The organism is Streptomyces sp. NA02950, from assembly GCF_013364155.1.
GTDB lineage: Bacteria > Actinomycetota > Actinomycetes > Streptomycetales > Streptomycetaceae > Streptomyces.
This window is the reverse complement of the sequence record NZ_CP054916.1, coordinates 4275001-4390343: the sequence shown is the minus strand read 5'-3', so window position 1 is coordinate 4390343 and position 115343 is coordinate 4275001. Positions and strand designations below refer to the sequence as shown.

Sequence of the window (115343 nt, the reverse complement as noted above, 5' to 3'; positions counted from 1 at the left end):
ACAACCCGGTGCTGATCGGTGAGCCGGGCGTCGGCAAGACGGCCGTCGTCGAAGGGCTCGCCCAGCGGATCGTCAAGGGCGATGTGCCCGAGAGCCTGCGGAACAAGCGCCTGGTCGCGCTGGACCTCGGGGCGATGGTCGCGGGCGCCAAGTACCGGGGTGAGTTCGAGGAGCGGCTGAAGACCGTCCTCGCCGAGATCAAGTCCAGCGACGGCCAGATCATCACCTTCATCGACGAGCTGCACACCGTCGTCGGCGCGGGCGCCGGCGGCGACTCCTCGATGGACGCGGGCAATATGCTCAAGCCCATGCTCGCCCGTGGTGAGCTGCGCATGGTCGGCGCCACCACGCTCGACGAGTACCGCGAGCGGATCGAGAAGGACGCCGCCCTGGAGCGCCGCTTCCAGCAGGTCCTGGTCTCCGAGCCGACCGTCGAGGACACCGTCGCCATCCTGCGCGGGCTCAAGGGCCGCTACGAGGCCCACCACAAGGTGCAGATCGCGGACGGCGCGCTGGTGGCCGCCGCCGCCCTCTCCGACCGGTACATCACCTCCCGCTTCCTGCCCGACAAGGCCATCGACCTGGTCGACGAGGCCGCCTCCCGGCTCCGGATGGAGATCGACTCCTCACCCGTGGAGATCGACGAACTCCAGCGCTCGGTGGACCGGATGAAGATGGAGGAGATGGCGCTCGCCCGGGAGACCGACGAGGCCAGCAAGCAGCGCCTGGACAAGCTCCGCCGCCACCTCGCCGACAGGGAGGAGGAGCTGCGCGGGCTGACCGCCCGCTGGGAGAAGGAGAAGCAGGGCCTCAACCGCGTCGGTGAGCTGAAGGAGAAGATCGACGAGCTGCACGGCCAGGCCGAGCGCGCCCAGCGGGACGGCGACTTCGACACCGCGTCCAAGCTGCTCTACGGCGAGATCCCGGCCGTCGAGCGCGAGCTCGCCGAGGCGTCCGCGGCCGAGGAGGAGGTGCAGCGGGAGGACCGCGGCACCATGGTCAAGGAGGAGGTCGGCCCGGACGACGTGGCCGATGTGGTCGCCTCCTGGACCGGTATCCCGGCCGGCCGCCTGCTGGAGGGCGAGACCCAGAAGCTGCTGCGCATGGAGGACGAGCTCGGCAAGCGGCTGATCGGCCAGACCGAGGCCGTCCGCGCCGTCTCGGACGCGGTGCGCAGGACCCGCGCCGGAATCGCCGACCCCGACCGCCCCACCGGCTCGTTCCTCTTCCTCGGCCCCACCGGCGTCGGCAAGACCGAGCTGGCCAAGGCGCTCGCCGACTTCCTCTTCGACGACGAGCGGGCCATGGTCCGCATCGACATGAGCGAGTACGGCGAGAAGCACAGCGTCGCCCGGCTGGTCGGCGCTCCGCCCGGTTACGTCGGCTACGAGGAGGGCGGCCAGCTCACCGAGGCCGTGCGCCGCCGCCCGTACAGCGTGGTGCTGCTGGACGAGGTGGAGAAGGCCCACCCCGAGGTCTTCGACGTCCTGCTCCAGGTCCTCGACGACGGACGGCTCACCGACGGCCAGGGCCGCACGGTGGACTTCCGCAACACCATTCTTGTCCTCACCTCCAACCTCGGCAGCCAGTACCTGGTGGATCCGCTGCTGGGCGAGGAGGAGAAGAAGCAGAGCGTGCTGGAGACCGTGCGCACCTCCTTCAAGCCCGAGTTCCTCAACCGCCTGGACGACGTGGTGGTCTTCTCCGCGCTCAGCCAGGACCAGCTGGCCCGGATCGCCGAGCTCCAGGTCGGCGCGCTGGCCCGGCGGCTCGCCGAGCGGCGGCTCACCCTGGATGTCACCCCGGCCGCCCTGGCGTGGCTCGCCGAGGAGGGCAACGACCCGGCGTACGGGGCCCGCCCGCTGCGCCGTCTGGTGCAGACCGCGATCGGCGACCGGCTGGCCAAGGAGATCCTGTCCGGCGAGGTCAGGGACGGCGACACGGTCCGGGTGGACCGGGTCGGCGACGATCTCCTGGTCGGCCCGGCCCAGTAGCGCACCCGTCCCGGACCCGGCCGGGGTTGCACGGCAGGGGCGGGTGTGAGGGAGGATGGCGGTATCCATACGAAGGGAAATCCACGGTGAGCATCGACCCGTCCTCGATTCCGAATTTCGGGGGCCAGCCCGAGCCCGAACCGGCGGGTCCGAGTGGCCCCGTGCTGCCCGACCAGGACCTGGTCAAGCAGCTGCTGGAGCAGATGGAGCTGAAGTACGTCGTCGACGAGGAGGGGGACCTCGCCGCGCCGTGGGAGCAGTTCCGCACGTACTTCATGTTCCGCGGTGAGGAGGAGCAGCAGGTCTTCTCCGTCCGGACGTTCTACGACCGGCCGCACGGCATCGACGAGAAGCCGCGGCTGCTCGAGGCGATCGACGACTGGAACCGTCGTACGTTGTGGCCGAAGGTCTACACCCACACCAACGACGACGGCACGGTCCGGCTGATCGGTGAGGCGCAGATGCTGACGGGCACCGGCGTCAGCCTGGAGCACTTCGTGTCCAGCACGGTCAGCTGGGTGCGGGCTTCCATCGAGTTCGACAAGTGGCTGGTCGAGCAGCTCGGCCTGGAGGCCGACATCGAGTCCGACGGCGACGAGAAGCCGGGCGACGACGAGAGCTGAGCCTCCACCGGGCCCACGGGACACAGCGGAGCCCGGCCGCCGCACCGCCCGCCGAGGCGACGGTGCGCGACCGGGCTCACGCCTTTTCACGGGCCGCCCGAGGCCGCCCGGGTCAGCCCGCCAGGCCCTTGAGCCGTCCGACCGCCTCGGTCAGCACACTGGTGCGCTTGCAGAAGGCGAAGCGTACGAAGGGCGCGCCCTGGTCCTGGTGGTCGTAGAAGACCGCGTTCGGCACGGCCACCACCCCGCAGCGGTCGGGCAGCGAGCGGCAGAACGCGAAGCCGTCGCTCTCGCCGAGCGGACGGATGTCGGTGGTGATGAAGTACGTGCCCGACGGGCGGAAGACCGTGAAGCCCGCGTCGGTCAGACCGCCGGCCAGCAGATCGCGCTTGATCCGCAGATCCTCGCGGATGCCGTGGAAGTAGTCGTCCGGGAGCCGGAGCGCCTCGGCGACCGCGTACTGGAAGGGTCCGGCGGAGACGAAGGTCAGATACTGCTTGGCCGAGCGGACCGCCGTGACCAGCTCCGGGGAGCCGGTTACCCAGCCGACCTTCCAGCCGGTGAAGGAGAAGGTCTTGCCCGCGCTGCCGATGGTCACCGTGCGCTCGCGCATCCCGGGGAAGGAGACCAGCGGGGTGTGGCCGGTGTCGAAGGCGAGGTGCTCGTAGACCTCGTCCGTCACCACCAGCAGATCGCGCTCCACGGCCAGCTCGGCGACGGCGGCCAGCTCATCGGGGGTGAGCACGGTGCCGGTGGGGTTGTGCGGGGTGTTGAGCAGGATGAGGCGGGTGCGGTCGGTGACGGCGGCCCGCAGTTCGTCGAGGTCCAGGCCGAAGCCGTTGCCCTGCGGTCGGAGGGTGACCGGGACCCGGGTGCCGCCCGCCATCGCGATGGAGGCGGCGTAGGAGTCGTAGTACGGCTCCAGCGCGATCACCTCGTCGCCCGGCTCCACCAGTGCCAGCAGCGAGGCGGCGATCGCCTCGGTGGCACCCGCGGTGACCAGCACCTCACGGTCCGGGTCGAAGGTGAGCCCGTACCAGCGCAGCTGGTGCTCGGCGACCGCGCTGCGCAGTTCGGGCACTCCGGGGCCGGGCGGGTACTGATTGCCGCGGCCGTCGCGCAGCGCGCGCACCGCGGCCTCCCGCACCTCCTCCGGGCCGTCGGTGTCGGGAAATCCCTGGCCCAGATTGATCGCGCCGGTGCGCACGGCGAGGGCGGACATCTCGGCGAAGATCGTGGTGCCGAATGCGGCCAGTCGGCGATTGAGCAGCGGTCGTCCCATGGCGCCATCCTCCTTCGAACCTCTGGACTTCCTCAACTTCGCTTTCGGTCGTGGCGGCGGCGGGCAGGAGCGGATCAGGTACGACGCGGTACCTCGCTGTACGGGGGCTTGGAAGGAGAGTGAGGACGCATGGTTTCTGTCGTTGTCTTCGTGGTGGTGGCCTTCACGGTCGCGGCGCTGGCCGCGGTGGGGGCGAGCCGGTCCAAGGGGCATCCCGCGCGGTCCCGGCGGGGCTATGGGGGAGGCTCCTCGGGGAGCTGGTGGGCCGGTGGCGGCAGCGCCGGGGGTTCGTCGTGCGGAGGGGGCTCGTCCTGCGGAGGCGGTTCCTCCTGCGGCGGTGGCTCGTCGTGTGGCGGTGGGGGCGGCGGGGGTGGCTGCGGCGGTGGTGGTGGTGGCGGCTGCTGACGGCCACGCCGACGCATCCGCGCAGCTCCGCATCACCCGGCGATTGCACCGGATATGCGCCGATTCACCTGCGCCTACAGTGAACTGACGGACCATAGAATCCACATCCCACGCCCGGCGCGCCATCGTGCGCCGGGCGCACGGTTGTTGAACACTTGATCGGGTGGGCGCCCTAGGGGGTGGAAACCCGGTGAAGGTGGGTAAAAACGATGTGGCGCCGAGCATTTCATGATTCCGTATACCACCACCGACCCAACGGACCCCACGTGGGCACGAGCCGGCGTATGCGTATACCCCTGGTCCACCGCGGGGCGAGCCGGCCCATCTTTTTCCACTGCGTGCTTGCGGAGCCGACCCATGCTCACGACCCTCAAGACTGCTTACACCGATACCCGCGCCGCTGATCTCGCCTGGTGCCTGGGGCGGGAACCGCTTCCCGCCCTGGCCGAACTCGATCTCCAACTCCATGGCCACGTCATGCGGTTGAGGCTTCTCGGCGCCTCTCACCAGGTCCTTCTCGACGGGGAGGACGGCCACTGCTCGGAGACCGTGGCCTGTATATCCGGCAGCAGCACCCCGCTTCCGCTGGGGGTCTCCACCCTTGTCGACGGCCGCGAGTATGAATTCGCGGCGCGCGTCGAGGAGTTGTCGGAAGGGTCGTTCGCCGGACGCGCCCAGGAGCTGCTGGCCCTGGTCGCCGATCATCCGCACGGTCTCGCGGGCACGTTTCCTGGCAGTCCGCACGCGTTCACCGCGCTGCTCGCGCAGTGGCACGAGGGCACGGTGGGCTGGCGGACCTGGCACGCCTATCCCCAGGAGGGGCGGTTGGTGACCACCCGCACCTGTGTGGGGGCCCGGCGCCCGGCCGGGCTGCGGCCGCCGGGTGCGGGCGGGATACCGGAGGGCGGCGTTCCGGCCCAAGTGGCCTGTGGCTAGCGGAGGGTGAGCCACTGGGCGGACCGGGTCGGCATACGGATGAGCGGCCGTCAATGCACCCGTGTGGGTGACGAACGGTAGGCATTATGTGACGTAACGTTCCCTTTGTGATCGATGCGCCGACGTCCGCCGTCTCGGATGCGCCGTCGCCGGAGCCCGAGCCTCCGGTACGGCTGCCCGTCCGGGCCGGGATCGGCCGCTTCCTCGTCCTCCTCACCGTCTTCGTCTGCGCCGCCTGCGGCTTGGTCTACGAGCTCGAACTCGTCGCCCTCGCCTCCTATTTGGCCGGTGACTCGGTCACCCAGGCATCGGTGGTGCTGTCGGTCATGGTCTTCGCCATGGGCATCGGCTCACTGCTGGCCAAGCGGCTGCGCTGCCGGGCCGCCGTCGGCTTCGGCGCGGTCGAGGTGGTGCTCGCGCTGGTCGGCGGCTGCTCGGCGATGGCGCTGTACGCGAGTTTCGCGTGGTGCGGCCACTCCCGCTCCGCGCTCGTCGGCTTCTCACTGGCCATCGGCGTCCTCATCGGTGCCGAGGTGCCGCTGCTGATGACCCTCATCCAGCGGGTGCGGCGGCAGGACGCGGGCGGCGCGGTCGCCGATCTGTTCGCGGCGGACTACGTGGGCGCGCTGGTCGGCGGGCTCGCCTTCCCCTTTCTGCTGCTGCCCGCCTTCGGACAGCTCACCGGCGCGCTGGTCACCGGCGCGGTCAACGCGGTGGCGGGCGCGGTGCTGGTGCTGTGGCTGTTCCGCCGCGATCTGAGCGGCCGGGCACGCTGGACGCTGATCGTCGCCAATGTGACGGTGCTGGCCCTGCTGGCCGCGGGCGCCGCGCTCACCCCCTCCTTCGAGCGGGCCGCCCGGCAGGCGGTCTACGGCCCGGGGGTCCGCGTCGCGCTGCGCACCGGCGTCCAGGAGGTGGTGCTCGCGGGCGGCCGGGCCAGCGGGCGGCCCCTGTCGCTCTTCCTCGACGGGCGGCTGCGGGTCTCCGGGCGCGATGAGGTCCGCTACCACGAGGCACTGATCCACCCGGCCATGGCCGCCGGGCCGCACGGCCGCGTCCTGGTGCTGGGCGGCGGCGACGGGCTCGCGGCCCGCGAGGTGCTGCGGTACACCGGGGTCCGGTCGGTCACCGTCGTCGAGCGCGATCCGGCGGTGGTGCGGCTGGCCCGCCGCGACCCCGATCTCTCCGCGCTCAACGCCCGCGCCTACCGCGACCCCCGGGTGCGGGTGGTCACCGCCGACGCCTTCGACTGGCTGCGTCGGTGCACCGCGTACGACGTGGTGGTGAGCGATCTGCCGGACCCGCGGCTCACCGCGGGCACCAAGTTCTACTCGCAGGAGTTCTACGGGCTGGCCGAGCGGGTGCTCGCGCCCGGCGGACGGCTGGTCGTCCACGCGGGCGCGCTGCACCCCCGGTCGCATACGTACTGGACGGTGGACGCCACGATGCGGTCCGCCGGGCTGCGGACCGTGCCGTATGTGATCGGCGCCCGGCGTCCGGTGTTCTCCGTCCCGGGAACCGACGGGGCGCCGCGCGACTGGGGCTTTCTGCTCGCGGCCCGCTCCCCGGTCCCGCTGGGGCTGTCCCCCCGCGGCCCGCGTCCGCACTCCCTGACCCCCGGTGGCCTCCGGGCCGCCGCCCGCGCGGCCGGGCGCCACCGCGAGCCCGGACTGCCCGCCTCCACCCTGATGCATCCGCGCTACGGCTACGGGGACTAGTTGTGCTGTCCGGGGAGGTTGGTTACGCGGCCGGGTCGCGCACGGGTCACGCACGGGTCGCGCACGGGTCGCCAATTCGCGGGAGCGGGCGGCGAAAGTTGCGCGGGAACGGGTCTCATGGGACGCACGATGGGTAGTGTCTTGAGTCATGGAGCATGAGGTATTCGTTCCGTTTCCCGTCGGCACCGTCCGGTCGGCACTGGCGGAGCCCGACCGCATCGCCCGCTGCGTCCCCGGGCTCCAGCAGGACGCCGACGAGGCGGCGGGGCCGCTCGCGGGTCGGCTGCGGCTGCGTATCGGCGGATCCACCATCACCTACCGCGGGGCCCTGCGCGTCGGCGAGCGCGACGGCGCCTTCGAGGTCGAGGGCGAGGGCACCGAGGCGCGCGGCAGCGGCTCGGTCAAGCTCACGCTGACGATCACGCCGAAGACCGCCGAGGGCGGCACCACGCTGGTCTGCTCCGGAACGGTCCACCGCGAGGGCCGGCTCGCGGAGTTCGACGACGAGGCCACGGACACGGCCGCTCACCGGCTGCTGGACCGCTTCGCCTCGGCGCTGGCGTCCGGGCTGGAGGCGTCCCCGATCACCCCGCCCGCCCCGGCCGTGCCCGATGCGCGGGACGAAGGCGATGCGCGGGATGAACAGGACGAACGGGGCGAGCGGGACGGGCAGGACGAGGCGGGCGGCGAACCGCGGTCGGTCTTCGACACCGACATCCCGCCGTCGTCCCTGGACCCGCGGGCTGACCTCGATGACGACGAGGCCGCGGCCGCCGCTGACGCCGGGGGCGGCGACATCGGCGAGCTGGACGACGTCGGTGATCTCGACGATGTCGACGGTGCCGAGGATGTCGACAGTATGGACGCGGTGAACGGTGTCGGATCCATGGACGAGGCCAGCGGCCTGGGCGAGGCCGAGGACGAGCCCCCGGCCGAGGCCGCCCACGCCCGCCGGACCATGATCGGCCGCTCCACCGAGGAGGTCGACCATGCCCCGCCCCGCGGCCGCTACGCCCCCGTTCCCGCCCCGGAGGCCGTGTCCACCAGCGCCGCGCTGCGCTGGGCCGCGCCCGCCGCGGCCGTGGTGCTCGCCTCCGCCGTCGTGGTCGGCCGCCGGGTGCTCCGCCGCCGCCGATAGCCACCGCTCGTAGCCGCCGCCGGTGGGCCGCCCCGGGAGCCGCCGCCGGTGAGCCGCTGCACATAGGCTCGTGGACGTGACCACCGAAGAGACAACGGAGACCAAGGGCGTACGGCTGACCGCCGGTGACGCCGAGCTGACCGTTTCGCCCGACAACGGCTGCCGTATCGGCTCGCTGCGCATCGGCGGTACGGAGGTGCTGCGCCAGGGCCCGCGGTACGGGTCCTTCCCGATGGTGCCGTGGTGCGGCCGGGTCGAGCTCGGACGGTTCCGCAACGGCGGCCGGACCCATCAACTGCCCGTGAACGCGGCGCCGCACGCGATCCACGGCACCGGCCGGGACGTCGCCTGGCGCCCGGTCGCCACCGGTCCGTCCTCCGCCGCCTTCACCTACGACCTCGCGGACCCGTGGCCGTACGAGGGCCGGGTCACCCAGACCTTCGAGCTGACCCCGGACAGCCTGACCGCGACCATGAGCGTGGAGACCGAGGGCGACTCCTTCCCGGCCCAGGCGGGCTGGCACCCGTGGTTCCTGCGCACCCTGGACGGCGGCGGTGAGGAGGTCCGGCTCGCCTTCGACGCCGAGTGGCAGGAGGAGCGCGGCGAGGACCATCTCCCCACCGGCCGGCGGATCCCGCCGGGCCCCGGCCCCTGGGACGACTGCTTCGGCATGCCCGCCGGGGTGGACGTCACGCTCACCTGGCCGCGCCGGCTGGAGCTGAAGGTCACCAGCCGCAGTGAGTGGGTGGTGATCTACGACGAGCAGGCGGAGGCGGTGTGCGTCGAGCCGCAGTCCGGTCCGCCCAACGGTCTCAACACCGTGCCGCGCCTGGTCACCCCCATCGACCCGCTGGAGATGGCCACGACCTGGAGCTGGCGGAGCCTGGCGTAGCGGCCGTCCGGAGGGTGTCGCGGGGCGTCCCGGCACACCGCATAAGCTCATCGGCATGAGCGATGCGCGTGACGCCCTGCTGCGGCAGATCAAGGACAAGGCCGTGGTCCACGGCAAGGTGACCCTCTCCTCCGGGCGGGAGGCCGACTACTACATCGACCTGCGCCGGATCACCCTGGACGCCGAGGCCGCGCCGCTGGTCGGACAGGTCATGCTCGACGCCACGGCCGACCTGGAGTACGACGCGGTGGGCGGGCTCACCCTCGGCGCCGACCCGGTGGCCACGTCGATGCTGCACGCGGCCGCCGCGCGGGGCCGCCGCCTCGACGCGTTCGTCGTCCGCAAGGCGCAGAAGACCCACGGTCTCCAGCGGCGGATCGAGGGCCCGGACATCGCGGGCCGCCGGGTGCTGGTGGTCGAGGACACCTCCACCACCGGCGGCTCCCCGCTGACCGCGGTCGAGGCGGCGCGCGAGGCGGGCGCCGAGGTCGTCGCCGTCGCCACGATCGTCGAGCGCGGCGCCGCACCGGCCATCGCGGACGCCGGGCTGCGCTATCTCCCGGCGTACTCCCTCGCCGACCTCGGCCTGAGCTGAGGGCGCCCACCGGGAGTGACGTCCGCCGGGAGTGGTGCACACTCCGCTGACATGGGTGGTTTCACGTGAAACCACCCGCCCCCTTCCGTGTCATCCCCGGGTGCGCCGGGTGGAGCAATCGGGGGAGTCTGGAAAGATGGCCACGACGATGACGTCGCCCCTCTAGGTCAGGGCCCAGAACCTCACCCGCACATCACAAGGAGCGGACAGATGCCCATCGCATCCCCCGAGATCTACAACGAGATGCTCGACCGGGCGAAGGCAGGCAAGTTCGCCTACCCGGCGATCAACGTGACCTCGACCCAGACCCTGCACGCCGCGCTGCGTGGCTTCGCCGAGGCGGAAAGCGACGGCATCGTCCAGATCTCCACCGGCGGTGCCGAGTTCCTGGGCGGTCAGTACAGCAAGGACATGGTGACGGGCGCGGTCGCGCTCGCCGAGTTCGCGCACGTCGTCGCCAAGAAGTACCCGGTCAACATCGCGCTGCACACCGACCACTGCCCCAAGGACAAGCTGGACGGCTATGTCCGTCCGCTGCTCAAGATCTCCCAGGAGCGGGTGGCCAGCGGACAGAACCCGCTGTTCCAGTCCCACATGTGGGACGGCTCCGCGGAGAAGCTGGACGACAACCTCGCCATCGCGCAGGAGCTGCTCGCCGAGGCCGTCAAGGCCAAGATCATCCTCGAGGTCGAGATCACCCCGACCGGCGGTGAGGAGGACGGCGTCTCGCACGAGATCAACGACGAGCTGTACACCACCGTCGCCGATGTCGAGCGCACCGCCGAGGCCCTGGGCCTGGGCGAGAAGGGCCGCTACCTGCTGGCCGCGTCCTTCGGCAACGTCCACGGCGTCTACAAGCCGGGCAATGTGGTGCTCCGCCCGGAGCTGCTGCGTCAGCTCCAGGACGGCATCGCCGCGAAGTCCGGCCAGCAGGAGCCGTTCGACTTCGTCTTCCACGGCGGCTCCGGCTCGACCGAGCAGGAGATCCTCACCGCGCTGGAGAACGGCGTCGTGAAGATGAACCTCGACACCGACACCCAGTACGCCTTCACCCGCCCGGTCGCGGACCACATGTTCCGCAACTACGACGGTGTGCTCAAGGTCGACGGCGAGGTCGGCAACAAGAAGACCTACGACCCGCGCAGCTGGGGCAAGCTGGCCGAGAAGGGCATGGCCGAGCGCGTCACGCAGGCGTGCGCCAACCTGCGCTCCACGGGTACCACGCTGAGCAAGTAACGCGGTCGCGCCTCGGCGCGCGTCCCTCCGGGCCCGGGGCCCCGCCATCGCTGCGGGGCCCCGGGCCCGGCCCGTCGCACCGCAGTGGCTCGGCACTGGCGGCACCCGCTCGAGAAACGACGGCCCGTGGTTCCGCCGGAGCGGCTGTGGGCTGGCCCCCGGCGCGTCACACGAGGATGATCCGGGTATGAGCGAATCCTCGCCCCGGCCCGCGGCGGCGCGCGGGGACGCGGCGGGCGGACCGCCCGGCGCGGGGGAGCCGACGGTGGTGCGGCTCTCCGAGCCCGCCGGGCGCTGGGTGGTGCTCACCACCGTGCTGGGGTCGGCGATGGCGCTGCTCGACAGCACCGTGGTCAATGTGGCGCTGCCCCGTATCGGGCTCGACCTCCACGCCGGCCTGGCCGTTCTCCAGTGGACCGTCAACGCCTACATGCTCACCCTGGCCGGGCTGATCCTGCTCGGCGGGGCGCTCGGGGACCGCTTCGGACGGCGGCGGATCTTTGTACTCGGGGTGGTGTGGTTCGCCCTCGCCTCACTGCTGTGCGGGCTGGCGCCGAACGCCGCGGTGCTGATCGCCGCCCGCGCCCTCCAGGGCATCGGCGGCGCGCTGCTCACCCCCGGTTCGCTCGCCCTGATCCAGTCCGTGATCCACCCCGACGACCGGCCGCGGGCGGTCGGCCTGTGGTCCGGCTTCGGCGGTGTCGGTGCGGCGATCGGGCCGTTCCTCGGCGGCTGGCTGGTGGACGGGCCCGGCTGGCGCTGGGTGTTCTTCCTCAACGTGCCGCTGGCGGCGGTGTGCGTGCCGGTCGCGCTGCGCCACGTCCCCGAGGTCCGCGACCCGGCGGCGCACGGTCGCTTCGACGTCCTGGGCGCCGCGCTGGGCGCGCTCTCGCTGGCCCTGGTGACCTATGCGCTGATCGCCGCGCCGGGTGGGGGCGTATCGCCCGCCGTGGTGGTTCCGGCGGTCCTCGGGGTGCTGCTGGGCGTGGCCTTCGTCGCCGTGGAGAGGAGGCGGGCCGAGCCGATGCTGCCGCTGTCGCTCTTCGCCTCCCGCCAGTTCACCGCCGTGAACGGGGTGACGCTGTGCGTGTACGCGGCCTTCGGCGGCTTCTTCTTCCTGACCGTGCTGAACCTCCAGGTGGTCGTGGGCTACTCGGCCCTGGGGGCGGGCACCGCGCTGCTGCCGACCACCGTGCTGATGCTGCTGCTGTCCGCCCGCTCGGGCGAGCTCGGCAAGCGGATCGGCCCGCGGATCCCGCTGACCGTCGGCCCGCTGCTGTGCGCGGCCGGGATGCTGCTGATGACGCGGGCGGGGGTGGGCGCCGTCTACTGGCGGGACATCCTGCCCGCGCTGCTGGTGATGGGGCTGGGCATGGTGGTGCTGGTCGCCCCGCTCACCGCGACCGTACTGGCCTCGGTGGACGTCGCACGGGCGGGCCTGGCCAGCGGTATCAACAACGCGGCGGCGCGGGCGGCGGGCCTGGTCGCGGTGGCGGCGCTGCCGCTGCTGGCGGGGATGGGGGAGGACGCGTACCGGTCCGCGGACCTCTTCTCGGGGTCCTTCCGGCGGGCGATGCCGATCTGCGCGGTGGTGCTGGCGGTGGGCGCGATCCTCGCCTGGACCACGGTGCGGTCGGATGTCCTGGCCGTCCCGGAGACGCCGCCTCCGGCCCCCGCGGAGGCGGCGGGCGCCGCACGGCCGGAGGAGCACCCGTGCGGCCCCTGCCGCCCCCAGTGCACCTACCACTGCGGTGTCACCGCCCCGCCCCTGGACCCCGGCGAACCCCCCGCCACGGGCTGACGCCCCCGCGCGCGGGCGCGCTCCGCGGGCGGGCCGGGGGCGCCGGGGCGGAGCGGGAGCCGGGACGAGCCAGTGCCTCGTATCGGGCGCGGGGGCGGACCAGGCAGACTGGAACCCATGGCCATTCACGAGAACCTGCTCGGGGGACCGCCCCCGACCCATCTGCCCGACGACCCGGAGCCCCGGGAGCTGCTCGCGTCCGGCGCGGCCCCCTCCGAGGTCGCCGCGAAGTACCCGGCCTCCTCCCTCGCCTGGGCGCAGCTCGCCGACGAGGCGTTCGAGGCCGGCCGGGTGGTCGAGTCCTACGCGTACGCCCGCACCGGCTACCACCGCGGGCTCGACGCCCTGCGCCGCAGCGGCTGGAAGGGCCACGGCCCGGTGCCGTTCGAGCACGAGCCCAACCGCGGCTTCCTGCGGGCCCTGCACGCGCTCGCCCGCGCCGCCCAGTCCATCGGTGAGCAGGAGGAATACGAGCGCTGCTCGACGTTCCTCCGGGAGAGCTCCCCGACCGCGGCGGACACGCTCTCCTGAGCGGACTCCCCTGAGTCGCCTCCGAAAGGACCGGGGCCCGGCGGCGGTCTACCGCCGGCGGGCCCCGATCCGTTGAAGATCCGTACTTGCCGAACACCCGCATGACACGGATGATGCGGACAGGGCCTGCTGATGCGGGCCCTGAGGGGACCGGGGCTCCGAGACCGAGAGGAAGGGGCGGACCGCTACCCGGTAGCGAGCAGTACTCAGGAGACGCGATGTCGCAGCAGCCTGCCCCGAACGCAACCGCCCCCCAGGACGCCCCACCGCCGGGGTCCGCCACGCCGGACGCCGAGCCCGAGGCTCCTCACCTCGACTTCCAGGGCACGACCCCGTACGAGGACTACGTCCAGGCCTCGGTCCTCACGCACCTCCAGCACCCCCTCTCCGACGACCCCGGCGAGATGGTCTTCCTGGTCACCACCCAGGTCATGGAGCTGTGGTTCACCGTCATCGTCCACGAGTGGCACACCGCCGCCCAGGCGCTGCGCGAGGACGACCTGCCCACCGCGATGGCCGCGCTGAAGCGCTCCACCTACGAGCTGGAGTCGCTGAACAGCTCCTGGAGGCCACTCGCGCATCTCACCCCGGGCCAGTTCAACGCCTACCGCTCCGCGCTCGGCGACGGCTCCGGCTTCCAGTCCGCGATGTACCGCCGGATGGAGTTCCTGCTCGGCGAGAAGTCCGCGTCCATGCTCGTCCCGCACCGGGGCGCGCCACGCGTGCACGCCGAGCTGGAGAAGGCGCTGACCGAGCCCAGCCTCTACGACGAGGTGCTGCGCTTCCTCGCCCGCCGCGGCTTCGCCGTCCCCGCCGCCGTACTGGACCGCGACCCCGCCCAGCGGTACGTACCGGACCCGGGCGTGGAGCGGGTGTGGCAGGAGATCTACTCCGGCCCCGGCCCCGGCCCGTGGGAGGACGAGCTGACCCGTCTCGGCGAGGCGCTCACCGAGGTCGCCGAGCTGGTGTGGCGCTGGCGCAACGACCATCTGGTGGCCACCCGGCGGGCGATGGGCGCCAAGACCGGCACCGGCGGCTCCGCGGGGGTCGCCTGGCTGGAGAAGCGCGCCGCGAAGAACGTCTTCCCCGAGCTGTGGACGGCGCGCAGCCATGTCTGACACCACGATCTCCGGGACGCACGCACTGACCGACGAGGCCGCGCGGCTGGACGCGGCCGACGCACTGCGCGCCAAGCGCGACGCCTTCGCGCTCGACGACGCCGTCTACCTGGACGGCAATTCGCTCGGCGCGCTCCCGCACACCGTCCCCGCCCGGCTGGCCGATGTCATCACCCGGGAATGGGGCGCGCTGCGCATCCGCTCCTGGGAGGAGAGCGGCTGGTGGACCGCGCCGGAGCGGATCGGCGACCGGGTCGGACGGCTGGTCGGGGCCGCCCCCGGCCGGCTGGTCGTGGGCGACTCGACGAGCGTGAACGTCTTCAAGGCGATGGTCGGCGCGGTACGGATCGCCCAGGCGCGCGGTGCCCACCGCGACCAGATCCTCGTCGACGAGTCCACGTTCCCGACCGACGGCTACATCGCCGAGTCCGCAGCCCGCATGACCGGCTGCACCCTGCGGCCGGTGGCGGCGGCCGACGTGTCCACCGCGGTCGGGCCGCGCACCGCGGTCGCGCTGGTCAACCATGTCGACTACCGGACCGGCCGGCTCCATGACCTGCCCGGGACGACGGCCGCCGTGCACGCCGCGGGCGCGCTCGTCGTCTGGGACCTGTGCCACAGCGCGGGCGCGCTGCCGGTCGGGCTGGACGCGCACGGGGTCGATCTCGCCGTGGGCTGTACGTACAAGTACCTCAACGGCGGGCCCGGTTCGCCGGCGTACCTGTATGTCGCCCAGGAGCACCAGCCCCGTTTCGACTCACCGCTCCCCGGCTGGAACTCGCACGCCGACCCGTTCGGCATGGACCCCGCCTACACCCCCGCCGACGGCGCGGCCCGCGGCCGCGTCGGCACCCCGGACATCCTCTCCATGCTGGCGCTGGAGGCCGCGCTGGAGGTGTGGGACGACGTCGCGATCGAGGACGTACGGGCGAAGAGCCTGGCCCTGACCGACTTCTTCCTGCGCTGTGTCGAGGCGTACGTCCCGGCGGGGCGGGTCGAGTCGATCACCCCCGCCGCGCACGCCGAGCGCGGCAGCCAGGTCGCGCTGCGATGCCCGGACGCGGGCGCGGTGATGGCGGAACTGGTACGGCGCGGTGTGGTCGGCGACTTCCGCCGCCCCGATGTGCTGCGGTTCGGCTTCACCCCGCTGTACACGGGGTTCGCGGACGGGGAGCGGGCGGCGCGGGTGCTGGCCGATGTCCTGGCGGAGAGCCGGGCGGCGGAGGACGGATGATGGACCCGCGGGACCCCGCCGGGGTCGCGGCGGCCGAGGAGGCGTCCCTCTTCGGCCTCGCCGCGGTGGCGCCGGACGCGACCGCCGCGTACGGCGAACACCCGGACCAGGTGGTGGACTTCCACCTGCCGCCCGAGGGGGCGGCGGGTGGCCCCGCCCCGCTGGTCCTGCTGTTCCACGGCGGCGCCTGGCGCGCCGCCTGTGACCGCCGCCATCTGTCCCCCTTCGCCGCCCACCTGGCGATACACGGCCTGGCGGTCGCCCTCCCCGAATACCGCCGCGGGGGCGTGGCACCCGGCCGTCGTGGCGGGCCGGGGGCTTCCGGCAGCTGCGATGGCGGGACGCCGGGCGCCGCGCGGCGGGCGGGCCGTGGGGTTGAGCCCGGCGGTGAGGCTCATCCGGAACACCCGGCAGGGGCGCAGCACCTGGCGGGACGGTGGCCGGAGACGTTCGACGACATCGCCGCCGTCGTGGACGCCGTGCCGCGCCTGGTGCGGGAGAACGCACTGCCCGGTGTCGACGCCGAACGGCCCGTGCTCGCCGGGCACTCCGCGGGCGGACACGCCGCGCTGTGGGCGGCGGCGCGGCACCGGCTGCCGCCGGGGGCGCCCTGGCGGCTGTCCGCGCCGCCGCGCGTCCGCGGGGTGGTGGCCCTCGCCCCCATCGCGGACCTCACCACCGCCCGTGCGCTGCACGTCTGTTCCGACGCGGTGGACCAGCTCCTCGGCACCGGCGACGAAGGGGCGGCCCGGCTGCCGTTCGCCGATCCCGCCGCGCTGCTGCCCACCGGCGTCCGCACCACACTGGTGCGGGGCGGCACCGACGTCGACGTTCCGCCGCAGGTCGTCGACTCCTTCGTGGCGGCCGCGACCGCCGCGCGGCAGCCGCCGCGGGTCGTCCGCATCGCCGGGGCCGGGCACTTCCCGCTGATCGACCCGACGGCCCCCGCCGCACGCACGGCCGTCGACGAGATCGCCCGGCTCGCCGCCGACGGCCCCGACGCGTGACCGCACGAGTCGTGACCGCACGAGTGGTGACCGTATGAGCCCGTCCCGTAGTACTTGAGGAGGACGCCCGGGAATCCGCGCCGGTGGGGACGACGCCGCCCCGCCCGCTCCCTACCGTGTGATGCGTGACTGAGACGATTCCGCGGACCGAACTCCGCCTGGTCCGCAGCGCGCTGTCCGGACTGCGGCAGGACTTGATCACCGGCGCCTTCGCGTTCCGCCCGCTGCCGCCGCTCGGCGACGCGCACCCGCTGAAGCGGTGGGTGCCCCGGCGGGCGCGGCCGTATGTGGGTTGGCTGCCGCACGCGGCGATCACGGGGTTCGCGTTCTTCCTGATCGCGCTCGCCTACAGCCAGGGCTCCGGCGGCAATCTGCCGCTCGCCGTCTTCTGCGGCGTACCGCTGATGATCTCGCTGTTCCGGCCGGTCGGCGCCTGGTGGCTGTCGTTCGCGGCGGGGATCGCGGCGGGTTCGGACGCCGCCGGGCACAACATCTACGACACCTGGCCGTGGCCATGGACCCTGATCGCCGCGCACATCGCGGTGATGGCCGTCGTCGCCTCGCAGACCCGTCCGCGCACCGCGGTCCAGATGCTGGTGCTCACGGCCGGGCTCGGGGTGTTCTTCGACGCCGTCAGCCTGCGCAGCGCGGACATCTTCCCGATGGTGATGATCTCCTGTCTGGTCGTGGGTGCGGTCGTCGCCACCCGCAGTCTGCGCGAGACCAAACAGCAGGTCGCCGTGGAGAAGTCGGCCACCGTCGAGGAGCGGTCCCGCCGTACGCTCCTGGAGGAGCGCGCGACCATCGCCCGCGAACTGCACGACGTCGTCGCCCACCACATGTCCGTCATCGCCATCCAGGCGGAGGCCGCCCCGTACCGGGTGCGGAACCCGCCCGAGGAGCTGGCCAGGAGCTTCGCGACCATCCGGGAGAACGCCGTGGCCGCCCTCACCGAACTGCGCCGGGTCCTCGGGGTCGTACGGGCCGACGACCCCGACGCGTACGCCGACGCCGGCCCGGAGGCGCCGCAGCCCACCCTCGCCACCCTGGACACGCTCTTCGCGGGGGCCCGGGCCGCGGGTCTGACGGTCGAGCACGTCACCACCGGCGCGGTGCGCCCGCTGCCGCCGGGCGTCGAGCTGTCCGCGTACCGGATCGTGCAGGAGGCGCTCAGCAACGCGCTGCGCCACGCCCCCGGCTCCACCGCCCGCGTCGAACTCTCCTACGTCCTCGGCGGTATCGGGCTGCGGATCGTCAACGGTCCGCCCACCCGGGCCGTCCGCCCCTCGCCGGGGATGGGCCACGGGCTGCTGGGTATGCGGGAGCGGGTGACGATGCTGAACGGGGAGATGACGGCGGGGACCGTGGCGGAGGACGGCGGATACGAGGTCGCCGTCTACATCCCGGTCGACGCCGGAGCCGCGGAGGCGGCGGTATGACCGAGAGCGGTGGGGCGGCCGCCATCCGGGTGCTGATCGCCGACGACCAGGTCATGGTCCGGGAGGGCTTCTCCGTTCTGCTGGGCGCCCAGCCCGATATCGAGGTCATCGGCGAGGCGGTCGACGGACGCCAGGCCATCGCGCAGGTCGCCGCGCTGCGCCCCGACGTGGTGCTGATGGACATCCGGATGCCCGAGGTCAACGGGCTGGAGGCGACCCGCGAGATCATCGCGGCGGACGCGGACGCCAAGGTGCTGGTGCTGACCACCTTCGACCTCGACGAGTACGTCTACCAGGCGCTGCGCGCGGGGGCGAGCGGCTTTCTGCTCAAGGACGCCTCCGCCCGTCAGCTCGGGGACGCGGTGCGGGTGGTCGCCGCGGGCGAGGCGCTGCTGGCGCCCACCGTCACCAAGCGGCTCATCTCGACGTTCTCGCGGATCGGTGAGGCCGCCCGGTTCGGCGGGCCGCTGCCGCCCGCCGCGGAGCGGCTGGCCGAGCTGACCGAGCGGGAGAACGAGGTGCTGGTGCAGGTCGCCCAGGGCCGGTCCAACGCGGAGATCGCCGAACATCTGGTGGTCGCCGAGTCGACGGTGAAGACCCATGTGAGCCGGATCCTGGTGAAGCTGGGGCTGCGGGACCGCACCCAGGCGGCGGTCTTCGCGTACGAGGTGCGGCTGGTGACCCCTGGAGGCTGAGCCCGCCGGGCGGTACCGTCCCGGCATGACCAGCGCAGCCCCGCTCCCCGCCTTCGACCCGTGGCGGCCGTCGTTCGTCGCCGACCCGTACCCGGTCTATGCCGAGCTGCGCGAGCGCGGGCGGGCGCACTGGTTCGAGCCGTCCCGGCAGTGGCTGATCCCGCACTACGACGACGCCCGCGCCCTGTTGGCCGACCGCCGGCTCGGCCGCACCTATCTGCACCGGTTCAGCCACGAGGAGTTCGGCCGTACCGCGCCGCCGCCCGAACACGAGCCGTTCCACACCCTCAACGACTACGGGATGCTCGACCTGGAGGCGCCGGACCACACCCGGATCCGGCGGCTGGTCTCCAAGGCGTTCACCCCGCGGACCGTCGAGGCGCTGGTCCCGACGATCGAGCGGCTGGCCAACGAACTGGTCGACTCCTTCATCGCCTCCGGCGGCGGCGATCTCATCGCCTCGGTGGCCGAGCCGCTGCCGGTGGCCGTCATCGCCGAGATGCTCGGCATCCCGCCCGCCGACCGGTCCTCACTGCGCCCGTGGTCGGCGGACATCTGCGGGATGTACGAGCTGAACCCGGGCGAGGAGACCGCGCGCCGGGCGGTGCGCGCCTCGCTGGAGTTCTCCGGCTATCTGCGGGAGCTGATCGCCGCCCGCCGCAAGGACCCGGGCGAGGACCTGATCAGCGCGCTGATCGCGGCGTACGACGAGGGCGACCGGCTCTCCGAGCAGGAGATGATCTCCACCTGTGTGCTGCTGCTCAACGCGGGCCACGAGGCGACGGTCAACTCCACCGGCAACGGTTGGTGGACCCTCTTCCGCCACCCCGGGCAGCTGGCCCGGCTCCGCGCCGAACCGGAGGCGCTGCTGCCCACCGCCGTGGACGAACTGCTGCGGTACGACACCCCGTTGCAGCTCTTCGAGCGCTGGGTGCTGGACGATATCGAGGTGGGCGGCACGGTCATCCCGCGCGGCAGCGAGGTGGCCGTCCTCTTCGGCTCGGCCAACCGCGACCCCGCCCGCTTCGACCGCCCCGACACCCTGGACCTCTCCCGCGCGGACAACCCCCATCTCAGCTTCGGCGCGGGCATCCACTACTGCCTGGGCGCCCCGCTGGCCCGCCTCGAACTCAAGGCGTCGTTCGGCGCGCTGCTCCGCAAGGCACCGCGGCTGCGGCTGGTGAGGGAGCCGGAGTGGCGGCCGGGCTTTGTGATCCGGGGGCTGACGGAGCTGTTGGCCGAGATCTGAGCGGCCGGCTGTTTCCGTCAGTTCTCGTCAGCTTCCGTCAGCTTCCGTCAGTTTTCGTCCACACCCTGTGGACGAAAGCGGAACGACCCCGGACACCACTCGGCGCCGGCCGCCACAGGGAGTGCGGGGCCGGCGCCGAGGGGCCGGGGTGGTGGACTGACGGGGGTCAACCGCCGATGTCGCGACGGCGCAGTCCCACCAGACCTCCGGCGGTCAGAACGATCGAGATCAGCAGCGACCACAGGAAGGGCGCGGCTGTGACATCGTCGCCGGGCAGCTTCGGCAGATGGCTGAACGGCGAGGTGTTCATCACGGACTGGGACACCTTCAGCGCCGGGCCCATCCAGCTCAGGGCCACCACCCAGCCGACCACGGCCCAGGCCGCGGCCGTGTACTTCGGCACCACACCGACCAGGAAGACGGCGGCGCTGGTGACCACCCAGAGCGCGGGGGCCTGGGCGAGGGTGGCGCCCACGGCGCGCGGGACCCCGCCCATGTCGTCGGCGGCCACGCCGTAGCCCACCCCCAGCGCGAGACCGCCGACGGCCAGCACAACGACCGGGCCCAGATAGGCGATGACCAGATGGCTGCCGGCCCAGCGCAGCCGGCTGACCGCGTTGGACAGCAGAGGCTCGGCCCGCTGGTCGGTCTCCTCACCGCGCAGCCGCAGCACGGCAGTTGCGGTGTAGACGGTGAGGATGGTGCCGAGGATGCCGACCATGGAGGCGAGGAACGCGTCGTTCAGCCCCTGGGCCCCGCCCATCCGCTGGATGATCTCGCGGGACTGGTCGCTGTCGCCGAGGAAGTCGTCGGCACCGTCGGAGATGGCGCCGAAGATGACACCGGCGAAGACGAAGCCCGCGCTCCAGCCGAGCAGCGCACCGCGGTGGAGCCGCCAGCCCAGTCCGTAGACCCCGTTGAGGAACGGACCGGCGGCCGGGGGGCCGGGCCGGGTCGCGTAGAAGCTGGCGCCGACATCGCGGCGGCCCGCGAGGGAGTACGCCAGCGCGATGGACGCGGCGGCGAGCACGGCGATCAGCAGCAGCGGCCACCAGCGCTCGTCCGCGAACGGCCGCGCGTACTCCGCCCAGCCCAACGGCGAGAGCCAGACCAGCACATGGCCGGAGCCCCTGGAACCATCCTCGGCGGCGTCGCCCGCCATCCGCAGCACAAAGGCGACACCGACGGCAGCGGAGGTCAGCCCCCGGGCCAGTCGCGCGTTCTCGGTGAGCTGGGCGGCGACGGCGGCCAGACCGCCGAAGGCCATCCCGGACAGACCGACGGCCAGGCCCAGCGCGAGCGCGCCGGTGCCGCCCTGGCCCGCGAGGCTGCCCGCGATCAGGACGGTGACCGCGGCGTTGGCGATGCCCACGGCGAGCAGGGCCGAGGTCAGACCCGCGCGGCGGCCGACCATACAGGCGGACAGCGCCTCCTGACGGCCGGTCTCCTCCTCCTCGCGGGTGTGCCGGATCACGATGAGCAGGCTCATGACCGCGGCGAACACGGAAAGGAACGCGCCGACCCGCCAGACGGTGAGCGCGCCGAGCGAATCGTCGAAGGCGGCACCGAACAGGGCTCTCGTCGAGCCGTTCCCGTTCATGTCCACGACGAGGTCGGCGCGGGCCTCGGGGGTGTCGTACGCGCTCTTGAGGCGGCCGACGGTGCTGCTCGCGGTCAGCCCGAGGCAGAGCACCCAGACCGGCATCATGATCCGGTCGCGGCGCAGCGCGAGCCGCAGCAGGGCGCCGGTGCCTGCCAGGTCCTTGGTCGATCCGCGCGTACGGGGGGAGACCCGGGCGTCGGCTACGGCGGTCATCGGGCGACCGTCCCTTCTCCGGCCGGGGTGACGTCGTCCTGGTAGTGCCGGAGGAAGAGCTCCTCCAGCGTCGGCGGGGTGGAGATGAGGCTGCGCACCCCGGACTGGGTGAGCTGGCGCAGCACGGCGTCCAGCTTGTCGCTGTCGACCTGGAGCTTGACGCGCCGGTCCTGGACGTCGACGTTGTGCACACCGGGGAGCCCGGTCAGCCCGTTGACCGGCTCGGCCAGCTCGGCGGTGACGGACGTACGGGTCAGATGGCGGAGCTGGGCGAGCGAACCCGACTCCACCCGCTTGCCCTTGCGGATGATGCTGACGCGGTCGCACAGCGCCTCGACCTCGCTGAGGATGTGGCTGGAGAGCAGCACCGTGCGGCCGCGGTCGCGCTCCTCGGCCACGCACTCCCGGAAGACCTCCTCCATCAGCGGGTCGAGCCCCGAGGTGGGCTCGTCCAGGATCAGCAGCTCGACCTCGGAGGAGAACGCGGCGACCAGGGCGACCTTCTGGCGGTTGCCCTTGGAGTAGGTGCGCCCCTTCTTGGTGGGGTCGAGCTCGAAGCGGTCCAGGAGCTCGGCGCGCCGGGCCGTGTCCAGCCCCCCGCGCAGCCGCCCGTAGAGGTCGATGACCTCGCCACCGCTGAGGTTGCGCCACAGGGTGACGTCTCCGGGGACGTACGCGATGTGCTGATGGAGGTCGACCGCATCGTGCCAGGGGTCCTTGCCGAGGAGCTGGACCGCACCGGCGTCGGCTCGCAGCAGCCCCAGCAGGACCCGGATGGTGGTGGACTTCCCGGCGCCGTTGGGGCCGAGGAAGCCATGGACCTCACCTGCCTCGACTTCGAGGTCGAGGCCGTCCAACGCGTGGGTCCGGCCGAACGACTTGTGCAGGCCGGACGCGGAGATTGCCGTCTTCATGTTTCCGAAGCTACGCTAGTTTCACAAATTTGCGAAGTTAAGGAACCGTATAAACTTATGATGACGTGACGGAGAGAGGAGATGAGGAGCTGGTGAGGGAGAGCACGACGCAACCGGAGGGCGCGCCGAGCGAAGAGAGGGACCCCGAGGCGGTGTCCCGCTTCGTCGAGCGGTTCGCGGCGGACCTGGCCGAGGCCGGGATGCAGCGGATGGGCGCCCGGGTCTTCGCGGCACTGCTCGTCTCCGACTCCGGGGAGCTGACCTCGGCCGAGCTGGCCGAGCGTCTCCGGATCAGCCCGGCCGCGGTGTCGGGGGCGGTCCGCTACCTCACCCAGGTGGACATGGTCGCGCGGGAGCGCGAGCCCGGCTCGCGGCGCGATCGCTACCGGCTCTACAACGAGGTCTGGTACGAGGCCCTCACCCGCCGCGACCAGATGCTCGCGCGCTGGGAGAACACCATGCGCGACGGCGCCAAGGTGCTCGGGCCCGACACCCCGGCGGGGCTGCGGGTGTCCGAGACCGCCGAGTTCTTCGACTTCATGCAGCAGGAACTCCCCAAGCTGCTGGACCGCTGGCGCGCCCACCAGACCGCCCGCCGCGAAGCCGCCGGCCACTAGGCGCCACCCGCCCCGACCCGAGCCCCCACCGCGCCAGGCCCGCCCCGGGGCGGCGGCCCCGCGGCGCGGCGGAGCCCGCCACCGTGGATGCGGCGCCCGGTGGGGTCGAGTGGGGCTCAGGTGGGGGTCAGGTGGGGTGGGGGACGATCAGGGTCCACGCCTCCGTCAGCACGGTCCAGGTGCGGCTGCGGACCGGGCCGCGGACCAGGGCGTCCGCGCGGTAGCGGAAGTCCTGGCCGGAGACGGTGACCGCCCGCGCCAGCGCGCGCACCGGGCCTCCGGCCGCGTGCGGATGGACCACGATCTCGGCCAGGCCGCCGTCGCCCGGTCCGGCCGTGGACACCGAGACACGGGTCACCGGCCGGTCCAGATCGCTCAGCAGCACCCCGTCCGCCTCGATCCGCAGCCGGTGCGGGGGCGGCGGGTGGACGCGGCGGCGGGAGCCGCCGGTCAGGCCGATGACCGGCAGGGACAGCAGCGTCAGGGCCGTGCGCGCGGTGCGCGCCGCCGGGGTCCACCACGCCGGGGAGCCACCGCCCGGCCGGCTGCCGCCGGAGGCCGGTCCGGGCTCGGCGGCCCGGCCGTCGCGGTGGCCGTTGGCCCCGCCGGACGCGGTGCCGGACCCGTTGGGCGGGCCGGTTTCGGGAGGCGGTGCCGCCCCGGCGGCGTACGGGTCGTACGCGTCGGGGCCGCCCGGCCGCACCGCCGGGTCCGTCCGCGGGCCGGACGGGATCCGCAGGCCCCCGAGGACCACCCCGCCGCTGTCGTCCACCAGCAGGTCACGCGGGTGCGCGGCCCCGTCGAGGACCGTGCGCGCCGCCGTGACCGGATCGGTCGGCACACCGAGGGACCGGGCCAGGGCGACCGTGGCCGGTCCACCGACCGGGACCACGGACAGGGTGGCGTCCGCCAGCTCCCGCCGGCGGTGGAGCAGCTCCACCACCCGCAGCAGCGCCCGGTCGTCGCCGACCACCACCGGGCGGCGGGCGCCGCGGCGGGCGAGAGCCCGCTCGACTTCGTCCGGACCGTCCGGCAGGCAGATTTTTGTTTGTGCGCCCGCACACAGCACATCCTTCGCGATGCGCACCGACTCCCCGTCCGTTCGCCGGGCAGCGGGGTCGATGACCACAAGCAGGGGACGCTCCCGGACGGTGTCCGGAGGAGAGTGCCAGGGATCTGGAGCCGACACCTCGGTCCTTCCTCAGGTAATCTCTCGGTGCAAGAGCCCCTGTCGCTGTTGCGCCAGGGGCTTCGTCTATCCGGGGCACCGGTTCGACGGCTCTGGTGGTGGCGCTCGCCACCCACGCACGTTGGACATGCCCCGCCCGGAAGGGGTGTACGCCTGTGCCCGCACTTGTGCTGCTCGGTGCTCAGTGGGGTGACGAGGGCAAGGGAAAGGCCACCGACCTGCTCGGCGGCTCGGTTGACTATGTGGTGCGCTACCAGGGCGGCAACAACGCAGGCCACACGGTCGTCGTTGGCGACCAGAAGTACGCGCTGCACCTCCTCCCGTCCGGAATCCTCTCGCCCGGATGCACCCCGGTCATCGGTAATGGCGTTGTCGTCGACCCCGCGGTCCTGCTCTCCGAGCTGAGCGGGCTGAACGAGCGTGGCGTCGACACGTCCAAGCTGATGATCAGCGGTAACGCGCATCTGATCACGCCGTATCACACCACCCTCGACAAGGTGACGGAACGCTTCCTGGGGAAGCGCAAGATCGGCACCACCGGCCGGGGCATCGGACCGTCCTACGCGGACAAGATCAACCGCGTGGGCATCCGGGTGCAGGACATCTTCGACGAGTCCATCCTGCGGCAGAAGGTCGAGGCCGCCCTGGACATGAAGAACCAGGTGCTCGCCAAGCTCTACAACCGGCGCGCCATCGCCGTCGACCAGGTCGTCGAGGAGCTGCTCGGCTACGCGGACGAGCTCAGGGGCTTCGTCGCGGACACCACCCTGGTGCTGAACAACGCCATCGACGAGGGCAAGGTCGTGCTCTTCGAGGGCGGCCAGGGCACCCTGCTCGATGTCGACCACGGCACGTACCCCTTCGTCACCTCCTCCAACCCGACCGCGGGCGGCGCCTGCACCGGCGCGGGAGTCGGTCCGACGAAGATCAGCCGTGTGATCGGCATCCTGAAGGCGTACACCACGCGTGTCGGCGCGGGTCCGTTCCCGACGGAGCTGCACGACGAGGACGGCGACAAGCTGCGCACCATCGGCGGTGAGCGCGGTGTGACCACCGGCCGCGACCGCCGCTGCGGCTGGTTCGACGCGGTGATCGCGCGCTATGCGACCCGGGTGAACGGTCTCACCGACTTCTTCCTGACCAAGCTGGACGTGCTCACCGGCTGGGAGCGGATCCCGGTCTGCGTGGCGTACGAGATCGACGGCAAGCGGGTCGAGGAGCTGCCGTACAGCCAGACCGACTTCCACCACGCCAAGCCGGTCTACGAGATGCTGCCGGGCTGGACGGAGGACATCTCCAAGGCGAAGACCTTCGACGACCTGCCGAAGAACGCGCAGCGGTACGTCCAGGCGCTGGAGGAGATGTCGGGCGCGCCGATCTCGGCGATCGGTGTCGGCCCGGGCCGGGACGAGACGATCCAGATCAACTCGTTCCTCTGAGCCGAGGCGTCCGGCGAGCCAGGGCCCCGGACGAGGAAGTCCCCGGCCGTTCCCACAACGGCCGGGGACTTCCTCGCGTCCGGGGACGTCACCACCGGACCCGCCGGGGTCAGTGCCCGACGGGCGGGCCGAACATCCCCGCGGGCGGCCCGGGCTGCTGTACGGCGGGCCGCGCCATCCGCTGCTCCTGCATCCTGGTGAGCCGCACCACCACCGCGATGGCCAGCACCGCGCACACCAGCGAGACGATGTCGTCCACGATGAGGAAGCCGGTGGCGACCCGCCGTTCCTTGGGGGTCTCGCAGCCGAGGTCGACGAGCCCGGCGATCGGCTCGACCCAGAACATCACCACGAACAGCGTCCACCACCAGTGCAGCACCGCGCGGGAGACCCGTCCGGGGCCCGGGGACACGCTGGAGTTCCAGATGTCGTTGGCGATCTGCTTGGGCTGCCACAGCTGGGCGACCGGGATGAACCAGGCGCCGACGGCATAGCCGCTGCCGAAGCGCTGCCGTCCCGGTGTCAGCACCGTGGCGTTGAGGTAGGCGCGCCGGAACCAGACCAGCCACACCACCATCACCGCCACCGCGCTGAAGAAGATGAAGATGTCCATCGGATCCACCGCGTCCTTGCGGTGGCTGACCGCCTCCTGGGTGCCGGTGCCGTCGATGAGATCGCGGTAGGCGCCGAACAGCGACAGGTTCAGATACAGATGGACCACGGTCAGCACCATCCAGATGCCGAACGCCGTCAGCAGCCCGGTGCACAGCCCCCGCGCCGACCGCAGTACGGCGGCCGTCCGGCCCTGGTACGGGAACGGGGCCTGATAGCCGCCCTGCCAGGGCTGACCGTGCTGGGGCGCGGGCCCGCCCACCCCGGTCACCGGATAGCCGGGCGACCCGGCGTGCGCGGGTGAGGCGTACGCGGAGGGCGTGGCGTACCCCGAGTGGGGTGCGTGCGCCGTGGGCGGGGTGGGTGTCGACGGGGCGGCGTAGGCGGTGGACGGCTGCGGCCCCGCCGGGCCCTGCTGGGCGTTCTCCGCCTCCACCTCCAGCAGTTGGAGCGCGTCGCGCCCCAGCCGGGCGAGCAGTCCGCCGGGCAGCCAGGTCTCGGCGTCCGGACCGGTCCGCTCGGTGTACGCGACCAGGTCGGCGACCGAGGGCCGCAGCGCCGGGTCCTTGTTGAGACAGGCGGAGACGATGCCGTGCAGCCCTTCGGGCAGCCCGGACAGATCGGGCTCCTCCTGGGCTATTCGGTACATCAGAGCGTGGATACCGCTGGCCACGCTGCCGAACGGCTGCCGCCCGGTGGCCGCGAAGGCCAGCACCGAGCCGAGGCAGAACACATCGCTGGCCGCGGTGACCGACTCGCCGCGCACCTGCTCGGGCGACATGAAGCCGGGGGAGCCGACGACCGCGCCGGTCATCGTCAGATTGCCGCCCGTCGTGCTGTCGACCGCGTCCAGGGCGCGGGCGATCCCGAAGTCGATGACCCGCGGGCCGTCGATGGTGATGAGGATGTTGGACGGTTTGAGGTCGCGGTGGACCAGCCCGGCGCCGTGGATGTCGCGCAGCGCCAGGGACAGTCCGTGGGCCAGGACCCGCACCGAATGCTCGGGCAGCGCCCCGAAGTCATCGGCCACCACATCGTGCAGCGACGGCCCGCCGATGTAGCCGGTGGCCACCCATGGCACCTGGGCGTCGGTGTCCGCGTCCAGCACGGGCGCGGTCCACTTCCCGCCGACCCGTCTGGCCGCCTCCACCTCGCGCTTGAACCGGCCGCGGAAGTCGGCCTGGCGGGCGAGTTCGGCCTGTACGAGCTTGACGGCGACGGTACGGCCGCGGGCGGACCGGGCGAGGAAGACCTTGCCCATGCCGCCCTCGCCCAACTTGCCGAGCAGCCGGTACTCGCCTATCCACCGCGGGTCCTGGGCCCCGAGGTTCTCCATCGCGGTGTGGCTCCTGTCCGTGTGCCGATGGTCCGTCTGCCGATCGGCCGATCAGTCGAGTCGGGTGAACGTCTGTGTCATCGTCTCATCGCCGTAGTCGTCCGGGTCGTCATACTCGACCCGGAGTTTGTCACTGCCGGAGGCGGTGAACGTCAGCGAATCGCCCGGTGTGCACAGATCCTTGGGATTGCCGTCGGTGACCTTGGTCGGGCTGAGGACCAGCCCCTTGGAGACCGAGGCGAGCATCCGCTTGCCCTCGCAGTGGTACTTCTTGCTGTCCCCGACCTCCTCGGCCACCGCGATGCCGATCGCGCCCTGCTTGATGGTGATCTTGAGAGTCGCGTCGTCCTGCCCGAACGCGTTCTTGGCCAGCCAGGTGCCCTGGTAGAGAGGCCGGGACCGGCTTGCCGCCGGACTTCGCGGGGCGCAGCGTGGCCTCGGAGGAGCCGTCGGTGGTGCTCCAGGCGATCGAGCCGTCGTCGCCCAGCCGCAGGGTCTGCTGGCCGACCGCGCTGCACGAGTCCTCGGGGACGCTGGTGGTGACGTCCTCGTCCTCGATCAGCAGCAGGCTGTCGGCCGACTTCAGGGTGGCCGAGTCCTGGCAGAACATGTCCTCGGTCGAGGTGAGGGTGCCGGCGACGGGCGCGCCGATCTGGCCCTGGGTGAGCACGCAACCGGTGGCGACCCACGGAGTGGCGGCCTCGGCGTCGGCGTCGAGCACCGGTGCGGTCCACTCCCCGCCGACCCGCTGGGCGGCCCGTACCTCCTGGGTGAACCGCCGTCTGAATGCGGCCTGCTGAGCGAGCCCCGCCTGGACCAGCTTCACCGCCACCGTGCGGCCGCGCGACGAATAGGCCAGGAACACCCGGCCCATGCCGCCCGCGCCCAGCCGCCGCAGCAGCCGGTACTCGCCGATCCAACGAGGGTCCTCGGCCCCCAGGTCCTCCATGCGTCGTCGTCCCTTCCCCTGATCCCCTGATCAGCCCCCCCGAGAGAATAGAGGTGGCTGGGAGCGAAGTGGACGACGCACGGGATCCGTTATCGGTTCCGTATCTGCGCGGGACGGTGGCACAACCGTGGCGGGTCAGCTCCCGGAGGTGTCCCGGGGGCCGGGCTCCAGGGCGTCGAGGGCCGCCACCAGACGGCTCAGGGCCTGTCTCACCTCGTTCAATTCGGCCGCCCCGCCCAGCTGTTCGGCCAGTTGCCCGGCGAACTCCCGGTGGCCGGGAATGATCGCCCGCACCGCGGTGCGGCCCGCCTCGGTGGGGGCGAGGAGTTTGGCCCGGCGATGCGCGGGGTTGGGGAGATATTCCGCGAGCCCCGCCTCGACGAGCAGATCCGCGACCCGCTGCACGCTCTGCCGGGTGATGCCCATGACGCGGGCGATCCCGGCGACCGGCAGCGGCTCATCGAGGACCGCGCCGAGCACCTGCCAGCGGGCGGCGGTCAGTCCGGCGGGACGGGACAGCCGCTCGGAGACGGCGAGGAACTGCCCGTTCAGCCGGAAGACCGACAGCGCCGTCCCGCTGAGCAGCGCGGGTACCTCCCCGGCCGCCTCGGTGCCCTCCGTCATCGTGCGGCCGCCGCCTCGAGCACGCCGTACGCGGACGCGTCGGACGCCGAGAACAGCCGGAACCAGGCGTGGAGTACCTCGGGTTCGCACACCTCGAGCCGGGCCAGGATCTCCCGGGCGAACGCGACGGGCTCGGTCGGACCGGCCGTGATCAGACCGCTCTCCGGGTCGGTGACCGCGTCCGCCTCGCGGTAGTGGGCGCCGCCCTTGTAGCCGGTGGCGGCCAGGAACCCGGCCGCGGCACTGGTGTGTTCGCGCTCGTCCAGCAGTCCTTCCAGCGCCAGTCCCGCCGTGGCGCCGCAGATCGCCGCGACCGGTACCCCCGCATCCAGGAACTCCCGCGCGGCGCGGGCGAAGCGCAGGGTCTCCGGGTCCCCCTCCCAGGCGGTGGCGCCCGGCAGGATCAGCATCGCGCTGTCCCGCGGCCGCACCTCCGCCAGCGTCAGATCGGGCACGATCCGCATCCCGCCCATGGTGGTCACGGTTCCCGGCCGGGCAGCGACATAGGCGACGGTGATGCCCTCGCGGGGCGGGCGGTGGAAGGCGGTCTCCCGGAGGTGGGCGGTGATGTGCCCGATCTCCCAGTCGGCGAGCGTGTCGTAGACGGCCACATGCACGGTCCGGCGTCCCATGGCTGCTCCTCGGTCGCGATCCGCGAGGCGCCCTTCGCGACCCCTCATCAGATGACAGAAGACTGTCGTATCGACAGTATGCTGTCAATGTGATTCCGGCGAGGGAAACAGGTCGCCCGGCAGTGTGTCGGGAGCCACGGGGAATGCCGGACAGCATGTCGGTGACGGGGCTGGAAAGCGGTCCGTACGCTGGTCGCACCCCCGCCCCGTGAGCGATCAGAGGTACCGAACGTGTCCGTGCAGCCCACTCCCGACCCCGTCGCCGGTGCCGCCGTCAAGGCCGCGGACCGTGCGCATGTCTTCCACTCGTGGTCCGCGCAGGGCCTGATCGACCCGCTCGCGGTCGCGGGCGCCGACGGCGCGTACTTCTGGGACTACGACGGCAACCGCTACCTCGACTTCTCCTGTCAGCTGGTGAACACCAACATCGGCCACCAGCACCCCAAGGTCGTGGCCGCGATCCAGGAGCAGGCCGCCACGCTGTGCACCATCGCCCCGGGCTTCGCCGTGGACGTACGTTCCGAGGCGGCCCGGCTGATCGCCGAGCGCACCCCCGGCGACCTCGACAAGATCTTCTTCACCAACGGCGGCGCCGAGGCCGTGGAGAACGCGGTCCGGATGGCCCGGCTGCACACCGGCCGCCCCAAGGTGCTCTCCGCCTACCGCTCGTATCACGGCGCCACCTCCACCGCGATCAATCTGACCGGTGACCCGCGCCGCTGGCCCTCCGACTCCGCCTCGGCCGGAGTGGTGCACTTCTGGGCGCCGTTCCTCTACCGCTCGCCCTTCCACGCCGAGAACGAGGCCCAGGAGTGCGAGCGCGCCCTGCGCCACCTCGAGGACACCATCGCCTTCGAGGGCCCGCAGACCATCGCCGCGATCGTGCTGGAGACCATCCCCGGCACCGCCGGGATCATGGTCCCGCCGCCCGGCTATCTGCCCGGTGTCCGCGAGATCTGCGACCGGTACGGCATCGTCTTCGTCCTCGACGAGGTCATGGCGGGCTTCGGGCGCACCGGCCGCTGGTTCGCCGCCGAGCACTTCGATGTCACCCCCGACCTGCTGACCTTCGCCAAGGGCGTCAACTCCGGCTATGTGCCGCTGGGCGGTGTCGCGATCTCCGCCGCGATCGCCGCCACCTTCGACCAGCGGCCCTACCCCGGCGGTCTCACCTACTCCGGCCACCCGCTGGCCTGCGCCTCCGCCGTCGCGACCCTCAACGCGATGGCCGAGGAGGGCATCGTGGAGAACGCCGCCGCCATCGGCGAGAACGTGATCGGCCCGGGGCTGCGCGAGATCGCCGAGCGCCATCCGTCGGTGGGCGAGGTGCGCGGTACGGGCGTCTTCTGGGCGCTGGACCTGGTGAAGGACAAGGAGACCCGCGAGCCGCTGGTGCCGTACAACGCCAGTGGCCCGGCCAACCAGCCCATGGCCGACTTCGCGGCCGCCTGCAAGCGCGGCGGTCTGTGGCCCTTCGTGAACATGAACCGCACCCATGCGGTGCCGCCGTGCACCATCACCGAGACAGAGGCCAAGGAGGGCCTGGCCGTCCTGGACGAGGCGCTGTCGGCGGCCGACGCCCACACCGGCTGACACCGGGCGCGCGTCCGCACCGGCTGACACCGGGCGCGCGTCCGCACCGGCTACCGGCGTCCACACGGATTGACCACGGAAGACGCCCCGCGGTCACGGATGACGTCGTTTGGGCACCCGGTGCAGGCCACCGCCGCACGCAGGGCACTGGGCGCAACGGCCCTCGCATATCGTGATGCGAGGGCCGTCCGCTTACCGGTGATCACGACGGCCGCGGAAGGAGACGGTCGATGCCCGTGCGCGGCACCAGCCCGGTCAAGCGGAACACCCTGCGGCAGCAGATCGCCGAGGCGCTCTGCGACGAGGTGCTCGCGGGCCGCCTCCCGGCCGGCCGTCAGTTCACCGTCAAGGAGATCGCCGACCAGTACGGCGTTTCCGCGACACCCGTCCGCGAGGCCCTGCTCGACCTGTGTTCGCAGGGGCTCCTGGAGGTCGAGGAACACCGCGGCTTCAAGGTCCACGAGTACACCATCGAGGACTTCCGGCACATGGTCGACGCCCGCACGATGGTCGTCGAGGGCGTGTTCCGCCACTACGTCGACCGGACGCTGAGTTCCATGACGCAAGCGGCGCTGGCCTCGGTGCGGCGCCGGGCCGAGGAGGCCGAGCGCGCCGCCCGCTCCGGCGACCTCGACATACTGATCGGCTACGACCTGCGCTTCTGGCGCGAGATCTGCGGACTGGTCGGCAACCCGTACATCCTGGACTTCCTCCAGCGGCTGCGGGTGCAGACCTGGGTGTTCACCGTGCCGTACCTGCGCCGGGTGCCCGATCTGCGCGGGCTGCTGTGGGCGGGCCACTGCGAGCTCACCGCGGCGGTGACCCGGGGCGACCCGGCCACCTCCGAGCGGCTGATCGCGGGGTACAACGCCCACGTCCGGACCCTGATCGAGCGGCTGGCGGGGGAGTCGGAGGCGAGCTGACCCGGCGCTCCGCCCGGGGCGCCGACGGAGTGTGACGCAGAACACGCAACGCCGCGGGGGTCCGAGGCGGTCCCCGACGCGTGCCACCTTCTTCGCTCAGCCCCGCCGCGGGCCGCCGACCGACGCCGACGCGCGCCCCGGACACCGTCGAACTGACGGTTGTGGTGCCCGCGTACAACGAGGAGCACCGGCTGCCCCGGACCCTCGACGCGATCTGCCGCTATCTGCGGTCCTCGCCCGGCCGTCACGCGGGCTGGGAGGTCATCGTCGTCGACGACGGCTCCACGGACACCACGGCCGACACGGTCCGCGAGGCCGCGGCCGCCGAACCCCGGATCCGACTGCTGGGCCCGCCACCGGGCACCGCCCCCGCGGCCCCCTTCGCCCGCAACCACGGCAAGGGCCACGCCGTACGGCTGGGTGTGCTCGCCTCGCGCGGCCGCCGGGTGCTGGTGACCGACGCCGATCTGGCCACCCCCATCGAGGAACTGGCCGGGCTGCACGACCGGCTCGACGAGGGCTACGCCGCCGCCATCGGCTCCCGCGCCCACCACCCGGAGTCCGGCCCGGCGGTGCGCCGCCACCCCCTGCGGCAACTGCTCGGCGAGGCGGGCAACCGGGTCATCCGGGCGGTGGCGGTGCCCGGGGTCCGCGACACCCAGTGCGGTTTCAAGCTCTTCGACGGCGACCGGGCGCGCGCGGCCTTCGGGCGGTCCCGGCTCGACGGCTGGTGCATCGATGTGGAGATCCTGCGGATGTTCCACGGCGCGCGCTGGCCGGTCGCCGAGGTGCCCGTCCGCTGGGCCCACCAGCCCGGCTCCAAGGTCGGCGCGCTGGACTACGCCCGGGTGCTGCGGGAGCTGGTGCGGTTGCGGGCGGCGGGGGCGCTGGAGCGGATCCGGGCCGCCGACCGGGCCGTGGTGCTCGGCTATCTGCTGGTCTCCGTGGTGCTCTTCCACGGGCTGTGGCGCGATCCCCGCCACCGCTACCTCATCGACGGCGGACAGGACCAGAACCAGTGGGAGTGGTTCTTCGCGGTCACCGCCGACAACGTCTTCGCGCTGCGCGATCCGTTCTTCACCACGCTCCAGAACGCCCCGTCCGGTGTGAACCTCATGGCGAACACCACCATGCTCGGACTCTCCGTGCCGCTCGCGCCCGTCACCGCCGTGTTCGGCCCGGCCATGACCTGGGCGCTGGTGCTGACCGCCGGACTCGCCGCGACCGCCGCCGCCTGGTACTGGCTGCTGCTGCGGCGCTTTGTGACGTCCCGCCGGGCCGCGGCGCTCGGCGGTGGGCTGTGCGCGTTCGCCCCGGCGATGGTCTCCCACGCCAACGCCCACCCCAACTTCGCGGTGCTGTTCATGATGCCGCTGATCGTGGACCGGCTGCTGCGGCTGTGCGAACCGGGCGGCCGCACCGTGCGCGACGGGGTGATCCTCGGTCTCTTCCTCACCTACCAGGTGTTCCTGGGCGAGGAGGCGCTGCTGCTGGCCGCCCTCGGGCTGCTGTTCTTCGCCGTGGGCTACGCGGTCGTACGCCCCGGCGTGGCCCGCGCCGTCCGCGGTCCGCTGCTGCGCGGGTCCGCCGTCGCCGGTGGCGTCGCGCTGGTGCTGCTCGCCTATCCGCTGTACCGGCAGTTCTTCGGCGCCCAGTCCTACGCGAGCGTGCTGCACGGCCCGGCGGGCAATCCACCGGGCGCGCTGGTGGAGTTCGCGGGCCGCTCGCTCGGCGGCGATCCTGCCACCGCGGACGGGCTGGCACGGGGCCGCACCGAACAGAACGCCTTCTTCGGCTGGCCGCTGCTGGCCCTCACCGCCGTGGTGGTGGTGTGGCTGTGGCGGGAGCCGCGGGTCCGGGCGCTGGCGTGGACGGCCTTCGCGACGGTGGCGCTGTCCCTGGGGCGTTCGTTCCCGGTGCCGGGGACGGACTGGACCTGGCCCGGGCCGTGGTGGCCGCTCGCCAGGCTGCCGCTGCTGGAATCGGTCATCGAGTCGCGGGTGGCGATGGCCGCGGTGCCCGCGCTCGGCATTCTGCTGGCCCTCGCCGTCGACCGGCTGGCGGACGGGAGCCGGGACCGTGCGCTGCGGATCGCCGGGTGGGCGGCGATCGCCGCCGCCCTCCTGCCGGTTGTGCCCACCCCGCTGACCACCACCGACCGGGCCACCGTGCCCTCGTTCGTCGCCGACGGCCTCTGGCGGCGTTACCTCCCCGAGGGCCGCACCCTCGTCCCCGTCCCGGTGCCGGACCCCGCGCACGCGGAGCCCCTGCACTGGCAGACCACCGCCGGCCTCCGCTTCCCGCTGGCCGGCGGCTACTTCAACGGCCCCTACGGACCGCACCGGACCGGGATCTACGGTCCGGTGCCCCGCTACACCTCCGCCCTCCTGAGCTGGGTGGAGCGGACCGGGGCCGTGCCGGAGGTCGGCCCCGCCGAGCGCCGCGCCGCGGCGGAGGACCTGCGCCACTGGCGCGCGGGCGCGGTCGTGCTCGCCCCGCAACCGGCCGACGGGGCGCTGCGTGTCTGTGTGGAACGGCTGTTGGGGCGGCCGGGCCGGTGGATCGGGGGTGTCTGGGTCTGGACGGTCCCGGGCCGGTCCGGGGAGGGGGTGAGCGGGGGAACGTGAGCGGGAGCGAACCTGGGCCCGGGTCCGCGGCCGGGTGGTCCGGGCCGCGGACCGGGGCCGACGCGGAGCTGGAGGAGACGTACACCGCGTACGTCTCCGCGAGGCTGCCCGCGCTCCGCCGGATCGCCCATCTGCTGTGCAGGGACCCGCACCGCGCCGACGACGTCGTGCAGACCACGCTCACCAAGCTGTTCGTGCACTGGCGGCGGGCCCGCGCCGCCACGGACACGGACCGCTATGTGCACACCATGCTGATGCGCTGCTTCCTCAACGAGCAGCGGCTCGGCTGGGCGCGGGTACGGCTGTCCGGGGCGCCGCACGAGACCCCGGGGCTGCCGCCCGCCATCGGGGGACCGGACATCGAGACGCGTACGGTCGTGCACACCGCGCTCTCCCGGATCCCGGCGCGGCAGCGGGCGGTGCTGGTCCTGCGGTTCCTGTGCGATCTGCCGGTGGCGGAGGTGGCCGGGATCCTCGGCTGTTCGGAGGGCACCGTGAAGAGCCAGTCCGCGCGCGGCCTCGTCCGGCTGCGGGCTCAGCTCGGCGGTCAGCTGCCCTCGTCCGTGACGACCGCGGGGAAGACCACTGCGGGGAAGACGGCTTCGGGGAAGACGGCCTCGGGGAAGGGGAAGGAGTAGCGGCCATGCGTGACGACGAGTTGGAGCGGGAGGCCGACCGGCTGCTCGCCCCGCTGCGCGGCCTCGAACCGGGGGCCGGTGCGCCCGGCGTCGATGTGGCCGGTGCCGTACGGCAGGGGCGGCGCCGGATGCGCATCCGCCGGGTGGCGGTGCCGGCGGTGGCGGCGCTCGCGGTGGTGCTGGTGGCGGTGGTGTTCGCCCTGGCCGTACGCACCCTGCCGGGCGGCAGCGGCACACCGCCCGCGAACCGGGTGCCGGGCACCGGCGCGGCGACATCGGACCGGCGCGACGCGAGCGGAAGCCCGAGCGGCTCGCCGGACGAGTCACCCACGGCGTCGCCGTCCGAATCGTCCACCGAGCCGACGCCGACGGACACCCCGAGCGGCTCCAGCGGCTCCCCATCGTCCGGCCCTACCGACAGCCCGGACCCCTCCGACACCAACTCCCCCTCCGGTACGGGCTGAGGCCGGGCCTGCCCGGGGCCCGGTGGACAGCACTCTTCGCGCGGCGTACGCGGGGCACTACGCTGGGCCGACCACCGACCGTACGGATACGAGAGAGAGATCGCGTGGCATGTGACCTCTGGCTGGTCCCGCTCGTCGATGTGTTGTGCCACAGCCCCGACAATCCCTTCGCCGAGGAGATCGCCGCGTACGACAAGGCACTCGGTGAAGCCGGTCTGCCGCCCGTGCCCGTCTTCGGCTATATGCCGGGTCTGTCGGGGGATGTCGCCCCGGTCGCGGGCTTCGACTACGACGCGCTGCACTTCCTGCGCCGCGCCCACATGCTGCAACTGTGCGGACTCGCGGTGACGCCGGTCGACGAACTCGGCGGCGACTACGAGCAGTTGCTGGAGATGTTCGAGTCCACCGCCCAGCAGTCGCATCTGGTGTGGCACTACGACCACGCGGGTGCCTATGTCCCCGTCGATTTCCAGAGCCCGCTGTCCAACGACGAACTCCTCGAGGGCGGCGGTCCGCTGGGCTCCAGCCACGGGCTGCTGCGCGAACTGGAGGCGGTCGCCCCGGCGCTGGGCATCGACGCGTCCAACCCCCCGCCCGCCCCGGCGCCCCCGTCCCGGCCCACCAGCCTGGAGGAACCGGCCGTCCCGGTCCCGTACGAGGACGGCCCGTTCGCCCGGGAACGCCATGTGTGGCTGGGGCTGCACGCGGCGGCGACCCGCAGTCTGGGGCAGGGCTCGATGATCGTGTTCAGTTAGGTCCCGTAGGTCCCGTAGCTCCTGTAGGTCCTGTCCTCCACAGGCCGCTCACCGGGGCGGCTCGGGAGGCCGCTGCCGCGGCATATTGGGCCGGGTGCTGGGCGGCAGCGGAAAGCGACTGGTGGGGCTCCCGCTGTCCGGGCGGGAGCCCTGGCCCACCAGCGACTGGCTGAACAGCGGCGCCGAACCGGAGCCGAAGTCCACCATCCAGCCCGAGGTCTCGGTCCGCACCAGCTCGGACACGTCCTCGCAGAACCGCCGCAGCACCGAGAGGCATCGCTCCACGGCCTCGCTCGCGGTGCCCTCGGTCGGGCCCAGCACCTCCCGTACGCTCTCCGACGCCCAGTCGAACTGCAACACCTCCAGCCGCCGCTGCACGGCCTGCGCCGTGGCCATGTCCCGCATCCAGCCCGAGGTCAGCCCGAAGAACCGGTCGGCGCCGACGCAGGCGACGGCCAGCAGCAGCGCGAACGCACCCCATCCGGCACCGCGGTCGAGTACCCCGGTCAGATCCAGCAGCGGCAGCGCCGCCCCCACCACCGCCCCGGCCGCGGCCCCCACCCGCAAACCCTGCGCGGTCCGCCGCTTCCACAGCCGGTCGGCGAGATACCACTCGGCCACCCGCAGCGCGCCCTCCTCGACCCACTGGTACACCTCGTCGAGGCGCTCGGCGGGCTCGCCCCAGTCGCCGTGCGGGAAGGGCCGACCGAGCAGGTCCCCCTGCTTCCTCGCACCCTCCTGCCGAGGGAGCCCCTCGGGCTGCATCTCCGGCTGACTCACCCGTGCACTCCCTCTGCGGCGGCGTATCTCTGGCGCGCGGCTGATGCGCGGCCACCATTCCTACCGCCGAACGGCTGGCCACGCGGACGGGATGACGGGATTTCCGCCCATTAGTGGTGGCACATCGGATATAGGCACCCCGACCCCCTCACCCGAAAGAGTGCCCCCGACCCCTGGCGCCGCCCCTCACCACGCCGCGCTCGGTGCCCGGCGGCCCCCGCAACCCCCGCATCCGGACCCCGCCGGACCCGGCTCGGCCGCGGACGGTGACCCCGAACCGGTCCCACAACCGCCGCAGCTCCCACAGCGAGACGGCGGTCACCGACAGCGGCCCGCCCAGCAGGAAGCAGAGGCTGACCACCTCGCTGAGGCACGCCGTGAGAAGGCGGCAGTCTATGGCGCGTCGATCCACCAGGCCCCAGGCGCGGCCGAGTCCGCGGCGCGTCACTGGTCGTCCTTCGTGCACAGTTCGGCCCAGACCCGCTTGCCCCAGCGGAGCGGATCCGCTCCCCAGCGGTCGGATACGGCCTCGACGATCGCCAGACCGCGTCCGTGCTCATCGTCGGGGGAGGCGGTGCGCTGCGTGGGCCTGGTGCGGGACTTGTCCAGCACGGTCAGCCGTACCCGGCAGGGCTCGGGGCGGGAGACGGTCACCCGCACTAATCGGCTGCCGCTGTGCTCCACGGCGTTGCCCATCAACTCCGAGATCACCAGCGCCGCCTGGTCGGCCAGCTCGGCCAACTGCCAGGTGTCGCAGGCGGCTCGCGCCAAGAGCCGGGCCCGGCGGGCCGATTCGGGTGCGCAGGGGAGGGTCTTGCTGTATGTGCCCATCGCGGACATAGGGGCTCCGGCGGCAAAGAGTGCTCGTGTTTCGTTGCCGCAGAATGCCCTGGTCAGAGCTTAATCAGCAAGGTTGAAACCACAATTCGCATAAAGAAGAACATGCGTTCCATCGACTTGAATACCGGGGCAATGCCAAACTGCACCCGAGTCGCCGTCAGGCGCACCATGGAGGGGAAATAAGCACCATGCCAAATGTCCGCGCGCAGCCAACTCTGCGCAGGCGCCGCCTCGGTGAGGCGCTGCGCACCTACCGCCGCGAGGCCGGGATGAGCCTGGACCGGGCCACCGAGGCGATGGGCTGGGACGAGAGCAAGCTGTCCCGTATCGAGAACGCCAAGGCGCGGATGCCTCCGCAGTACATCGGGAAGCTGCTGAAGCTGTACGGCGTGACGGATCCCGAGATCGTGACCGCGCTGATCGACCTGGCCCGGGACGCCGGAAAGCAGGGCTGGTGGCGGGCGTACGGCGATGTCGTCGGCCTGTCGTACAAGGACTACCTGACACTGGAGTCCGACGCCGAGAGCACGCACATCTACGCGTCAGGCTTGATTCCCGGTCTGCTCCAGACCGGTGCGTACGCACGAGAGATCATCGCGGCGCTCGCCATGACCCACACGACGGAAGAGGTGATGGCCCTCGCGGAGGTCCGCAAAATGCGGCAGGCCATCCTCACCCGACCGGACAAACCGATGAAGCTGTGGGCCGTCATCCATGAGGCCGCGCTGCATCAGCGCTTCGTCTCGTACCCGTCGCTCATGCGTGAGCAGCTTCGGCATCTGCTCGACATGGCGGATCTGCCCAGCATCACCATTCAGATCATGCCGCTGAACTCGACCCCACACCCCGGGATGCTCGGGCTCTTCGAAGTGGTGCGCTTCCCGCAACCCTGGCCCACCGTGGTCAACATCGAGAACATCCAGGGCGGCTACTTCGTGGAGGGTGCCGAGGACGCGAAGCTCTTCGAGATGGCGTTCGAACGTATCGTCGCGGCGGCGCTCTCTGTGGATGATTCTCGGGAGACCATCACGCATCTGCTGGAGAGGAACACAACGTGAGCACCACGGACCGCAAGGACGACCTCTATGCCATAGACCTGAGCGGGGCGCGGTGGCGCAAATCCCGATTCAGCAATGGTGGCAACCAATGTGTGGAGATCACCGATCTCCCCGGCGGCGGCGTCGCCCTCCGCGACTCCAAGAACCCCGACTTCCCGGCGCTCCGCTACACGGCCGCCGAGTGGGACGCCTTCCGCAAGGGCGTACTGTCCGGCGAGCTGTAGACCGCCGAGGAGCCGTGTGCAGAGGTGTATGTAGGTGTACACTAGATTCATGTCGGCTACATATCCCATCGCGGAAGCGCGGGGGCGGCTTGGCGACCTCGCTCGCCGAGCCGCCCAGCACGAGCACATCACCCTGACCGACCGTGGTGTCCCCACAGCGGTCCTCATCTCACCGGCCGAGCTCGAAGACCTTGAGGATGCCCTCGCGCTCACCCGCATCGAGCGCGATCGTGCTCTGGGCCGCAGCGAGACCCCCATCCCCCACGACGAAGCCCGCCGCGCACTCCTCGATGCTGCCGGGAGGGACGTGTGACCTGGCGGGTTACGTGGGAACCCGCAGCCCTCAACGCCGCAGCCGGTTATCTCAAAGATGACCCCCAGGGTGTCGACGCCCTTCTGCGTGCCACCGACCAACTGGCCGAGAACCACCGGCCTGAAGGGTCCCATCCATGGGGCACCGAGCACCGTCGTCTTCGCCACGGCCCCTGGCGCATCCTCTACCGTGTCGACCCGGACGCTCACGCCCTCCACATCGAACACGTCGGCCGTGCCGGCGGCTGACCGGCTGCGAGGGCGCCGGGAGGGGCTGACGTGCTGATCCGAGCCGGGAACGGCTGCCCCGAAGGGCAGCCACACACCGCCCAGGCCGTAGGGTGCATACCGTGAAGGTCCTCGTCATCGGCGGCGGCGCCCGCGAACATGCCCTGTGCCGCGCACTCTCTCTCGACCCCGACGTCACCGCACTGCACTGCGCCCCCGGCAACGCCGGCATCGCCGAGGTCGCCGAGCTGCACGCCGTCGACGCCCTCGACGGCGGTGCCGTCGCCGACCTCGCCACCGCGCTGGCGGCGGACCTGGTGGTCATCGGCCCCGAGGCCCCGCTGGTCGCGGGGGTGGCCGACGCCGTGCGCGAGCGCGGCATCCCGGCCTTCGGGCCGTCCGGCGAGGCCGCGCTGCTGGAGGGCTCCAAGGCGTTCGCCAAGGACGTGATGGCGTCCGCGGCCGTCCCCACCGCCCGCTCCTACGTCTGCACCACCGCCGCCGAGGTCGACGAGGCCCTCGACGCCTTCGGCGCCCCTTATGTCGTCAAGGACGACGGTTTGGCCGCGGGCAAGGGCGTCGTGGTGACCGGCGATGTCGAGACCGCTCGTGCACACGCTCTGGCCTGCGACCGCGTGGTGATCGAGGAGTTCCTCGACGGCCCCGAGGTCTCCCTCTTCGCGATCACCGACGGGGAGACCGTCGTCCCGCTCCAGCCCGCCCAGGACTTCAAGCGCGCCCACGACGGCGACGAGGGCCCGAACACCGGCGGCATGGGTGCGTACTCCCCGCTGCCCTGGGCCGACCCCAAGCTGGTGGACGAGGTCATGACCACCGTGCTCCAGCCCACCGTGGACGAGCTGCGCCGCCGTGGCACGCCGTTCTCCGGGCTGCTGTACGCGGGTCTGGCGATCACCTCGCGCGGGGTGCGCGTGATCGAGTTCAACGCGCGCTTCGGCGACCCCGAGACCCAGGTCGTCCTGGCCCGGCTGAAGACTCCGTTGGCCAGGGTGCTGCTGGCCGCCGCCACCGGCCGTCTGGCCGCCGAGCCCCCGCTGCGCTGGAGCGACGACGCGGCCGTGACGGTCGTCGTGGCCTCCCACAACTACCCGGATACGCCGCGCACGGGTGACCCGATCACCGGACTGGCGGACATCGCGGAGCAGGACGCCCCCGCGGCGTATGTGCTGCACGCGGGCACCAAGCGGGACGCCGCCTCCGGCGCCGTGGTGAGCGCGGGCGGCCGGGTGCTGTCCGTCACCGCGACCGGACCCGACCTGGTCACCGCGCGGGAGCGGGCGTACCGGGCGGTGGGCCGGATCGGTCTCGAGGGCTCCCACCACCGCACCGACATCGCCGCGCGGGCGGCGTCGGACACCGGCTCCGGCTGAGCGCGCGACGCTTCGCACGGCCCTCGCCACGGGGCGGCACAGCGGGATCGAATTCGCAATCGCGGGGTTCCCGGTTTTGCCCAAGGCCATTCCATTGGGTGAGCGGTTCCCCATCCTGCTGACGCACGCCCGGCCCCCAACTAATGTGCCGCTCAGGCGAGGTGCGGCAACTGGCCCACCGGCATTGCGATGCCGACGGCCAGTGCGAAAGTGGGGGTTGAAGACAACGCCGCCGTCGTCCGCCGTTCACAAACCGGCTGGACCGTAGGGGGTGATGAGAACCGTGGCAGGTCCCGAAGCAGGTGCACTGGCGGCACGCGCCCGTGCCCTCGCGGTACTGCGGATCCGGAGCACCGCGCTGGCGGTCGCGCTCCTCCCGGCGGCCGCGGCCGTCGTGCTGCTGGCCGGCAGCGCCATGGGCCGCATCGGCGGTTCGCACGACGAGGGCTGGACCGCGCTGCGCTGGACCGTGGTCGGCGGCGCCCTGCTGGTCCTGCTGCTGGCGGCGGCGGTGGCCGCCGTGATCGTCCGGGCCAAGCCCGCGTTCACCCCCACGGTGCCCATCGCCGAGGAGACCGCCCCCGATCTGTACCGGCTGGTCCGCGATCTGGCCGAGCGCCTGGAGGTGCCGGCGCCCTCGGCGATAGCGCTCACCCCGGACTGCGACAGCTGGCTGGAGGACCGTACGCATCCCGCCTACGCCTCCCGCCGGGGGCGGCGGGACCGCGGCGCCCTCTCGGCCGACGGGACCCGGTCCGCACCGCAGACGGACGGCCTGCCCGGGGCACCGGGCCCGGCGGGTGACGACCGGCTCACGGACCGCCGTGAGCACCGCGCCCCGCAGGCCCCGGTGCTGGTCATCGGCTCGCCGTTCCTGTGGTGGATGCGCGTCGCCGAGCTGCGGGCGCTGCTCGCGCCCGTGGTGGCGGGCACCGGCCCGTCCGTCCACCCCGACATAGCCGCCGCCCGGCGCTTCGTCCGGGGCCTGGACGCCGCAGTGGCCGTCGCCACCCGCGGCGGCGACACCGCGTCCGCCGCTCCGTACGGCTCGGGGCCCGGCCGCGGCCCGCGGCCGGGGTCCGCGCCCGCCGCCGCGGCGGCGCTCGGCCGGGCGGTGCGCCGTCCCGCGTTCGCCTTCGTCGGCTGGGTCGCCCGGCTGCTGCTGCGCGGCTGCCGGGACCACGCCGCCCAGATGGAGCGCGCGGTCGCCGCGGCCGCCTCCGAGCGCGCCCAGGCGGTCGACTACGGTCTGCGGATCGTCGCCCAGGAGCAGGTGGGGCTGGCCTACGCGGGCTGGGACCGGCTGCTCACCCGGGTCGCCCTGCCCGCCTGGCGGATGGGCCGCTGGCCCTCCAGGCTGGACGCGGGCGTGGTCTCCGCCCTCACCGAGCTCTCCCGCCGGGACCGGCTGGCCGAGGGGTTCGCCTCCCGGCTGAGCGAGCGGCCCGCCTGCGATCTGCTGGAGGAGCCGGGGCTGATCGACGAGGCCACCTCGCTGCTCGCTGCCCGTCTCTTCCACGGCGGACCGCCGGAGCCGGGCCCCGACTGGTCCCCGGTGGACTGGGGGAAGTACCCGGAGGAGGTCGTCGACCGCAAGTGGCGGCTGGAGGCCGCCCGGCTGCACCGGGTCCTGGACGAGCGGTCCGGGACACCGGGCACCCCACCGGGGCCCGCGGGCCCGCCCGTCCCGCCCACGCTCGCCCGGGTCATCGAGCGCCTCACCACCGGCGACGGCCAGGGGGCCGGGCCGGGCGCGCGGGAGCGCACGGCGGACAGCGGCCCGGAGCTCGCGGCCCGGCTCAGTGTGGAGCTGGCCCGGGAGGAGGCGGTCCAGCAGGAGGCGAGCCGGGCGCATCTGGCCCGTACGGCGGGGGAGGGCGCCGGAGCGGGCGGCGGCGATCCGTGGATCGACGGGTTCGCCCCGCTGTTCCCGCTCCAGCCGCCCCGCACCGGCCGTGAGCTGCTCACCGACCATGTCACCGCGATGGTCTGCTGTGCCGCGGTCGACACCGCGGGCGCCAGCCCGGGCCTGGACTGGCTGGACGGGCCCGCGCTGCTGGTGGGCGGACGGCGCCGCGCGGATCTGGCGCATCCGGTGCTGAGCCTGGTCGAGGACGGGGACGCCGAGCCGCTGCGCGTCTGGCTGGGTGAGGTGGGGGTGCGCCCGGAGAAACCGGTGCGCCTGGTGTGACCGGCGAGTGCCTGTGACCGGTCAGGGCCGCTGTCCCGGTTGGGCACGCGTTCCGTACCCCGCCGTCCGTTCGATTCTCGTTCCAGCAAATTAGCGACTATGGGTGACGGGATGGGTGCGTAATGTGATGTGCTGGGACCGGTCGCTGTCACCCGGCCCAGCGGACCGGCCCACAGGCCCGGTCCACCGACCGGCCGCACAGCCCGGCCCACAAGGCCGGACCGCGAGGGCACGGTGCGCGAGGGCAGCGAGGCGAGCCGCCGCCGGGGTACGCAGGGAGGGGAGCAGGGGATGGGGACGGACCAGATCCGGCGCTGGGAGTCGGGCGCACTGGCCCACGCGGTGACGGATCCTTTCGGCCAGGGTCCGCTGCCCTGGCTGCGTGGCAGCGAGAACTACTTCGACGACACCGGCCAGGTGGTCCCGTGGTACGTGGACCACGTCCACACCCCCGGCGCCATCGACCGGGCGATCGACCGGACCGCGCTGCGGACCCGTGACCGCCGCCCCGCCCGGGTCCCCGGCCCCCGGACCGCCGATGATGTCCACCGGCAGATCAAGGGCTTCACCTCGGCCTCCGCCGCGGCCCCCGGTGAGGCCATCGACTTCCGCATCACGGTCGACCCGCCCCAGCAGTTCAGCGTGGACATCTACCGGATCGGCCACTACGGCGGCGACGGCGCCTCGAAGATCACCACCAGTCCGCGGCTGTCCGGCATCGTCCAGCCCGCCCCGCTCACCGCCGACCGCACCGTCTCCTGCCACCACTGGTGGCTGTCCTGGCGGCTCCAGATCCCCTCGTACTGGAAGCTGGGCGCCTATGTCGCGGTGCTCACCACCGCCGACGGCTACCGCAGCCACATCCCCTTCACCGTCCGCGACACCCACCCCGCCGATCTGCTGCTGGTCCTCCCGGACTTCACCTGGCAGGCGTACAACCTCTATCCGGAGGACGGCCGCACCGGCGCCAGCCTCTACCACGCCTGGGACGAGCGGGGGCGGCTGCTGGGCGAGTCGGAGGCCGCGGTCACGGTCTCCTTCGACCGGCCGTACGCGGGCGCGGGTCTTCCGCTCCACGTGGGCCACGCCTACGACTTCATCCGCTGGGCGGAGCGTTACGGCTACGACCTCGCCTACGCCGAGACCCGCGATCTGCACGCGGGCGGCGTCGACCCCACCCGTTACCGCGGACTGGTCTTCCCCGGCCATGACGAGTACTGGTCGGCGCCGCTGCGCCGCACCGTCGAACTGGCCCGCGACAGCGGCACCTCGCTGGTCTTCCTCTCCGCCAACACCATGTACTGGCAGGTCGAGCTGGCCCCCTCGCCCTCCGGTCCGGACCGCCTGCTGACCTGCCGCAAGCGCCGCGGCCCCGGCCGCTCCGCGCTGTGGCGCGAAGCGGCGCCCGAACAGCAGCTGATCGGCATCCAGTACGCGGGCCGGGTGCCGGAACCGCGTCCGATGATCGTGCGCAACGCGGACCACTGGCTGTGGGAGGCCACCGGCGCCGTGGAGGGCGACGAACTGCCCGGTCTGGTCGCGGGCGAGGCCGACCGCTACTTCCCGCGCACCTCGCTGCCCGAGCACGACGGCCGGATCCTGCTGGCCCACTCCCCGTACCAGGACACCGAGGGGGCCACCCGGCACCAGGAGACCTCCCTCTACCGGTCCCCCAGCGGCGCCCTGGTCTTCGCCTCCGGCACGTTCGCCTGGTCACCGGCGCTGGACCGGCCGGGCCACCGGGACGAGCGGGTGCAGCGCGCCACGGCCAATCTGCTGGACCGCATCTGCAAGCGGGTGTGAACGGGTGCGAACGGGCGCGCGGGGGTGGGCCGGGTCCGGACACGGCCGTGACGTGCGGCAGAATCGAGGTGGCTTGGACAAAACCACCAGGAGGAAGCGTGTCCGGATTCGTCGAGAAGCCCGATCCGGTGGAGGTCCCGGGCCTTGAGCACCTGCACACCGGCAAGGTGCGCGACCTCTACCGGAACGAGCGGGGCGATCTGGTGATGGTCGCCAGCGACCGCATCTCCGCCTACGACTGGGTGCTGCCGACCGAGATCCCCGACAAGGGGCGGGTGCTCACCCAGCTCTCCCTCTGGTGGTTCGATCTGCTGGCCGACCTGGCCCCCAACCACGTGCTCTCCACCGAGCTGCCCGCCGGGGCCCCCGCCGACTGGGAGGGCCGCACCCTTATCTGCCGGTCGCTGGAGATGGCCCCGGTCGAATGCGTCGCGCGCGGCTATCTGACCGGATCCGGCCTGGCCGAGTACCGCGAGACCCGTACGGTCTGCGGACTCGCCCTCCCCGAGGGGCTGACCGACGGCTCCGAACTACCCGCCCCGATCTTCACCCCGGCCACCAAGGCCGAGGTCGGCGAGCACGACGAGAACGTGGCGTACGAGGAGGTGGCCCACCGGATCGGTGCCGAGCCCGCCGCCCAGCTGCGCCAGGCCACCCTCGCGATCTACGCCCGCGCCCGCGACATCGCCCGCGAGCGGGGCATCATCCTGGCCGACACCAAGTTCGAGTTCGGCTACGCACCGGCGACGCTGGGCGCGGCGGGCGCCGAGCCGGTCCTCGCCGACGAGGTGCTGACCCCGGACTCCTCCCGCTTCTGGCCCGTCGACTCCTGGCAGCCCGGCCGCCCCCAGCCGTCCTTCGACAAGCAGTTCGTCCGCGACTGGCTGTCCTCCCCGGCCTCCGGCTGGGACCGCCACGGCGAGCAGCCGCCGCCCCCGCTGCCGGACGAGGTCGTGGAGCGTACGCGGGCGAAGTACCTCGAGGCGTACGAGCGGCTGACCGGCAACCGCTGGTCGTAGCGGCGTGACGCCGATCGCGTTGCCCGCTCACCACCCGGGCAGCGCGATCGGAGAGTGTGGCGCACCACACAGAAGGGGCCCCGGTCGATACGACCGGGGCCCCTTCTCACGGAGCGGACGACGAGGCTCGAACTCGCGACCTCAACCTTGGCAAGGTTGCGCTCTACCAACTGAGCTACGTCCGCAGGCGCCGCACATGCCGTACGGCGCGCCTCTACTATAACCAAACCCCCGGCGAGGGAACTACCTCGCCTCCGACGTGCTCATTTCTTGTTCTTGGACACGTTCAGCGCGATGGCCGCCACGATCACGATGGCGACGACCCAGATGATCACGGATGACGACGTCATGGCTGTCACCTCCTTCCGTATGCGAACGCCTCCAGAGTTACAGCCAGCCGCGCTCCCGTGCCATCTGCGCCGCCGCGTGACCGTTCTCCGCGGAGGGCTTCATGACGGCCGACGCGAGGTAGTTGCGCACCGTCCCCCGGGAGAGCGCGGCCCGCCGCGCGATGTCCGCGATCGACGCCCCGTCCGCCGCCAGGTCCCGGTAGGGGTCGTGGCCGGGCACCCGCACCTCGCCGCCGGTCGGGGCGGCCAGCCCCTCCAGCAGCTCGACGGTGGAGGTCGTGCCCGCGCCGTTCGTACCCAGCAGGGCGAACAGCTCGGCCCCGGGCCACCTCGAAGGAGACTCCCCGTACCGCGTCGAAGCCCTGGGCCCCGGCGGGGCCGTACCTCCGCCGCAGTCCTCTCGCCTTGAACGCGCTGTCACCGCTATGCATGGCTCCAGGCTTCCACCGCCCCGGGGCCGCGGACCGTGCGAGCTGTCACGGGCCGCGATGACATATGTCATCGGGCGTACGGCGGCCGCCCGCTGAAAACGGCTCAGGCCCCGGTCGATTCGACCGGGGCCTGACCTGAATGGAGCGGACGACGAGATTCGAACTCGCGACCCTCACCTTGGCAAGGTGATGCTCTACCAACTGAGCCACGTCCGCATGCCTCCGACCGGCTTTCACCGATCGGCGCGTGCATCACTCTACCTGATCCACCGGAGTGGATCGGTGAACGATGAGAGCGGGTGACAGGGATCGCACACTGCGCCTCCCCCTTGGAAAGGGGGCGCTCTACTACTGAGCTACACCCGCATGGTGTTGTCCTCGGGGTTTTGCCTTCCGGCTCGGCCCCTCGGCGTGCTCCAGACTCTAGCGGATCACCCGGGGTGCTGTGCAACTCGGCCGAACGGGTCGGTCAGCCCGCCTCGTTGAACGCCTCGTAGACCTTCTTGGGGATCCGGCCCCGCGGCGGCACCTCCATGCCGTGCGACCGTGCCCAGGCGCGCACCGCGGCCGGGTCCGGGGCGACGGAGGTGCGGCGGTAGGTCTTCCCGGAACGGGAGCGCTTGCGGCCGGCCTCGACGTATGGGGCGAGAACATCGCGCAGTTTCTCCGCGTTGCCTGCGTTGAGGTCGATCTCGTACGACCTGCCGTCCAGCCCGAACGCGACCGTCTCCTCGGCATCCCCTCCCTCGATGTCATCAGAGAGCGTGACTACTACGCGCTGCGCCACGGATATCGGTCCTTTCGGGCTGCATCGTTGCGTTGACGTGCAAAGACGACAGCTGTCCAGTTGTAAGCGAACAATGCTTTTTCATTTGTACAGCGGACGACAATGCATTGTGAAGCCCCGGTAATTCTGTCCGCGTGTCATGTCGCAATGGGGACCATACGTTTTCCCTGGTTCTTTCCGCAGCTGTTGCCCGTGACGATGCTTAAACGTGACCGAAGGGTTCCCTGGTTCGCGCTATCTACTCGCGTAGATTTTTCCTCGGGGTAGGCTTGGGCCACCGCCTTACGCACCAGCACCACACCACCGGGAGTGCCAGTGGCACGCGTCGTAGTCGACGTCATGCTCAAGCCGGAGATCCTCGACCCCCAGGGCCAGGCGGTGCAGCGAGCACTGCCCCGCCTCGGATTCGAGGGGATCGCCGACGTCCGTCAGGGCAAGCGCTTTGAACTCGAGGTGGAGGGCCCGGTCGACGACGCCGCCCTCGCCCGTATCCATGAGATCGCCGGGACCTTCCTCGCGAACACCGTGATCGAGGACTTCTCCGTGAAGGTCGAGGTCGGCGACGGTGCCGACACCGCTGCCGCCGTGAAGGCGGAGTCGTGACCGCACGCGTCGGAGTCATCACCTTCCCCGGCACGCTCGACGACCGCGACACCCAGCGCGCGGTCCGCGCCGCGGGTCTGGAGGCGGTGCCGCTGTGGCACCGCGACAAGGATCTGCAGCAGGTCGACGCGGTGATCCTGCCGGGCGGCTTCTCCTATGGCGACTATCTCCGTGCCGGAGCGATCTCCCGCTTCTCGCCGGTAATGGCGTCGGTCATCGACCAGGCGAAGGCCGGTATGCCCGTCCTTGGCATCTGCAATGGCTTCCAGGTTCTCACCGAGACCCATCTGCTGCCGGGCGCGATGCTGCGGAACAACCATCTGCACTTCATCTGCCGCGACCAGAAGTTGCGAGTGGAAAACGCGGAGACCGCCTGGACCAGCGCCTACGAGCAGGACCAGGAGATCAACATCCCGCTGAAGAACATCGACGGCCGCTATGTCGCCGATGAGCGGGTCCTCGATGAACTCGAGGCAGAGGGCCGGGTCGTCTTCCGCTATCAGGAGATGAACCCCAACGGCTCCCTGCGCGACATCGCCGGCATCTCCAATGCCGCGGGCAATGTCGTCGGCCTGATGCCCCACCCCGAGCACGCCGTCGAGCCGCTGATCGGCACCGGTCGCACCGACGGTCTCGGTTTCTTCACCTCGATCCTCAAGAGGCTGGTCAGCGCATGACCCTCGACACCACCAAGCACGCGGCGCAGACCCCGGACGCCGAGCAGCCCTGGGCCGAGCTCGGCCTCAAGCAGGACGAGTACGAGCGCATCCGCGCCATCCTCGGCCGCCGTCCCACCGGCGCCGAGCTCGCCATGTACTCCGTCATGTGGTCCGAGCACTGCTCGTACAAGAGCAGCAAGGTCCATCTGAAGCAGTTCGGCGAGAAGGCCCCGGAGAACGACGCGCTGCTCGTCGGCATCGGCGAGAACGCGGGTGTGGTCGACGTCGGCCAGGGCTACGCGGTCACTTTCAAGGTCGAGTCGCACAACCACCCCTCGTACATCGAGCCCTACCAGGGCGCGGCCACCGGCGTCGGCGGCATCGTCCGCGACATCCTCGCCATGGGCGCCCGCCCGGTCGCCGTCATGGACCCGCTGCGCTTCGGCGCCGCCGACCACCCCGACACCAAGCGGGTGCTGCCCGGTGTGGTCGCGGGCATCGGCGGCTACGGCAACTGCCTGGGTCTGCCCAATATCGGCGGCGAGGTCGTCTTCGACCCCTGCTACCAGGGCAACCCGCTGGTCAACGCGTTGTGCGTGGGTGTGATGAAGCACGAGGACATCCACCTGGCCAAGGCGTCCGGCACCGGCAACAAGGTCATCCTCTACGGCGCCCGCACCGGCGGCGACGGCATCGGCGGCGTCTCCGTGCTGGCCTCGGAGACCTTCACGGATCCATCAGCGGCAGGCGCCGCGGGCAGCAAGCCCGCCAAGCGCCCCGCGGTCCAGGTCGGTGACCCCTTCCAGGAGAAGCTGCTCATCGAGTGCACCCTGGAGATCTTCAAGGAGAACCTGGTCGAGGGCATCCAGGACCTCGGCGGCGCCGGGCTCTCCTGCGCCACCAGTGAGCTGGCCTCGGCCGGTTCCGGCGGGATGCGGGTCGAGCTGGACACCGTGCCGCTGCGTGACTCCTCGCTCTCCCCCGAGGAGATCCTGATGAGCGAGTCGCAGGAGCGCATGTGCGCGATCGTGAAGCCGGAGAAGGCGGACCGCTTCCTGGAGATCTGCGAGAAGTGGGACGTCATCGCCACCGTGATCGGTGAGGTCACCGAGGGCGAGCGGCTGGAGATCTACTGGCACGGCGAGCAGATCGTCGACGTCCCGCCGCGCACCGTCGCCCACGAGGGCCCGGTCTACGAGCGCCCCTACGCCCGTCCCGAGTGGCAGGACGCGCTCCAGGCCGACGACGCGGCCAAGCTGCCGCGCCCGGCGACCGGCGAGGAGCTGCGTGCGCAGGTGCTCCGGGTGATCTCCTCGCCCAACCAGGCGTCCAAGTCCTGGGTCACCGACCAGTACGACCGCTTCGTCCAGGGCAACACGGTGCTGGCCCAGCCCGAGGACTCCGGCATGGTCCGGGTGGACGAGGAGACCGGGCTCGGTGTCGCCGTCGCCACGGACGGCAACGGCCGCTACGCCAAGCTGGACCCGTACACCGGCGCACAGCTCGCGCTCGCCGAGTCGTACCGCAATGTGGCCGCGTCCGGCGCCAAGCCGCTGGCGATCTCCAACTGCCTGAACTTCGGCTCGCCGGAGGACCCCGCGGTCATGTGGCAGTTCGCGGAGGCCACCCGCGGTCTCGCGGACGGCTGCCAGACCCTGGGCACCCCGGTGACCGGCGGCAATGTCTCGCTGTACAACCAGACCGGCGAGGTGGCCATCCACCCGACCCCGGTGGTGGCCGTCCTCGGTGTGATCGACGACGTGACGCGCCGTACCCCGATCGCGTTCGCGGAGGAGGGCCAGCTGCTCTACCTCCTCGGCGACACCGCGGAGGAGCTCGGCGGTTCGGCCTGGTCGCAGGTGATCCACGACCATCTCGGCGGGCTGCCGCCCAGGGTGGACCTGGAGCGTGAGCGGCTGCTCGCCGAGATCCTGATCTCGGCCTCGCGCGACGGCATGGTGGACGCGGCGCACGACCTCTCCGATGGCGGTCTGATCCAGGCGCTGGCCGAGTCGTGTCTGCGCGGCGGCAAGGGCGCCCGGATCGTGGTCCCCGCCGGGACCGACCCGTTCGTGCTGCTCTTCTCGGAGTCCGCGGGCCGGGCGGTCGTCTCGGTGCCGCGCAGCGAGGAGGTCCGTTTCAACGACATGTGCGGCGCCCGCGGGCTTCCGGCGGTACGGATCGGCGTGGTGGACGGCGACGCGATCGACGTCCAGGGGCAGTTCTCGCTCCCGCTGGCCGAGCTCAGGGACGCGTACGAGGCGACGATCCCGGGTCTGCTGGTCTGACGGATCCCGTCGCGGGGCCCGTAACCGCCTGGTACGGCCCCGTCCTCCGCAGGGCAGGGGAGGACGGGGCCGTACGTCCGGCCGGTCAGCCCAGCCAGTACGCGTCGAAAGCGTCGAGGTCCTCGACGCACTCCTCCATGTCGGAGATCTTTCCCCCGAGGACGGTGATGTACTGAGCGCCCTTCATGGCGAAGCTGCGGCTTCCGTCAGCCTTCCGCGCGGTGTAGCGGTAACCGAAGATCACATGCCCTTGGCCGTCGGCCGTCAGCAACTCGGGCTCGATTCCCTTGCTGCTGCCGTCCGCCCGGCCCCAGTCGCGGTACAGCCGGAGGACGTCCTCCACGCCCTTGTGGGTGCCGGACAGCGGGTTACTGCCGGGCACGTGGTGGACGACGTCCGTGGTCATCATCGTGGACAGGGTGTTCAGGTCGCCCCGGGTGAACGTGTCGAACGCCTTGCGCACCAGGGCACAGTCCGGATGCTCGCCCATGGTGATTCACACCTTTCTTGCGGATAGAGTCCGTTTCTTCCGTTCCCTTCCATCGTCTGCCGGACCCGCCGGGCTGTCCACGGCGCTCGATAGGCTCGGCGGCATGCCGCCTCGTGCCCGTGCCCGCGCCCGCACCTACGACTCCGCCGTGATCCGCGCCGCCGCGACCGCGCAGCTGCGCCATGTGCGCCAGGCGGTGGCGGAGCTGGACGACGAGCGGCTGGGCGCCCCCACCCGGCTCGGTGACTGGACCGTCCGCGAGCTGCTGACGCATGTGGCGGCGACCGTGGACTCGGTCGCCCGGCTGCTGGAGACGCCCGCGCCACCCGCCCAGGAGGCCGGGGTGAACGACTACGCGGCCGCGGTCGCCTCGTTCGCCGGAGCGGTCGACGAGCGCACCCGCGCGGCGGCGGACGGAGCGGACCCGCGGGCGCTGCTGGAGCGCGCGGAGGGCCGGTTCGCCGAGGTGGCCGCCGTGGCGCCGGGGGACCGGCTGCTGGCGGTGCCGTTGGGCGCCATGCGGCTGGACGACTACCTGGTGACCCGCTGTGTGGAGCTGGTCGTCCACTCCGACGACCTGGCGGCCGCCACCGGCACCCCGGTCCCGTACGACCGCCAGGCGATGGCCGCCGCCGTCCGCATGCTGGCCGACGCCCTCGCGGCGAAGGCGCCCGGCGGATCGGTCGAGGTCCGGATCCCGCCGTACGCGGTCGTCCAGTGCGTCGAGGGGCCCCGGCACACCCGTGGCACCCCGCCGAACGTCGTGGAGACCGACCCGCTCACCTGGGTGCGGCTGGCCACCGGCCGTACCGGCTGGGCCGAGGCGCTGGAGGCCGCCGAGGTGTCGGCGGGCGGAGAGCGCGCCGACCTCGCCGCCCACCTCCCGGTTCTGGCGTAGGCTCCCCGCGGCCGGGCCCCGGGAGGGTTCGCGGCAGATGTGACCCATGCCCCACTCGCCCCCGTCCTCCGCCCCTCGTCCCCTGGTGGGACCGGGGTCGGAGGTCCCGCGGGCGGGTGCGGCAGATGTGACATATGCCGCGGGGCCGGTCCCTCGTTCGGACGTGCTCGGGAACTGTCCTAGACTCGATGCCGTGCCACGTGGTGACGGACGACTCAGCCACGACCTGCTCCCCGGTGAGAAAGGCCCCCAGGACGCCTGCGGCGTTTTCGGAGTCTGGGCCCCGGGTGAAGAGGTCGCCAAACTCACCTATTTCGGGCTGTATGCGCTGCAGCACCGCGGACAGGAGTCCGCGGGCATCGCGGTGAGCAACGGCTCCCAGATCCTCGTCTTCAAGGACATGGGCCTGGTCTCCCAGGTCTTCGACGAGACCTCCCTCAGCTCCCTGCTGGGCCATATCGCGGTGGGCCACGCCCGCTACTCCACCACCGGAGCCTCGGTGTGGGAGAACGCGCAGCCGACCTTCCGGGCGACCGCCCACGGCTCCATCGCGCTCGGCCACAACGGCAACCTGGTCAACACGGCCGAGCTGGCTGAGATGGTCGCGGCCCTGCCCCGGGACGGCGGCCGGGCCACCCAGGTCGCGGCGACCAACGACACCGACCTCGTCACGGCCCTCCTCGCGGGCCAGACCGACGAGGACGGCAAGCCGCTGACCGTCGAGCAGGCCGCCCCCCTCGTCCTCCCCCGGGTCAAGGGCGCTTTCAGCCTCGTCTTCATGGACGAGCAGACGCTCTACGCCGCCCGCGACCCGCAGGGCGTCCGCCCGCTGGTCCTCGGCCGCCTGGAGCGCGGCTGGGTGGTGGCGTCCGAGAGCGCCGCGCTGGACATCGTCGGCGCCTCCTTCATCCGGGAGATCGAGCCCGGTGAGATGGTCGCCATCGACGAGAACGGGCTGCGCTCCACCACCTTCGCCGCCGCCCGCCCCAAGGGCTGTGTCTTCGAGTACGTCTACCTGGCCCGCCCCGACACCGACATCGCCGGGCGGAACGTCTACCTCTCCCGGGTCGAGATGGGCCGCAAGCTCGCCGCCGAGGCCCCGGCCGACGCCGACCTGGTCATAGCGACGCCCGAGTCCGGCACCCCCGCCGCCGTCGGCTACGCCGAGGCCAGCGGCATTCCGTACGGCTCCGGGCTGGTCAAGAACAGCTATGTGGGCCGGACCTTCATCCAGCCCTCGCAGACCATCCGCCAGCTCGGCATCCGCCTCAAGCTGAACCCCCTCAAGGAAGTCATCCGCGGCAAGCGCCTGGTGGTCGTCGACGACTCGATCGTCCGCGGCAACACCCAGCGCGCCCTGGTACGGATGCTGCGCGAGGCCGGGGCCGCCGAGGTGCACATCCGCATCTCGTCCCCGCCCATCAAGTGGCCGTGCTTCTTCGGCATCGACTTCGCCACCCGTGCCGAGCTGATCGCCAACGGGCTGTCGGTCGAGGAGATCGGCAAGTCGCTGGGCGCCGACTCGCTGGCGTACATCTCCATCGACGGCATGATCGAGGCGACCACCATCGCCAAGCCGAACCTGTGCCGCGCCTGCTTCGACGGCGAGTACCCGATGGATCTGCCGGATCCCGAGCTGCTCGGCAAGCACCTGCTGGAGACCGAGACACAGACCCCCAGCAGCGGTGACGCCGACGGTGTGCGGACGCTGACCGCCGGGGTCGGCGGCGCCGACGCGCTCCGCCGCCCGTAGGACCGTCCGCCCGCCATCCCCCCGATACGAAAGAGCTCAACGCCATGACACCCCGGTCCGAGTTCGGGTCCACCTACGCCGCCGCGGGCGTCGACATCGAGGCGGGCGACCGCGCCGTCGAGCTGATGAAGGAGTGGGTGAAGAAGGCGTCCCGGCCCGAGGTCGTGGGCGGTCTCGGCGGTTTCGCCGGGCTCTTCGACGCCTCCGCGCTGGCCCGCTACGAGCGCCCGCTGCTCGCCTCCGCCACCGACGGCGTGGGCACCAAGGTGGACATCGCGCGCCGTATGGGCGTCTACGACACCATCGGCCACGACCTGGTCGGCATGGTCGTCGACGACCTCGTCGTCTGCGGCGCCGAGCCGCTGTTCATGACCGACTACATCTGCGTCGGCAAGGTCTACCCCGAGCGGGTCGCGGCCATCGTCAAGGGCATCGCCGAGGGCTGTGCGCTGGCCGGCTGCGCCCTGGTGGGCGGCGAGACCGCTGAGCACCCGGGACTGCTGGCCGCCGATGACTTCGATGTCGCCGGTGCCGGTACGGGCGTGGTCGAGGCCGACCGGGTGCTGGGCGCGGATCGAATCCGAACGGGTGACGTGGTGATCGCCATGGAATCCTCCGGACTTCACTCGAACGGGTACTCGCTGGTCCGTCATGTGCTCTTCGACAAGGCCGGCTGGACGCTGGACCGCGAGGTGCCGGAGCTCGGCCGGACCCTGGGCGGGGAACTGCTCGAGCCCACCCGGATCTACGCACTGGACTGTCTGGCCCTGACCCGCACCACCGAGGTCCACGCCTTCTCGCACATCACCGGCGGCGGGCTCGCCAGCAACCTGGCCCGGGTGATCCCGGACCGGCTGCGTGCGGTGGTCGACCGTTCGACCTGGACCCCCGGCCCGGTGTTCCGACTGGTGGGCGAGGCCGGTTCGGTCGAGCGGCCGGAGCTGGAGAAGACCCTCAACATGGGCGTCGGCATGATGGCCGTCATCCCCGCCGAGTCGGTGGATGTGGCGCTCGCCACACTCGCGGACCGTGGGGTGGACGCCTGGGTCAGCGGCGAGATCCTCGACCGCACGGCCGAGGACACCGAAGCGGTGACGCTGACCGGTGACTACGCGAGCTGAGCTCGCCCCGCGAGGTGCGCGGGCAGCACAGAGGCCGGTCCGAGGCGGGTGCCCCGGACCGGCGGAGGTGCGGCGAAAAGCCGGGCGCCTGGAACCAGTGGTTCAGGCGCGGCGACGCTGCGGGGACGGATCGGACTGTTCGTCGTCCTCGTCCTCATCGTCGTTGTACAGATCCGCGTACTGTGCGTACGGGTCGTCGTCCAGCTCATCGTCCTCGAACGGCTCGCCATTCGGCGGCTGGCTCGATGTCGATGCGCCCAGCTCCTCGGCCAGGCGTGAGAGGTCAGTCCCACCGCTGTTGTACTTCAGCTGGCGGGCGACCTTCGTCTGCTTGGCCTTGGCCCGGCCGCGCCCCATGGCTCGACCCCCTCAACGACGGGGCTCGACGGCCCCAGAGTCTTGACACGCGTTCACGTTCATCACTTAGAGCGGACTCTCCTGAGAGAGACCGGTCCGTAGGGCTTCAACGGTACCTGCTTCTGTGGCCATACGGTACGTCGCCCGCACGACGTGCCACGCCGCAGGACAAACGGGGAGCCCCTTCCCCGCTGGTCAGCTGCGATTTTAACGTGTCTTGTGGGCCGACCCGCCGACGGGCCGTGAGGGATCTCTCCCCGACGGCTCCGCCGGGGCTCTCACGGCCCCGCGCGAAGCCGTCCGGAGGGGACCCGCACGGCCTGCCCGAACGGTTCTCAGTGGCTCCTGAGCGCCTTCCCGGACCCTCAGGCGCCGGACCGGCCCTCGGCCATCCGGTGCTCCGCCAGACGGTCGGCGGCCGCGGCGGGCGGAATGCCGTCGGTCCTGGCCCGATCGAATATGGCCAAAGTCGTATCGAAGATCTTGGCCGCCTTGGCCTTCGCCCGGTCGAAGTCGAAACCGTGCAGCTCGTCCGCGACCTGGATCACGCCACCCGCGTTCACCACGTAGTCCGGCGCGTAGAGGATCCCGCGGTCGGCGAGGTCCTTCTCCACACCCGGGTGGGCGAGCTGGTTGTTGGCCGCGCCGCACACCACCTTCGCGGTCAGGGCGGGCACCGTGTCGTCGTCGAGCGCGCCGCCGAGCGCGCACGGCGCGTACACGTCGAGGTCCGCGCGGATCAGCGCCGCGGTGTCCGGGACGGCCTGGATCCGCGGGTGGCGGGACAGCACCCGGTCGACCGACTCGCCGCGCACATCGGTCACCACGAGCTCGGCGCCGTCCTCGAGGAGGTGTTCCACGAGGTGGTGGCCGACCTTGCCGACGCCCGCGATGCCGACCCGGCGGCCGCGCAGCGTGGGCGCGCCCCAGGACGCCTGGGCACTGGCCCGCATGCCCTGGAAGACGCCGAAGGCGGTGAGCACGGAGGAGTCGCCGGCGCCGCCGTTCTCGGGGGAGCGGCCGGTGGTCCAGGGGCACTCACGGGCCACCACGTCCATGTCGGAGACATAGGTGCCGACATCGCAGGCGGTCACGTACCGGCCGCCGAGGGACGCGACGAAGCGGCCGTAGGCCAGCAGCAGGGACTCGGTCTTGATCTCATCGGGATCACCGATGATCACGGCCTTGCCGCCGCCGTGGTCGAGACCGGCCAGCGCGTTCTTGTAGGACATGCCGCGGGCGAGGTTGAGCGCGTCGAGGACCGCCGCTTCCTCGGGGTTCTCCTCGGAACCGTAGGCATGGAAACGGGTGCCGCCGAGGGCCGGGCCCAGGGCGGTCGAGTGGATGGCGATGACGGCCTTCAGACCGCTCTCCCGGTCCTGGCACAGCAGGACCTGTTCATGTCCGCCCAGGTCGGACCGGAACAGTATCGAGAGGGGGGACAGAGGGTTCGGCACGCGACTTACCGTCGGACCGTCGGCGCTGACGGTGTGACGTACGTCGGTCACGGTGGTGACTCCCATAGGTCGGGGTAGGCGCCCTCCGTGCTGGTGGGGAGGGCCGGTGGGCAAGAGGGTAAGCCCTGGGCACCCGGCGGATCGGTCACGTCCCCGACGAGTCCGCATGGCGGGCGTGGGACGATGCGGTCAGCCGGGTGCAGACAACTCCTGGCGGTGGTCTCAGCCTTGAGGGAGCGCGGGTGACCTTGGCGTCTTCGGTGATTGTCCCGTACGCGGCGTATCTCCGAGTCTATGAACCACTGGCCGCATTTCCCGAGCCGGAGCGGTCGCACTGGGCGCGTTATGCCAAGCGGGACGACATTCCGGGCGCGCAGGACGAGCTGCGCCGCTCGCTGGCCGATCTGCTGCCGGTGCCCCCGGTGCCGGTGCCCGTGCACGAGAGCGCGGACGCCTTCGTGGCGGTCGTGGACGGTGTCACCTGTGTCTGCCCCTGGCGGACGCGGCTGCGGGGCTGGCTGGCGCTGGAGGAGCTGTCCGAACAGCTTCCCGGGCCGCTGCTGGACGCGGCGCTGCCCCCGGTGGTGCGGCGCCAGGCGGTCTCCGACTACGAGGAGTGGCTGGAGCGCAACCCGGACGCCCGGCCGTGGATCCGCACCGCGACCTGGCATGTGCCGGTGCGCTGGTTCGTGCTCTTCGCTGACGAGGAGCGCGAGTACACCAAGGGTGACGACGGTCCGCTGATGCGTTACCGCACGCCAATGGTCCAGGCCAGGCGGCGGGTGGCGCGTGGCCTTAAAGTGTTGAAGGAATCTCTCGGAGAGGGACCGCTGATCGACGGCCTGGTGGACGTCGGCCGGTGGCTCGAGGAATTCCATCCGCGGTCACTGGTCGAGCTGGACTACGGCGGTCTGGTGCACGCGGTACCCGCCGGGCATCTGGAGGACGACCGCTCGGCCGCGGATGTGGCCGAGGGGCTCGCCGCACTGCGCGACGGGGACGGAGAGCGGGCGGGAAGCGTTTACGAACGGCTGACCGACCGGTGGACCGATGTGCGCGGACGGCGGCACGCGAGCTGAGCGGGAGCGTACCGGGGACGTAGGTCCCGATCCGGGCCATTGCCCCAATCGTGACCTAAAGCACTGACTTCGGGCCTTGCGGCAATCCCCCACCCTCGTGTCAAAATAGGACAAGGAGTCCGGGAAGGGCTCCTTCCGCCCAAGTATGGGCGGATTCTTCGGTATTGCACTCCTTGATGGATCTGGTGCCGCCTGATCCTGTTGTGACTGATCGTCACGGTCGCGTGACTGTCCGTTATGACATGGTCCATCGGCTTCCGTCGAGGTTGAACACCTGAGAGCGCAATTCCATCGGTTTGGCCGACGGGGCTGGACAGATGGTGTAGTTGTAGTGCCGAGGACAAGCCGTTCGTCCTATAACCGACTCGGCCCGCGTCTGCCATTTCGGGCAACGTGGGTCAAGGTGCAGAATTTAGAGGAAAGAACCGTGATGGTTCGGTTCTCCCGAGGAGGCCGCTCATGACCGCTCGCACCCCTGATGCCGAGCCGCTGCTGACCCCGGCTGAGGTTGCCACGATGTTCCGCGTGGACCCGAAGACGGTCACGCGCTGGGCGAAGGCAGGCAAGCTCACGTCCATCCGCACGCTCGGAGGGCATCGGCGCTACCGCGAAGCGGAGGTCCGTGCACTTCTGGCGGGCATCCCGCAGCAGCGCAGCGAGGCCTGAACAACCGCATAACCGGGCATTTCCGGGCCCCCCAGCCCGGCTTTCGCCTGTACGGCTCCATACGACGGGTGCCTGCCCCAACAGGCCAATCACCGCTCGACATGGGTGCGTCGTCGATCGCGCTGGACTCCGCCGGGTCCAGCGCGATCTTTTTGTGCCCGCTTCCGTCCATGGCGTGGTTGCGGACCGGGGGATGATGGCTCCCCCGGGGGCGTCGCCGAATGTCTCCGCACGGCCCCGAGGGGTCGCGATCCGGGCCGGTCGCGGCGGTCCCGGAGGCGGTCCGGGGCGGCTCGGACAGAGGGTGCAATTGCACATATTAAATTGACCCGTTGTGAGCGAGGTATAAGTTCCACCGCGACGGAAACCCATTCAGTGACTCCCGTCACACTATTGAGTACTTGTTTCCGCCCTGATGGCTGCGGTAAAAGGCAACTGCGGTAAGGGCTTACCGAGTTGAGGGCGGAGCAAAAGGCTCCGGTTCCCGGCCGGACTCCCGCGCCGCCGGCTCCTCCGACGGCTCCTCCCGGACCGCGTCGCGCCCCTCGTCGGCCGCCGTCGGCTCCATCGCCAGCCGCAGCAGCCGATGGCAGATCGGACAGTGCCGGGTCAGATGGCGATAGCCCGTGGCCGCCGCCAGATGGGCGCGCAGCAGCGCCCTGGTCTCATGCTTCGCGGACGTCGCCATACGCCGCACCTCCCACGCACCCCCACCACGCCTTCTTGTCTGGGTACCTCCGGGCGCGGGTGGTCGTCAAGATGCCAAAAGGCCCGGATCCACTGGGGATCCGGGCCTTCCATGATGCGGTCCTGACGGGATTTGAACCCGCGGCCTCCACCTTGACAGGGTGGCGAGCACTCCAAACTGCTCCACAGGACCAACAGGGACGCTACGGCCTGGCCGTGTGCGCCGCGCTGGTGTGCGCTTGCGGTCCAGACTCTACAGCAGGTCAGGGGGTGCGGTCGAACTCGCGCCCGGCGAGCGCTCGGCGGGGGTTGGGCGGGGGTTGGCGGGGCCCGAAGGGCCGCTGACGCCCCGGGAAGCTCCCCGGGAAAGCCCCCGGAGATGCGCCCCCGGCTTGGCCCCGGTGCCCCCTGAAGAGCGCCGGAAGGCCCTCAGGCAGTCCCTGGAGCTTCCTGAGGGCCAGGGGAGGGAGGGGGCGGGATGGATCAGTGGGAGAAGGTGTGGGTGTTGAACCAGATGGTCCGGTGACCGCTCCGCTCCTTGGACCCGCGGATCTCGATCGCCGTGTTCTCGCGGAGGTCGACGTTGCACCGCTTCCACGTGTCGTCCGCGCCGCTGGTGTCCTTGCACCAGCGGTACCGGCCGCTGCCGTCGGAGATCCGCACCCCGAAGGCGTAGCCGTCGTACTCCGTGTCCCGGACGGAAACCCTGTCGCCATCCGCGCACCAGGTCATTTCGCCCACCTTGTACTCCTCGCCGTTCCCCCGGACGGTGAACTACCCGCCGTAGCAGAAGGCGTTCGCCTGGCTGGACTGGACTGGACTGGGCTGGGCTGGGCTGGGCGGTCGCGGCCGACGAGGAAGCCGCCGTACCGAGGGCCACTCCCGTGGCCGCGAGAACGGCCACGGCGGTCTTACGCAACGTGCGCTTCATATACGTTCCTTCTCAACGGTGGCGCGTGTCGTGCGCCGCCGTGAGTCTTGCCGCTGACCAGGGCGGATGTCGTCAGCGCTCGGTGCACACGTCACATGGCGATCCGTCGCCTCCCCGGTACCCCGGCACTGGACAGGGCCTAGGGAGCCGCCGCGTCGATCGCCTTCACGATCCGCTTGTCGGAGACCGGATAGGCGGTGCCGAGGGCATGGGCGAAGTAGCTCACCCGCAGCTCCTCGATCATCCAGCGGATCTCCAGCGCCTCCTGGGGCACCGGACGCCCGGCCGGGAACTGCTCCAGCAGCCAGGCGTACTCGTCCTGCATCTCACGTACCTTCGCCATCCGGGTGCGGTCCCGCTCGGCGTTGCCCGGGAGCTGCTGGAGGCGCCGGTCCACGGCCACCAGATAGCGCATGAGGTCCGGGAGGCGGCGCACTCCGTGGGCGGTCACGAAGCCCGGGGTGATCAGCCGCGAGAGCTGCTCCCGGACGTCCTGGAGCGACGGCAGCAGCACGGGGCTCGTGGTGGCCTTCAGCCGCCGCTCACACGACTGCCAGGCCGCCAGCACCTCCTGGACCTTCCGGACGGTGTCCAGCGTGGCGTCCATCAGGTCGGCCCGCACCGCGTCGAAGAGCTTGCGGAAGGACTCCTCGTCCCACGCGGGGCCGCCACGCGCCGCGATCAGCCGGTCGGCCGCCGCGGCCACACAGTCCTCGAAGAGGGCCTGCACACTGCCGTGCGGGCTGCTGGAGAGCGCCAGCTTGGCCTGGTTGGACAGTTTGCCCTGGACGAACTTGGCGGGGCTGGACGGCAGCTGGAGCAGGATCAGCCGGCGCGTTCCCCGCCACATCGCGTCCCGCTGCTCGGCCTCGGTGTCGAAGAGCCGCACCGCCACCGAGGCGCCCTCGTCCACGAGCGCCGGATACGCCTTGACCGGCTGGCCCCCGCGGCGGGTCTCGAAGGTGCGCGGCAGCGCCCCGATCGTCCACTGGGTCAGCCCGCCGCGCTGCTCGATGCCGACCGTCTGCCTCGAGGTCTCGAACGCCTTGGAGATCGCGGCCCGGGTCTTGGGCTTCAGCCGCTGCTTCAGCGCCTCCAGGTCCTTGTCCTCGGCGAGCTTGCGGCGCCGCTCGTCGACCACCCGGAAGGTGATCTTGAGGTGGTCGGGGACCTTCGACCAGTCCCAGTCCTCCGGCTCGATCCGTACGCCCACCATCCGCTGGAGCTCCCGGCCGAGGGATGCGGTCAGCGGCTCCTGGAGGGGGAGAGCGCTTTCCAGGAAGCGCTTGGCGTAGTTCGGCGCCGGGACGTAATTGCGCCGCACCGGCTTGGGCAGCGACCGGATCAGCTCGGTGGTGAGGTCCTCGCGCAGCCCCGGGATCTGCCAGTCGAAGCCCTCCGCGGTGACCTGGTTGAGCACCTGGAGCGGGATGTGGACGGTGACGCCGTCCGCGTCCGCGCCCGGCTCGAACTGGTACGTCACCCGGAACTTGAGCTTCCCCTGGCGCCAGGAGTCCGGATAGGCGTCCTTGGTGACGCCCTGCGCCCGCTCGTTGATGAGCATCGACTTCTCGAAGTTGAGAAGCTCCGGCTCCTCGCGCCGTTTGTGCTTCCACCACGAGTCGAAGTGCGCGCCCGAGACCACGTGCTCGGGGATCCGCTGCTCGTAGAAGTCGAAGAGGGTCTCGTCGTCCACGAGGATGTCGCGGCGCCGGGCCCGGTGCTCCAGCTCCTCCACCTCGCCCAGCAGCTTCCGGTTGTCGTGGAAGAACTGGTGGTGGGTGCGCCAGTCGCCTTCGACCAGGGCATTGCGGATGAACAGATCGCGGCAGGTCTCCGGGTCGATCCGGCCGTAGTTGACCTTCCGCTGGGCGACGATCGGCACGCCGTACAGCGTGACCCGCTCGTACGCCATCACCGCCGCCTGCTTCTGCTCCCAGTGCGGCTCGCTGTACGTGCGCTTGACCAGGTGCTCGGCGAGCGGCTCGATCCACTCCGGCTCGATCTTGGCGTTGACCCGCGCCCACAGCCGGGACGTCTCGACCAGCTCGGCCGACATCACCCAGCGCGGGGGCTTCTTGAACAGCGCCGACCCGGGGAAGACCGCGAACCTGGCGCTGCGCGCGCCCACGTACTCGTTCTTCTCGGTGTCCTTGAGACCCACATGCGACAGCAGTCCGGACAGCAGCGCGGTGTGGATGCGGTCCGGTGCCGCGTCCTGTTCGGACAGCTGGATGTCCATGGTCTTCGCGACCGTACGCAGCTGGCTGTAGATGTCCTGCCATTCGCGTATCCGCAGGTAGTTCAGGAACTCCTGACGGCACATCCGGCGGAACGCGGACGAGGACAGCTCCCGCTGCCGCTCCCTGATGTACTTCCACAGGTTGAGGAAGGCCAGGAAGTCGCTCGACTCGTCCTTGAAGCGGGCGTGCTGCTGGTCCGCCTGCTGCTGTCGGTCCGAGGGGCGCTCACGCGGGTCCTGGATGGACAGCGCGGCCGCGATCACCATCACCTCGCGCACACAGCCGTTGCGGTCCGCCTCCAGCACCATCCGGGCCAGCCGCGGGTCCACCGGCAGCTGGGCCAGCTTGCGGCCGACCTGCGTCAGCCGCTTGCGCGGATCCTTCTGTGCGGCGTCCAGCGCGTGCAGCTCCTCCAGGAGCTGAACGCCGTCCTTGATGTTGCGCCGGTCCGGCGGGTCGATGAACGGGAACTTCTCGATGTCGCCGAGCCCGGCGGCGGTCATCTGGAGGATGACGGAGGCGAGGTTGGTCCGCAGGATCTCGGCGTCGGTGAACTCCGGGCGGGTGAGGAAGTCGTCCTCGGAGTACAGCCGGATGCAGATGCCGTCGCTGGTACGGCCGCAGCGGCCCTTGCGCTGATTGGCGCTGGCCTGCGAGACCGGCTCGATGGGCAGCCGCTGGACCTTGGTGCGGTGGCTGTAGCGGGAGATGCGGGCGGTGCCCGGGTCGATCACATAGCGGATGCCGGGGACGGTCAGCGAGGTCTCCGCGACATTCGTCGCCAGCACGATCCGTCTGCCGGTGTGCCGCTGGAAGACCCGGTGCTGCTCGGCGTGGGACAGCCGCGCGTACAGCGGCAGCACCTCGGTCGCCCTCAGCTGCTTCTTGTTCAGCGCGTCGGCCGTGTCCCGGATCTCCCGCTCACCGGAGAGGAAGACCAGGATGTCGCCCGGCCCCTCGGCCTGGAGCTCGTCGACCGCGTCGCAGATCGCGGTGATCTGGTCGCGGTCGCTGTCCTCGCCGCCCTCCTCCAGCAGGGGCCGGTACCGCACCTCGACCGGATAGGTACGCCCGCTGACCTCGACGATCGGCGCGTCGCCGAAGTGGCGGGAGAAGCGCTCGGGGTCGATGGTCGCGGACGTGATCACGATCTTGAGATCGGGGCGGCGGGGGAGCAGCTGGGCGAGATAGCCCAGCAGGAAGTCGATGTTGAGGCTGCGCTCATGGGCCTCGTCGATGATGATCGTGTCGTACTGGCGCAGCTCGCGGTCGGTCTGGATCTCGGCGAGCAGGATGCCGTCGGTCATCAGCTTGACGTGGGTGTCCGGGCTCACCTGGTCGGTGAAGCGGACCTTCCAGCCGACCGACTCGCCCAGCGGCGTCCCGATCTCCTCGGCGATGCGCTCGGCGACGGTACGGGCCGCGATACGGCGCGGCTGCGTGTGGCCGATGAGCCCCTTCACCCCGCGCCCCAGCTCCAGACAGATCTTGGGGATCTGGGTGGTCTTGCCGGAGCCGGTCTCGCCCGCGACGATCACCACCTGGTGATCGCGCACGGCCGCCAGGATGTCGTCCTTCTTCTGGGCGACCGGCAGTTCTTCCGGATAGGTGACGTCCGGCACGGCGGCGAGGCGGTCCGCGACCCGCAGCTCGGCGCGCTCGACCTCCTGGGCGATCTCGCCGAGGACGGCCGCACGGGCCTCGGGCTTACGGATCCGGCGCGCACCGTCGAGCCGGCGCCCCAGTCGCTGCTGGTCACGCAGCATGAGCTCGGGGAGCCGCTCCAGCAGGGCGGACAGGGCGGGGGCAGGCGTCGTGGACATACGAACCCCAGGATCTCACCTCCGGAAAACGGCTGGCGAACCATTTCTGTTCGGGCCGTGTTGCGCATATGTCCGTGATGCGCGTTTTAGCGTGAGCGCATGGCGGATGACGAGGCGGACGGGGCGGGACGCCCGGACCCCGAGCGGGGGACCGGTTCCGGGCGGCGGCCCGACCCCGGGGAGGGGGCTGACGCCGGGCAGGGGGCTGACGCCGGGCAGGGTTCCGACTCGGGACCGCGATCCGCACCATCGCCATCGGCGCCATCGGCACCATCGGCAACCCCGGTATCGGCCTGGGCGCGCTTCAAGCACTCGGCGTACCTCCCGGCCACCGTCATCGTGCTGATCATCTCGGCGGGCGCGGGGCTCTTCGCGGGCTCGTACACCTACGCGTTCGCCAACCCCACCCCCCGCCAGATCCCCACCGCGGTGATCCTCAGCGACCAGGGCACCGCCCCGCGGATGAAGTTCATCGGCGGTATGGAGAAGGCCCTGGACGCCTCGCTCCGGCTGCATGTGTACCCCTCGTTCGGCGCGGCCCGCTGGGCCATCGAGGAGCAGAAGGTCTTCGCGGTGCTGCGGATGCGGGGCCGCGGCGTCGAACTGGACGTCTCCGCCGCGGCGGGCGCGACCGTCGCCCAGGTGCTCACCTCGGCCGCCGGAAGGGTCGGCCGGGCGGCCGGCGTACCGGTCCGGGTCAGGGACCTCAAGCCACTGCAAGAGGGCGACCCGCGTGGCCTCGCCGTCTTCTACATCACGCTCGCCGCCGTGATCATCGGCTTCCTGGGCGCCATCCAGCTGAGCGTGAACGCCTCCGGCCTCGAACCGGCCGAACGCATCGGCTTCATGATCGCGTACGCCGTGCTCGGGGGTTTCACCATCGCGGCGATCGTGGACTGGGGGCTGGGCACGCTGGACCTGCCGTTCCTGGAGTCCTGGTCGATCCTGGCCCTGACGATGTTCACCTCCGGGCTGGTCTTCTCGATGTTCAACGTCCTCTTCGGGCGCTGGGCGCTCATCCCGACCTGGGGCCTGATGGTGCTGCTGGGCAACCCCTCGTCGGGAGGCGCGGTCTCCTGGCCGCTGCTCCCGTCGCTCCTGGGCCGCATCGGCCGCTGGCTGCCGCCGGGCGCCTCGGTGAACGCCCAGCACACGGCGGTCTATTTCGGCGACCACCAGCACGCGTTCCCGTTCCTGGTGCTGGCGGGGTGGTGTGTGCTGTCGGTGACGGTCTTCTGGGTCTGGCGCCACCGGCATCCGGGCGGGCGGCCACCGAGGGCGACACCGGAGCATCCGTCGCGGGAGCGCCCGTGGCGGGAGACATGAAGAAAGATCCCCCTCTGCTGTCAGAGGGGGATCTTCACTGGAGCGCCGAGCAGGCCTTGCACCTACATCTCTCGTTTGGAGACGAGCATCTTTCCTTAGACGACCGACGCATCAACCCCCGCCCCTCGGGGCGGCGTTGCGAGATCAACTCTACCCCATCCCGATCATCGGAAGAAACCGTGCGGGGAACCGGTACCGGGAATCGGTGCGGGAGCGGCCGACGCCCGGGAAGGCCGTCCGGCCGGTCACAGCCGCCACAGGGGAGCGGCGTACCGCTCGGGGTGGGCGCCGATCAGCAGGGAGCGCAGGGCGGTCCGGTGCTCAGCGGGTACGCCGAGAGCTTCGGTGAGACGGCGGAACGTGGTGTGGGTGACCCCGCGGGCCCGCGCCTCGTCCTCGAAGGGCGCCAGCCGCCGTAGTACCGCGACGCGGTCGAGCGGCGCGGCGGCGCCCTCCCGGCCGCCCAGCCCGGCGGCTTTGTCGCGCTCGTAGTCGATCTCGGAGTATCCGAAGAGCTCCCGGCTGTACCGCTCGGCCTCGTCGAGGCTGGTGGTGGTCACGATGGCCTGGGCGAGCCGGTTGCGTTCGAAGGCGGCGTCGAGACCGGCCTCGTGAACGGCCGGGGAGCCGTCGGTGAGCGGCACCGCCAGCCCGGCGTCGCGGATCTCGCACAGCCCCCGTTCGCCCCGGGCGCCGGCCACGAGCATGGCGGTGGCCTCCGACGGATGCCACTCCATGACCGCGTGGACGGAGGAGACCTCCTCGGCCCCCAGGGTGTGGACCACCGGCCCCAGCCGCTCCCGCAGTACGGCCGGCGGAATCTCCCCGTCGAGCCCGGGCCCGGCGACCAGCAGCCGGACCTCGGCGTTGACCTGGGCACAGGCGGCGAGTGACAGCGCGTCGCCGAGTGGACTCCGCAATGTCGGCTCGTCGCCCCGCGCGAGGATGTCGCCGCCCACGTCCAGCAGATCGACGGAGTCCGGGGTCAGCCGCTCCACCAGCTCCTCGAGCTGGTGGATCATGCCCTCGACCCCGTGGTGCGGATCGATCAGGGCGAAGGTGTACGGAAGCTCCCGGGCGAGCCGCGGCAGTGTGGACCCGCCCGGTGGTACGGGCACCGCGTCGGCGGGCACGGCGTACACGCTGGGCGTCAGGGGCCGCAGCCCGGTGAAGTCGGCGGCGCCGCGCGGCCCGGGGAAGGGGTCGACGATGAGCCGGTCCCAGGAGTAGGTGAGGATCACGGCCGGTTCCCCGCCGCTGCCGTCCGCCCCGTACAGCACGTTGTCGATCACAGCGGCGGCAACCGCGTCCCCGCCACCTCCGCCCGCCACGATCAGCCGCGTCACGCGGCCAGCGTACGGCGCAACGCCCGATACCGCCGCCTCCCGCCCCTCGGCCGGCCCGCGCCGGCGCCCCGGCCGGCACGATGATCAAGGCCCTGATCCTGTGCCTGGGCCTTACGGTGACCGGGTACCTGGAACTCCTCGCCTATGTGGCGGACCCGGCGGGCCCCTGGGACACGGAAACCGTCTTCCACTCGAAGATCACCTCATGCCTGGCCCCGTTCTCCGCCCTTTTCACAGCCCAGCTCACCAGGCTCTTCATCCGCGCCGAGTGGCTTCGCCACTGGTGGCGGACCGTCCTCCTCCTCCTCCTGACCCTGGCCGCCCTGCTCCGCCTGACGGCCCTGGCGCCGCGACTCGGAGCGCGGGAGCGTTTCGCATACCGGCCCGTAGGCCTGGGCGCGAGGGCCAGGATCGTCCTGTGACGCATCCTGGCACCGACCTGACGTCCCTTCCCCTGCCGCCCGAGGCCCGAGACGCCCTGAAGAAGCCGCGGGAAGAACGCATCCACGCCCATGCCATTCGTGTTCCGGCCGCCTGGTGGAACGCGGCTCTCACGGAGCGAACGCTGCCAGGGGGACCGATCGGCGGAGAGACCAAGGGTGACGGGTACACCACCATCACCCGTTCCCGTCTCTTCTCCCTGGCTTCGGAGGCGGAGAGCGACGAGGAGATCCTCGGACTGCTCTGGCATGTGCTGGCCTGGGGCAGCGGCTCCAAACTCCGCCACAACCATCGCCGCCTCGTCGCGATTTCGCGGCAGCGCCAGGACGCGACAAACGCCCTCCGGACCGCCGCCCACCTGGCCCGCAACGACCCGGAGGCCGCCTACGCGAGGCTGACCAGCGCCGGCGGCACGCGTCCCCTACTGAAGTACCTGGGCCCGTCCTTCTTCACCAAGTACCTCTACTTCGCGGGAGCCGGCGCATCCGATCACCCTTGCGCCATTCTCGACAGCCGCGTCGCCATCACCCTCCGAAAGCGCTGCGGTTGGGCTTCGCTGTACGGCACCGGCCACTGGCCCGCCAAGACCTACGAGCGCTACTGCGGGCTGCTGTCACGGTGGGCGAAAACGGAAAGCGATCACGTCCAGCGCGAGGTGTGCCCCGACGAGATCGAGCGCTGGCTCTTCGACACCCGGCCGTAGACCGTGCCGAGTACGCGCACAAGCGCCACGGACAACAAGAAACCCCTCCGAGCGATCTCGGAGGGGGATTTGCCCTGGTGAGGGCTGCGGTGGCTGGCCCTGCCGGGCCTGGGCTGGGCCAGCTCGTGCTGCCTAGCCAGCGAGCGACGGTCTTGGCGCTCTCGGCCTCGTCGTTGAAGACCCAGCCGCACTTCAGGTTGTTGATGTACGTGTGCGGCTTGACGCAGATCGAGTAGCACGAGTAGTCGTCGTTGTCGTAGACCCGGAACGGAGCAGGGCTCGGCGTCGCCGATGGGACGCTGTCGATCTCGATCGACAGCCCGAGGCGGCGTCGGAGCGGGCGTGACCCCGCTGCTCGATCTGGGTGTGCCGTGCCCCATGCCTCGCTCGCCGAGCAGCGGAGGGCGCTCGGGAGCCTTGGAGACAAGCTCTCCTGAGACCGTTGGCGTACGCGTTGGCGTACTGAGCACGAAAAAGGCCCCGACGGGCGAACCCGTCGGGGCCTTTTCGCTGTACTGCGGCAGTGGCTGGGGCCGGGGTCGAACCGGCGACCTTCCGCTTTTCAGGCGGACGCTCGTACCAACTGAGCTACCCAGCCGCAGCGGTCCTGACGGGATTTGAACCCGCGGCCTCCACCTTGACAGGGTGGCGAGCACTCCAAACTGCTCCACAGGACCTTGCGTGTACGAGCACGAGTCTCGCACAGGATGGCATGCGCTCCCAACGGGATCTCTCTCGGTGGATTCGCATTCCCCGCGACCTTCGGGTGAGGGGCTCTTTCGGGCTCCGCCGCGTCGATGTCGCTGGATCAGCGTATCAGACCTCGGGGCGTGTTCTGACCGCTCACAGAGCCGGGCGGGGGAGGGGATGAACGGGCACCCGGGGGATGCGCCGAGGGGGAAACAAAAGCCGCAGGCCGCCCCGACGTGGGTCTGACCTGCGGCGATATGGAGATTCTGTGCCCCCAACGGGATTCGAACCCGTGCTACCGCCTTGAAAGGGCGGCGTCCTGGGCCACTAGACGATGAGGGCCGATGGCTCACCTGGGCGCCTGGTGGCGCTTTCGGGGACGCGAGAAGCATATGGGATGCCGGGGAAGTTCGCCAAAACGGTTTACCCGGTAGCGGGTGTCGATGTCGCGCCCGGTGCGTTCTCGGCCGGGAGATGGCGGCTGACCTCGGCCTTCGACAGGCCGAGACCGCCGAGGTCGATCTCGTCCCACGCCTGGAGCCGATGGGTGTCGCGGTCCAGGTAGAGGACCGACGCCTGGACCTTGTCGGGGTCGCCGTCGTCCACCGCGCGCAGTCCGCTACCGCCCGTGGAGCCCTCCGTCATCAGCCGGGTGCCGTGCGGGAGGACCTCCGTATCGCGGTGGTGGACATGGCCGGTGAGGGCGAGCGGGACGGTGCCGTCGGTCTCCCGGGCCGCGACCGGGTTGTGGGCGACGGCGATGTCCACGGGGCGGTCGCCCGCGGCCTTCCGGGCCCGGATCGCGTCGGCCAGCCGCCGTCCCGCGCGGTGCTCGGCCGCGTCGCCGGAGGCGGCGACCGAGCGGTCGGGGGTGAACTGGGGGTCGCCGATGCCCGCGATCCGCAGTCCGCCGACGGTGACCGCCTTGCCGTCGTCCACGACATGGACGCCCTTGCGCTTGGCGAGGTAGCGCTGGGTCGCCGCCGAGTCGTGGTTGCCGCGCACCCACACATACGGCGCGCCGAGGGTCGAGACCGGGTCCAGGAAGCCGTTCTCGGCGGCGGTGCCGTGATCCATCGTGTCGCCCGTGTCGATGATCACGTTGATCTTGTACTGCCGGACCAGCGAATCGACGATGTGCCAGGCGGCCGGGTTGAGATGGACGTCCGAGATGTGCAGCACCCGCATGGTCGTCGGGTCGGGCTGGTACGCGGGGAGGGTCGAGGTGACCTCGTACAACTGCGTGACGTTCGTCACCAGCCTGGCCAACTCCCGCTGGTAGACATCGAATTCCGTGACGATGCTGCGCGCGTTGCCGACCACCGACGGTGCGCTGGAGAGCAGCCCGGAGTAGCGCGGCTCCAGCACCGACTTCGGGTTCCAGGTCGCGTAGGCGGCGGCGCCCGACGCGGCGAGCAGCGAGAGCGCGAGGCCCCCGGCGGCCAGCGCCCGGCGCGGGCGGCGGTAGACGGCCAGGCCCAGCGCGGTGGCGCCGAACACCACGGCGGCGCAGGAGCGCACCGCGAGGTCCAGGGTGCCGTGGGCGACATCGCTCGCGACCTCCTCCTGGAGTCCGGAGAGCCGTTCGGGGTGATCGACGAGGGCTTCGGAACGGACCGGATCGAGCCGGTCCACATCGACGTCCAGCCGGACCGGGGCGTGATGGCTGTCGAGCTCGAGCGCGCCGAGCGGGGACACATTGATCTCGGTGCCGCCGACGAGGGACGGCCGCAGCGCCATCCGCGTGTCCATGGGGCCCACGGAGATGTGGACGCTGCCGACGGCGAGCAGCCCCATCCACGCCCCGAGGACGGTCACGACGGCCAGCCCGGCGGCCCGGACCAGCGGCCGGGGGCGCGCGGCGGAGTCGACCGCGGCGTCGTCCAGCCGTGGGGAGCGGCTGGGGCGCTTGCGTCGGGTGGGGCGTAGGGGAGCGGAGGGGGACGGGCGGCTGCGGTAGCGGCGGAAGGGGGAGGCGGCCGCAGCCCGTGCACGCTGAGCGGTGGCACGGAGCAGCCGGAGCGGTTCGCGGGCCATTGGGCCCGTATGCCCTGCCGCCCCGCCCCGCATTCCTGGACCCGTTCCGCCACCGGTTCCCGAAGCCGCCCCGGACGCGCCCCCGGGTCCGTCCTGGAACCGGAACGTTCGCCGGTTCGACGAAGTGGGCTACGCGCCGCGCCTTTCCGGGCTCGGCTGCCCGACAATGGCCACGTGTTGGAGATGACGCGCGAGGAGTTCGAGGAACTGGTCGCCGAGGCGCTGGACCGGATCCCGCCGGAGCTGACGCGGCTGATGGACAATGTCGCCGTGTTCGTGGAGGACGAGCCACCGGCCGACGACCCCGAGCTGCTCGGGTTGTACGAGGGGACGCCACTCACGGAGCGGGGCGAGTGGTACGCGGGCGTACTGCCGGACCGGATCACCGTCTACCGGGGGCCGACGCTGCGTATGAGCGAGTCGCGGGAGGACGTGGTCCAGGAGACGGAGGTGACCGTGGTCCACGAGATCGCCCACCACTTCGGGATCGACGACGAACGGCTGCACGCCCTCGGCTACGGCTGATCGCGTACGGCTGATCGCGTACCGCTGATCGGGTACGGCCGGGGCGCCCCCGGCCGTACGCGTTCCCGCACCCGTACCCGTTCGCGGCGGGGTACGGGGAGCATCGGGCGGCCCCGGCCGTCGGCCCGGTGCCCGGGTTCACCGCGTGCCACTCGCGTACCAGCCGTGTCGGGCGCGTGTCCTGGGCGGGGCGGGGCCAGTTGGGCAGTGCGTCACAGCCCTGCGGCCTGGAGGTGTCCCGCGCATGCCCGGATCCCCCGCTCCACGCACCGACGACCCGTCCCCCCGGTCCCCCCGGTCCGACCGTTCGGCGGGCGCCGGACGTGGCGCGTCCCGCGCCGGGCGTGCGCCGCGCATGACGGCGCGCGGCGCGGCGGTCGCGAGCCTCGTGGTGGCGGCGATGACCCTGGGCGGCTGCATGAGCATCTCGGACGACCCCGAGCGGCCCGACAAGCACCGCAGCTCCCAGGAGAAGGGCGGTTCGGACGAGTCCGGCGGCTCGGTGGTGCGGTCGGGCGGCAAGGGCCACCCGTACGCCGGTCACGAGCGGGGCGAGAAGGGGAGGAAGAAGGGCGAGAAGCGGAAGGGCGACGAGAGCGGGACGCCGTCGGCCACCGCGTCGGATTCCGAGGAGTCGCCCACGCCGTCGTCCGGGAAGAAGCACGGCTCGTCGCAGGACCGTCCGGCCCCGTCCCCGCCGCCGCAGCCGGGCGGCGGTGTGCCCTCCGGCCCGGCCCCGGAGCCCCACCCCACCACCGAGCCGCCGACCGCCTCGGACCCGAAGCCCACGCCGCCCGAGCCCACGTCCCCGCCCGCCTCCACGGACGCGCCCGCGGACTGACCGTGGCGGCCTCCGGCGGAAACCCGCCCCGGCGGCACGGGGCGGCGCTGGGGGTCCGGCGGAGCGCACAGGCAGAGCATATGAGGGAGGAGGTGGAGGGCGGATGGATCACAGGTGGAGTGAATTTGCTCTTGAGGGGTGGGAGTGCGTATGGTGGTAGATCGTTTGATCCCATTTGCCCGGCGCCTCATTGAAGTGCGTCGCGAGGCGCGTTCCTTCCCATCCTGTGGCTGACCGCATAGAGGCGGTTGTTTGCGACTCACACGGAGTTTGGGCGCGTGCCGAGACTCCGGAAGGTTTCGCATTTCGCATGTCCGTTTCCACTGATCACGCCGTCATGCCTGCCCACGACGAGCAGTCCGAGCAGCCCGTCCGGGCGCAGCAGGACCAGCAGGACCAGCTCGACCAGCAGGACCAGCTCGACCAGCCGCAGGACCAGAAGACCCCCGAGATCACCTTCGCCGACCTCGGGCTCCCCGAGCAGATCGTCCGCAAGCTGGCGCAGAACGGCGTGACCACGCCCTTCCCGATCCAGGCCGCGACCATCCCCGACGCCATGGCCGGAAGCGACATCCTCGGCCGCGGCCGTACCGGCTCCGGCAAGACCCTCTCCTTCGGCCTTCCGCTGCTGACCACGCTGGCCGGCGGCCACACCGAGAAGAAGCGTCCCCGCGGTCTGATCCTCACCCCCACCCGCGAGCTCGCGATGCAGGTGAGCGACGCGCTCCAGCCGTACGGCGATGTTCTCGGCCTCCGGCTCAAGGTCGTCTGCGGCGGTACCTCGATGGGCAATCAGATCTCCGCGCTGGAGCGCGGTGTCGACATCCTCGTCGCCACCCCGGGCCGGCTGCGCGACATTATCGACCGCGGCGCCGCCTCCCTCGACAAGGTCCAGGTCGCGGTCCTCGACGAGGCCGACCAGATGGCCGACATGGGCTTCCTGCCCGAGGTCACCGAGATCCTCGACCTGGTGCCGGCCGGTGGCCAGCGGCTGCTGTTCTCCGCGACGCTCGAGAACGAGATCGACACGCTGGTCAAGCGCTACCTGGTCAACCCGATCACCCACGAGGTCGACGCGGCGCAGGGCGCGGTGACCACCATGACCCACCACGTCCTCGTGGTGAAGCCGAAGGACAAGGCGCCGGTCACCGCCGCCATCGCCGCGCGCAAGGGCCGCACCATCATCTTCGTCCGGACCCAGCTGGGCGCCGACCGCGTCGCCGAGCAGCTCTGCGACGCGGGCGTACGGGCCGACGCGCTGCACGGCGGTATGACGCAGGGCGCCCGGACCCGCACCCTGGCCGACTTCAAGGACGGGTACGTCAACGTCCTCGTCGCGACGGACGTCGCCGCACGGGGCATCCACGTGGACGGCATCGACCTGGTGCTGAACGTGGACCCGGCCGGTGACCACAAGGACTATCTGCACCGCTCCGGCCGTACGGCCCGCGCGGGCCAGAGCGGCACGGTCGTGTCGCTCGCCCTGCCGCACCAGCGCCGCCAGATCTTCCGGCTGATGGAGGACGCGGGCGTGGACGCCTCCCGCCACATCGTGGGCGGGGCGGGCGCCTTCGACGAGGACGTGGCCCGGATCACCGGTGCCCGCTCGCTCACCGAGGTACAGGCCGAGGCGGCCGCGAACTCCGCCAAGCAGGCCGAGCGTGAGGTCCAGGACCTCACCCGGCAGCTGGAGCGGGTCCAGCGGCGGGCGGCCGAGCTGCGCGAGGACGCCGACCGGCTGGCCGCGCGGGCGGCGCGCGAGCGCGGCGAGACCGTCGTCCCCACGGCCTCCGCGGCCGCGACGGCGACCGGTGCCGAGACGGCCGAGGCCGGTGCCCCGACTGAGGCGGCGCAGACGGCCGGAGGGGCCGCGGAGTCCACCGCGGCGGTTCCGGCGCAGCGTACGGCCGAGCCCGCGTCCGTCGCCGCCGCCGAGGCCGCGGGTGCCGACGACGCGTCGCGCCGCTCCTCGTACGACCGCCGTGACGACCGCCGTGACGAGCGGGGCAACTTCGACCGCCGGGACCGCCGGGACGGCGACCGTGGCTTCGGCCGGGAGCGCCGTGACGACCGTGGTGGCTTCAACCGCCGGGACGACCGCGGTGGCTTCAACCGGCGCGACGACCGGGGCGACCGTGGCTTCGGCCGGGAGCGCCGTGACGACCGCCGTGACGACCGTGGCGGCCGTTCCTTCGAGCGCCGTGACGACCGGGGCGGCTTCAACCGCGACCGGCGCGACGAGCGTCCGTTCGGCCGGGAGCGCCGTGACGACCGTGGTGGCTTCAACCGGCGCGACGACCGCGGTGGCCGTTCCATCGAGCGCCGTGACGACCGGGGCGGCTTCAACCGCCGCGACGACCGCCGCGACGACCGTCCGGGACGTCCCTTCGAGCGCCGCGACCACGCCCACCGCGGCGGGGACCGTCCGTTCAACCGGGACCGCCGCGACGAGCGCCCGGCCCGCCGTGACGACCACCGCGGCGGCGGCACCGGCGGCCGGTCGCACGACCGCTCCTTCGACCGCCGTGCCGACAAGCCGCGCTGGAAGCGCAACGGCTGATCAGAACGGCTGACCCGGCGTTCGCCCGGAGCGGATGGGGGCCGTGCAACACCGCGCTGTTGCACGGCCTTTCGCTCCTGGAGGGTATTGGCTCGGGTCTTGGCCCCCGGCCGAGCTATGCTGCGGGGGTGCGGGTCATTAGCTCAATTGGCAGAGCAGTGGACTTTTAATCCATTGGTTCAGGGTTCGAGCCCCTGATGACCCACCGACGAGGCCCGTGCCCGGGCGATCCCGGCGCGGGCCTCGGCCGTACCGAGGGCCGGTGACACGGCCGGGCCGAGGACGGACGCCAGAAGACGCATGCGGGCGGAAACGACGGACGACGGACGACGGAAGTGGGGGCCGGGCCGTGATGCCACCGATGTGCGCGGTGTGCCGGTCGAAGCCGGAGCGCGACGGCCATCGCTTCGGCGGATTCACCGTGGTGTATTTCCGTCCGACCGCGGAGTACCCCGACGACTGGGCGGGCCATCCGGAGAACGCCGAGTGGTTCTGCCCCGCGCATCTGCCCCTCACCGAGGGGCTGACGGATCTGACGGCCCGCGAGGCGCTGGGCCGGATCCACGCCCGCGTCTCGTCCCGGAGCGACGGGCAGCCCCGCTGAAGGCGTCGCGTCGTACCCCACCTTGGCCGCATCGCGCGGTCATCCCCCAGCGATGAGCGAAAACTGACGGATTATTCCCCCACGGTCCACGATCGGACCATCGCGGACATCCGAATTTTCCGGAACCCGATCAGCGTATCTGACGATCCATCTGAAATGCCGTGGGACCCAGCCGGTGACCTGCGGCTTTGCCGCACTCGGCAGGGTCGCGCGGCCGGACTCCCGAGAGTTGTTCCGGGGCCGTGAGCCCGTCGTCACCGCAGGTCGTGATCGTTCGTCCCGTGCCCGAGCGGATGCCGAACGCGGTGCCTCCGCACAGTCTGATGCTGCTGATCTCTGCTTGCTCGACTTGCTCAGGAACGCTAAAGGAGACACCTCGTGCGACTCGCGACAACGACCCGCGGTTTCATCCCCGTCATCGCACTGGCGGTATCGGCATGGGCACTCTCCGTCCCCGCCTCCGCCGAGGAGAACGGGGGCAGGGGAGGGGGAGGCGGCAACGGATCGAGGCAGGTCCCCGTCCCCTGTGGGGACGCGGCGGCCCTGGTCGCCGCGGTGACCGCCGCCAACAACCAGCCGTCGGGCGGCGACGTCGCCCTGGTCGCGGGGTGCGTGTACACGCTGACGTCCGCGGCGGAGACCGGCGCCAACGGCTCCGACGGACTGCCCATCATCACCGGGAAGGTGACGATCACCGGCCTCGGCGCGACCATCCAGCGCAGCGCGTCGGCTCCGGACTTCCGTATCGCCGAGGTGGCCGCCGGGGGCAGCCTCACCGTCAGCGGTGTCACGCTGGCCAACGGCCGGGCCACGTCGGGAGGCGCCAGCGACGGCGGAGGCATTCTCGACCTCGGCAACCTGACGATGAGCCGGGCGACCGTCACCGGTAACACCGCGAGCATCCTCGGCGGAGGCATCGAGGTCGCCTCCGGTGCCAACGCGAGACTCTCGGCCACGGATCTGACGTACAACACGGCGGGAGACGGCGGCGGTATTCACATCAACACCCAGGCCAATGCCATTGTCAGCAGCGGGAACATCTCCGACAACACCGCGGAGAACACCGGTGGTGGCGTCGCGAACTACGGCACGACGACGCTGAGCAGCGTCGCGGTGAAGAGAAACCGGACGACCAACTTCGAAGGCGGCGGAGTCGCCACCTCCGTCGGCCCCCTCATCATCAGCGGGAGCACCATTCAGCAGAACACCGCCGGGAGCTTCGGCGGTGGCATCGCCAACCTCGGCAGCACACTGAGCGTGTCCGGCACCACGGTGTCCGACAACACCGCCACCCTGAACGGCGGCGGGCTGTTCAATCACGCGGGTTCCGCCCAGCTGACCGGGGACTACATCACGAGGAACACGGCCAATGGCGGCCCGGGGAACACCGGCGGCGGCATCTTCACCGACGGCGGTACGGTGACGCTCAACGCGACCCTGGTGACCGGCAACAACCCCGCGAACTGCCAGCCGGCTATGGGTACGTGCACGACCTGACCCATGGCCTGAAGGCTCGTCCGGTGCGGTGGCCCGTACCGCACCGGACGACGCCGAAAGTCCCCCGAAAACCCATGCGACCCTGGAAGCGATGCTTCCAGGGTCGCGCCGCTCTCCAGGGGAGAGTGAAAGGTCAGTGCTTGACCTTGATGTTCTTGGCCTTCGACTTGACCTTGGCCTTGGCCTTCACATGCTTCTTGGCCTTGTGCTCCTTGGCCTTGTGGTGCTTCTTCGCCTTGTGGTGCTTCTTGTCCTTGTGCTCCACCGGGGGCTCGACCGCGATGTTGGCGCAGTTGGGGCCGATGTTGATGTCGCCGCCCGGGGTGACTTCGGTGAGGCTGACGTCGGGGCCGATGTTGGAATCGCACTCGTTGCTCTGGGAGACCGAGCCGCCGGCGTTGGTGAAGTTGACGCAGTCCGGGTTGAGGTCGGTGTCCTCGGTGGTCTCGAGGTCGAGGTCGACATCCGGGCCGATGTTGGTGTCGCACTTGTTGGACTGGGTGACCCCGTCGTGGTGCGGGAACAGACCGTACGCACTCGCGCTACCTGCGCCACCGACGACCATCGTGCCCGCGGCCGCCGCGGCCATGAGAGCTACCTTCTTGCTGATCTGCATTGTGCTGGTGCCTCCATATCAGGTTTTCCGCGAACGATCCGCAGACACCCAATCAACGAGGTTTCCCCCCAAGAGGATCCGGCGTATACGGGAGCGTCACCCATGCGCCACAGTAAAGGTATATTCAGTCGATGGAGGCCATGGAAATTCACATTTCCCGTTTCCGACCCAGAAATGCGTGAACGCGACCCCCGGGACAAAGTAATCCCGGAGGTCGCGTCCATGACGAGAAGACGGACCCGAAGAAGCGAGGACCGAAGTGGGCCGAGGGCTTCTCCGCCAACGGCTCTGTGTGCCGCCCGCGGTCTTACGCGGTGCCCGCCTTCTGCTTGGCCTTCCCCTTCGCGGGAGCGGACCCGGCGAGATTGGTGCAGTTCGTCTCCTGGATGACCTCTCCGGTTCCGATCGTGATCGGGCCGAGGACCGAGGTCGTCTTGCAGTCGTTGGACTGCTTGGTCACACCACCCGACTTGCTGATGTTGGTGCAATTGGTCCGCTGCGTGACATCGGCTCCGGTCAGGTTGACCGTAACGGGGCCGATGACGGAGTGGGTCCGGCAGCGATTGCTCTGCTCCGAGACACCGGATTCGGCGTAGTTGACGCAATTGGTCTCGGTCGTGATGTCCGACGTCGCCAGCGTGACCCCGCCGATGGCGGAACTCGTGTTGCAGCGGTTCTTCTGGCTGCCTCCGCCATTGGGGGCGGCTCGGTGGGCGGCGCTGTCGTCGGCAGCATCGGCTCCCCCCGCGCCGCCGATGAGCAGCACCCCCATGGCCGCTACAAGAAGTGCCGTCCTCTTGCGCATATGCATAAAGAGCCTCCGTGGATTCTTGGCTGTCTCAGCGAACATCGGACACATGACGGCGGTCGCTGGAAAGCCATTTACGTAGCAGCGGCCCTGGAAGGGGAGTTTCCAGGGCCGCGGGTCCCAACGGGCCCGCAGTGTTCCCGCGGGCGCGGGAACACTGCGAGATGGTCAACGACTGAGCCGGTCAGTTGTCCGAGACGGCGATGTTGGCGCACTTGGCGCCGATGTTGGTGTCACCCTCGGGGGCGAAGGTCGCGTTGCCGCCGAGGTCGGCGGAGGTGCTCGTGTCGCAGTGGTTGCTCTGGGTGACAGCGCCGTCGTTGCGGTTGGTGAAGTTGATGCAGTCGGCGCCGATGTTGATGTCGCCCCCGGGAGCCAGGGAGGCATTACCCCCGGCCAGGAGGCCGGTGGTGGTGTCGCAGTGGTTGCTCTGAGAGACGGCGTCGCCGTTGCTGTGAGCCAGGGCGCCGCCCGAACCCCCGATGACCAGAGCGCCGGCAGCAGCGGTCAGGAGAATTGCCTTCTTGCCGATGTTCACTTAATTCCTCCGTCTGGGTTGCTCCGCGAATTCACGGACGTCTGGCACAACGAAGCTCATCAGTTAAGGCTTCGGCCCACCACTCAGCTTCACCCGTCCGGCATAGCGCGACTTCCTCGGCGCGTGTTCCCCGCGATTCCCGCAATCGATACCGGGAGAAGTGGCATTTGGAGCAGTGCGGAGCTCCGATGCCTCCTTATAGAGAAAGGCGGAGGGGGCCGGAGGGGCCGGGGAGGGGTCCGCGGCGATGGATCAGGGTCCGGGCGGGCAGCTCACGGGCGCGGTCCGCCGGTGTGACGCCCGGCGCGGACGAGTGATACATCCGGGTGCGCCGACGCAGGAGTATGTGAGGCACAGTCACATCGACAGCTTCGCCGAACCGCAGCGCGGTCCGTGTTCACGCCGCTACGCTACGTACGCGAAGCGGTCGCCCGGGGGGCGCGGCGCATCAAGGCCGGGAGGCGGGAGGACGGACATGGGGCACTCACGAGCGGGCGGAACCCCCGCCGAGCTGATGGACGGGCTGCTCGCCCGCGCGCAGAACGGGTTCGAGATCGGCGAAGCGGTGCTGACCCGGGCGCGCGGCGCCCTGATGCACCAGTCCGAGCTGCGTTCCTGTCGCCAGTGCAACGATCCGTCCGGCCCGCTGGGCTACCGCACCTACCGCCATGTCTTCCTGCTCCCCGACGGCAGCAGCCTGCTGCTGTGGGAGCTGGAGCACAGCACCGGCCCGGACGACGGCCCCCACCACGAGCTCTACGCCGACGAGAACGCCCTCGCGCTGGCCGAACGGCGGGTGCACGAGCGCATCGGCGGTGCCCGCTGGGAAGAGCTCGACGGCTTACCGCTCTGGCTGCCCGAGCAGCTGCTGCACCAGGCCGCCGAGCCCGTGGAGTCCCCCCGCGCCTACGTGGCCGACAACTCGGCCGACCACGCACGCCGGGTGCTGCGCCGCGCCGAGAACCCCGATCGGCCGGGCGAGGAGACCGAGCGGCTGCTGGAGACCGCGTTCGCCCATGACATCGCCCTGGCCCCCAAGCCGCGCCGCCGCTCCGGCGGTCCCGACACCACCTGGTGCCGCTTCTACGAGCACGCCTTCCTGCTGGCCGGAGGAGACGAGGTCGTGCTGTGGGAGCTGGAGCACAATCTGACCCACGACGGCCGGCTGGTGTGCGAGGTCTATCTCGACGAGGTGTCGGCGGAGCTGGCGGCGGACCGCCGTGCCCGGGCGCTCGGCGTCGATCTCTGATCCGCTCCGCGCCCTTCTGCGCGCCCCCGGGCGGGCCTGCCTCGCCCCCGATGCCGCGCCTCGCCCGGAGCCCGTACGGACCCGCTCAGACCTCCGTAGCCCGCCTCTGCCCCGACCACCCACCCGCCCACCCACATGGACGACACCGATTCGCCTGGCGGCCCGTCAGCCGGAAGCCTGGAGTAGTGACGGGCGGCGGCCGCGAGGACCGAGCGCTCCGGCTGCGGACCAGCGAAAGCGGGAGAGACCGGTGCGGGTGCGAGGGAACGGGGCTCGTACGAGCGCCCGTACGGAGCGGGGTAGGACCTGGGCGCGCCTGTCCCGGTCCCGTGCGCGCCCCCGGACCCGCCTCCATATGCTCGTCGACACCCGCGTCCCGAACGGGCCCGCCGGGGCCACCGGGTCGGCCGGTGAGTCGTCCAAGGGGACGTCAGGCCGGCGGCTGGCGCACTGGATCCCCGGGCTTCTGATCGTCGGCGGCGTCGTCTTCGACCTCGGCTCCCCGGCCAACTACACGGCGGGCCCCTTCCTCGCCGCCGCCCCGCTCGTCGCCGCTCCGCTCCTCCGGCTGTGGGAGACCGTCACCACGGCGGTCTTCGCCATCGCCGCCGCGGTCGCGCTGGCCGAGGGGCACGGGGCGAAGGATCCCAGCCAGGCCCTGTCCGAGATCATCACGGTCGCGACCGTCACCTCGCTCGCGCTCGTCATCAACCGCCTCGTACGCCGCAGCGACCGGCGGCTGGCCTCGGCGCGCGGTGTGGCGGAGGCGGCCCAGCGCGCCGTCCTGCCCGTACCGCCCGCCCGGCTGGCCGGGCTGGACGTCGCGGCGCGCTATGTGGCCGCGGAGAAGTACGCCGCGATCGGCGGTGACCTGTACGCGGTGCAGGACACCCCGCACGGGGTCCGCCTGGTCGTCGGCGACGTACGCGGCAAGGGGCTCCAGGCGGTGGAGACGGTCGCGATCCTCATCGGCTCCTTCCGGGAGGCGGCGGAGCAGGAGACGACGCTGGAGGGGCTGGCGGGGCGGCTGGAGCGGGCGTTGCAGCGCGAGGGCGCGCGGCGGGCCGACCTCGAGGGGTTCGAGGGGTTCACCACGGCCGTACTGGCCGAGATCCCGCGCGGCGATTCGACCCTCCGGGTGATCAACCGCGGCCATCCGCCGCCCCTGCTGCTGGAGGACGGCGAAGGGGGAGGGGGAGGTGCCGGGGGCAGCCGGATCGACGGGGACGGCTGCGCGGTGCGCCGGGTGGAGCCGGAGGCATCGGCGCTGCCGCTGGGGATGGGGGAGCTGGGCGGCTGGCCGGACCGGGTGACGGAGCTGAGGTTCGCCGAGGGCGCGACCCTGCTGCTCTTCACGGACGGGGTGACGGAGGCGCGCGACCGGGAGGGCGTGTTCTACGACCCGGAGGACCGGCTGCGCGGTCACCGTTTCGGCGGCCCGGGGGAACTGCTGGACGCGCTGGTGGCCGATGTCGAGCGGCATACGGGCGGCGGGACGACGGACGACATGGCGCTGCTCGCGCTGCGCCGCCGCTCCACGGGATCGGTCCGGGGGAACGGGCGGTACGCCGGCGGAAGCGGCAAAGGTGAGGGACTGGTGAAGGGGCCCGGCCACGGTCCGTAGTCGTAGGTTCCCTCTGTGCATAACAATTGATGCACGATCAGCGCTTCTTGGGTTTTGCCAACCCTTTCCCAGGGGGCCGACTCGCCCCTATCTGTCCAGACTTGGTCGCTAAGTTCATGGCAAAGCTGCGCCGATTCCTCGGAACAGCTTGGAATCACATAGCGCTCTCTATTAACGTTCGATAACGCAGCGCGGTCGTCACAGCCGTCGCCAGGGCGGCACCGTGCGCCGTCGCCGAATCCCATAACGCACAGCGGCAGCAGCATCACCGCACCACAACAGCACCGAGGGAACCGGGGAACCACCACCTTGGGGTGAATCGGGTCGAACCTGACCCGTAGGAGACCTTCCTGCTCCGAACCCGTCAGCTAACCCGGTAGGCGAGAGGGAAGGAAAGGAGTGCGCCCCCGTGGCGTCCAACAGGTCTGTCCTGGACGAGGCTCCATACCGCGCATCGGGCGGCGGTCTCGGCACCGCAACCGCCTACGGGCCCGGTTTCGATGCCAGTGGAGGCATGAGGTCCGGTGGCGGATCCGCCACCGAAGGGGACTTCGCCGCCGACGGTGACCGTGGGGAGTTCGCGGCGGACGCCGCCGACGGCCCGGCGGGCCCGGGACTCGACCCCGAGCCCTGGGAGGAATGGAACCCCACCGAGGAATCCGTCGCCTCCGTGCGCGGCCGGCACCGCGTGGTGAAGCAGCGGGGCGGGACGATGGCGCGCAGTGGCGCCGTCCTCGGCGTCGGTGTCATCGCGGCCGTCGGGGCGGGCGGGATGGCGAGTGCCAAGGACCGTCCGGCGGCCCCCATATCCATGCCCGACCTCGCCCATGTCGCCGACCAGGTCGCGGACCGGCTGCCGGACGCCAAGGACATCCCGGGCATCGGCTCGCTGGTCGCCGACGACGACGGCGGTTCCGCGACCACGAACGCGGCCCCCCTCTCCCAGGTCGGGCTGACCTCCCAGGACGAGGCGAGCGGCACCACCGACGCCGGTGAGGCGCTGCGCGCCCGCATCCTCAAGCAGGCCGAGAACCAGCAGAACTCCGCGGACGAGGACGAGCGGACCGCCGCCGCCAAGGCCGCCGCCCAGAAGGCCGCGGACAAGGCAGCCGACGATGCGGCCGAGCGGAGGGCCGCGGCCACCGCCGCGAAGAAGGAAGCCGAGCGGAAGGCCAAGGAGGCCGCCGAACGCAAGGCCGAGGCCGAGCGCCGCGCCAAGCTGGCCGCCTCTTACACCCTCCCCGTCGCGTCCTACACCCTGACCGCGGGCTTCGGTCAGGCCGGTGACATGTGGTCCGCCGACCACACCGGCCAGGACTTCGCCGCCCCGACCGGCACCCCCGTCAAGGCGGTGCACGGAGGCACCATCACCCAGGCGGGCTGGGCCGGTTCGTACGGGTACCGCATCGTGCTGAAGCTCGATGACGGCACCGAACTCTGGTTCTGCCACCTGTCGTCCATGGTCGTCACCTCGGGCAAGGTGACCACGGGCGATGTGATCGGCCGCGTCGGCGCCACCGGCAATGTGACCGGTCCGCACCTCCACCTCGAGGTGCGCCCCGGCGGCGGCTCCCCGATCGACCCGATGCCCTGGCTGCGCGAGCACGGCCAGAACCCCTGATACCCCTCCCCTGATCCTCTGGGTATCCCCGATACTCCGGCGGTCCTGGCGCTCTCTCCCCCCTTGACGCCAGGGCCGCCGGTTCGTTCCGCCGCGGGGTCCGGAACAAGCTCCCCGATACGGGTGTTGAAGCACCGCATGGCTGACAACAAGCAGAGGATCGGCGACCTCTCCGTCTCCCCGCTCTCCCTCGGCGGGAACGTCTTCGGCTGGACCGCGGACGAGGCCGAGTCCTTCACGGTGCTCGACGCCTACGCCGCCGCGGGCGGCAACTTCATCGACACCGCCGACGTCTACTCGGCCTGGGTGCCCGGCAATCAGGGCGGCGAGTCCGAGACCGTCCTCGGCAACTGGTTCGCCTCCCGCGGCAACCGCTCCGACATCGTCCTCGCCACCAAGGTCGGCGGCGGCTCCCCGCAACGCCGCGGGCTCTCCCCGGCCGCCATCAGGTCCGGTGTCGAGGACTCCCTGCGGCGGCTGCGCACCGACTACATCGACCTCTACTACACCCACTACGACGACCCGTCGGTGTCGGTGGAGGAGATCGCCACCACCCTGGACGCGCTGGTCCGGGAGGGCAAGGTCCGCGAGATCGCGGCCTCCAACATCGGTGCCGAACGGCTCGACTCCTTCCTGACCTTCTCCGCCCAGGAGGGCCTGGCCCGCTACGCCGCCCTCCAGCCCCACTACAACCTGGTCTCACGCGACACCTTCGAGGGTGACCTGGCCGACGTGGTCACCCGCCACGGTATGGCGACCGTCCCTTACTACGCACTCGCCTCCGGCTTCCTCACCGGCAAGTACCGCCCCGGCACCGCGGTCGACAGCCCGCGCTCCACGCGTGCGGCCGAGCACCTGGAGACGGAGCGCGGCAGGAAGGTCCTCGCCGCCCTGGACGAGGTGGCCGCCCACCACGGCGCGGAGCACGCCACGGTCGCCCTGGCCTGGCTGGCCGCCCAGCCCACGGTCGCCGCCCCGATCGCCAGCGCCCGCACCCTCGCCCAACTCCCGCCCCTGCTGGCAGCGGCGGACCTCACCCTGACCCAGCAGGAGCTGGATCTGCTGACGAGGGCCTCGGCCTGAACGGAGTGCGGCGGGCGGACCATACGGACCGCCCACCGCACCAACCCTACGAAAACCCTACGAACTCTACGGACGCCGATCGGCAAGAGCCCAGGAGGCGAGGGCGACCCCACCGGCGACGGCGAACACCGACGGCCAGGCCCCGACCTTCTTGGCGAGGGGATGCGATCCGGCGAAGGCGGCGAGGTACATCCCGCTCAGCGCGGCCGCCGTCCCGTTCCCGGCCTTCTCCCGCCACCCCCGGGCGGCCACGGCTCCAGCCGCCGCCAACGCCACCCCGCCCAAGGGCCGCTTCCTGGTCCACCGGGCCACCCCGTACCCCCCGACCAACCCACCCGCGGCCACCACGCCCGCCGGAACTCCAGCCATCTCCGACCTCCACTCCGAGATTGAGATTCCTGAGCCCGACCCTACGCAGAGTTCTCCGGCGCCAGGTGCCGACGCGACAACAGCCCTGGTGAGCTACCTCAGCCCAACCGCCGGCCCCGCACGGCCGCAATGAAGTCCCCCCAGGCACGATCGGAAAACGCCAGCACGGGTCCGCCAGGGTCTTTGGAGTCGCGCACAGCGGTCCGGTCGCCCCCATGACGCGCAGACTCTACGCAGTTGCCTCCTGCGCCATTGCTATAGCTGCTCTTGTGCCACATGAGAGGTGGTATCTCAGTCATCGTTAGCCCCTACTTCGCCTGTCTGATCAGATCGGCCGATCGCTGAGGACTCAAGGACATGGCACGGAGGTTGTCAAATGCCTTAGTGTATCGAGCAATGTCTTCCGGACACTCCAGATACACAGCGTCCGTCAAGCCATCGCGGTACACGACATCGGGATCGCCCTGCTCCGGGAACTCCAAGATGGTGAAGGCTCCGGCAGCGGGGTAGCTTCCAGCGTCGAACGGCAGCACCTGGATGGTGATGTTCTTCAGCTCCCCCATCTTCAGGAGGAGCTCGAACTGGCCGCGCATGACCTTCGGGCTGCCGATCACATGTCGCAGCACACTTTCGTGCACGATGGCCCACAGGTCGGGCGGTGTGGTGCTGGTGAGCAATTCTTGCCGCTCCAGCCGTACGCCGATCAAGCGCTCAACCTCGTCTGCATCTGAAGGAGGCGTGGCGAGGTGGAGTTCACGAGCGTAGTCAACCGTTTGAAGCAGACCGGGGACGAACTCACACTCGTACGTTCGTAGCCCCGAGGCTGCCTGTTCGAGCCCTACGTAGACCGAGAACCAGCCGGGGATGGCATTGCCATAAGCATGCCACCAACCGCGCATCTTCGATTGCTTGGCGAGGTCCTTGAGGAGTTCGCGAAGTTCATCCGACGTTCCGTAGAAGCGACAGAGTGCATCCACGTCCGATGGCTGTACACGACCCTGACCGGTCTCGAGGCGGTTGACCTTCGAACCACTCCAGTCCAGTGCCTTGCCCACTTGATTGCACGTGAGCCGATGCTCCTCCCGGAGTTTCTTGAGCTCGATCGCCAGGCGGCGTCGTCGAGCGGTGGGTGATCCAGACACGCGAACTCCTCGGGTTGTCAGGGTCGTTCAGTCTTGCCGGGCGGCTGGGCCCACGTCAGTCACTCGATCGAGCGAATCCGTATATGCACATTGCACGAGGGGATGTGCGCTGCCATGCTTTCACATGGAGTAACTAAGCGCCATCGACTCATTGCAATCGGTGATCGAGTGATGGTCGAACAGCAAGGGGCTGACGCGCATGATGATCAAACGGTGCATGTCGCGGAAGGCGTGGGACCTTCCCTTCCTCGCGGTACCCGGTGAAGTAGCTGCACTGCGACGGATCGTGCGAACACACCTGAAGTTATGGGGGCTTTCTGATCTCGTCGGTGCGGCACAGATCTGCGTGACCGAACTCGTCGCCAACGTCATCAGGCACGTAGGTGTCGGCACTCCGACGACCCTGGCTCTTGTCATGAACGGCACTGACCTGCGTATTGAGGTTCACGACCCCGACAGGAGTGCGTTGCCCACGTTGCTGAACGTGCCTAAGACAGCCGAGTCCGGTCGGGGGCTGACCTTGGTCACAGCGGTATCGGATCGATGGGGCGTGATCCCGACCGAGACCGGTAAGACAACCTGGTGCGAGCTCGGCACTGATCTCAGCCACACAGATGGCCATGTCGCTAGCCCTCAAGTCCACCGTGCAGATGCGGTACTTACGCTCTACGACCAGGCAGGCGCCAGTGCGGCAGCGACGCGAAGGGAGCTGGTAGGGGCCGAGGAGGCCGCGATCACTCTCATCGCGGACCTCCTCCACTGGTTCCATGCGCATGGGCAGGACCCTGACACCGCATTGGACCGAGCGCAGATGTATTTCGAGTCACGGGGCAATGCGGTCGGTTGAGCGAACGGGGAGGCTACCCCGCTGCGATGGCCGAGTAGGTCCAGACATCGGCGGGCAGTTCATGCTGTAGCCGCCAGACGATCCCCATGGGCTTACTGCCTTCGTGAGACTCGTACTCGGCGGGACCGAGCAACATCCATGGCTGTGGGCCACCTATGTCTGTCTTCTTGTAGCGCCGGACGAAGAGCAGGACATGTGATCCGCGCTCCTGGTGATGCTGATAACGCTGTCCAGTGGAGGACGCTTCCGACGTCTGGTTCTGTGACTCCCAGTGGAACCGGACCGGGCTCATGGCGTAGTCCTTGTAGCGGGTCTGCGGTGAGAAGTCCTTGTTGTCCTTCTCCAGGGTGATCAGCAGCGCATCGGTTTGCATGTCCTCACACCACTTCACCCCTTCACGAAAGTGTCCCGGCAGGAAGCCGTTGACGTCTGCCTGGCGAAGGGCGGGCAGGATCTCTTCTCGGCTGTACGAGGCGTGGATGGTCAGCGGGACACCACTGTGCTCGCCGAGGAGCGGAATGGGGTAGTGGTCGGTGTGTTCCGCGTTGTAGGCGAGAACTTGCCGCAGCTCGTTTCGGAATGCGCTCTGCTTGCGCAAGGAATCAAATCCATCCGCGTAGCTGGAGAAGCCCCCACCGAGAGGCCAGACGGAGAAGAAGAGCATACGTGCGTACGCTTGATCCGTTGCGTTGAGTTCGGCGTAGTCGGGTGCATTGTCGGCCAGCATGCGTTGATACGCCTGTACCCGCTGTTTGTCGTCCACGTGGAGAAAGGCTGACACGCGCTTGAGGAGCTGCTCCTCGCCCTCGGGTGCCTCCTCGGTGAGGAGGCTGGCCCTCCTCAGGAGGCGGGTCCATGAGTTATTGGCACGATAGAGCTCCTTCAACTCTCGGCGGCTCTCTCGCAGATATGCATCAAGACACGGCTCGGCGTAGGCAGCGACCTCTTGGGTCAACTGCCGTACGTTGACGTTGATCTGGCTCCTGATGTTGTCCAAGATCCGCCGCTTCGATTTGCGGTCCAGGATGATCTGGCAGCCAGAGGGGAGCTGAGGGAAGTCGTGCTCCATATTCTCGGTAAGCCGGTTGCGCGTGAAGTTGGTCAGCGCGCGGAACTGCTCCTCGAAGCGGAATTCCTTGCGGTGTTGGCCGATGAAGTCAAGGACCGTGAGCACGGCCTTGTCCGGTGTGCGGCGTAGGCCACGTCCAAGTTGCTGGAGGAATACGGTGGCACTAGACGTGGGCCGCAGCAAGAGGAGCGTGTCCACGTCGGGGATGTCAAGGCCCTCGTTGAAGAGGTCAACGGAAAAGAGGATCTGCACCCGCCCATCGCGGAGTTCTGCAAGGGCCTGGGCGCGCTCTGTGGCGGAGGAGGATCCATCGAGGGCTTCGGCTTTGATCCCGGCCTGACGGAAGAAGTCCGCCATGAAGCGGGCGTGTGCTACGGAGACGCAGAAGCCGAGTGCCTGCATGGCGCCTGGGTCTGTCACCTTCTCTTCCACGGCCTTCACGATGAGCCGGGCGCGGGCGTGGTTCCCCGTGTAGAGCTGGTTGAGCTCGCTCATGACGTAGGACCCCTGCTTCCAGGTGAGTCCATCGAGGTCGGTGTTGTCGGCAATCCCGAAGTAGTGAAAGGGGCTTAGGAGTTCATTCTCCAATGCCTCCCAGAGTCGCATCTCCGCAGCGATATGGCCGTCGAAGAACTCATCCTGAACGTTTTTTCCGTCCATGCGCTCGGGTATGGCCGTCAGGCCGAGGAGTTCGTTCGGTTCAAAATGGTCAATGATGCGTCGATAGGTCGGTGAGACGCCGTGATGAAACTCGTCAATGACCACAACATCGAATTGATCAGGAGCGAAACGCTCTGGGGAGTGGGCATTGAGGGATTGGACGCTAGCGAAGACATGTGTCCAGTCCTCGGGGACTTCGCCGCCCACCATAAGCTCACCGAAATTCGCATCGTTCAGCACATGCTGGTAGGTGCGCAGTGACTGCTCGAGTATCTCCTGTCGATGGGCCACGAAAAGAAGGCTTGGGCGCCGACCTCGGTTTGCCCTAACGAGAGACTTGTAGTCAAGGGCTGCCATGACCGTCTTGCCGGTGCCGGTCGCGGCGACGAGCAAGTTACGGTGACGGTCGTGGATCTCACGCTCGATGGCAAGCCGTTCGAGCATATCTTCTTGGTGAGGATATGGACGCACCTCAAGACCGGCGAGGCTGATGGTCTGGGTGTCGGTCTGCCGTTTCCCGCTAGCTAGTGAGAGGGCCTCGAGAAGCCGGGCGCCGTCGCTATCTGGGGCATACGTTTCAAAGGTGGGGTCGCTCCAGTAGGAATCAAACGTTGCCTCAAACTTCTTCATCACGGCGGGAGTCGCTATCGAGGAGAGTCGTACGTTCCATTCCAAGCCATCGAGAAGAGCAGCCTTCGAAAGGTTAGAACTCCCCACGTATGCGGTGTCATAGCCGCTGTTGCGACGGAAGAGCCATGCCTTCGCATGGAGACGCGTGGACCGCACCTCGTAGTTGACCTTGACCTCGGCATGGAACTCCCTGACCAGCCGATCCAGGGCACGACGCTCGGTCGCCCCGATGTAGGTGGTGGTGATGACGCGGATCGGCACCCCTCGATCGCGAGCGGCTTTGAGTGACTCTTCCAGAACGCGGAGGCCATGCCATTTCACAAACGCGCACAGCAGATCCACGCGGTCGGCGGTCGCCAGCTCGGCCCGCAGCTCAAAGCCGAGGTTGGGATCTTCGGGGGAGTTGGTGATGAGGGCCGTCTCGGAGAGCGGCGTTGCAGGGCGCACGCTGTAGACGCCGGGTGCCTCTTGTGCGGCGATGGCGATCAACTGCCGCGGTCCGTCCGCGATGAGGTCAACCCACTGCTTGGCTCCGTCGGAGGTGCTGATCGATTCGAGGATGCGGTTCGCAGCGATGAGTTGCTCATCGTGCGGCAGGGTCGTGAAGACCTGCTGGACGGTATCTGCGATGTGTCGAGCCAACACATGGGGCGAGGAGTGCTCGCCGACCCCTTGCTCGATGATCTTCCAGCCGTCGGGATCTAACGCCTTGAGTTGGTGCTCGATGCGATCGGTGATGAGACGCTCATAGAGGCCCGGTACGGGACTTGCGGGGTCTTTGAAGGCATCGGCCATGCAGCAACTCCTCGTTTCACTCATTCATGTGTCGTTCTATCAGCGGTGTCCGACAGTCCTCAGGTAGATCGATCGGGGACCCTGTCGGGTGTACACACACCATGACCGTATGTGATCAATTAAGTTGCTGTCCGACCGTTCATGCATAGTTCTTGAGCACGGACATACGTGGTCTGCTCCTTGAGATTGCCCTCACCTACGACGCAGGGAAGGGGACGTCATCAGGGGTGCGTGCGCAAGATCTGCTGCGTGCCGCAAGGGCTGAGTGGGCGCCTCTCCTGCCAGGAGGCTTCGAGGCGGAAGGCAATGGAGGAAGCGGCGGCGCCAGCCGGACACCCTGGATCGGCGTCTATGACCCAGCCATCACCCGGGACCCGAAGCAGGGGCTCTACCTTGCCTACATCTTTGCGGCCGACCTTGCGACGGTGACGTTGACTCTCCAGCAGGGCGTGACGTCACTCAAGGGCAAGCTCGGCGAGGGGGAGAAGCGCCGCACTTATCTGCTGAGCAGGGCCAAGACATTGCAGGAGGGGCTCCCGAAGAGCCTGAGAGCAGGATGGAAAGACCGCCCCGAGTTCAGGTGCAAGCTATCGCGGGCGCTGTCCTATGAAGCGGGAAGTGTGGCGGCTCGGACCTACAGCACGGCCGCCATGCCGACGGAGACCAGTCTCCGTGAGGACCTGTGGCACATGGCCGAACTCCTTCAGCACGCTGCCTCCGTAGAGAAGTTGCTCAAGGACGAGGAGACGTCGGAAGGGCTTCGTACGACCGGCTTTGTCTCCGATCCCCAAGCTGAGTTCAAGGGACTCGACGGCTTTCGTCCCAAGGACGGCAGCGACTATGTAGCGCACATCGCTCAGCGCACGATCACGGTCAGGCGGGACCACGAGAACCTGATCGATGGCTTCGGTCGATACATCGAGCCGCGAGGGTTCGTTCCGATCACTGACCAGATGCATCCCAAGGACCTCGTGCTCCGGCGAGACGGTACGGAGTGGCTGGTGGAGGCCAAGACCGTCAAGCGTGGCAACCCCACCAGGGCCGTGCGTGAAGCGCTGAGTCAGCTCTTTGAGTACAGCCATTTCCTCTACGCCCAGCGGGGGCACCCCGAGCCGCAGCTGCTGGGGCTCTTCACCGAGGACATCGAGGTGTACGCCCCTTACCTCGAAGAGCGCGGCATTGCGTCCATCTGGAAGACGGTGGAGGGCTGGGCGGGTTCGCCCATGGCTGTGGCATGGGGCATGGTCGACATGCAGTAACGATCCGCCGCAGGACACCTGTGGGCAGCTACTTCCGCCCGGAAGTAACTGCCCACAGGTGTCAGGAAACGTCACCGCAGGGCGCTCAGCTTCTGCCAAGCCGTGTACGAGAGGTTCCAGTCGCCGATGCCGTTGCCGGTGGCGACGGTTTCGCGGGTGGAGCCGGTGACCTCGACGACATCGCCGCGGGTGGCGCGGTTGTAGAACCACTTGCCGTCGGCTTCGGACATGCCGACGCAGCCGTGGGACATGTTGACGCGGCCGAAGTAGCCGCGGCCCTCGTTCCAGGGGGCGGCGTGGGCGTAGGTGCCGGAGGTGGTGAGGTGGACGGCCCAGGGGACGTCCTTGTTGTAGGGGTCGGCTATGCCGACGGAGTCGCTGGTCATATGGACCATGGGGGCCTTGTCGAGGACGACCATCTTGCCGTTCCAGGTGGGGTAGGAGGGCTGGCCGGCGGAGATGGGGATGGACTTCTGCTGCGTGCCGTCCTCGAAGACGGTCATGGTGTGCTTGTTGAGGTCGACCTTGGATACGCGGGCGGTGCCGATCGTGAAGGTGCTGGAGACATCGCGGCGGAGGTAGCGGGAGTCACCGGTGTCCACGCCGCTGAGGCGGGCGCGGAGGGTGACCTTGGTGCCCTTGTGCCAGTAGGTCTTGGGGCGCCAGTCGACGCGCTCGGTGCCGGTGAGGGGGTCCTTGGTCCAGCCCCAGGAGCCCTCGGTCTTGGGTGAGGTGGACACGGAGAGCTGGCGCTCGACCGCGGCCTTGTCGGTGACCGGGTGGTCGAAGGCCACCGAGACGGGCTGGCCGACGCCGACGGTGGTGTTGTTGGAGGGGGTGACGGTGACGCCGTTGACCTGCTGGGCGGCACGGGTGCGGAAGGTGGAGTGCTGAGTGGCGGTGCGGCCCGCGGCGTTGGCGGCGGTGGCCTCGACGGTGTAGGTGGTGCCCGGCGTCATGGGGCGGTTGGAGCGCCAGCTGTTCTTGTCGGAGGAGAGCGAGCCGGTCACCGAGACGGCCTGGGAGCCCGCGCCGTCGGGCGTGATGCGGACCTTGGTGATGGTGCCGTGGGAGGCGGTCACCTTGACCTTGGCGTCGGGGGCTATCGCCGCGGAGTCGCTGTTCGGCGTGATGGATATCCGGGCGGGCCTGGCCTTGGCCGGGTCCACCGTGTCGGACGAGCCGGAGCAGGCGGCGAGGAGGACGACGGCGAGCGAGGGCACCGCGGCGATGCGGAGTGAGCGTACGGAGATCAAAGCAAACCTCTTATGGGTGTTGTGGGAAGTGTGAGTCAGCAACGCCGCTGCGCTTCCTCGGGGTTGCGCTCGTGAAGACGGGGAGAAGGGGAGAAGCGGACGCTGAGAGGGTTGGACCGTCGGCGCGAGGCCGACATGCAGGAGACTGACGGGCCTCGGTATGACCGGTGGCCAGGCCCGCCGAGGCCGGCGGCCCGGGAGGACGGCGACCTCGGCGTCCCAGGGCGTTGGTACGCCCTGCGCGGACCGCTATGGGGCGCTGGAGTGCCGGGTGTACGGGGCCACGGTCTGCCGGGCGGAGGTGTGCCCGGCCGGGCCCGGGCTCGCCTGGAGATCGTGCGGGAAGACCTTCGTGGTCTGGCGCGGCCGAGAGGGCGAAGGGGGATCCGGCCCCCGCCGGGGGAGTCGACGGGCTTCCCGCGGCGCAGGGCATGGATCAGCGCCGTCCGGTCCGGGGCGGGATCGAGGAGGTCGGCGGGCGGGCCGTGCCGGAAGCGGGCCCGCATCCGGTTACGGGCATGGCGCCAGGAGCTGACGGCCGGCCGCGGGGCGACCGTACGGACCCACGGGACGGGATCGCCTTCGGCGGTCAGCCGGTCCCAGCGCTGCCCGGCGCGGTCAGATGCCGCCGCGTGGACCGCGGACACCAGCCGCTCCGCCGTGGCCGCGGAGAACTGGTCGAAATCCGGCTGTGTCGGTGGATGTGATGGTCGTGATCGATGTGTTGGTGCCGACATGTGTCCCCCGCGCCCCCCGCGTGCTCCCCGCTTCTACTAAGAAGCACGTCTGAAAGGGGCGGAAGGTTACACATGACTTTGCGGACCCCCGGATCCATACGGAACGGACCGGGTCGGGCGGGCCTGCGGAACATACGGCGGACCGGCGGCCTGCGGTGCGCCCGGCGGCGTCCGCCCTCCGTAAGGCGGCTGGCCCGGGTACGGCGTCTGCCCCCCGTACGCCGGCTGCCCGCCGGGCTGGGCCCCGTACGGCCCCTGTCCCCCGTACGCCGGCGGCCCCCCGTACCCGTACCCGTAGCCGTATCCGGCGGCTCCGTACCCGGCGGCCCCGTGGCCCCCGTACGGCGCCGCGGGCCAGAACGGCGCGGGCACCGCCCCCGGCACCGGCCGGGGCACCGGGCGCGGTCGCCGGATCGGCACCGTCAGCGCCGCGTGCGCCAACGCCGGCTGTGCCACCTCCCGCCGCTCCCACAGGCGGTCCAGCAGCTCCCTCTCCTGGGCGGTGAACTCCGGCCCCGCCGTACCCCGGTGGGCCCGCCGCCGCAGGAAGGCCAGGGAGGTCGCGACGGCGGTGTACTCGGCGACCGTACGGGCCGCCGCCGCGCCACGGGTACGGCGCGCGAGGTCACGGGCTATGCCGCGGGCCCGCATCGACCCCAGGGCGACCGGTTCGGGCGGGGTGAGCCAGCCCGCCGCCTGGTACGCGCAGAGCTGTTCCCGTACGGCGCGCAGCTCCTTGCCGCGGGACCAGATCGTGAGCCAGGTCAGCAGCCCGAAGACCGGCACCATGAACAGGGCGTAGACGGTGATGAATCCGTACCCCCCGAGCGTCGCCGAGCCGTTCCACACGCCGTGCAGCACCATCGCCGCCAGCAGCGCCGCGATCGGCACCAGGACGCGGCGGGCGCGCTGATGGCGTGCGGCGGCCGCGGCGATGCCGAAGCCCACACCGGTCATGGCGGTGAAGAGGGGGTGCGCGAAGGGGGAGACCACACCGCGGATGAAGAAGGTCGCCGCGGTGGTGGACCGTATCCCGGAGTAGCCGAACTCCTGGTCGCTGACGAAGGCCGAGCCGAGATAGAGGATGTTCTCGGTGAAGGCGAACCCGGTGGCGGTGATTCCGGCCACAACAACGCCGTCCGCGATCCCGTTGAAGTCGCGGCGGCGGAAGAGGAAGAGCAGCAGTACGGCGGCCGCCTTGGCGCTCTCCTCCACGAACGGGGCGACGAGGGTGGCGCCCCAGGTGTCGGCGTCGGCCCGGCGGGAGGCGGACGAGGAGTCGATGGTGGTCATCAGCCACTCGGTCGCGAAACCGTTGGCGATCAGCGCGACCAGCGTCGCGGCGCACGCTCCCCAGGCGAACGCGAACAGGAGGTTCCGCCAGGGCTTCGGCTCGACGCGGTCCACCCAGCGGAACGCCGCGACGATCAGCGGTACGGGCAGTACGGCGAGGCCGAGCCCCACCAGGAACCCCTTGGTGCCGGTCTGCTCGCGCACCAGCGCCAGGATGACCAGCCCGGAGACGGAGAGCAGCAGCACCAGCGCGGTGGCGCGCAGCGACTTGTTGTCCCAGAGGCTGCCGAGGCGGCCGTGTCTGCCCCACAGACCGCGGCGCGGCGGATGCGGCCAGCCCTCCGGAGCGTTGGCTCCGTCGAACCAGGGCTGCCGGCCGTACGCCGCGTCATAGGCCGGGTCGTACGGCCGGTCGGCCGGCGCCGCGGGCGGCGGCTCGGGTGGCTGCTGAGGGGGCGGGGACTGATGCACTCAACCGACCCTAACGAAAGGGGGAGTGGCGGACTGAGGGATTATGCCCATCCCCTTGGGGTCGTCATGTGTCGTTGCGACGGAAGATCAGGTCGTGGACCGGATGCCCCTTGTCCAGCCCCTGGCCCTCGAACTTGGTGAGCGGGCGGAAGTCCGGGCGGGGGCTGTAGCCGCCGTCGGACCGGGTGTTGTCGAAGGCGGGGCTCGCGGTGAGGACCTCGAGCATCTGCTCGGCGTACGGCTCCCAGTCGGTCGCGCAGTGCAGCAGCGCGCCGGGCTTCAGCCGGGTGGCGGCGAGCTCGATGAACTCGGGCTGGATCAGCCGCCGCTTGTGGTGCCGCTTCTTCGGCCAGGGGTCGGGGAAGAAGACGCGCAGCCCGGAGAGGGCGGCGGGCGCCAGCATCTCGCGCAGCAGAATGATCGCGTCGCCGTTGGCGACCCGGATGTTGGTCAGGCCGTTCCGCTCCGCGAGCGCGAGCAGATTGCCCTGGCCGGGGGTGTGGACATCGGCGGCGAGGATGCCGGTGGCGGGGTCGGCGGCGGCCATCTGCGCGGTGGCCTCGCCCATGCCGAAGCCGATCTCCAGCACGACGGGGAGATCGGAGTCCCCGGCCCCCTCGGTGTGGAACAGCTCACCGAGGTCGATACGGCGCAGTCCGTCGATGTCCAGGCCCCACTGCGGCCACAGGCGGCGCAGCGCCTCGCCCTGGCCGACGGTGACGCGGCCGCGACGGGGGCGGAAGGAACGGATCCGGCGCTCGTGGTGCGAGCCCGCCGGATCGGCGACGGGGCCGCCGGGGAACATCGGCTCGCCGCGGTCGCGGGGCGTCGGTACGGTGCCTGGCTCCGCGGGGGCTTCGGGGGCAGTGGGGTTCTCGGACACAGTGCTTCCGATTCTACGGGCGGGGCTTCCACGGGCGGGGCGCGACGGGGCGGGGGCCCGGAGCCCCGGCCCCTTCGGCGGAGCCCGGGGGCGGGTCCGGGGCCGTTCGGCCGTCGAGCGGGGGCGCGACGGGAGCCCCGTACCGAGGCCCGGACGGGATGTGCGCGTCATCACACCAGCCCGGCGGGTCAGCACACGGGCCTGGCCCAGGGCCGTAGGGGCCACAACCTTGGGCCGTCCCCAGCGCCCACAGCCTCTCCGCGCACAGGGTCACAGCCCGTCGCCCGCACAGACGGCACTCGGCCCCGCCCCGTCACCCGGTCCGCAGCGTGTCCAGCACCCGCCGGGCCACCTCGCGCCCGATCGGCAGCGAGGCCGTCGCCGCCGGAGAGGGTGCGTTGAGCACATGGACGACGCGGGGCGACTCCGAGATCAGGAAGTCGTCCACCAGCGTGCCGTCGCGCAGCACCGCCTGGGCGCGCACCCCCGCCGGGGCCGCCGTCAGGTCGTCGGCGGTCACGTCCGGCAGCAGCCTGCGGACGGCGTCGGTGAAGGCGCGCTTGGACAGGGAGCGGTGCAGCTCACCCGCCCCGTACCGCCAGTGGCGGCGGGCTATCCGCCAGGAGCCCGGGTAGGCCAGGGTGGCCGCCAGCTCCCCCGGGCGCACCGTGTGCCAGGCGTAGCCCTCCTTGGCGAGGGCGGGCACCGCATTGGGCCCGACGTGGACGCCGCCGTCGATGCCGCGGGTCAGATGGACGCCGAGGAACGGGAACGCCGGGTCGGGCACGGGGTACACCAGGCCGTTGACCAGGGACGCGCGGTCGGGCACCAGCTCGTAGTACTCACCCCGGAAGGGCACGATCCGCATCCCGGGGTCGTCACCGGCCAGCCGGGCGATCCGGTCGCACTGCAACCCCGCGCAGTTGACCAGAGCGCGGGCGCGCAGCACCGTGCCGTCCGCCGTGCGCACCGCGACCGCCGACGAACGCCGCCCGATGGTGCGCACCTCGGCCCCGTACCGCACGGAGGCGTCCGCGTCCTGCGCGAGGCGGGCCAGCCGGGCCGCGACCGCTCCGAAGTCGCACACGCCCGTGCTGCCCACATGGATCGCCGCCAGGCCCCGCACCCACGGCTCGTACTCCGCGATCTGGGCGGGGCCCAGCTCGCGCACCGGAATGCCGTTCTCCCGGCCGCGCTGGACCAGGGCGTGCAGCCGTGGCAGCTCCGACCGCTCGGTGGCGACGATCAGCTTGCCGGTCACCTCGTGGGCGATGCCGTGCTCGGCGCAGAACTTCACCATCTCCGCCGCGCCGCGCACCGCGAACCGCGCCTTCAGCGACCCCGGCCGGTAGTAGATACCGCTGTGGATCACGCCGCTGTTCCGCCCGGTCTGGTGGCGGGCCGGACCGGCCTCCTTCTCCAGCACGGTCACCCGGGTGCCGGGCGCGGCGCGCGTGAGCGCGTACGCCGTCGACAGGCCGACGATGCCGCCCCCGATCACCAGCACGTCGCAGTCCAACGCCGTCACGTCATGCACCTCCCCACACGCCGCACCGTCCAGTCCCCCGACCGTCGATCCCTATCATGACCTGCGCCACTGACATCGGCCGGAAACCCGAACCCGGGCCCTGGACCGGCTCACGCCGGTGTCACCAGCAGCGGCCGGGCCTGCTCGCGCAGCTCGGCGACGCGTGGTTCGTCCCGATATGCCTCGAGGCGGTTCATCAGGTCGCGTACGTACTCCGTGGTGCGGGCGGAGGAGATGCGGTGGGCGACCTCCACGGCGCGGGCGCCGGCCGCGCAGGCCGCGTCCAGGTTCCCGGACTCCAGTTCGGCCACGGCGGAGACGACGAGCCGCAGCCCGTGGGAGCGTACGAACTCCTCCGTCGGCCGGGCGAGCGCCTGCTCGGTGAAGCGCCGCACCTGGCGCGGCAGCCGGAGGTCGCGGTAGCACTCGGCGGCGTCGGCGGCGAACCGCTCATGGCTGTAGAAGTCGAGCCAGGAGGGGTCGGAGTCGCCCGCCCGCGCACGCTCCAGCCAGCCCTCGGCGGACTTCAGTGCCGCCCCGCAGGCGGGTCCGTCGCCGGACTTGGCCTGGGCGCGGGCCTCGACGAGGCGGAAGAAGCTCATGGTGCGGGCGGTGGCCAGGCCGCGGTTGCGCTCCAGGGCGGCCTGGGCGAGGTCCACGCCCTCGTCGGCGAAGCCTCTGTAGGTGGCCTGAAGACTCATGGACGCCAGGACATAGCCGCCCAGGGGGACGTCGGCGGCGGCACGCGCCAGGCGCAGCGCCTGGATGTAGTACCGCTGCGCGGCCTCCTGTTGGCCGGTGTCGAAGGCCATCCACCCGGCGAGCCGGGTCAGTTCGGCGGTGGCGCCGAAGAGCGAGCGGCCGACCTCGTCGCTGTACGAGCCGAGCAGCAGCGGTGCCGCGTCCACCCGCAGGCACTCGGGAACCATGGACGAACGCCAGTCCCCGCCGCCGTACTTGGAGTCCCAGCGGCGCGCGTCCTCGGCGGCCTCGCGCAGCTTGGTGACGTCACTGTGGCCGACGCGCTGCGGTAATGCCTCGGAGCCGCCGCCGTTGGTGGCGCTCGGCACGGTCTCGGCGTCCTTGGGCTCGCGCGCCACCGAGCTGTCGGCGGGAGATATGAGCCAGCGGGACGCGGGTGTGGCGTATGCGCTGACGGCGAAGGAACCGGCCAGACTCTGCCAGATACCGACACCTCCGCGCCGACCCGCGAGATCCAGCCGGTACAACTCGGTCGCGGAGCGGACGGCCTGGCCGATGTCGCGCGGGAAGGCGAGGCCCACTTCGGGAGCCGGATCGGCATCGGCCAGACCGATCTCGTGCAGCGGGACGGGGCGGCCGAGTTTGCTGCCGATCGCAGCAGCAATCAGATGGGGCGCGGCGCCCTGGGGAACCATGCCCTTGGACACCCAGCGCGCCACGGACGTCTTGTCGTAGCGCAGCGTCAGGCCGCGCTGGGCGCCGAGGTCGTTGACTCTGCGCGCGAGCCCGGCATTGCTGATCCCAGCGAGGGCGAGAACGGTGCCGAGCTTTTCGTTCGGCCCGCGTGGCTCCCTGGACATGCGCACCCCTCGACAGCACCGACGGCCGCCCCGGCATAAGCACGGGGCATTCGTAAACCCAGCGTAGTTCGCCGCATCCCGACCGTTAAGAGGTGGTGTCCCGGATGGCGAGATTCTTGTACGAACGGGCGTGCGGGGCGGTACGTGTGCTCCGGCTGTGTGTGGCCGTGCGCCTGTGTGTGCGCTCTGTCTCAGTCGCGGCCAGGACGTTTCGATGGGTCTTGCGTGGGTCGGCCCGCTGTACTGGATCCAGTGGGCTGGGGGACGCCGCCGCCTCATTCCCCGCGGGTGGCGGAACGGTCCGGGAGGCGAACGGCGCCTCCCGGACTGTCGTGTTGACCGACGGCGAGACGGGTGAGCGGAGGGCGGGCGACGAAGGGCCGGGTCAGTACAGGGCTTGCGCAAGGGCGTTGAGAGAGCCATCGCAACTTTGGCTGAATAACGTCCCTCGACGCCTGTCGGTGTCCACCAGCACCGTCGCATCGACGTCCGTCAACGCGCGCCAACACCCGTCACCGTCATCGGCATCCACCACGGCCGGGGATTCCCGTGTCGGGCCGCGGAGGGGGAGGCCCGACACGGGGCGCCCCCTGTCCCGCACACCGGAAGCTGTTTTCACGCATCAGGAAACGCGTTTCCGTGCAGGCCAGTTGGTGCGTCCGCGGTCCCGCGGGAGCGCGGCCGACGCCCCGGTCGGCACATCCGCCGCGGCACCGGGCACCGCGCTCGTGCTCGCGTGCCTTCGCACACTCGTCGGCGTCCTTGCGCTCTTGTGCGCCTCAATCGTGGCAGCATGGGCCACGGCGGAACGGTGCGTCGCGACCGGCGGTGTTCCCTCCTGGACTCCTCAGCGAGACCCGGGGGATGCCCTGGCACGGAAAGCACACAACGTGTGATCAACCCCTGGCGAATCCTGCGGTCATCCGTGGTCACTGGACATCCAGGAGGTCCACGTAGTTGTCCGGTTCGATGCCGAAACCGTCAACATGCTGTGCATGATGGCACCTACTTCTTGGTTGCCCTGGATGCCCACAGCCTGTGGAGGCGGCGATGCGGTGGTTGGTGGGGTGGAGCAGTACCGCATCCGGCCCGGTCCCCCCGGAAGGCCGTGCGATCCAACCGGTCGGTGCCCAACTCCTGTGGTCGGACCCCGATCCGCTGTGGGCGGTCGGTGACTGGCGCCCCGACGAGGTGCGCGTCGTCCAGGCCGACCCCTTCACCCGGCTCGCCGTCTTCGGCTGCTGCGGCGCCTCCGACGAGGAGCTGCGGGTCGGCCTGTTCGCCGCCCGCGGCGGCGCCCTGCGCCATCTCACCGCCTGGTCCGGCAGCTACACCGCCGTCGCCCAGGTCGGCCGCCGCGTCACCATCGCCGGTGATCTGGCGGGCGCCCGGCCCGTCTTCCACACCGACTGGGCGGGCGGCACCGCCTACGCCACCGCCGCCCTCCCGCTCGCCGACCTGATCGAGGCCCAACTCGACGTCAGCCATCTCGGCGCGCTCCTGGCCTGCCCCGACTCCCCGGAAGCCGTCGGCGACAGCACGCCCTACAGAGGCGTCGGACGCGTCCCCCCGGGCCATGCGCTGATCCTGCGCGACGGCGCCCGGGACATCACCGGCTACGAACCCACCGCCTCGCTCGCCGTCGCCGCGCCCCAGATCGACCAGGACAAGGCCGTGGACGGGATCCGGGACGCGCTGGTGGATGCCGTACGGGCCCGGCTCACCGCACCGCGCCACGCCCCCGAGAGCGGCGGCCTCGACCCCGGCCCCGTCCCCGGCATGGGCCCGGCCGAACGCCGCGCCGCGCGCGGTGCCCCGGCCCCCGGCATCGGCGCCGATCTGTCCGGAGGCAGCGCCTCCGCCACGCTCGCCCTGCTCGCCGCCGGACTCCCCGGGATGCCCGGCACCCTCCTCGGACACGGCACCGAAGCCGGTGAACGCCTCCTGGCCGTCACCTTCAACGACCTCGCCACGGCGGGCGGCGCCCGGGTCCGCGAGGCCGAGCTGGAGCGCGCCGGAACCATCGCCGCCAACCCACGGCTGCACCATGTGGTCGTCGCCGCGGGCGAGGAGGCCCTGCCCTACGCCGCGCTCGACAGCGGTGCGCTCACCGACGAACCGGGCCCCTCCCTCGTCATCGCCGAACGCCACCGGCGCCGGCTCGCCGCGGGCAGCGCCGACCATTTCGTCGGCCATGGTGCCCGCCAAGTGCTCGACGCCCACCCCGCGCGCCTCGCCGACCTGCTGCTCGACCGCCGCAGACGCCATCTGCTGCGTCCGGCGACCGCGCTCGCCAAGGCCGACGGGCCCTCGGCCCACTCCTTCTTCGTACCGTTCACCGTCTACCGCGCGGCGCGCAGGCTGGCCCGTACGTCCTACAGGGACGGCGTCGAGGAGGCCGCCGCGCGTCTGCTGGAGCGCCGCTTCACCGACGACCCCACGGCGGGCGGCCCCGGGGCCGTGTCCGCCTCCCTCGCCGCCCTGACCTGGTGCCGCCCCGGCCCCGCGGCCCGCTGGATGACCGGAGAGGCCCTGGCGGAAGTGTCGGTCCGGCTGGTGGAAGCGGCCGTACGCCCCGTCCTGCTGCGCCGCCCGGGGGAGCGCCGCGCCGACGCCGCCCTCGCCCGGTACGCCGCCGACCACCGCGTTTTCGAGCAGGCGGCGGAGGTCCGCAGCCAGCGCCTGCACGCGCCCTTCCTCGACAACCAGGTCGTACGGGCCTGCCGCGCGCTCCCCGAAGCGCTTCGTGTGCAACCGGGGGCGCGCGCCGCCGTCCTGCGCGCGGTCCTCTCCGGAACCGGTATCCGGGACCTCCCCGCCGGGTGGGGCGCCACCTCCCACGCCGCCCACACCGCCGCCGTACGGACCGGTATGCGCACCTGGGTCGGCGATCTGCTGGCCCTGTTCGACGCGCCGCTGCTGGCCGACGCGGGCCTGGTCGAGGCCCATGTCGTCCGCAAGGCGCTGCGCGCGGCGTCCCAGGGCGAGCGGCTGCCCCTGGACGGCCTGGCCGAACTCGTCTCCACCGAGGTGTGGCTGCGGCGGCTGGTCGCCCGCCGTGGCACCTGCTGGACGGGCACGGCGGCCCCGCGGCAGCGCGCGGTGGCGGGCGGAGTGCCGCGACCGAGCCTGTGACGGGGCGCGGGCGCGCCCACGGTGCCTCCCCGGCGTCTCCCCGCCCGCGGGTAATTGGGGTGCGGGGCGGGGGCCGCGGGGTGTTGGGTGGTGGGTTGGGGTGCGGAGCATGCGGCGACGGCTTCGCGGACGGCTGGACGGCTGGACGGCTGGGCGTTCGGGCGGTCGCGGTGGCCGGGCGGCTGGTGCGGAGCGTTCGCGGGGTGGTCGTGGGCATCGGCGGTGACCGGAGCGGACGGACCGGGCCGAAGCGGTCGCCCCCGTGGGGGGCTCCGGAGGACGCACGCCCGGCCCGGGACACGGGGGTGCCCGTCCAAGGGGGCGGGCGGCGCCACCGGCGCGTTCCCCGTCGGCCGAACGGCCGGGCGGAGGGGGCGCAAAACGGTTGGCCGACATCCGGTTCAGCGCTCCGACCGGTTGGAACGGCTCGTTCCGTCGCCCGTGCACGACCATGAGGTCTGCCCCAGGTGTGCCGGGCACGATCCCGCCCGCCCCGACATCCCGCTCCGCGATCGGCAACCTAGGAGAATGGCCCCCGTGCGGTATCTGATCCTCGGCACCAGCGAAGCGCGCGACGAACAGGGGCACGCCCTGCCCCTCGGCGGACCCCGGATCCGCGCGCTGCTCGCCGCGCTCGCCCTGCGCGCCGCACGCTCCGCGCCGGTCCCCGTCGACGTCCTCATCGACGAGGTGTGGGCCGACGAGCCCCCGCACGACGCGCCCGCCGCACTCCAGGCGCTCGTCGGCCGGCTGCGCCGGGTCATCGGCAAGGACGCCGTCGTCTCCTCACCCGGCGGCTACCGCCTCGCCACGGCCACCCCCCACGACGACGTCGACCTGCTGCGCTTCGAGCGGCTGACCCAGGACGGCAAACGCGCCCTCGACGCCGACGACCCCGGGACGGCCGCCACCGCCTTCCGCCAGGCACTCGCCCTGTGGCGCGGCGCCGCCCTCGCGGACCTCCCGGACCGGGACGCGGCCGCCGCCCGCCCCGAGGCGCTGCGGCTGACCGCCCTGCGCCGCCGGATCGACGCCGACCTCGCGCTCGGCCGCGCCGTGGACCTGATACCCGAGTTGCGGGAGCTGGTCGCCGACCATCCGCTGGACGAAACGTGCCATGCGCAGCTGATCCGGGCGCTGCGCGCGGCCGGTCACCACGCCGACGCCCTCACCGCGTACGAGCAGGTGCGCCGGATCCTCGCCGACCGGCTCGGCACGGACCCGGGCGCGGAGCTGAAGGAACTCCACCGGCAGATGCTGCTGGCGGACGGCACGCCCGCCATCTGGGAGCCCGCCGTCGCCGGTGGAGCAGCGCCCGCCGCTACCCGCGGAGCAGCGCCCGCCGCTACCCACGGAGCAGCGCCCGCCGCCACCAGCGGCGCGGCGCCCGCCAGGGGGAGCGCGCCGCGCGCCGACGGCCAGGACGAGGCCCCTCGACCCGCCTCACCCCCGCCGTCGGCCCCGCCCCGGGGCCCCACCGCCCCGGCACCCCCGCACCACAACATCCGCGCCCGTCTCACCAGCTTCGTCGGCCGTCAGGGCGAGATCGGCGCCCTGCGCCAGGACCTGGGCGGCGCCCGGCTGGTCACCCTCACCGGACCCGGCGGATCCGGCAAGACCCGGCTGTCCGAGGAGATCGCCGCGTCCGTGACGGACGGCTATCCGGACGGTGTGTGGGTCGCCGAACTCGCCCCGCTGGACCAACCCGCGGCCGTCCCCGGCGCCGTGCTGAGCGCGGTGGGCCGCCGCGAGACGGCACTGCTCGCCTCCGGTCTTGAGGGCCGTACGAGCAGTTCGGACGGCGCCGATCCGACCGGCCGCCTCGTCGAGTACTGCGCCGACCGCACCCTGCTGCTCCTGCTCGACAACTGCGAGCACGTCATCGACACCGCGGCGCGGCTCACCGAGACCCTGCTCGCGCACTGTCCGGGCGTGACCGTGCTCGCCACCAGCCGTGAGCCGCTGGGTGTGCCCGGCGAGGTCGTACGGCCCCTGGAGCCGCTGCCTCCGATCCCCGCCCACCAGCTGTTCGTGGAGCGCGCCGGGAGCGTGCGCCCCGGCTTCGACCCGGCGGCGGACCCGGCGACGGCGGAGGCGGTCGCCGAGATCTGCCGCCGCCTGGACGGTCTGCCGCTGGCGATCGAACTGGCCGCGGCCCGGCTGCGGTTGCTCACCCCGCGCCAGATCGCCGACCGGCTCGACGACCGGTTCCGTCTGCTCACCAGCGGCAGCAGAACCGTTCTGCCGCGCCAGCAGACCCTCAGAGCGGTGGTCGACTGGTCCTGGGAACTCCTCGACGAGCGTGAACGCACCGTGCTGCGCCGGGCCTCGGTCTTCGCGGGCGGCTGGAGCCTGGCGGCGGCGGAGGCGGTGTGCGCGGACGCGCCGCCCGGTGCCGCCGAACCCACCGATCACCCTGTCGGGCCCGCCACCCACGCCACCGAACCCGACACGGGTGCCGGCGGTGGCGAGGGCTCGTACGCCGACGCACACGCCCCCTCGCGCTTCCATGCACACCCTGGTGCGCAGATCGCGCCCCATGACGTCCTGGAACTGCTCGGGGCGCTGGCCGACAAGTCCCTCCTGGTCGTCGACCACCCCGGGCAGCCCCCGGCCGCCGATCCGTCCGCCCCGGCGGGCGAGGCCCGCTACCGCATGCTGGAGACGATCCACGAATACGCGACGGAACGGGCCATCGAGGACCAGGCCGCCCGCGCCGACCACGCCGCCGCCCTCACCCGTCACACCGCCTGGTTCCGGGACTTCGTCCGCGCCGCCGAGCCACGCCTGCGCTCGGCCGAACAACTGCCGTGGCTGCGCCGTGTCGAGACCGATCTCGACAACATCCGGGCCGCTCTTCAGCGTTCGCTGACCGCACGTGACGAGGACAACCTCTTCGCGATCATCTTCGCCCTGGGCTGGTTCTGGTGGCTGCGCAACTACCGCGACGAGGGCGCCGCCTGGACCCGTAGCGCCCTGATCCTGGAAAACCTCCCGGACGGCGCGGACTTCCCGGGCGACCGGATCACCGCGGACGGACCCGGTCCGTACGGCGGCCCGGGCCCCGTCCCCGCCGAGGTCCCCGACGGCACGGACGGCATCGACCCGGCCACCACCCGGTACTGGCAGTTCATGGACCTGCGGCTGCTCTACTTCTTTCTGCTCGCCGAGCACGGCGGATCGGATCTGCACGACGAGAGGACACGGATCGGAGCCGAGCGGATCCGCGACGCCTACAGTGCCCACCCCGGCCCCCGGAGCGCCCGTTTCCCCGCGATGCTCTGGCCGTTCTCCGGTTTTGTCATCAACGGTCACTCCGGGGTGATGCCGCTGATGGACCAGACGGTGGCCAACTGCCGGAAGTACGGCGACGACTGGGCGCTCGGCGTGGCGCTCATGTTCCGCACCCATCTGGCGATCGACATGCCCGGCGGCATCGAGAACACCGATCGCCACTGGACCGAGCTTCGCGAGCTGAGCACCCTCGTCGGAGACCGCTGGATGCTCGCCCAGGTGGAGGGCGCATTCGGCGAGATCGCCACGCTCCGCGGCCGGTTCACCGAGGCGCGGGCCGCCTATGAGGAGGCACAGCGGCTCGCCCGGGAACTCGGGGCGCAGACCGAAGTGCCGTTCCTCTACACCCGCCTCGCCGATCTCGCCCTGCACGAGGGCGACCACGAGGGAATGATGAAGCTGGTCGACCGCTCCGAGGAGGAGGCGGAACGCTGTGGCGCGCTGGACGTGCGCTCCTTCAACCAGATGCTGCGCGGTGTCGCGCACCTGGTCCGCGGTGAGGTGGCCGAGGCCAGGACGTACTACGACAAGGCGATGTACTGGGCCGAGCGCGGCACCCTGCCACCGCAGTTCTGGGTCGTCGCCCACGGCCTGAGCGGCCGCATCCTCGCGGCCGAGGGCGATCGGCCCGCCGGACTGCGTGCGCTGCGCGACACCCTGGTCCGCGGCGCCGAGGCGAGCTGCACCGAGACGCTGATGGCTCAGCAGGCCGAGTCCGCCGCGCAGGTCCTGACCGGCTGCGGAGAGGAAGGGCTCGCCGCGCGGCTGCTGGGTGCGGCCGACAGCTGGCGCGGCAGGCTGCCGCGCTCACCGCTGATGCTGGAGGAGACCGGCCGGACCGTGGCACAGGCCGCCGAGACGCTGGGCCGGCCGATGGTCGGGGAACTGCGCGCGGAGGGCTCGGCACTCTCCGTCGAGCAGGTCATCGCCCTGCTCGACGACGCCCTGAGCCGACTCGGCCACCCCGTGGACGCGGGCCCCTCCGACGCCCCGGACCGGACCTCGGCCACCGGCTGAGACACGCACGCCTCGGCCAGCGCCCGAACACCGCCGGTCGCTGCGCCCCCAGGCGTCGAAAGGCGACAAATGAATCCCGGACGACGCAGGCGTACGTTCACCCGTACGGGGAAGGCGTGGCGCACGAACCCGAAACCTATGGGCGAACGACCCATGGGCGAACGCGAGACCGTGCGGGCCCCCGACCGCCGGAACCGTCACGCCCCCGCCGGACGCGGCCACACGCCGCACACCGCAGCCCGCACATCCACGGCAGGCAGAAACAGACGGGAGACCAACGCGGGCCCCCGGCCGAACGACGCCGCGGCACGCCGCTCCGTAGACGGCCGGGCACCGCTCGCCCGGCCGTCTACGCCCGATGGACGTCATACGCCTGATGGACCCGGCGTGGCCCACGCCGCCCCGCGTACACCGGGCGGCGCCAACGTCACCTCATCCGGCGGGGCGTGACCGCAGTCCGTCCAGCAGGATGTCCAGCAGTCGTGCCGACGCCGCGGCCTGGTGCGCCGCGTCCGGCAACGAGGGCGCCGCCGTGGCGATGACCAGCAGCACATCCGCGACCGTCACATCCGGGCGCAGCTCGCCCGCGGCCCGTGCCCGCTCCACCAGCTGCCCGACGACCTCGAGCAGCGCCGCCGCTCCCGCGTCGTCCGGCTCGTCCTGCGGTGCGGGCGGTTGCTCGACCAGCCGCAGCTCCGGCTGGGCCGTCGGGGCCGCCGTGGTGGCTAAAGCCGCCTGCCGCTGCTGCGGCACCCGGATCTCGGCCTCCACATCGACCCCGACCCGCAGCACCTGCGGCGGCAGCAGCCGGCCCGCGCCGGACGCCACCGATGTGCGCAGGAACCGGGCCAGCGCGGACCACGGCTCGTTCTCCTGCCCCAGCGCCGAGCGGGCCTGGTCCGTGAGCCGGGCCGTCTCCTCCTCGGCTATCCGGCGCACGAGCACGTCCTTGCTGGGGAACCGCCGGTAGACGGTGCCCACCCCGACCCGCGCCCGCCGTGCCACGTCCTCCATCGGAGCCCCGTACCCCAGCTCCCCGAAGACCTCGCGCGCCGCGCGTAGAACATGCTCGAGATTGCGCTGCGCGTCCACGCGCAGCGGAGTGCTCCGGCCCCCGTTCCCGTCCGAAGAAGCGACGGCTGCGGACCATGACGAACCCTGAAGGTGCATAAGTGATCCCCCGGTAATGACGTCTCCCCCCGGAGACTCCCCGCCCAGACTGCCGGGGCAGTCACAACCCCGACGAAGTACGAACATAGTTGAGCCCAGGTCAAGAAAGAAGGGGGTAGGTCCGGACAGACCGCCCCCCAGTCGGAGCAGTCGCGTGCCATTTCCCGCCATTCCGTCCGCTCCCCGCCCTGCGCCCCCGTGCTGACCTGCGTACCTTTCGCACGTCCAGGCGAATCCCGGCCTCCGGTCGCGCCACGCCCTGCGGTCACACAATTCGTCGGGGCTGTGGACAAACTGCGGCTGTGCGTGCCTCATGGGAGGGTGAAGGAACCTGCGCGCATTCTCGTTGTCGGCGGTGGCTACGTCGGGATGTACACCGCGCTGCGCCTCCAGCGGAAGCTGAAGCGAGAGCTGAGGCAAGGCGACGTACAGGTCATCGTGGTCGACCCCGAGCCGTACATGACCTATCAGCCGTTCCTCCCCGAAGCGGCGGCCGGGTCCATCTCCCCGCGCCATGTCGTGGTGCCGCTGCGCCGCGTCCTGCCCGAGTGCAAGGTCGTCATCGGCGAGGCCACCGCGATCCATCACGGCAAACGCACGGCGACCGTCAGAACCCTCGCCACCGAGGAGGAGGGCACCGGCTCGATCGAGATCCACTACGACGAGCTGGTCCTCGCCCCCGGCTCCGTCTCCCGCACCCTCCCGGTCCCCGGCCTCGCCGAGTTCGGCATCGGCTTCAAGACCGTCGAGGAGGCCATCGGGCTGCGCAACCACGTGCTCGAACAACTGGACATCGCCTCCTCGACCCGGGATCCCGACATCCGCGACGCGGCGCTGACCTTCGTGTTCGTCGGCGGCGGGTACGCGGGCGTCGAGGCGCTCGGCGAGCTGGAGGACATGGCCCGGTTCGCCGTCCGCTACTACCACAACATCGCGCCCGAGGACCTGAAATGGATCCTGGTGGAGGCCACCGGACGGATCCTCCCCGAGGTCGGTGAGGAGATGGGCCAGTACGCCGTGCGCGAGCTGCGCAGCCGCAACATCGACGTACGCCTGGAGACCCGGCTCGACTCCTGCGAGAACCGTGTCGCCGTCCTGAGCGACGGCTCACGCTTCCCCACCCGCACCCTGGTGTGGACCGCGGGCGTCAAACCGCATCCGATCCTGGCCTCCACCGATCTGCCGCGGAACATGCGCGGCCGCCTCAAGTGCACGGCGGCGCTCCAGGTGGACGGCGTGGAGCACGCGTGGGCGGCCGGGGACGCCGCGGCCGTCCCGGACCGTACGGCGGAGGAGCCCGGCACCGAATGCGCGCCCAACGCGCAGCACGCCGTCCGCCAGACCAAGGTCCTCGCCGAGAACCTCATCGCCTCGATGCACGGCAGGCCGCTCCAGGACTACGCGCACAAGTACGTCGGCTCGGTGGCCTCCCTGGGCCTCCACAGAGGTGTCGCGCATGTCTACGGACGGAAGCTGAAGGGGTATCCGGCCTGGTTCATGCACCGCGTCTACCACCTCAGCCGAGTGCCGACCTTCAACCGTAAGGCACGCGTCCTGGCCGAGTGGATCCTGTCGGGGCTGTTCAAACGGGAGATCGTCTCGCTCGGGTCGCTGGAGAACCCGCGCGCCGAGTTCAAACTCGCCGCGGACACCGGTCGCCATCCCGAAGCCAGTTGATCCCCGCGAGCGGAGCCGGGAACTCCCCTCCCACGATCGGCGTCTGACGGATGTCAGTCCGGTCGGCCACACTGGACGTGTGACCATGGGTGGGCTCGTATCTGCAAAGAGTGACAATCGCGAGGATTCGGAAGTTTGCTGCATTCCCCCGGGGGCCGTCCCCCGTATCCGCACCCATCTCCCCGATCCCGCGCCGGCGCGCTGCTCAGCCACCACCCCGCGAGGTAATCCGCAGTGAACTTCACGCGCTGGAGCGCCCGGCTCCCCCGAACCCAGCGACGCATCGGCTCGCGCGCCGACCGCGGCGCGCGGCGTCCGCAGCCCGCGCCCGCATCGGGCGGCGGCTCCGTCCCCGCGGCCCGGGGCGAGCGCGCCGATCCCGCGGCGCGCGGCGCAGCGGCCCCCGCGGCGGTGGCCGCCCCGGAGGCCGAGGCCCCCGCCGCCGTCCCGACCCTCGACGGGCTGTCCGTCCACGATGTCCTCGGCCAGGTCCCGGCCCTGGTCGCGGTCGTCTACGGCCCTGACCACCGCATCGCCTACACCAACGACGCCTATGCCGACCTTTTCGGCCGCCGCCCGCCCGGCACACCCGCCCGTCAGGCCCTGCCGGAGCTGAGCGAGCTGGGACTGCTGCCGCTCATGGACCAGGTCCTGCGCAGCGGCAAGCCCCGTACGGTCAAGTCCCGGCGGGTGTCCGCGGCCGATTCCGGGCCCGGGGCCGGGCCCGGCACCGCACCGGGCTCCGAGCCGGAGGCGCCGGCCGCGGGCGGCGGACGGTCCCGCCACGGCTACTACACCTTCACCTGCTCCCCGATCGAGATGGCGCTCCCGGCGCCGGCCGCCCCCGACCGGGCGCCCGCCGCCCAGCCGACCGTGACCGCGGCGACCGACGACACGGCGGCGACGGTCCGACCCGACGCCGACACCCCCGCCCCGGAGACCACCGCCCCCGTCCGCGGTGTGCTCGTCTTCGGCGCGGACGTCACCGACCAGGTCGAGGCCGCCGAGCGGCTGCGCGCCAGTGAGCGACTCCAGCGCGAGGCCGCCGTCACCCTCCAGCGCAGCCTGCTGCCCCAGGAGCTGGAGCAGCCCGACGACCTCAGGATCGCCGCCACCTACCAGCCGGGCGGCACCGAAGCCGCCGTGGGCGGCGACTGGTACGACGTCATCACCCTCGGCGCCGGGCGCACCGCGCTGGTCATCGGCGATGTCATGGGCCGCGGTGTGCGGGCCGCCGCCGTCATGGGCCAGCTGCGCACCGCCGTCCGGGCCTACGCCCGGCTGGACCTGCCCCCGCACGAAGTGCTGCAACTGCTCGACGGCCTGGCCGCCGAGATCGACGCCAACCAGATCGCCACCTGCGTCTACGCCGTCCACGACCCCAACGAGGGCCGTCTCGTCTACGCCTCCGCGGGCCATCTGCCGATCCTGGTCCGCGACCCGGACGGCACCGTGCGCCGCGCCGCCGAACCGACCGGCCCGCCGCTCGGCACCGGAGGCTGGCTGCACACCTCCGGCTCCGTCCCGTTCGGCCCCGGTGCCGGCGCCGTTCTCTACACCGACGGCCTGGTCGAGCGCCGCGACAAGGACATCTACGACGGTGTGGCCGCGCTCGAGCGGGTCTTCGCGGGGGCGACCGGCTCGCCCCAGGTGATGTGCGACCGGCTGATCCGGGCGCTGGGCATCACCGCGGAGCACGACGACGACGTGGCCGTGCTGGTCCTCCAGCACCCCGCCCGCACCGGCCATGACGCGGAGCTCTTCCACAACGCGGCGCTGGATCTGCTCGGCGGGGTGGAAGCCGCACCGCGCGCCCGCGCCTTCGCCTCGGGCGTCCTGGCCAGCTGGCGCTTCCCCACCGAGCTGCGCGACCTGGGCGTCCTGGCCGTCAGCGAGCTGGTCGCCAACTCCCTCCAGCACGGCACGCCCCCGATGCGGCTGCGGCTGCGCCGCACCGACCGCCGCCTGATCATCGAGGTGACGGACGGCGATGAGCATCTGCCGCGCCGCCGCCGGGCCGAACCGGTGGACGAGGCCGGGCGTGGGATCTCGATCGTCGCGACCATCGCCTCGTCCTGGGGCTGCCGCCGCACCCCGGGCGGCGGTAAGGCGGTGTGGTGCGAATTCGCCCTTCCGGCGGGTTAGCGCGACGCAAGGGCGAGCGGATCAGCCGACAACATCGCCCTGGTGGCGAGCGGTACCACTGCCACCAGGGCGACCACGAGGGCGATATCGGGGTCACGGCCGCGGCTGAGCGCCTCAGGCCGCGGTGGTCACCGTCTCCGACGGCTCCTTGGGCTCCGCCGACTCCTTACGGGGCGCGGGCACCGAGGCACCGGCGACGACCCGCAGCGGATTGTCCTGCCGGGCCGTGAGCCCGCGGCCCAGCCGCAGACCGAGCACCGTGACACCGAGCGAGCAGACGATCAGTGACGCGATGTACGCCCCGTACAGACCGGCACCGGCCAGCAGCCCGCCGACCGCCGGACCGACCGCCAGCGCGAGCTGTTTCACCAGCGAGAACGCGGAGTTGTACTGCCCGATCAGGGACGGCGGTGCCAGATCCGCGACCAGCGGGGCGACCGTGGGCGACAGCATCGACTCACCGAGCCCGAAGAGCGCGTACGCCGAGATGATCGCGGCGGTGCCCAGCACCTGGCTCCCCGGGACCAGCCCGGCGGCCCCCGCGACGACCCACGCGGCCGTCCACACCAGGCCGACCAGCGCGATCACCCGGCTGCGACGGCGCCGCTCGACCAGCCTGAGCACCACGAACTGCGCCAGCACGATGGCCGCCGTGTTCGCGGCCAGCGCGACACCCAGCATCGCGGGCGAGACATGCGCGACCTCGACCGCGAACGCCGACAGCCCGGACTCGAACTGCCCGTAGCAGGCGAAGAACATCACGAAGCCCAGCACACAGAGCTGCACCATGGCGCGGTCGCGGAGCAGGGCGCGCCAGCCGCCCCGGGCGTCCACGCTCTCGTTCCTAGGAACCGCATCCGCGAAGACCGGCGCCTTCGCCAGCCGCACCGTGGCGACCGCCGCGCCCAGCACCAGGAACATCGCCGCGTCGATCGCGAAGAGCCGCACGAAGCTGGACGGCGAGGAGGTGTCCACCAGGAGCCCGCCGAACAACCCGCCGACCCCGAGGCCGAGGTTGCTGAGGAAGAACTGCGTGGCGAACGCGCGCGAGCGGGTGACCGTCGTCGAGCACCACACGATCAGCGTGGCCAGCGCGGGCTGGATGACCGCCATACCCGCGCCGAGCACTCCGGCCGCGGCGATGACCAGCGGCTCGCTCGAGGCCAGGCCGAGCCCCATCGATCCGACGGCGGCGGCGACCGCACCCACGACGGCAACGGGCAGCGGCCCCCGCCGGTCGATCACCCGACCGGTGAAGGGCAGCACAACAAGCGCGGCCACCGCGAACGTGGCGAGCACCAGGCCCGCCGTATTCGCGCCGAGGTCCCGCACCTGCGCCACATAGACGAAGAGGAACGGAACAGTGAAGCCGTTGCCGAACGCGCTCAGCGCGTTGCCCAGCTGGATCCGGCGCAGCGCTGCGCCCATCGCGGTGGTCACACTCACCTACCTAGGTCGAAGAGGGCCCACGGGGCCCAGGGGTGTCGATGAACAGGGATGAAGTCCGGACAGTCGAAGCATGAAGACTTTGAACCTAAACTTCGAAGGTGAAGAGTACACAACGAAGGACTTCGGCGCCAATGAGTTTCGTGTCATACTGCGCGGCATGCCTGAGACCCCCGACCAGGACGACCTGCTGAGCCTCGACGAGCAGATCGCGGCCTACCAGCGCGAATTCCACGACCTGGACCCGCAGGTGGAGCAGGTGGTCAGCGCCCTCAGCCGGCTCACCCGGCGGATGAACGTGGCCTACGGCCGCCAGTCCGCGACCCTCGGCATCACCAACGCCGAGTGGGAGGTCCTCAAGGCCCTCGTCCTCTCCGGCGCGCCGTACCAGCTCGGCCCCGGCGACCTGGCCAAGCGACTCGGGCTCACCCCCGCCGCCATGACCCACCGGATCGACCGCATGGTGAATGAAGGGCTTGTCACCCGTGAGCGTGATGAGAGCAATCGGGTCCGGGTCATCGTCGAGCTGACCGCCGACGGCCGGGAGAAGTGGCTCGAGGCGATGCGCCGCGCGACGGTCTTCGAGGAGGACCTGCTCCAGGACCTCTCCAGCGAGGAACGCGGCGCCCTCGGCGAGATGCTGACGCGGGTGCTGCGCCGGGTGGAGGAGGACCAACCCGACGCCGGGGGACGGCTGAACGACCTCGACTGAGGCATTCGGCCGACACGGGTTGACACTGCCATGCGCGATCCGTAATGTTCTCCGAGCTGCCACGGAGCCGTAACGGTTCTCCGGTACGCACTCGAGCCGCACCGGCGGCAAACCACTACTGCACGGCCCCTCCTCGGGATGAATTTCGGCATGCCGGAATTCGGTTCGAAAGCTCGATTATGAGCATCGGGGGGAATCCGCTAAAGTAGTGAACACGCCGGAAGGCGCGAAACCCCGCTCCAACAGGGGGCCGGAAACGGAATGCGGTTCGGAAACGGACCGGAAAACGGATCTGGTAAGGTTGGAAACACCGAAGGGAAGCCCGGAGAAACCGGTGAAACGGTTTCGAAGGAAGCGTCCGTTCCTTGAGAACTCAACAGCGTGCCAAAAGTCAACGCCAGATATGTTGATACCCCGTCCGCATCGTCGATGTGGTCGAGGTTCCTTTGAAGAAACACACACAGCGAGGACGCTGTGAACCGTCGGACTATTCCTCCGATGGTTCCGCTCTCGTGCAGTGTTGACCGGGATATCCCGGAAGCATTCACGGAGAGTTTGATCCTGGCTCAGGACGAACGCTGGCGGCGTGCTTAACACATGCAAGTCGAACGATGAACCGGTTTCGGCCGGGGATTAGTGGCGAACGG

At 71.1% G+C, this 115343-nt stretch carries 94 protein-coding genes, 9 tRNA genes, 1 rRNA gene, 3 pseudogenes and 1 riboswitch (2 of these 108 only partly in view); of the genes and pseudogenes, 62 read left to right on the top strand and 45 right to left on the bottom strand.

Annotated features, from left to right (window positions below; translation table 11 throughout):
- On the top strand, positions 1–1994 hold the 3' portion of the coding sequence (clpB, locus tag HUT19_RS19015) for an ATP-dependent chaperone ClpB (RefSeq protein WP_176181635.1). 601 nt of this gene lie to the left of the window's left edge; the window shows 1994 of its 2595 coding nt (coding positions 602–2595); its start codon lies beyond the left edge, outside the window; the stop codon is at positions 1992–1994.
- An 86-nt stretch (positions 1995–2080) separates the two neighbouring features.
- Entirely contained in the window at positions 2081–2617 is a 537-nt protein-coding gene (locus tag HUT19_RS19010; protein WP_176181634.1) for a YbjN domain-containing protein, read from the top strand.
- Between the two features lie 112 nt (positions 2618–2729).
- Here the strand turns inward: HUT19_RS19010 and HUT19_RS19005 are convergent, their stop codons facing one another.
- Complete coding sequence (locus HUT19_RS19005) at positions 2730–3899, bottom strand: pyridoxal phosphate-dependent aminotransferase (protein WP_176181633.1); 1170 nt, start codon at positions 3897–3899, stop codon at positions 2730–2732.
- 129 nt (positions 3900–4028) lie between these two features.
- Here HUT19_RS19005 and HUT19_RS19000 point away from each other — a divergent pair, with 129 nt between their 5' ends.
- The 15 genes from HUT19_RS19000 (at position 4029) to HUT19_RS18930 (ending at position 19893) form a co-directional block, all read left to right on the top strand.
- The gene (locus tag HUT19_RS19000) at positions 4029–4304 is read left to right on the top strand and encodes a hypothetical protein (RefSeq protein ID WP_176181632.1); all 276 of its coding nucleotides are present in this window, start codon (positions 4029–4031) and stop codon (positions 4302–4304) included.
- Positions 4305–4661: 357 nt separating this feature from the next.
- Positions 4662–5240: a DUF2617 family protein gene (locus HUT19_RS18995; protein WP_176181631.1), complete on the top strand. Its 579-nt coding sequence runs from the start codon at positions 4662–4664 to the stop codon at positions 5238–5240.
- Between the two features lie 110 nt (positions 5241–5350).
- On the top strand, positions 5351–6958 hold the full coding sequence (locus HUT19_RS18990; RefSeq protein ID WP_254886187.1) for a polyamine aminopropyltransferase: 1608 nt from the start codon (positions 5351–5353) through the stop codon (positions 6956–6958).
- 148 nt (positions 6959–7106) lie between these two features.
- On the top strand, positions 7107–8096 hold the full coding sequence (locus HUT19_RS18985; protein ID WP_176181629.1) for an SRPBCC family protein: 990 nt from the start codon (positions 7107–7109) through the stop codon (positions 8094–8096).
- 76 nt (positions 8097–8172) lie between these two features.
- Entirely contained in the window at positions 8173–8988 is an 816-nt protein-coding gene (locus HUT19_RS18980) for an aldose 1-epimerase (RefSeq protein WP_176181628.1), read from the top strand.
- A 55-nt stretch (positions 8989–9043) separates the two neighbouring features.
- Positions 9044–9583: an orotate phosphoribosyltransferase gene (pyrE, locus tag HUT19_RS18975; RefSeq protein WP_176181627.1), complete on the top strand. Its 540-nt coding sequence runs from the start codon at positions 9044–9046 to the stop codon at positions 9581–9583.
- A gap of 210 nt (positions 9584–9793) precedes the next feature.
- Positions 9794–10819, top strand: a complete 1026-nt coding sequence (gene fbaA, locus HUT19_RS18970) for a class II fructose-bisphosphate aldolase (RefSeq protein ID WP_176181626.1) — start codon at positions 9794–9796, stop codon at positions 10817–10819.
- Positions 10820–11147: 328 nt separating this feature from the next.
- Positions 11148–12620: an MFS transporter gene (locus HUT19_RS18965; protein ID WP_254886186.1), complete on the top strand. Its 1473-nt coding sequence runs from the start codon at positions 11148–11150 to the stop codon at positions 12618–12620.
- A gap of 117 nt (positions 12621–12737) precedes the next feature.
- Positions 12738–13151, top strand: coding sequence for a DUF3151 domain-containing protein (locus HUT19_RS18960; protein WP_078642619.1), 414 nt, complete (start codon positions 12738–12740; stop codon positions 13149–13151).
- A 218-nt stretch (positions 13152–13369) separates the two neighbouring features.
- Positions 13370–14269, top strand: coding sequence for a tryptophan 2,3-dioxygenase family protein (locus tag HUT19_RS18955; protein ID WP_176181624.1), 900 nt, complete (start codon positions 13370–13372; stop codon positions 14267–14269).
- Positions 14262–15503 (top strand): kynureninase, encoded by a 1242-nt coding sequence (kynU, locus tag HUT19_RS18950; RefSeq protein ID WP_176181623.1) that lies wholly within the window; start codon positions 14262–14264, stop codon positions 15501–15503. Before HUT19_RS18955 ends, kynU begins: the two co-directional genes overlap by 8 nt.
- On the top strand, positions 15500–16510 hold the full coding sequence (locus HUT19_RS18945; protein ID WP_176181622.1) for an alpha/beta hydrolase: 1011 nt from the start codon (positions 15500–15502) through the stop codon (positions 16508–16510). Before kynU ends, HUT19_RS18945 begins: the two co-directional genes overlap by 4 nt.
- Positions 16511–16635: 125 nt before the next feature.
- Positions 16636–17949: a sensor histidine kinase gene (locus HUT19_RS18940; RefSeq protein ID WP_254885647.1), complete on the top strand. Its 1314-nt coding sequence runs from the start codon at positions 16636–16638 to the stop codon at positions 17947–17949.
- Positions 17946–18644 carry a response regulator transcription factor gene (locus HUT19_RS18935; protein ID WP_176181621.1) on the top strand — a complete coding sequence of 233 codons (699 nt, stop codon included), beginning with the start codon at positions 17946–17948 and terminating at the stop codon, positions 18642–18644. Before HUT19_RS18940 ends, HUT19_RS18935 begins: the two co-directional genes overlap by 4 nt.
- A gap of 25 nt (positions 18645–18669) precedes the next feature.
- Entirely contained in the window at positions 18670–19893 is a 1224-nt protein-coding gene (locus HUT19_RS18930; protein ID WP_176181620.1) for a cytochrome P450, read from the top strand.
- A gap of 166 nt (positions 19894–20059) precedes the next feature.
- Here HUT19_RS18930 and HUT19_RS18925 read toward each other — a convergent pair whose 3' ends face one another.
- Positions 20060–21709 carry an ABC transporter permease gene (locus HUT19_RS18925; RefSeq protein ID WP_176181619.1) on the bottom strand — a complete coding sequence of 550 codons (1650 nt, stop codon included), beginning with the start codon at positions 21707–21709 and terminating at the stop codon, positions 20060–20062.
- Positions 21706–22623 (bottom strand): ABC transporter ATP-binding protein, encoded by a 918-nt coding sequence (locus HUT19_RS18920; protein ID WP_176181618.1) that lies wholly within the window; start codon positions 22621–22623, stop codon positions 21706–21708. Before HUT19_RS18920 ends, HUT19_RS18925 begins: the two co-directional genes overlap by 4 nt.
- Before the next feature lie 92 nt (positions 22624–22715).
- Here HUT19_RS18920 and HUT19_RS18915 point away from each other — a divergent pair, with 92 nt between their 5' ends.
- On the top strand, positions 22716–23240 hold the full coding sequence (locus HUT19_RS18915; protein ID WP_176181617.1) for a GbsR/MarR family transcriptional regulator: 525 nt from the start codon (positions 22716–22718) through the stop codon (positions 23238–23240).
- Positions 23241–23367: 127 nt separating this feature from the next.
- On the opposite strand, the gene HUT19_RS18910 is transcribed toward HUT19_RS18915, so the two are convergent.
- Positions 23368–24369 carry a hypothetical protein gene (locus HUT19_RS18910; RefSeq protein ID WP_217712370.1) on the bottom strand — a complete coding sequence of 334 codons (1002 nt, stop codon included), beginning with the start codon at positions 24367–24369 and terminating at the stop codon, positions 23368–23370.
- A gap of 215 nt (positions 24370–24584) precedes the next feature.
- Between HUT19_RS18910 and HUT19_RS18905 the strand changes: the two genes are divergently transcribed.
- Positions 24585–25868, top strand: a complete 1284-nt coding sequence (locus HUT19_RS18905; protein WP_176181615.1) for an adenylosuccinate synthase — start codon at positions 24585–24587, stop codon at positions 25866–25868.
- 109 nt (positions 25869–25977) lie between these two features.
- On the opposite strand, the gene HUT19_RS18900 is transcribed toward HUT19_RS18905, so the two are convergent.
- From HUT19_RS18900 to HUT19_RS18880, 5 genes and pseudogenes are all read right to left on the bottom strand, one after another.
- Positions 25978–27816, bottom strand: coding sequence for a DUF4328 domain-containing protein (locus HUT19_RS18900; RefSeq protein WP_176181614.1), 1839 nt, complete (start codon positions 27814–27816; stop codon positions 25978–25980).
- A gap of 51 nt (positions 27817–27867) precedes the next feature.
- Entirely contained in the window at positions 27868–28113 is a 246-nt protein-coding gene (locus HUT19_RS18895) for a hypothetical protein (protein WP_176181613.1), read from the bottom strand.
- Positions 28114–28489: 376 nt separating this feature from the next.
- A pseudogene (locus HUT19_RS43070) lies at positions 28490–28765 on the bottom strand (serine/threonine protein kinase); the annotation flags it as partial.
- Positions 28766–28900: 135 nt separating this feature from the next.
- Positions 28901–29389: a MarR family winged helix-turn-helix transcriptional regulator gene (locus tag HUT19_RS18885; protein ID WP_176181611.1), complete on the bottom strand. Its 489-nt coding sequence runs from the start codon at positions 29387–29389 to the stop codon at positions 28901–28903.
- Positions 29386–30021 carry a DJ-1/PfpI family protein gene (locus HUT19_RS18880; protein WP_176181610.1) on the bottom strand — a complete coding sequence of 212 codons (636 nt, stop codon included), beginning with the start codon at positions 30019–30021 and terminating at the stop codon, positions 29386–29388. The genes HUT19_RS18885 and HUT19_RS18880 overlap by 4 nt, the downstream gene beginning before the upstream one ends.
- Positions 30022–30252: 231 nt before the next feature.
- Here HUT19_RS18880 and HUT19_RS18875 point away from each other — a divergent pair, with 231 nt between their 5' ends.
- The 6 genes from HUT19_RS18875 (at position 30253) to HUT19_RS18850 (ending at position 37021) form a co-directional block, all read left to right on the top strand.
- Positions 30253–31614 carry an aspartate aminotransferase family protein gene (locus tag HUT19_RS18875; protein WP_176181609.1) on the top strand — a complete coding sequence of 454 codons (1362 nt, stop codon included), beginning with the start codon at positions 30253–30255 and terminating at the stop codon, positions 31612–31614.
- A gap of 230 nt (positions 31615–31844) precedes the next feature.
- Complete coding sequence (locus tag HUT19_RS18870) at positions 31845–32537, top strand: GntR family transcriptional regulator (RefSeq protein WP_176181608.1); 693 nt, start codon at positions 31845–31847, stop codon at positions 32535–32537.
- 161 nt (positions 32538–32698) lie between these two features.
- Complete coding sequence (locus tag HUT19_RS18865) at positions 32699–35164, top strand: dolichyl-phosphate beta-glucosyltransferase (RefSeq protein WP_254886185.1); 2466 nt, start codon at positions 32699–32701, stop codon at positions 35162–35164.
- On the top strand, positions 35161–35802 hold the full coding sequence (locus tag HUT19_RS18860) for a SigE family RNA polymerase sigma factor (protein WP_254885646.1): 642 nt from the start codon (positions 35161–35163) through the stop codon (positions 35800–35802). Before HUT19_RS18865 ends, HUT19_RS18860 begins: the two co-directional genes overlap by 4 nt.
- Positions 35803–35807: 5 nt before the next feature.
- A complete protein-coding gene (locus HUT19_RS18855; protein WP_176181606.1) occupies positions 35808–36266 on the top strand; it encodes a hypothetical protein in 459 nt (152 codons plus the stop codon).
- A 104-nt stretch (positions 36267–36370) separates the two neighbouring features.
- Positions 36371–37021 (top strand): hypothetical protein, encoded by a 651-nt coding sequence (locus tag HUT19_RS18850; RefSeq protein WP_176181605.1) that lies wholly within the window; start codon positions 36371–36373, stop codon positions 37019–37021.
- 48 nt (positions 37022–37069) lie between these two features.
- Here HUT19_RS18850 and HUT19_RS18845 read toward each other — a convergent pair whose 3' ends face one another.
- From HUT19_RS18845 to HUT19_RS18835, 3 genes are all read right to left on the bottom strand, one after another.
- Positions 37070–37801, bottom strand: coding sequence for an SLATT domain-containing protein (locus HUT19_RS18845; protein WP_254885645.1), 732 nt, complete (start codon positions 37799–37801; stop codon positions 37070–37072).
- 148 nt (positions 37802–37949) lie between these two features.
- On the bottom strand, positions 37950–38249 hold the full coding sequence (locus HUT19_RS18840; RefSeq protein WP_176178455.1) for a hypothetical protein: 300 nt from the start codon (positions 38247–38249) through the stop codon (positions 37950–37952).
- Positions 38246–38632, bottom strand: coding sequence for an ATP-binding protein (locus HUT19_RS18835; protein WP_254885644.1), 387 nt, complete (start codon positions 38630–38632; stop codon positions 38246–38248). Before HUT19_RS18835 ends, HUT19_RS18840 begins: the two co-directional genes overlap by 4 nt.
- 197 nt (positions 38633–38829) lie before the next feature.
- Here HUT19_RS18835 and HUT19_RS18830 point away from each other — a divergent pair, with 197 nt between their 5' ends.
- The 8 genes from HUT19_RS18830 (at position 38830) to HUT19_RS18795 (ending at position 46867) form a co-directional block, all read left to right on the top strand.
- Positions 38830–39699, top strand: a complete 870-nt coding sequence (locus HUT19_RS18830; protein ID WP_176181603.1) for a helix-turn-helix transcriptional regulator — start codon at positions 38830–38832, stop codon at positions 39697–39699.
- A complete protein-coding gene (locus tag HUT19_RS18825; RefSeq protein ID WP_176181602.1) occupies positions 39696–39923 on the top strand; it encodes a DUF397 domain-containing protein in 228 nt (75 codons plus the stop codon). Before HUT19_RS18830 ends, HUT19_RS18825 begins: the two co-directional genes overlap by 4 nt.
- 49 nt (positions 39924–39972) lie before the next feature.
- A complete protein-coding gene (locus HUT19_RS18820; RefSeq protein WP_176181601.1) occupies positions 39973–40236 on the top strand; it encodes a type II toxin-antitoxin system prevent-host-death family antitoxin in 264 nt (87 codons plus the stop codon).
- Positions 40233–40484 carry a type II toxin-antitoxin system RelE/ParE family toxin gene (locus tag HUT19_RS18815; RefSeq protein WP_176181600.1) on the top strand — a complete coding sequence of 84 codons (252 nt, stop codon included), beginning with the start codon at positions 40233–40235 and terminating at the stop codon, positions 40482–40484. The genes HUT19_RS18820 and HUT19_RS18815 overlap by 4 nt, the downstream gene beginning before the upstream one ends.
- Positions 40485–40585: 101 nt before the next feature.
- On the top strand, positions 40586–41854 hold the full coding sequence (purD, locus tag HUT19_RS18810; protein ID WP_176181599.1) for a phosphoribosylamine--glycine ligase: 1269 nt from the start codon (positions 40586–40588) through the stop codon (positions 41852–41854).
- 274 nt (positions 41855–42128) lie between these two features.
- Entirely contained in the window at positions 42129–44045 is a 1917-nt protein-coding gene (locus HUT19_RS18805) for a hypothetical protein (protein WP_176181598.1), read from the top strand.
- A 291-nt stretch (positions 44046–44336) separates the two neighbouring features.
- Positions 44337–45848, top strand: coding sequence for a N,N-dimethylformamidase beta subunit family domain-containing protein (locus tag HUT19_RS18800; protein WP_176181597.1), 1512 nt, complete (start codon positions 44337–44339; stop codon positions 45846–45848).
- Between the two features lie 98 nt (positions 45849–45946).
- Positions 45947–46867 (top strand): phosphoribosylaminoimidazolesuccinocarboxamide synthase, encoded by a 921-nt coding sequence (locus tag HUT19_RS18795; protein ID WP_176181596.1) that lies wholly within the window; start codon positions 45947–45949, stop codon positions 46865–46867.
- A 112-nt stretch (positions 46868–46979) separates the two neighbouring features.
- Here the strand turns inward: HUT19_RS18795 and HUT19_RS18790 are convergent.
- The 6 genes and pseudogenes from HUT19_RS18790 to HUT19_RS18765 all read right to left on the bottom strand — a co-directional run bounded on the left by HUT19_RS18790 (position 46980) and on the right by HUT19_RS18765 (position 48435).
- Positions 46980–47052 (bottom strand) — tRNA-Gly (locus tag HUT19_RS18790).
- 202 nt (positions 47053–47254) lie between these two features.
- A pseudogene (locus HUT19_RS44310) lies at positions 47255–47413 on the bottom strand (DNA-binding response regulator); the annotation flags it as partial.
- Positions 47402–47648, bottom strand: a pseudogene (locus HUT19_RS44305) (ATP-binding cassette domain-containing protein); the annotation flags it as partial. The pseudogenes HUT19_RS44310 and HUT19_RS44305, both read right to left, overlap by 12 nt.
- Positions 47649–47788: 140 nt before the next feature.
- Positions 47789–47864 (bottom strand) — tRNA-Gly (locus HUT19_RS18775).
- Between the two features lie 78 nt (positions 47865–47942).
- A tRNA-Gly gene (locus HUT19_RS18770) sits at positions 47943–48014 on the bottom strand.
- 103 nt (positions 48015–48117) lie between these two features.
- Positions 48118–48435, bottom strand: a complete 318-nt coding sequence (locus HUT19_RS18765; protein WP_176181595.1) for an Lsr2 family protein — start codon at positions 48433–48435, stop codon at positions 48118–48120.
- A 315-nt stretch (positions 48436–48750) separates the two neighbouring features.
- Here HUT19_RS18765 and purS point away from each other — a divergent pair, with 315 nt between their 5' ends.
- The 3 genes from purS to purL are packed head-to-tail and all read left to right on the top strand — an operon-like array spanning position 48751 to position 51985.
- A complete protein-coding gene (purS, locus tag HUT19_RS18760; RefSeq protein WP_176181594.1) occupies positions 48751–49038 on the top strand; it encodes a phosphoribosylformylglycinamidine synthase subunit PurS in 288 nt (95 codons plus the stop codon).
- Entirely contained in the window at positions 49035–49715 is a 681-nt protein-coding gene (purQ, locus tag HUT19_RS18755; protein WP_176181593.1) for a phosphoribosylformylglycinamidine synthase subunit PurQ, read from the top strand. The genes purS and purQ overlap by 4 nt, the downstream gene beginning before the upstream one ends.
- Complete coding sequence (gene purL / locus HUT19_RS18750; protein WP_176181592.1) at positions 49712–51985, top strand: phosphoribosylformylglycinamidine synthase subunit PurL; 2274 nt, start codon at positions 49712–49714, stop codon at positions 51983–51985. The genes purQ and purL overlap by 4 nt, the downstream gene beginning before the upstream one ends.
- 85 nt (positions 51986–52070) lie before the next feature.
- Here the strand turns inward: purL and HUT19_RS18745 are convergent, their stop codons facing one another.
- Positions 52071–52475 carry a nuclear transport factor 2 family protein gene (locus HUT19_RS18745; protein ID WP_176181591.1) on the bottom strand — a complete coding sequence of 135 codons (405 nt, stop codon included), beginning with the start codon at positions 52473–52475 and terminating at the stop codon, positions 52071–52073.
- Positions 52476–52578: 103 nt separating this feature from the next.
- On the opposite strand from HUT19_RS18745, the gene HUT19_RS18740 reads away from it, so the two are divergent.
- The 3 genes from HUT19_RS18740 (at position 52579) to purM (ending at position 56247) form a co-directional block, all read left to right on the top strand.
- Positions 52579–53373: a maleylpyruvate isomerase family mycothiol-dependent enzyme gene (locus tag HUT19_RS18740; RefSeq protein WP_176181590.1), complete on the top strand. Its 795-nt coding sequence runs from the start codon at positions 52579–52581 to the stop codon at positions 53371–53373.
- Between the two features lie 193 nt (positions 53374–53566).
- On the top strand, positions 53567–55126 hold the full coding sequence (gene purF, locus HUT19_RS18735; RefSeq protein ID WP_176181589.1) for an amidophosphoribosyltransferase: 1560 nt from the start codon (positions 53567–53569) through the stop codon (positions 55124–55126).
- 44 nt (positions 55127–55170) lie between these two features.
- Positions 55171–56247, top strand: coding sequence for a phosphoribosylformylglycinamidine cyclo-ligase (gene purM / locus HUT19_RS18730; RefSeq protein ID WP_176181588.1), 1077 nt, complete (start codon positions 55171–55173; stop codon positions 56245–56247).
- Between the two features lie 102 nt (positions 56248–56349).
- Here purM and HUT19_RS18725 read toward each other — a convergent pair whose 3' ends face one another.
- Entirely contained in the window at positions 56350–56604 is a 255-nt protein-coding gene (locus tag HUT19_RS18725) for a DUF3073 domain-containing protein (protein ID WP_176181587.1), read from the bottom strand.
- Between the two features lie 365 nt (positions 56605–56969).
- A complete protein-coding gene (locus tag HUT19_RS18720) occupies positions 56970–58127 on the bottom strand; it encodes a Glu/Leu/Phe/Val dehydrogenase dimerization domain-containing protein (protein ID WP_254885642.1) in 1158 nt (385 codons plus the stop codon).
- Between the two features lie 176 nt (positions 58128–58303).
- Here HUT19_RS18720 and HUT19_RS18715 point away from each other — a divergent pair, with 176 nt between their 5' ends.
- Positions 58304–59140, top strand: coding sequence for a hypothetical protein (locus tag HUT19_RS18715; protein WP_176181585.1), 837 nt, complete (start codon positions 58304–58306; stop codon positions 59138–59140).
- A gap of 459 nt (positions 59141–59599) precedes the next feature.
- Positions 59600–59806 carry a developmental transcriptional regulator BldC gene (gene bldC / locus HUT19_RS18710; protein ID WP_003949541.1) on the top strand — a complete coding sequence of 69 codons (207 nt, stop codon included), beginning with the start codon at positions 59600–59602 and terminating at the stop codon, positions 59804–59806.
- Between the two features lie 448 nt (positions 59807–60254).
- On the opposite strand, the gene HUT19_RS18705 is transcribed toward bldC, so the two are convergent.
- The 4 genes from HUT19_RS18705 to hrpA form a co-directional block, all read right to left on the bottom strand.
- Positions 60255–60494: a DUF6274 family protein gene (locus HUT19_RS18705; RefSeq protein WP_176178454.1), complete on the bottom strand. Its 240-nt coding sequence runs from the start codon at positions 60492–60494 to the stop codon at positions 60255–60257.
- Between the two features lie 117 nt (positions 60495–60611).
- Positions 60612–60686, bottom strand: a tRNA-Asp gene (locus HUT19_RS18700).
- 290 nt (positions 60687–60976) lie between these two features.
- Positions 60977–61234 (bottom strand): hypothetical protein, encoded by a 258-nt coding sequence (locus HUT19_RS18695; protein ID WP_176181584.1) that lies wholly within the window; start codon positions 61232–61234, stop codon positions 60977–60979.
- Positions 61235–61563: 329 nt separating this feature from the next.
- Positions 61564–65490 (bottom strand): ATP-dependent RNA helicase HrpA, encoded by a 3927-nt coding sequence (gene hrpA / locus HUT19_RS18690; protein WP_176181583.1) that lies wholly within the window; start codon positions 65488–65490, stop codon positions 61564–61566.
- A 99-nt stretch (positions 65491–65589) separates the two neighbouring features.
- Here hrpA and HUT19_RS18685 point away from each other — a divergent pair, with 99 nt between their 5' ends.
- Positions 65590–66816: an ABC transporter permease gene (locus HUT19_RS18685; RefSeq protein WP_176181582.1), complete on the top strand. Its 1227-nt coding sequence runs from the start codon at positions 65590–65592 to the stop codon at positions 66814–66816.
- A 38-nt stretch (positions 66817–66854) separates the two neighbouring features.
- Here HUT19_RS18685 and HUT19_RS18680 read toward each other — a convergent pair.
- Both HUT19_RS18680 and HUT19_RS18675 read right to left on the bottom strand, forming a co-directional pair.
- Positions 66855–66926, bottom strand: a tRNA-OTHER gene (locus tag HUT19_RS18680).
- Between the two features lie 135 nt (positions 66927–67061).
- A complete protein-coding gene (locus HUT19_RS18675; protein WP_176181581.1) occupies positions 67062–68162 on the bottom strand; it encodes a DUF1152 domain-containing protein in 1101 nt (366 codons plus the stop codon).
- An 80-nt stretch (positions 68163–68242) separates the two neighbouring features.
- Between HUT19_RS18675 and HUT19_RS18670 the strand changes: the two genes are divergently transcribed.
- Both HUT19_RS18670 and HUT19_RS18665 read left to right on the top strand, forming a co-directional pair.
- Positions 68243–68584, top strand: coding sequence for a hypothetical protein (locus HUT19_RS18670; protein ID WP_176181580.1), 342 nt, complete (start codon positions 68243–68245; stop codon positions 68582–68584).
- Positions 68581–69306, top strand: a complete 726-nt coding sequence (locus HUT19_RS18665) for a hypothetical protein (protein WP_176181579.1) — start codon at positions 68581–68583, stop codon at positions 69304–69306. The genes HUT19_RS18670 and HUT19_RS18665 overlap by 4 nt, the downstream gene beginning before the upstream one ends.
- Before the next feature lie 524 nt (positions 69307–69830).
- On the opposite strand, the gene HUT19_RS18660 is transcribed toward HUT19_RS18665, so the two are convergent.
- The 4 genes from HUT19_RS18660 to HUT19_RS18645 form a co-directional block, all read right to left on the bottom strand.
- Positions 69831–69904, bottom strand: a tRNA-Phe gene (locus HUT19_RS18660).
- 4 nt (positions 69905–69908) lie between these two features.
- Positions 69909–69983, bottom strand: a tRNA-Asp gene (locus HUT19_RS18655).
- Between the two features lie 282 nt (positions 69984–70265).
- Positions 70266–70338, bottom strand: a tRNA-Glu gene (locus HUT19_RS18650).
- A gap of 81 nt (positions 70339–70419) precedes the next feature.
- Complete coding sequence (locus tag HUT19_RS18645) at positions 70420–72033, bottom strand: metallophosphoesterase (protein ID WP_176181578.1); 1614 nt, start codon at positions 72031–72033, stop codon at positions 70420–70422.
- Positions 72034–72207: 174 nt separating this feature from the next.
- On the opposite strand from HUT19_RS18645, the gene HUT19_RS18640 reads away from it, so the two are divergent.
- The 6 genes from HUT19_RS18640 to HUT19_RS18615 all read left to right on the top strand — a co-directional run bounded on the left by HUT19_RS18640 (position 72208) and on the right by HUT19_RS18615 (position 78060).
- Positions 72208–72558, top strand: a complete 351-nt coding sequence (locus HUT19_RS18640) for a metallopeptidase family protein (RefSeq protein WP_217712268.1) — start codon at positions 72208–72210, stop codon at positions 72556–72558.
- A gap of 244 nt (positions 72559–72802) precedes the next feature.
- Positions 72803–73399 (top strand): hypothetical protein, encoded by a 597-nt coding sequence (locus tag HUT19_RS18635; protein WP_176181577.1) that lies wholly within the window; start codon positions 72803–72805, stop codon positions 73397–73399.
- Positions 73400–73709: 310 nt separating this feature from the next.
- Positions 73710–75959: a DEAD/DEAH box helicase gene (locus tag HUT19_RS18630; RefSeq protein WP_176181576.1), complete on the top strand. Its 2250-nt coding sequence runs from the start codon at positions 73710–73712 to the stop codon at positions 75957–75959.
- A gap of 132 nt (positions 75960–76091) precedes the next feature.
- Positions 76092–76164: transfer RNA gene (locus tag HUT19_RS18625), tRNA-Lys, on the top strand.
- Between the two features lie 144 nt (positions 76165–76308).
- A complete protein-coding gene (locus HUT19_RS18620; RefSeq protein ID WP_254885641.1) occupies positions 76309–76563 on the top strand; it encodes a hypothetical protein in 255 nt (84 codons plus the stop codon).
- 378 nt (positions 76564–76941) lie between these two features.
- Positions 76942–78060 (top strand): right-handed parallel beta-helix repeat-containing protein, encoded by a 1119-nt coding sequence (locus HUT19_RS18615; protein ID WP_176181575.1) that lies wholly within the window; start codon positions 76942–76944, stop codon positions 78058–78060.
- 133 nt (positions 78061–78193) lie between these two features.
- Here HUT19_RS18615 and HUT19_RS18610 read toward each other — a convergent pair whose 3' ends face one another.
- From HUT19_RS18610 to HUT19_RS18600, 3 genes are all read right to left on the bottom strand, one after another.
- Complete coding sequence (locus tag HUT19_RS18610; protein ID WP_176181574.1) at positions 78194–78676, bottom strand: hypothetical protein; 483 nt, start codon at positions 78674–78676, stop codon at positions 78194–78196.
- 307 nt (positions 78677–78983) lie between these two features.
- Positions 78984–79487, bottom strand: a complete 504-nt coding sequence (locus HUT19_RS18605; RefSeq protein WP_176181573.1) for a hypothetical protein — start codon at positions 79485–79487, stop codon at positions 78984–78986.
- Positions 79488–79668: 181 nt separating this feature from the next.
- Positions 79669–80022 carry a hypothetical protein gene (locus tag HUT19_RS18600; RefSeq protein WP_176181572.1) on the bottom strand — a complete coding sequence of 118 codons (354 nt, stop codon included), beginning with the start codon at positions 80020–80022 and terminating at the stop codon, positions 79669–79671.
- Positions 80023–80497: 475 nt separating this feature from the next.
- Here HUT19_RS18600 and HUT19_RS18595 point away from each other — a divergent pair, with 475 nt between their 5' ends.
- The 4 genes from HUT19_RS18595 to HUT19_RS18580 all read left to right on the top strand — a co-directional run bounded on the left by HUT19_RS18595 (position 80498) and on the right by HUT19_RS18580 (position 85599).
- Positions 80498–81271 (top strand): DUF6227 family protein, encoded by a 774-nt coding sequence (locus HUT19_RS18595; protein ID WP_176181571.1) that lies wholly within the window; start codon positions 80498–80500, stop codon positions 81269–81271.
- A gap of 355 nt (positions 81272–81626) precedes the next feature.
- Positions 81627–82895, top strand: a complete 1269-nt coding sequence (locus tag HUT19_RS18590) for a PP2C family protein-serine/threonine phosphatase (protein ID WP_176181570.1) — start codon at positions 81627–81629, stop codon at positions 82893–82895.
- Positions 82896–83117: 222 nt separating this feature from the next.
- A riboswitch (cyclic di-AMP (ydaO/yuaA leader) is annotated at positions 83118–83293 on the top strand.
- A gap of 11 nt (positions 83294–83304) precedes the next feature.
- The gene (locus HUT19_RS18585; protein ID WP_254885640.1) at positions 83305–84516 is read left to right on the top strand and encodes a M23 family metallopeptidase; all 1212 of its coding nucleotides are present in this window, start codon (positions 83305–83307) and stop codon (positions 84514–84516) included.
- A gap of 138 nt (positions 84517–84654) precedes the next feature.
- The gene (locus HUT19_RS18580; protein ID WP_176181569.1) at positions 84655–85599 is read left to right on the top strand and encodes an aldo/keto reductase; all 945 of its coding nucleotides are present in this window, start codon (positions 84655–84657) and stop codon (positions 85597–85599) included.
- Between the two features lie 66 nt (positions 85600–85665).
- Here the strand turns inward: HUT19_RS18580 and HUT19_RS18575 are convergent, their stop codons facing one another.
- From HUT19_RS18575 to HUT19_RS18565, 3 genes are all read right to left on the bottom strand, one after another.
- Complete coding sequence (locus HUT19_RS18575; protein ID WP_176181568.1) at positions 85666–85968, bottom strand: hypothetical protein; 303 nt, start codon at positions 85966–85968, stop codon at positions 85666–85668.
- Between the two features lie 98 nt (positions 85969–86066).
- A complete protein-coding gene (locus HUT19_RS18570; protein WP_176181567.1) occupies positions 86067–86267 on the bottom strand; it encodes a DUF397 domain-containing protein in 201 nt (66 codons plus the stop codon).
- A 9-nt stretch (positions 86268–86276) separates the two neighbouring features.
- Complete coding sequence (locus tag HUT19_RS18565; protein ID WP_176181566.1) at positions 86277–87110, bottom strand: helix-turn-helix transcriptional regulator; 834 nt, start codon at positions 87108–87110, stop codon at positions 86277–86279.
- Between the two features lie 199 nt (positions 87111–87309).
- On the opposite strand from HUT19_RS18565, the gene HUT19_RS18560 reads away from it, so the two are divergent.
- Positions 87310–87957 carry an ATP-binding protein gene (locus tag HUT19_RS18560; RefSeq protein WP_176181565.1) on the top strand — a complete coding sequence of 216 codons (648 nt, stop codon included), beginning with the start codon at positions 87310–87312 and terminating at the stop codon, positions 87955–87957.
- 13 nt (positions 87958–87970) lie between these two features.
- Here HUT19_RS18560 and HUT19_RS18555 read toward each other — a convergent pair whose 3' ends face one another.
- Complete coding sequence (locus tag HUT19_RS18555; RefSeq protein WP_176181564.1) at positions 87971–91111, bottom strand: DUF3427 domain-containing protein; 3141 nt, start codon at positions 91109–91111, stop codon at positions 87971–87973.
- Between the two features lie 152 nt (positions 91112–91263).
- Between HUT19_RS18555 and HUT19_RS18550 the strand changes: the two genes are divergently transcribed.
- A complete protein-coding gene (locus tag HUT19_RS18550) occupies positions 91264–92370 on the top strand; it encodes a DUF3578 domain-containing protein (protein ID WP_176181563.1) in 1107 nt (368 codons plus the stop codon).
- 71 nt (positions 92371–92441) lie between these two features.
- Here HUT19_RS18550 and HUT19_RS18545 read toward each other — a convergent pair whose 3' ends face one another.
- The 5 genes from HUT19_RS18545 to HUT19_RS18525 all read right to left on the bottom strand — a co-directional run bounded on the left by HUT19_RS18545 (position 92442) and on the right by HUT19_RS18525 (position 100100).
- Complete coding sequence (locus HUT19_RS18545; RefSeq protein WP_176181562.1) at positions 92442–93626, bottom strand: Ig-like domain-containing protein; 1185 nt, start codon at positions 93624–93626, stop codon at positions 92442–92444.
- Positions 93627–94429: 803 nt separating this feature from the next.
- On the bottom strand, positions 94430–96127 hold the full coding sequence (locus HUT19_RS18540) for a PrsW family intramembrane metalloprotease (RefSeq protein ID WP_176181561.1): 1698 nt from the start codon (positions 96125–96127) through the stop codon (positions 94430–94432).
- 64 nt (positions 96128–96191) lie between these two features.
- On the bottom strand, positions 96192–97010 hold the full coding sequence (gene trmB / locus HUT19_RS18535; RefSeq protein ID WP_254885639.1) for a tRNA (guanosine(46)-N7)-methyltransferase TrmB: 819 nt from the start codon (positions 97008–97010) through the stop codon (positions 96192–96194).
- A gap of 313 nt (positions 97011–97323) precedes the next feature.
- Positions 97324–98538: an L-2-hydroxyglutarate oxidase gene (lhgO, locus tag HUT19_RS18530; RefSeq protein ID WP_176181560.1), complete on the bottom strand. Its 1215-nt coding sequence runs from the start codon at positions 98536–98538 to the stop codon at positions 97324–97326.
- 110 nt (positions 98539–98648) lie between these two features.
- On the bottom strand, positions 98649–100100 hold the full coding sequence (locus HUT19_RS18525) for an MFS transporter (RefSeq protein ID WP_176181559.1): 1452 nt from the start codon (positions 100098–100100) through the stop codon (positions 98649–98651).
- Positions 100101–101150: 1050 nt separating this feature from the next.
- Here HUT19_RS18525 and HUT19_RS18520 point away from each other — a divergent pair.
- Both HUT19_RS18520 and HUT19_RS18515 read left to right on the top strand, forming a co-directional pair.
- Positions 101151–103235 (top strand): asparagine synthase-related protein, encoded by a 2085-nt coding sequence (locus HUT19_RS18520; RefSeq protein ID WP_176181558.1) that lies wholly within the window; start codon positions 101151–101153, stop codon positions 103233–103235.
- A gap of 537 nt (positions 103236–103772) precedes the next feature.
- Positions 103773–107546: a BTAD domain-containing putative transcriptional regulator gene (locus HUT19_RS18515; RefSeq protein ID WP_176187015.1), complete on the top strand. Its 3774-nt coding sequence runs from the start codon at positions 103773–103775 to the stop codon at positions 107544–107546.
- A gap of 432 nt (positions 107547–107978) precedes the next feature.
- Here the strand turns inward: HUT19_RS18515 and HUT19_RS18510 are convergent, their stop codons facing one another.
- Complete coding sequence (locus HUT19_RS18510; RefSeq protein ID WP_176181557.1) at positions 107979–108716, bottom strand: TetR/AcrR family transcriptional regulator; 738 nt, start codon at positions 108714–108716, stop codon at positions 107979–107981.
- 321 nt (positions 108717–109037) lie between these two features.
- Between HUT19_RS18510 and HUT19_RS18505 the strand changes: the two genes are divergently transcribed.
- Together HUT19_RS18505 and HUT19_RS18500 are read left to right on the top strand one after the other, a co-directional pair.
- A complete protein-coding gene (locus tag HUT19_RS18505; protein WP_303331914.1) occupies positions 109038–110393 on the top strand; it encodes an NAD(P)/FAD-dependent oxidoreductase in 1356 nt (451 codons plus the stop codon).
- A 234-nt stretch (positions 110394–110627) separates the two neighbouring features.
- Positions 110628–112538, top strand: coding sequence for a SpoIIE family protein phosphatase (locus HUT19_RS18500; RefSeq protein WP_176181555.1), 1911 nt, complete (start codon positions 110628–110630; stop codon positions 112536–112538).
- Between the two features lie 114 nt (positions 112539–112652).
- Here HUT19_RS18500 and HUT19_RS18495 read toward each other — a convergent pair whose 3' ends face one another.
- Complete coding sequence (locus HUT19_RS18495; RefSeq protein WP_176187013.1) at positions 112653–113978, bottom strand: MFS transporter; 1326 nt, start codon at positions 113976–113978, stop codon at positions 112653–112655.
- 166 nt (positions 113979–114144) lie between these two features.
- Here HUT19_RS18495 and HUT19_RS18490 point away from each other — a divergent pair, with 166 nt between their 5' ends.
- Positions 114145–114696 carry a MarR family winged helix-turn-helix transcriptional regulator gene (locus tag HUT19_RS18490; RefSeq protein ID WP_176181554.1) on the top strand — a complete coding sequence of 184 codons (552 nt, stop codon included), beginning with the start codon at positions 114145–114147 and terminating at the stop codon, positions 114694–114696.
- A 543-nt stretch (positions 114697–115239) separates the two neighbouring features.
- Positions 115240–115343 (top strand): 16S ribosomal RNA (locus tag HUT19_RS18485); it runs 1418 nt beyond the window's last position.

Bases quoted from the DNA above. Each gene is read 5' to 3' on its own strand.
- HUT19_RS18835 (WP_254885644.1), bottom strand. From the start codon at position 38,632: ATGGGCACATACAGCAAGACCCTCCCCTGCGCACCCGAATCGGCCCGC.
- HUT19_RS18740 (WP_176181590.1), top strand. From the start codon at position 52,579: ATGCCGCCTCGTGCCCGTGCCCGCGCCCGCACCTACGACTCCGCCGTG.
- HUT19_RS18590 (WP_176181570.1), top strand. From the start codon at position 81,627: ATGCTCGTCGACACCCGCGTCCCGAACGGGCCCGCCGGGGCCACCGGG.
- HUT19_RS18935 (WP_176181621.1), top strand. From the start codon at position 17,946: ATGACCGAGAGCGGTGGGGCGGCCGCCATCCGGGTGCTGATCGCCGAC.
- HUT19_RS18630 (WP_176181576.1), top strand. From the start codon at position 73,710: ATGTCCGTTTCCACTGATCACGCCGTCATGCCTGCCCACGACGAGCAG.
- HUT19_RS18995 (WP_176181631.1), top strand. From the start codon at position 4,662: ATGCTCACGACCCTCAAGACTGCTTACACCGATACCCGCGCCGCTGAT.
- HUT19_RS18605 (WP_176181573.1), bottom strand. From the start codon at position 79,487: ATGCATATGCGCAAGAGGACGGCACTTCTTGTAGCGGCCATGGGGGTG.
- HUT19_RS18580 (WP_176181569.1), top strand. From the start codon at position 84,655: ATGGCTGACAACAAGCAGAGGATCGGCGACCTCTCCGTCTCCCCGCTC.
- HUT19_RS18955 (WP_176181624.1), top strand. From the start codon at position 13,370: ATGTCGCAGCAGCCTGCCCCGAACGCAACCGCCCCCCAGGACGCCCCA.
- HUT19_RS18670 (WP_176181580.1), top strand. From the start codon at position 68,243: ATGATCAAGGCCCTGATCCTGTGCCTGGGCCTTACGGTGACCGGGTAC.
- HUT19_RS18705 (WP_176178454.1), bottom strand. From the start codon at position 60,494: ATGGCGACGTCCGCGAAGCATGAGACCAGGGCGCTGCTGCGCGCCCAT.
- HUT19_RS18855 (WP_176181606.1), top strand. From the start codon at position 35,808: ATGCGTGACGACGAGTTGGAGCGGGAGGCCGACCGGCTGCTCGCCCCG.
- bldC (WP_003949541.1), top strand. From the start codon at position 59,600: ATGACCGCTCGCACCCCTGATGCCGAGCCGCTGCTGACCCCGGCTGAG.
- pyrE (WP_176181627.1), top strand. From the start codon at position 9,044: ATGAGCGATGCGCGTGACGCCCTGCTGCGGCAGATCAAGGACAAGGCC.
- HUT19_RS18685 (WP_176181582.1), top strand. From the start codon at position 65,590: ATGGCGGATGACGAGGCGGACGGGGCGGGACGCCCGGACCCCGAGCGG.
- HUT19_RS18645 (WP_176181578.1), bottom strand. From the start codon at position 72,033: ATGGCCCGCGAACCGCTCCGGCTGCTCCGTGCCACCGCTCAGCGTGCA.
- HUT19_RS18900 (WP_176181614.1), bottom strand. From the start codon at position 27,816: ATGGAGAACCTCGGGGCCCAGGACCCGCGGTGGATAGGCGAGTACCGG.
- HUT19_RS18635 (WP_176181577.1), top strand. From the start codon at position 72,803: ATGCCCGGATCCCCCGCTCCACGCACCGACGACCCGTCCCCCCGGTCC.
- HUT19_RS18745 (WP_176181591.1), bottom strand. From the start codon at position 52,475: ATGGGCGAGCATCCGGACTGTGCCCTGGTGCGCAAGGCGTTCGACACG.
- HUT19_RS18575 (WP_176181568.1), bottom strand. From the start codon at position 85,968: ATGGCTGGAGTTCCGGCGGGCGTGGTGGCCGCGGGTGGGTTGGTCGGG.
- HUT19_RS18820 (WP_176181601.1), top strand. From the start codon at position 39,973: ATGTCGGCTACATATCCCATCGCGGAAGCGCGGGGGCGGCTTGGCGAC.
- purL (WP_176181592.1), top strand. From the start codon at position 49,712: ATGACCCTCGACACCACCAAGCACGCGGCGCAGACCCCGGACGCCGAG.
- HUT19_RS18595 (WP_176181571.1), top strand. From the start codon at position 80,498: ATGGGGCACTCACGAGCGGGCGGAACCCCCGCCGAGCTGATGGACGGG.
- HUT19_RS18490 (WP_176181554.1), top strand. From the start codon at position 114,145: ATGCCTGAGACCCCCGACCAGGACGACCTGCTGAGCCTCGACGAGCAG.
- HUT19_RS19005 (WP_176181633.1), bottom strand. From the start codon at position 3,899: ATGGGACGACCGCTGCTCAATCGCCGACTGGCCGCATTCGGCACCACG.
- fbaA (WP_176181626.1), top strand. From the start codon at position 9,794: ATGCCCATCGCATCCCCCGAGATCTACAACGAGATGCTCGACCGGGCG.
- HUT19_RS18525 (WP_176181559.1), bottom strand. From the start codon at position 100,100: ATGTCCAGGGAGCCACGCGGGCCGAACGAAAAGCTCGGCACCGTTCTC.
- HUT19_RS18830 (WP_176181603.1), top strand. From the start codon at position 38,830: ATGCCAAATGTCCGCGCGCAGCCAACTCTGCGCAGGCGCCGCCTCGGT.
- HUT19_RS18560 (WP_176181565.1), top strand. From the start codon at position 87,310: ATGATGATCAAACGGTGCATGTCGCGGAAGGCGTGGGACCTTCCCTTC.
- HUT19_RS18570 (WP_176181567.1), bottom strand. From the start codon at position 86,267: ATGACTGAGATACCACCTCTCATGTGGCACAAGAGCAGCTATAGCAAT.
- HUT19_RS18870 (WP_176181608.1), top strand. From the start codon at position 31,845: ATGCCCGTGCGCGGCACCAGCCCGGTCAAGCGGAACACCCTGCGGCAG.
- HUT19_RS18965 (WP_254886186.1), top strand. From the start codon at position 11,148: ATGGCGCTGCTCGACAGCACCGTGGTCAATGTGGCGCTGCCCCGTATC.
- hrpA (WP_176181583.1), bottom strand. From the start codon at position 65,490: ATGTCCACGACGCCTGCCCCCGCCCTGTCCGCCCTGCTGGAGCGGCTC.
- HUT19_RS18885 (WP_176181611.1), bottom strand. From the start codon at position 29,389: ATGACGGAGGGCACCGAGGCGGCCGGGGAGGTACCCGCGCTGCTCAGC.
- HUT19_RS19000 (WP_176181632.1), top strand. From the start codon at position 4,029: ATGGTTTCTGTCGTTGTCTTCGTGGTGGTGGCCTTCACGGTCGCGGCG.
- HUT19_RS18555 (WP_176181564.1), bottom strand. From the start codon at position 91,111: ATGGCCGATGCCTTCAAAGACCCCGCAAGTCCCGTACCGGGCCTCTAT.
- HUT19_RS18720 (WP_254885642.1), bottom strand. From the start codon at position 58,127: ATGGGAGTCACCACCGTGACCGACGTACGTCACACCGTCAGCGCCGAC.
- HUT19_RS18930 (WP_176181620.1), top strand. From the start codon at position 18,670: ATGACCAGCGCAGCCCCGCTCCCCGCCTTCGACCCGTGGCGGCCGTCG.
- HUT19_RS18985 (WP_176181629.1), top strand. From the start codon at position 7,107: ATGGAGCATGAGGTATTCGTTCCGTTTCCCGTCGGCACCGTCCGGTCG.
- HUT19_RS18925 (WP_176181619.1), bottom strand. From the start codon at position 21,709: ATGACCGCCGTAGCCGACGCCCGGGTCTCCCCCCGTACGCGCGGATCG.
- HUT19_RS18880 (WP_176181610.1), bottom strand. From the start codon at position 30,021: ATGGGACGCCGGACCGTGCATGTGGCCGTCTACGACACGCTCGCCGAC.
- HUT19_RS18800 (WP_176181597.1), top strand. From the start codon at position 44,337: ATGGGGACGGACCAGATCCGGCGCTGGGAGTCGGGCGCACTGGCCCAC.
- HUT19_RS18920 (WP_176181618.1), bottom strand. From the start codon at position 22,623: ATGAAGACGGCAATCTCCGCGTCCGGCCTGCACAAGTCGTTCGGCCGG.
- HUT19_RS18805 (WP_176181598.1), top strand. From the start codon at position 42,129: ATGAGAACCGTGGCAGGTCCCGAAGCAGGTGCACTGGCGGCACGCGCC.
- purM (WP_176181588.1), top strand. From the start codon at position 55,171: ATGACACCCCGGTCCGAGTTCGGGTCCACCTACGCCGCCGCGGGCGTC.
- HUT19_RS18520 (WP_176181558.1), top strand. From the start codon at position 101,151: ATGCGGTGGTTGGTGGGGTGGAGCAGTACCGCATCCGGCCCGGTCCCC.
- HUT19_RS18945 (WP_176181622.1), top strand. From the start codon at position 15,500: ATGATGGACCCGCGGGACCCCGCCGGGGTCGCGGCGGCCGAGGAGGCG.
- HUT19_RS18960 (WP_078642619.1), top strand. From the start codon at position 12,738: ATGGCCATTCACGAGAACCTGCTCGGGGGACCGCCCCCGACCCATCTG.
- HUT19_RS18610 (WP_176181574.1), bottom strand. From the start codon at position 78,676: ATGCAGATCAGCAAGAAGGTAGCTCTCATGGCCGCGGCGGCCGCGGGC.
- kynU (WP_176181623.1), top strand. From the start codon at position 14,262: ATGTCTGACACCACGATCTCCGGGACGCACGCACTGACCGACGAGGCC.
- HUT19_RS18725 (WP_176181587.1), bottom strand. From the start codon at position 56,604: ATGGGGCGCGGCCGGGCCAAGGCCAAGCAGACGAAGGTCGCCCGCCAG.
- HUT19_RS18510 (WP_176181557.1), bottom strand. From the start codon at position 108,716: ATGCACCTTCAGGGTTCGTCATGGTCCGCAGCCGTCGCTTCTTCGGAC.